Below are 115343 nucleotides of genomic sequence, written 5' to 3'. Positions count from 1 at the left end.
GGCAAACGAGCGCACTTATTTAGCATGGATGCGGACAGCAATATCGCTGATGGGTTTTGGCGTTGTTATCGTCCGCCTTCGCACCTTCCATGCCCCTCTGCTGCCAACTCCCGGCAATGGTTGGAAGTTGGGTTTGCTTTTTTCAGCAGTGGGTTTGCTGACGGTGTTATTCTCAACTAAGCACTACTTCGGCGTCCGCCACGATATCGATTACGATACTTATGAACCTACGGATCGCTGGGTAATTCTTTTCAGTCTGGCGATCGCCATTTTAGGCGCTGGGGTAATTTATTATATGTTCACCGTTCCTTCTAGCTTAGAAGGTTTGATGGCACCTGAATAATGGTGACCGTTTAAGATGAATATTAAAGAGTTCGATCGCGTGCAATTATCGTTCCAACCGATGCAAGTAGATGATGAGAAACCAAAGCAGCCCAATCTGTCGCGGGCGATCGATCGATCGGCAAATGAGCGCACCTTCTTAGCATGGATGCGGGCCGCGATCGCCCTCATGGGTTTTGGCGTCGTCATCATCCGACTTCGCGTCGTGCAAATGCCCGCACATTACCGCCAAGCGATGGGGTGGAAATTGGGTTTAATCTTCTCTCTAATAGGTTGGGCGACAGTCTTAATCTCAACTAAGCACTACTTCACCGTTCGCCACCAAATTGACCACGATACCTACAATCCCCCAGACGCCATGGTTTTATTTTTCAGTTTTGCTGTGGGCTTATTGGGAATTGGAGTAATTTATTCAATTTTGGCAACTGCCCTGAGCCCAAGTAGTTTTGTAATACCCGATTGATTGTCAACAGGAGTTAATCATGAATAGCGATATAGTTGCCACGAGTGCTTCCATTCTCATCTTAGGTGCTGCTATCTGGGCCGCATTCGTAGTGCTGGAGACTGTCGCGAAAATAGTCCCTAAATTGCTAGGCGTGACAGTTGCGATCGGGCTTTTGCTCGTTTACCTGCAATTTTACTGGGGTATCGATATTGCATATCTTTGGCAAACTGTCAAGCATTTGCCTGAAGCTTTCAATTTCTCGATCGCAGCCTAAACCGACACCAGGCAGCATTCTCAACAACCTCTCCCGGATAGATATTTTTCTACCGGAAACAAAGTATCTTCAGCCGATCACCAAAAAAATACGGTAACTCGATTGACTTACTAGACATAGCTCTGTTGAGATGCTAAACTACGGTAAGTCGATAGAGTTATGAGTTATTAACGTGGAAAACGCTAAAAAAGTCAGCAAAGAGTACCAGCTTGCAGAACAACTCACCCAACAGTTGCCACAAGCTAAAAGCTTTAAGGAAGTCTGGTTTAAAAAAATCCGAGGCGGGTTGCTTCTGGCAATTGGATATTTGCTATCACCGCTATGTTGGTGGAACGACATATTTTTCAATCTGCCAATTGCCTACGCCTTTGGGTATATCTTTAGTTGGCTTTCCCCAGATTTACTGTTTCCTTGCACAATTATCGGCTACTGGCTTTCTAATATTGCGGGAATTCTGTTGATGCAGCTAGGAACTTTAGATATTGTTACAGACAAACCCAAGGAAAAAAACCTCAAAAAAGAGTTATTGACGGGTTTAATATCATCAACTGCCTTCACAGTTGTCATTGTGGCATTGATTCATTTTAATGTTCTCGATACTCCCGATTTCTTTTCCAGCCAACAGTCGGTTAACCTCAGCTCTGCTTTACCTGTGACGCTCGTCACTTCCAGGTAGAAAGTCGAATATAAACCCCATAAATAAATCGAGGGTTTTTAATCAGTTACACAGGTAGATATCAGAAAATTAGGGAGCTTTTACACTACAAGTTATGTAGTTTTGTTTATTGGCATTTACTTACTTTTACCAAAAGTTTTGTAGCTGAACGCGCGGTAAGTCTCAAGCGTTGAATAGCAAAATTCCTGGTTAGAAAGATTGGGATGCGAGTAAGATTTTGCCTGTGTAGCTGTGTTGCCGGAGCCGCGCCAGTTATCTATTTGTTGGTTGGTTGGTTGGCAGCGCTTAAATACACAGTTTTTGGGCATAACAGTGAACTACTTATTACTATCCTTTCTCAGCTTTTTTGTGGGCATTCTGGTTGGTTTGACCGGAGTCGGCGGAGCCTCGCTCATCACCCCAATGTTAATTTTCGTCTTCCAGGTTCCGGCATCAATTGCTATTAGTTCGGATGTCGTAGCTGCTACACTGATGAAAATTGTTGGTGGCTTCAAACACTGGCAGCAAAAAACCCTCGACTTGCAAATAGTGAAGTGGCTGGCTTTGGGCAGCGTGCCCGGTTCGCTGACTGGCGTGTGGATTTTACACTGCATCAAATCCAGCGGCAGTCAGAACTTAGACAGCATATTGCTGCGCTGTCTTGGAGTAGGGCTCGCCCTCATTGTCGCTTTATCGCTGACCCAATTAGTGGTCAAAACATTTTTCCCTAATTTTAAATTGCCTTCGCCCCGTGAATGGGACTTAAATACTAATTATGGCCGTATTTGTACTGTGAGTGCTGCAGCAATTTTAGGCTGCATAGTGGGAATCACTAGCGTGTCTTCCGGTGCTATGTTTGCACTGTTGCTGATTGCTTTTTTCCGCCTGGATACTTCTAAATTGGTGGGTACAGATATTTCCCAGGCGGCAATTTTGTTGATGTTTACATCTGTGGGACACCTCAGCCTCGGAACGGTAGACTGGAGTTTAGTTTTGCCGATTTGGTTGGGTTCGGTGCCGGGAGTTTTGGTAGGTGCTAAATTCTGCCAAATTATGCCTCAACGCCCACTAAAGTTTGTAATTTACGGAATGTTGGCGATGGCTAGTTGGAAATTGTATCAAGTCTGAAAAGTAGGGTAATGCCAGGAGTATTGCTGTCAAAAATCCCCTAAAAACCTTTGTATATTTTGTTTATAGCCGAGTCGAGATCCCCCTAAATCCCCCTTAAGAAGGGGAGTAGGGGTTGACTTTGAGAAGAATCTTGTCCTCCCTTAAGAAGGGCGACTTTGAGAAGAATCTTGTCCCCCCCTTATTAAGGGGGGTGAGGGGGGATCTCGACTTCGATACAACAAGAGAGACGGTCGGTTTGACGTTAAGTTGTCACCAAGGCCCTACCTACAATTTAATAATTGCTGACTAATGATTCGAGTTCGCGGATCGTTGGCAATTCTAAATCTTTGAACAAGGCTGTACTGAGGTAGCGTTCGCCATAAGAAGGCTGCACAAAAACTATCAGTTTTCCCGCATTTTCGGGACGCTTGCCGACTTGAATTGCGGCACACAAAGCGGCGCCTGCAGAAATTCCTGACAACAATCCTTCTTCTCTGGCAAGTCGGCGACTGTAGGCGATCGCATCTGCATCGCTAACTGCGATTACCTCATCAATTAACTCTGGTTTCAACACTTCTGGGATGAATCCTGCGCCAATCCCTTGAATTTTGTGAGCACCAGATTTGCCTCCAGAAAGGACGGGGCTGGTGGCTGGTTCAACTGCAATTACCCTAAAACTGGACTTTCGCGGTTTAATTACTTCAGCAACTCCAGTAATCGTACCGCCGGTGCCAACTCCAGCAACTAAAAAATCTACTTTACCCTCTGTATCTTCCCAAATTTCCTCAGCCGTTGTTTCACGGTGAATTTTTGGATTAGCGGGGTTGCGAAACTGTTGCAGCATGAAAGCATTGGGGGTTTCTTCTACAATTTCTTCCGCACGGGCGATCGCGCTTAACATCCCTTCATGTCCCGGAGTTAATTCCAACTGAGCTCCGTAAGCTTTTAACATCGATCGGCGCTCTAAACTCATCGTATCCGGCATCGTTAAAATCAGACTGTAGCCTTTCGCCGCCGCAATCATTGCCAAAGCAATTCCAGTATTTCCTGAAGTCGGTTCTACTAAAATAGTTTTCCCCGGTTGAATTAACCCCGCATCTTCTGCCGCATGAATCATGCTCGCCGCAATCCGATCTTTCACCGAAGCAGCCGGATTCATCCCTTCCAATTTGACCACAATTTGAGCAACTACTCCTTCGGCTTGGGGAATTTTATTGAGCTGAACTAATGGAGTTCTGCCAATTATTCCTGTAACATCCTTAGCTATTCTCATGGCTTAATTTCTCTCCCTTTAAATGTAGTACATGGGATGTGCTTGTTTGCGAACATCGCGCTGTTCGCACAAATCTTGTAATGTGTATTTCCCCAAAACAGTCCAAGATGCCTGTTGAGCTTCCTGCCAGATTTCTAGCACCGCAGTTTTTTCTATTGTTACAGATTCCGAAACTTTTTGGGCCGGGCCACTGCCCGATCCTTCGAGTGTCGAAAACACCTCTAGCAAAGTAATTTCCCAAGGATCTTTCGCCAGCAAATAACCGCCTTTAGCACCCCGCAAACTCTGGACAATACTTGCACGCCGCAGCACAGCAAGAATTTGGTCTAGATAGCGTTCCGGTATCTCTTGAGAAACAGTAATTTCGTTTACTGTTAGGGGCGAATCCTTCGGGTAGTGACTCGCCAGTTCCAAGAGCGCTAACAGGGCATATTGTACTCTAGAAGATAGTTCCACATTCCCCACTGGCGATCGAGTTTAAATTGTACATTATATAATAGTACATAATTCCGGTAGACATACAGGTGTTAGTATATTTTTATTACAAAAACGGTTGGAGAAATCCCGTGAGTAACGTAAATGTAGGGAATTTAAGCTGTCGGCACTGTCGGTATTACGAGCAGCACGGACACAGGGGCGGAAACTGCCTGATGCTCGGCGTGGGGGTACAGGGTGGGTGGAAAGCTTGCTCCTTCTTGGTTCCACCCTTTGCACCGTCTTGGGAACACCCCGAAGCGGCTAGATCCCGAAAGTCTCAAATGTTGGAGGGAGCGAGTATTTTAGAGGCAATACCGCCTTAAAGTAATTGCTAAGTAGGTAGGCGGATATATGCTGTGTCATCGTTAAGTTTATTCAAACTGAGATGTTGTACCATTCTCAATAAGCTTTTTATGAACAGGCTTTCCGGCCTGTTTCACAAAGAGTAAATTTGATTGTGGAACAGGCCGGAAAGCCTGTTCTTGAGAATGGTGCAAGATATGAGTTCAAACTGAGTTACTTGGCGGCAATCAACAGGGGCGAGATATTGCATCTTTTGGCAGCGAGAAGAAAGAAATCAGGAGAAACAAAAAAGCAATGGCGACGATACGCACTTGCTTTTGAACTGTTTGACGAGTCGATGATTAAATTTAATTAACGCACATTTGATACAAATGATCTGTGGTCTAGAAAACTCTGAATTTGCTCGAATATCCCATTGTCAGCTAATAACCTTTTATATTTCGTAGTGCCACACATCTGAAGGTTGCAGAATAATCCGGTGGAGCGGCAGACGATCGATCAAGCCTTGCTCCTCAAAATGACCGAGGGTGCGAGTGACCGTTACGCGACTTGTACCGATGATTTCTGCAATGTCCTGATGCGTTAAAATCATATCGATCAGATGTCCTTGCTCTACCTCAGAACCAAACCTCTTAGCCAGCCAAATTAATAGTTGATAGAGCATAAAATCAACTCTTTTGTAACCTCGCATTACCATAAAGTCTTCAGCCTGCTGAATGTGAGTGAGCAAAATATCTCTATTTAGCCAGCGCTCGACAGATAATAGAACTGCCTCGACTTTAGTGAGGCATTCAATTTGAAAAGGATCGCATTTTGATATCGGTTTGCCGATCGTATCACCAGGCCCCCACAATCCCAAGGTGATAATTGTGCCATCTTCAAGCCACGTTACAGTTCGCACTACTCCACTTTCAATTCGCCACAGAGCATTGCTTCTGTTGGGCAAGTGCGAGCGGCGAGGAAATATATGGCGGCTCGTTTCATCAAAAGTTTTAGTGGAAAAAGAAGCAATAGTCATAGCCAGTTACTGAAGGAATTCAAGTTAGTTCGTACAATGCTGCAGGATAGTGTTGGTCGCATAAATCTATAGAAATTCAAGCTTTCCTAGATTCCTGCACCGTCTAAAAAATCTGTAATGAATAAATTAGAATACATGAATAATTCATGTTTTTCTGCCTCTTTTTGCTCTGATTGAGTTGGTCTCAGCGGAGATAATTGAGATTTCAAAAAATCAACCTGCTCTTCTAAATCCTTAATTCTATCGAACAAAGCTCGAATCGCTTGAGCTTCCAAATCCGGTATGTCTTGAGAGTTTTGAGCATCTTCCACCTGCTTTTTCCGAGAAATTATGCGACCGGGAATTCCTACAACTGTGCAATCGCTAGGGACATCCCGCAGCACCACCGAACCCGCACCAATCCGAACATTATTGCCAATTTGAATATTTCCTAAAACTTTAGCACCGGCCCCTACCACTACATTTTCTCCCAGGGTTGGATGCCGTTTTCCTATTTCTTTACCCGTGCCACCAATGGTCGCTCCTTGATAAATTACAGCATAATCTCCAACGATCGCAGTTTCGCCAATTACCACCCCCATGCCGTGGTCGATAAACACGCCCCTACCAATTTTCGCTCCTGGGTGGATCTCAATACCTGTTAAAAACCGACTCAGTTGGGAAATCAAGCGCGGTACAAACGGCAGCCCAGCGGAATAAAGCCAGTTTGCTATCCGGTGCAAAAAAAGTGCTTGCAGTCCGGGATAGCAAAATAATACTTCCAGCCAGTTGCGGGCCGCTGGGTCACGTTCGTAGATAATTTGCAAGTCAGTGAACATATTTAGTCTCACCGTGTTTTGGTTATACATTATCGGCAGTGCCGACGGTTTAAGCTGCCTAAAGCAGTCTGGATTGTGGCATTATTACACATAATACTGTAATCCGACCTAATTACAGTAGTTAATGGGAAAAAAAATTTCCCCCAGCCTTTTCTAAGCTGCCTCCGATATTTTCCGTGAAACAAACGGTACTGCTTGTCTGACTTCTTGCCGCAGCGGAATCTCGATCGAGAATTCCGTGCCCAATCCCGGTGTCGAATCGCAGCGCAGCGTACCCTTGTGCTTTTCTACGACAATTTTATAGCTGATTGACAGTCCCAATCCTGTCCCTTTTCCGACCGGTTTCGTCGTAAAGAAGGGGTCGAACAGCCGTTTTTTGACATTTTCGGCCATACCGGGGCCGTTGTCAGATATCCGCACAATTATTTTGTCGGGACTTGAATATTCTGTGGTTATGGCGATCGCGATCGGATTGGCTTTCGCTGCTTTGGGCCCGCGATCGAGGTTGTAACTCTCCAGGGCGTCGATCGCATTAGCCAGAATATTCATAAACACCTGATTTAATTGTCCGGCATAGCACTCTACTAAAGGTAAATTGCTGTAGTTTTTAACAATCTCGATCGACGGGCGATCGGCTGTAGCTTTTAGCCGGCTTTGCAGAATTAGCAGAGTGCTGTCAATACCTTCATGGATGTTGACAGGCTTCATCTCGCTTTCGTCTAAACGAGAGAAATTCCGCAAAGATTGGACAATTTGAACAATGCGATCGGCTCCTATTTTCATTGAGGACAGCAGTTGCGGCAAATCTTTGCTGAGAAAGTCAAAGTCAATATTTTCTAAATACTCTGAAATTTCCGAGGGAGGGTATAAATAGTGTTTTTGGTATAGTTTTACCAACTCCAACAAATCCCTACTATATGCGCTGGCGTGATGGATATTGCCGTAAATAAAACTAATAGGATTGTTAACTTCGTGTGCGACACCAGCAACTAATAAACCCAAACCAGACATTTTTTCCTGCTGAATCAGTTGAGTTTGAGTTTGCTGCAACTCTTGCAACGTTTGCTCTAGCTGTTGAGATTTAGCCGTGCGTTCTGCTGCTACTTTTTCAATTCGAGCGGTATAATTCCACAAGCTCATTAGATAAAGTGTCGCCACCAAAGTTAAGATGGTTCCCAAAATTAAAACAGTCAAAGAACGCCAAAATCTGAGAGGATTAATGTACTCTGGCGTTAGCCGCAGTTGCAGCAACCACCTACGATTTTCAATATTGAGAATGCGGGTGCAACTGCTGCCGTCCGGGCAGTAAGCTATTTTCCCGATTTCGAGGTTATTTTTAATGTTTTCGTCGGTGACGATCCTTTTAGTCTTCGCTTCGTAAAAAGCGAGAAACTTTTCTGCTTCAGGAGCCATAGCATCTTGAAGATATACGTTAATAAAGTTGAGTTTAGTTTCCTGTAAAGCCGATTTAACTATAGCATCAACCAGCAAAACTCCGAGAGTAAAACCTTTCAATTTTTCTGGTTCCCCCGCCGAAAAATTGGGCTGCATTGCTGCGGCATCACCCGCAGAAACTTGACCAAAAATTGGCATAAATACGAGGACGCTCGGTTGATTTGGTGAAGACCATTTTTGGCGGTCAGTCGCGATAATTTCTTGTCTTTTTGTGGCTGTTTCTAAGGCTAGCCGATTGGAATTCAAATTTAAACCTAAATCTATTTTATCAGTCAGGAATTGTGGCGAGTCAGAAACACGGGGCAGCCAAGCGATCGCCTTGAGGCTCGGATGGCGGTACAGGGCACCACCAACAAATGTATTAATTTCTCGGTTTTTAACGCCGTCAAAGACGCTGTAAAATGCTCCCGCAGCCCGAATTATTTCTAAATTCCCGCTAACATCTCTCTGAATGTCTGTAGCTATTTTATCCAGTTGCTCTTGCAGTCCTGCTTGCATGAATTTGTATTCCCAATTGTACGCGACTGAAGAGGCGATCGCAGACATTCCAAATCCTGCACAAAGTGTTAATCCTGCCTGGATGTAGTGGCGATAACTAACTAAAGTGCTAGTTGCTAAATTCAACAATTTGTTAACATTCATATTCTTCGCTGACTTTTTTTCAATCGTTCCCAGTCACAGCCTGGGAATTAATTTCAGGAGCAAGCTCCTCCGATTTGGAGCCACGAGACAGCATTACCAAGCACCAGCCTGGTAATGATATGTCGCAGCAGTGTTTTGTAGAAGCTCCCCGATAGTATGTTGAGTAGGATGCAGTCGCTGATTTAAATTGAATAAGCAGGGAAAGTCATCGCGTGTTTGGGCTTGACATAAACCTGTTGCTCTCGCTTTAGCTGTAGATAATCGAAGCGCTCGCGACTTACGTAAGCTGTTACTATCTGATCTGATTCTAATACTAATTCGGTTTGAATTTCCCGTCCTAAATGAATGATGCGGCTGACTTTTGCTAAGGCAAAACCAGACTGTGGATTAGTTTGAATTTCCACATCGTGGGGGCGCAAAAACACTAAATCAGAATGGGCAGCTCCATTATTGTGAGCCGTTGTGCCGTTGCTGGCGAACAAACCCGCAGTATTTGGCAGCACATTTACAGGCCCAATAAAACTCATCACAAAAGCTGTTGCGGGTTTGTCGTAAATTTCAGCAGGAGTGCCAACTTGTTCGACTTTACCTTTGTTCATGACCACAATTTCATCGGCTACTTCCATAGCTTCTTCTTGGTCGTGGGTGACAAAAACTGTGGTGATGTTAACTTCTTTGTGAAGGTTGTGCAGCCACGATCGCAATTCTTTGCGGACTTTAGCATCTAATGCTCCAAAAGGTTCGTCTAACAGCAGCACTTTTGGTTGAACTGCTAAAGCTCTCGCCAAAGCCACGCGCTGCCGCTGGCCGCCGGAAAGTTGCGAAGGATAGCGATCGCCCAAACCTGTCAACTGCACTAAATCCAAAAGTTCATCAACCCGCCTGCTAATTGAGTTTTTAGCAACTTTGCGAATTTCCATCGCAAAAGCAATATTTTTCTTAATAGTCATGTGTTTGAACAAAGCGTAGTGCTGAAACACAAAACCGATATGCCGTTCCTGCACCGACTGCTGGGTAGCATCCTCGCCGATCAGGTGAATAGAACCAGTATCCGGCGGTTCGAGTCCCGCAATCATCCTCAGCAGAGTCGATTTCCCGGAACCAGAAGGCCCCAACAGCGCGACTAAAGAGCCACTTTTAATTTCCAAATTCACGTTGTCAATGGCGTGAAAGGAGCCGAAGTGCTTCGATACGTTCTGAACTTTAATGCTCATGAGTTTATTTACTTATTTTAGGAGTTGACAAGCCCAACCCCACTTACTCGACAGATTTACAGTAGTATATCCTGAAAATAATATTTTGCAAGGTCTGTAACTTTTTGTATTGTATTTCCAGCCCTCCTGATGGGGACGGCGCTTGAAAGTTGAGGCTAAGAGTCGGAAGAGTTAACCCGCGAGGGTTTCGAGAGGTGGGACGATCGCCCGAGAATCAGCAATACTGAAAATACGCAAAAACCGGGATTGATGGACGAAAATACTGGATCAAAACCTTTAAAATCTTTAATCCCGCTCAAAAACCGGGTTTCTTTGCTGTCGATCGATAATTTGACGGCTGCCGACAATTCCCCGACTCCCGGCGATATTGAAAATTTCAGGTAGGAATTGCTCAATCTGAGCTGCGATCGCCCGCAATTGAGATGATAATAGTTAATTCAGAAGCCTACAATGCTTCACCTTTGAGAAACTACCAAGAATAAGTTCTAACCAAAACACCACTATGGGAAAACCAACAGGCTTTATCGAATTCCTCCGCGAATTGCCCTCCGAACTCTCACCAGTCGAGAGAGTCCACAACTGGGACGAATTTCACCTACCGATGGAGGAAGACAAACTCCGCAGCCAAGGCGCGCGCTGCATGGACTGCGGCATTCCATTTTGCCACACGGGTTCCCTGATTAGCGGCATGGCCAGCGGCTGCCCGATCAACAACCTCATCCCCGAATGGAACGACCTAGTATATCGCGGACTCTGGAAAGAAGCCCTTGACAGACTCCACAAAACCAACAACTTCCCCGAATTCACCGGCAGAGTCTGTCCCGCCCCCTGCGAAGGCGCTTGCGTGCTCGGCATCAACAACCCGCCGGTGACGATTAAAAACATCGAAGTCGCAATTATCGATAAAGGCTGGGATGAAGGCTGGATTACCGCTGAAGTGCCCGCCAAACGTACCGGCAAAAAAATCGCCGTCATCGGTTCCGGGCCCGCCGGTTTGTCGGCTGCGGCGCAACTGAACAAAGCAGGTCATTTGGTAACTGTATACGAAAGAGCCGATCGACCGGGAGGTCTGCTAATGTACGGCATCCCCAACATGAAGCTAGACAAAGAACAAGTCGTGATGCGCCGCCTCAAAGTCCTCGAAGACGAAGGCGTGACATTCGTTTGCAACACCGAAGTTGGGAAAGACTTACCAGCCGAACAACTGCTAAAAGAATACGACTCAGTTGTCCTCTGTACCGGCGCGACAAAACCCCGCGACTTAGGAATCGAAGGGCGGGAATTAAAAGGCATCCATTTCGCGATGGACTTTTTGACAGCGAACACCAAAGCAGTTTTAGACAAGAGCACCAACGGCAACTTCATCTCCGCCGAAGGCAAAGATATCGTGATTATCGGCGGTGGCGACACAGGCACCGACTGCGTGGGCACCTCCATCCGCCACGGCTGCAAAAGCTTGGTACAGCTAGAAATCCTGCCCAAACCGCCCTCGGAACGGGCCGCCAACAATCCCTGGCCCGAATGGCCGAAAGTCTACCGCTTGGATTACGGCCAAGAAGAAGCCGCAGCCAAATTCGGGGATGACCCCCGCGGCTATCTCACCACGGCGACAAGGTTTGAGGGCGACGAAAACGGCAACGTCAAAGCCGTGCACACCGTTGAGGTGGAGTGGGCGAAAAACGAGAAAGGACAGTTCATTCCGAAGCAAATCGCGGGCACCGAGAAAGTGTTGCCGGCGCAGCTTGTGTTGCTGGCGATGGGCTTCCTGGGCCCGGAACAGCCCTTGCTGGATGACTTGGGATTGGAACGCGACGCGCGCAGCAATGTGAAGGCGGAGCACGAAAAATATACCACCAGCATTCCGGGAGTTTTCGCGGCTGGTGACTGTCGCCGGGGACAAAGTTTGATTGTTTGGGCGATTAATGAAGGGCGCGGCGTGGCCCGCGAGTGCGACCTTTATTTGATGGGTGAGACGGATTTACCTTAGTGGATCGATCGGGCCGATAGGGGCGGGTTCATCAACATTTTGAGGCAACAAACCCAAAATTCTGTAAACCCGCCCCGATACCACGAAATAACCTAAATCCTGATGTAATATTTGGGTGGGGAAGGGCGGGTTTAGATAGTTTGTGGTTGGGTGTCAGAGATTGTGGTGAACCCACCCCTTGTATCTTAAAAGAAACAGGCGATCGCATCGCTAGCAACGCAAATCTAAAGAAACCAGAAAAGTTTCATAAAAATTCAAACGGGATGCGGGAAACTCAGCGGCTTTAGCCCTGAGAGGAAAGCGACACGGGGGACTTCAGTCAAGAGTGTCTTTCTTAATTAGCAGAATGATGTGGATCTTCGATATATTTCTTAACAACTTCACTGCTAATATTGCCTGCGGTACTAACAAAATAGCTGCTCGTCCATAAAGACGGCAGCTTTTTTAATTCTGGGAATTCAGCCCTCAAGTGATGACTAGAACGTCCTTTGAATGCCTTGATTACTAAAGCCGGGGTGTCCATCGGCTTAACCGCTACAAATAGGTGCACGTGATCTGGGGCCACTTCCAAAGCTAGAATATCCCAATTTTTCTCAATTGCAAGTGTCAAGAATATTTCTCGAAGCCTAGTTGCTACACTACCGACTAAAACTTTCTTTTGGCGTTTGGGGATAAACACAAAATGTTAGTTAAGCAAGAACTTGACGTGGTTGTGGGTTTGATACTCTGGAAGTGGTAACATAAAGTTTTGTTGTTATGGATTGACTTGTCTACTATAGTCTCCCAAACTAAATAAATCAATTAATTTTCAAGAAAAAGAGGTGGCTAAAGTTAGAAAAACAATGGGAGTACAGCAAATATTACTGTCTCCCAATAAAGAAGTTGAAGCCGTGTTGCAGTATCTCTGCCGCCAGTCGGGAAAGCTCTACAATAGCGCCGTCTATTTTGCTCGCCAGACTTTCTTTAAAACAGGGAAACTACTGGCAGGAAAATTTGACTTGTCTTTTGAACCGTCAATTTCTAGGTCGATGGTTGCCAAGTCGCTGCCTTCAACACCCATGCAGCAAACTTTGATGTCGGTGACGGAGGCATTTAAAAGCTTCAAAGAATTGAGAAGCTTATACCTTCAAGGTAATTTTCACTTTAAACCTAAGCCACCGAGCTACTTAACAGGGTCTAAGTTATTCAAAGTAGCTTACCCAAATTCTGGAGGGTTAAAGCCAGCACTTGTCGGCAATCAATTACGATTTTCTTTGGGTTTGACAGTGCGTCGCTGGTTTGGGATTTCTGAATTTCTTCTACCTATGCCGTCAAACATTGATTGTTCAAAGGTTAAAGAGTTCACTATTCTCCCTAAAAATGGTGCTTTCTACTTAGAAATGTCTTACGAAGTAGAATGTCAACAGCATGATTTAGATCGTAGTCAAGCATTATCAATTGATTTGGGGACTGCCGACAATTTAGCGGCTTGTGTTGACACGCTGGGAAATTCATTCTTGATTGACGCTCGCGCTATGAAGGCGATAAATCAACTCGGGAACAAAAAAGTAGCAACCAGAAAGGAGGGAAAACCTACGGATCATTGGGATAGTTGGTTAGACCGCGTAACTCGTAAGCGCAATCACCAGATGCGCGATGGTGTCAACAAAGCTGCGAAGCTGATTGTTGAACATTGTTTGAAATACGGCATTGGCAATCTAGTAGTTGGATGGAATCAAGGGTTTAAATCCAATGTTGATATGGGTAAACTGAACAATCAAAAGTTTGTTCAAATGCCACTAGGAAAGTTAAAAGATCGTTTGAGCCAACTGTGCAACTTGCACGGCATTAAGTTCACCGAAACAGAAGAAGCATATACGTCCAAAAGTAGTTTTCTTGATGGAGACTCCCTACCCAAGTACGGTGAAAAACCGCCTGAGTGGAAAGCATCTGGAAAACGAATTAAACGTGGACTGTATCGCTCTGCTGATGGAACTGTAATTAATGCGGATCTAAACGGCGCTGCCAATATTTTAAGAAAAGTAGCCAGTAAGTTAGGTGTAAAACTTGACCGACTGTGTAGACGGTGTTTGGCTACCGTAGCGAGAATCAGACTTTAGTAATAACTAAAGTTATTCTGTCAGCAGAATCTCAGTGACTTCAGCTCGCTTGAGTGTCAAAGCTTGGTACAAGTTTCGCTAGAAATTATAGTGCGAGCGTCCCCGAAGAGCGATCGACTTCGCTCTTCGGGGATGCTCGCACTATCAATGATTAAAATATATAATTCCGATGCTATCGGAAACGATATTACAAGCCCTATTGCAGCGACTCGATTCCTTACAAAAAATGACGACAGCAGAACAAAACCGTTGAGAAACAGCCACAGCGACTGTGGCTGGACTTACTCAATAACATTTGGAGTACCTCAAACAACAAGCACAGATCGTACCAATTCCGCTTGCACTCCTCATGATGTTAACTGTTAACAGTATCTACGGGATTGGTATATTTGAATTAATCGTGTGGTGGGGCGGGTTTATACGATTCGTCGTTGGGTGTCAAATATTTGGGCGAGGGGAACCGCTACAAGATTGTGATATTATGTATTATTGAGAAATTTATTATCGCAATCTAATTTAATAATAAAAATCATGAAAGTAGCCCATACAAAAAATATATTTATCTTAACATTCCTCTCCTTTACCAGCTTAGTAACTGGGGAAATCGGACTTTTCACCCCATCCCAAACAGCCACGGCCCAAATTACTCCCGCTGCTGACGGCACAAATACTCAAATCACACCGAATGGCAATCAATTCAACATCCAAGGCGGCCAACAATCCGGCGATGGCACTAATTTGTTTCACAGTTTCCAGCAATTTGGTTTAACTCAAGGACAAACTGCCAATTTTATCTCAAATCCCAATATCCGCAATATTTTAGGGCGAGTTGTCGGCGGTGATGCTTCGCTGATTAACGGCATAATTCAAGTTACGGGCGGCAATGTTAATTTATTTTTAATGAATCCGGCGGGGATTGTTTTTGGTGCAAATTCTAGTTTGAATATTCCCGGTTCTTTCACGGCGACTACTGCAACAGGAATCGGTTTTGGCAATAATTGGTTTAGTGCGGTTGGCACGAATAATTATACAGATTTAGTCGAAAATCCGAATACTTTTGCTTTTACAAATCTACAGCCGGGAGGAATTATTAATCTTGGTAATTTGGCGGTGAATCAGGGACAAAATATTAGTTTGTTGGGCGGCACGGTTTTGAGTGCGGGACAACTTGCTGCACCGGGAGGAAATATTATTGTGGCGGCGGTTCCGGGTCAAAGTTTAGTTAGAATTAGTCAGCCGGGAAATTTATTGAGTTTGGAGATTCAACCGCAATCTGTGGCTGGTAGTTTGCCGCAAAGTTGGGTGTTACCAGTTGCATCTTTGCCGCAGTTGTTGACTGGTGGTGGGGGAAGTGCCACGGGGGTGATAGTGAATGCTCAAGGGCAAGTAGAATTAACTGGTGGCGTGCAGGTAGAGAATGGGGATGTTGTTGCTAAAGAAGTAACTGCCCAGAATGCAACTCTGTCAGCTAATGGCAATTTGACGTTAGTTGAAAGTCTGTTGCGTACAACTGGTGATTTGAGTTTGCTGGCTGACGATACGGTGCGGGTGCGCGACAGTGTGGCGAATCCGTTTGTGGCGAATGCTGGCGGCAATCTTTATATTCAAGGTAATAGAAGTATTGATATTTTGGCGCTGAATCATCTTTTGGAAACGCCGTTTATTAGCGGTGGAAATTTGACTTTGGCGAGTGATGGCATCATATCTACAGATTCTCATTTTCGCAGTGGCAGTAATATGTCAATTCTCGATTTGTCGGGTAAACCTGCTAATTTTACCAGTTTGTACGATCCGATTTTTACGCAGTCTGGTGATTATACTTCAGGGGGTTACAGTGGTGCATCCCTCAAGGTAGATACGACTTCGGGGACGGGAAATATTATTTTTACAGGCGATATAAGTATTACGAGTCCAGACACAACTATTACTAGCGGTGCTCCCGGCACGGATGAATTTATTCTGCGTACTTCGCAAGCGGTAATTTTGCGATCTGGCGGCAAGATTCAAACAAGAGGTATTGATACTTATATCTCTCTAACCAAGAACGCAGGGCCTGTAATTATGCAAGCTATAGATGACATTATTATTTCGGGAACTTATATAGGTCCATCTATCAAAATAGATACGACTTCGGGTACGGGGAATATTGTTTTTAATGGAGATATAAGAATTACCAGTACCGCTGCAGCTTATGGTAGCCCTCCTACGGGTTATGAATTGATTTGGGGCGGTTCTAGAGCGGTAATTTTACAATCTGGCGGGAACATTCAAACAGGAAACTTTTGGGCTTATAGTCCTACTTTAAATAATACAGTCCCTATAATTATGCAAGCCACAGGCAACATTCAAACAGGAAGTATTAATACAGGTCAGACAATGGATGATAGTAGTGGTATAATATCTTTAACTGCTGGAGGCAACATCCTTACAGGTACACTTTCTACTGGGCTTAGTCTGGGCAGTCTCAAGAATGGCGGCGATATTACTTTGAATGCAGGTGGCACTATTACGACTGGCGATCTCAATGTAAAGGCGATTCAAAACGGCGGGCAGATCGCACTTACGAGCGGCGGTTCAATTGATATCGGAACGATCGATGCAACGGGCGATAGCGCTGCTGGAAATATTACAATTCAAGCTAACAGTGGCATCACAACACCGACAACAGGAATTATCGCGGGTACTTCTAGTAACGGCAATGGCAGCAACGTTACTTTATCTACTACTAATGGAAATATTAATATTGGTAGCGTAAATACTTTTGGTATATTGCAGGGTGGAAATATTAATATTACCAACACTAAGGGCGATATCATTACAAGTCAGTTGCAAAGTTCCTTGTTCACTTCAACTAACAGAGGTGGCGCAATTAATCTCAGTGCGGGCGGCAATATTACTACTAATAGCATTGGTTCATCTGCCTTGCAAAATAGTGGGGCAATAACGTTGATAGGTGATAAGAGCCTTAGCTTAAAAGGGAGTGTTAATTCCGATTCTCGTAATGGTGTTAGTGGTAATATAACTATGGAGGCTGGTAATGGAATTAATCTTAATGGGAATAGCATCAGCGCTGGTGGCCCTCAAGGCCCAACGGGTGGGAATGTTACCCTCAAGACTACCAATGGTGACATTATAATTTCTCCAGGTCAGATCGATACAATTGGTAATACTCCTGGTAATATTTTTCTTTCAAGTGGAGGTGCGATCTCTATTGGATCGGCAAACTCAGTAGCTGGCTCCATAGATGCCCGATCTGACAGCAAGGGTACTGGCGGTAATGTAACCATTTTGGCTAATGGCGATATTAATCTTCTAAGCATTTCAGGCGTGTACATATCAGGTGATACTGGCGGCGGTAATATTAGCCTCACTAGCATGAATGGTAAAATTAGCACAGGCATTCTCAATACCGAAGCTAATATTAGTGGCAATGCTGGCAATATCAACCTCCAAGCTAAGAATGGCATAGAAACACCAAGTGAAATACCAGGATATAGCTTAGATTTATTATCGACTCGTTCTCCTAATGGGAATGGTGGCAACATTACTCTATCTACGATTAACGGTAATATTCAAATAGGTAATGTCAATTCTGGCGGAAAATTGCAGGGTGGAAGTGTTAATATTACCGCCAGCACTGGCAACATTACTACCAGCGACATCCGGGCGATCGGCAATCAAGACGGCGGCTCAATCACGTTTAAAAGTGGCGGGGCGATCGATACTACTGGCGGAATCATCAATGCGATCGGCGGCAACAACGGCGGCAATATTTCCCTCGAAGCTGGAACCAACATCAGTACAGCAGGAATTGGTAGCGCCCTATTATTGAGTGGCTTCAATGCAAATAGCGGCAATCTTCGCATTCAAAGCGGCGGTAATATTGACACAACTGCTGGCCCGCTGATTACTGCCGCGGCCAATGGCAAAGGCGGAAATGTTGTCATAAATGCTAAAGAAAATGTGGCGACATCTAGTATTAATTCCCGCACTTTTGCTCCCAGCACCACTGTGAATGGCGGTAATATAGATGTCAAGGCAAATAGTATTACTGCGGGCGGAATTATCGAAACTAACCGCAACAATATTACATTTGCTGCTCCGGTAACATTGTCTGAGAACCTCTCTGTTAACATTCTGGAGATGGGCGACATTACTTTTAATTCTACAATTGACGGGCCGTACAATCTCGCGGTCAAGCCAAATGCGGGAGTTGTTCAGTTTGGCGGTGCGATCGGCAGCCTGACTCCTCTCAACAGCGTCAATATTCAAGATGATATTCCCAGCAATACGGTGAAGGTTGATATTACTGCAACTAATAACATTACCGCTCAAAAAATTACTTCGGAAGCCGGGATTTCTTTGTATAGCGAACAGGGAGAAATTAAAACAGGAAATCTTGACTCGACTTCCCAAAATAATGGCAGCAATATTGATTTGAATGCGGGAACTAATATCACAGCAGGCAATATCAACACTTCGGCCGCTGGTAATGGCGGCAATATATTTCTCGATGCCAATGGTAATATTAATGCTGGAGAAGTTGACTCTTCGGCCAAGGGAAATGCTGGCAATGTCAGCGCCATTAACCGCAGCAGTGCGGGCGACATTGTTCTGAGTTTAATTAACGCTGAAAGTATGGAAAGCGGTAGGGGCGGAGATGTTTTGATTTTGACTCAAAGGTTTTTTCGATCGCCCAATTCGTTCTCAGACAGAAACAGCATCAATGCTAGCATCTCTACGGCCGCCAGTCCAGGAGACGATCGCGGCGGCTTCATAATTATCAACCACGGGGGCGCGGGAATCACGCCTTTTATTGTCGGCAATTCCGAGAAAAATGGAACTGCTGGTGCAATTACTAGAGGAAATAGCAATCCCAAACAAACGATTTTGCCCGAGATCGGTTATCCCTACACTCACAGACAAGACCCCAGTCTCGCATCCAATCGCGAGCGCATTCAAATTAACTCGGTTCCCTCACCCATTACGCCCGTACCAACACCCGCGCCGACGGCGACTCCATCTCCAACAGTCGCCGCCACACCCGCCGCCACACCCGCACCGACGGCGACTCCATCTCCAACAGCCGCCGCCACACCCGCACCGACAGCGACTCCATCTCCAACAGCCGCCGCCACACCCGCGCCGAGGGCTGTTCCGTCGCCAATAACCCTAGCTACAAGAACCGCACCGACGGCTGTTGCGTCGCCGTCGCCGGCAACTGAAACGGCCTCACCGACGGCGACTGCATCCCCAATACCCGATCGCCCGATCGACCAAACTCCATCTTCCACTCCTTCACCAACACCCGCACCCGCGCCCGTATTCGAGAATTTTCCCGAACTCGAAGAATTGCTAAACACCAATTTCTTTACACTGCCGCCCCGCAGGCTTCCCACCCAGCCTTCTACACCAACCACACCGGGCGCAGCCGCCCGAATATCCGTCACGCCGACAATTCCCTCGATCGCCCAACTCACCGCCCCCGTCGCTTCTCCAAGTGCGATCGCTCCTCCAAGTGCGATCGCTTCTCCAAGTGCGATCGGGCAAAATCCAGCCTCCGCAACCCTTCAAGCCCCTTACAACCCGCCTGTAGGACAAATTCAACCCGTACCTGCACCTTCTGTTTCACCCGTTCCCGCACCGATTCCCGCACCGATTCTCGCACCCACTCAAAGCCAAACTCCGCAACAGCAATTAGGCTTGTTAATTGGCGATTTATTAGCAGCAAAAACCACCATCACCCCAAATCCTGAAACCGGAGGCAACACTTTTGAATGGGCATTTTCTGACTCAAAGAACAACTTTTCGCTCACACCACCGCCCCTTGAGAAAGCACCCAATCTTACTTTTATACCGCCTTCGGAAAAGCCGCCAGAAAATCCGCCAGAACTTGGTTCTTCTGCTACAGAACAACCGGACGGATGGATAGTCTCAACTCCCGATCCTGCGCCTATTGAGCCGCCAGTTGCTCAAATAGAGCCTGATTGGTTGGCCAACATTCCCCAAATCACTTTTTCGCCAACTCCCGCACCAACTCCAGCACCCGCGCCAACTCCCGCCCCCGCACCAACTCCAGCACCAACTCCCGCACCCGCACCCGTGCCAACTCCCGCGCCCGCACCAACACCCGCCCCAACTCCCGCACCCGCACCAACAACCGCACCCGCAGCCATCCCTAATCTTTTTCCCTTAGAAATTAGCAGGTTGAGCGTCGAACAAACATTAGACCAAGGTAATGGTAATGATGCTGTTGGTCTAATTGATAAACTGTTTGAACAAGATTATGAAAATTATTATGGCGAAGATTTGACCGACCAACAAGTAACTATTGAATATCTGAAAGAAACTCTCAAAACAATCAAAGAGGAAACCGGGAAGCAAGCGGTTATTGTTTACGCGCTAGTCCGTTTTGAAGCATTGTGGCTAGTATTAGTAGTTCCCGACGGCCCTCCGATTATCAAAAAAATTCCTGTCAACAGCGAAACTTTGCTAAAAACAGTGAAAGAGTTTCACCACTTTTTGGCTAAGCCAAATGATGCAGCAGATACAAGATATTTGCCAATTGCTCAGAAACTTTACCAGTGGTTAATTGCGCCGATTAGTTCAGATATAGAAGCGTTAAATGTCGATACGTTAGTGTTTTCTTTCGATGCGGGTTTGCGCCAGTTGCCGCTAGCTGCTTTGCACGACGGCAAGCAATTTTTAGTAGAAAAGTACAGCCTCGGCTCAATTCCCAGTGTTAGCTTGACTAGCACGAGTTATCAAAGTTTGAAAAACGCGAAAGTTTTGGCAATGGGTGCTTCGGTATTTATCGATAAACTTGCTTTGCCGGCAGTGCCGATCGAATTAGCTGCGATCGCCGGTACAATCGGTAAGGGGCAAAATCCTGCGGAATTGCCCTTGTGGCCTGGCCGCTTTTTTCTCAATCAAGATTTTACGGTAGAAAATCTCATAAAACAGCGCCAGCAAGAATCTTTTGATATTATTCACTTGGCTACTCACGCGAGTTTTCCGCAAAATCAATACGGGCGCAGCGAAGCTGAAATTGATTTTTGGAAGCGCTCTTTGCCGCTGGATGAATTTCGGTTGGCTAAGTGGTACGATCGCCGACAAGTACAGTTATTGGTGCTGAGTGCGTGCGAAACTGCGATCGGCGATCCGACAGCGGAAATGGGTTTTGCGGGGCTGGCAGTCGGCAGCGGTGTAAAATCAGTTTTGGCGAGTTTGTGGAAGGTTAAGGATGTTACGACTTTGGCGCTGATGACGGAGTTTTATGCTAATTTGCGATCGGCTCCGATTAAAGCTGAAGCCCTGAGACAAGCTCAACTGGCGATGATTCGCAAACAGGTAGTATTTAAAGATGGTAAGTTGGTGGGAACTCAAAGGGCGATCGATCTTACTAAAGTCGAACAAATAGCAAATTCAGATTTATCTCACCCAAAATTTTGGGCAGGATTTACAATAATTGGCAGTCCTTGGTAATAAACTGGCGCGCATCTAATTTTAACAATAAGATTGGTTAGTAGTGCGGACTTTACTCCGCACGAGCTAACCTTTATGCTAATCAACCGGACATGATATAAGTTATAAACCAATACGGTTCACTTAACATATTTATGCCCCGGAGATCCCCCTCGCATCCCCCTTAAGAAGGGGAGTAGGGGTTGACTTTGAGGGCATTCTTGTCCCCCCCTTCTTAAGGGGGGCTAGGGAGGATCTGTCTTAAGTGAACCGTATTGAGTTATAAACTTTTTTTTCCCAAATACTGTAATGGAGCAAAACCTGTGAGCAATTTTACTCAAATATTCAAGTCCAAAGATAAATCATCAATGCAGTTGCGTGTAGAGGAATCCGTCGCGGCGGTAGCACTTGTCGCAGCGGAGGCAAATTACCCTGATGTGAGTGCCGATATCTTGATAAGCAGAATTTGGGATTCAGAAATATTTGCTGAATACTCGGAGGATGATATGTCAGCAACTCTTCAAAAACTCGCGGGTATTCTTGCCAAAGACGGTTTAGGAGGATTATTTAATACGGCTTGTGAATCACTCCCAAATGAGTTGGTGTTGGATACTTTTACGATTACCGCAGCAATGTTTGTCGCAGATGGCGAAGTGTCTCAGAAGCATCGGGCTTTTCTCAAGGAATTTCAAGAAGTATTAGGTGTAGGCGATAAGGAAGCTAAGGAAATTATTGAGGATGTAATTGCTGGATACTCGGAACTAAAACTCGAAAATTACGATATCGAGACAGATGAGGCGTTGTATTTTTCTGCTCTAGGCAATTTTGTGGTTTCGATTCCTGTTGAGAGGCAACGAGGCGGTAAAATTGAGGATGACAAAAGCTTTGTTGCTTTTTCTGACGATTTTGGTGTTTTGCTGAAAATTGATTATTTCCCGCTTTCTGGTGATGTGAAAAAATTAATCGAATCAGCGGGGGAATGGGCTTATCTTACTTTGTTTCTTAACAAGTTTATTGATGACACGGTTCTGGCTAAATTTGCTAATTCTCAGTTACTCTACAGTGAATATTTAGAAGAGGAAAATGCTTATTTTGTAGTGACAGATTTGCCTGGGAGTGCTAATGTCAGCGTACCACAAAATGACGGTCAACTTACTTTGATGGATGCTTACCGGGGATTTATGGCTTTGATCGTTGACGATTTTTGCTACACGGTGAGTTGTCAGCGAATTTATGAGAAGCAGGAGGAATTGGGTTCTATTGAGTCGGAGGTTGAGGATCTTATGAATAAGATTTTTGATTTTATTCAGACGATCCAATTCTCTGGGGAGCAATAAACACTACTTTTAGCTTCTGCGATCCAATCTTATAGTTGTCAATTGAGGGGACAGGATATTAAAGCAGTTAACAGCCCTATGATACGGTGACGATTATTTTAGCGGGGTGCTAGATATTATATCAAATCCTCTCTTCATCGGAATTGTAAATTCACTGTTGACTGTTGGCTGCTGGCTGTTAACCGTTAACCGTTAACATCATGTATGAGTGCAGCCGAAATTAATATTAGAGGTTGTTGGAATAAAATAGTGCGATCGAGAACAGGCTTTTTAGTCGGTTCTCGATCGCACTTCCAGAGTCAGTCAACCCCAGTCGGAAGACAGCAGCAATTCGCCGCCATTTTCGATTAATTAGTCGTTTGAGCTTCCTGCAATCGCTGCTTGAGTTCTTCCAGAGCGCTCGCCCAGCGTGGATCTGGCTGCACCGAGCCAGAATCAGCGCTCGACACTGTGGTTGTGGACTGATTGCGGCGAGACTTGTTGTTGTCACTCCGACGGCGATTGCTTTTACTAGAACCCCCTCCACCTTGAGTTGGGGGAGCCGAGCGCTGCTGTTGCTGCGGCGCAGGCACCGGCATCGCTGTTGATGCGGATGCCAACTGCGGTGAAGCAGGCGACGATGACTGCTGCTGATCTTCTTCGCCCTTCTCCGATTTACCCTTAGAGCGGGGAAGTGCCTTCTCTATTTTTAGCGGGTTTTCTTTGAACATCAAGCCGTTATATTTCTCAATAACTTGGTCGGCTTGTTCGTCGGTTAGCACCGTCACAAAACCAAATCCTCTACATTTACCTGTTTTGCGGTCTGTAATTACCTTTGTGGTAACAGATTCGCCCTCGGGTGCAAAAACTTCTTGCAATTCTTGGCGATCGAGTTCCTTGGGTAGGTTGCCAACATAAAGACGAATAGACATGAAAAATTCCTCCAGAATAGGATTCTAATTAATTTGCTCGAACCGAATTACCTGCTGTCAACTGAATGTTGACTTCAGGGAAAGACCGCATAACCGCATAATTTGCACATTCCTCCCACCAACCTTGACAGATTCTCCCACCTTTTAGAAAAAAAAGGTGATTTATTCTGATCGGGCCGGAACTTAACCGCCGATGCAGAGAGCCTTGAAATCTCAGGTTGTTGTGTAAACTTTTAGTCATCACTCAAATGTTGAGGCTATTGGCTATTCTGTATTTCTTGCTTGCGGTTTTGATTCAGAATGTTTGTAGCCAGAGCCGTGTAGAAATTTATGTCCAAGGATGTCATTTCAAGCGATCGGAATGCCAGTATTCAGTTTAATACAGTGATGGATAAAATTGCTAACATTTTTTGGCCCAGTAATCTTACCTCGCTCCTCATCTCGCTCTTAATCCTAAAAACTGCTCGCTTACCCGGTCTCCCTTAAATCGGGCTCGGCAGCATCCGACCATTCTTTAAAGGTATCACAACCTGCGTGACAGAGCTAGCTATTTAGGTATATTTCAGGCGAATTTGATGAAAACAACAATCAGAATCATTTTTCTGAATTCATCGCCCACAGCAAAATTGCCAGTCTAAAAAAACAGCCGACAAGCGGCTGGCTAAACTTGCTGTGTTGGGAGGTTGACAATTTTGACGCAATACCTTAGCGGTTTTAGCCCACTGAAGTTATTGCGATTTTTGTTTTATCCAATTTATATAAACAAATGTAACAGGATGTCATTTAAAAAGCAACTTTTCTTTACGAAGGAAGAGGGAAGTTCGGCAACGAGCAATGTACGGGATGTAACGGATGTAACGGATGTAACGGATGTAAGTCCGTCGGAAGACGGAAGAGGGAAGAGCATTATATATCTTGCAAAAGTCAAATTCACCCCCCGCAAGTCCCCCCTCCTGCGGGGGGAAACAAGAATAATCTTGCCCCCTACCCGCGAGTTCGGGGAGGGTTGGGGTGGGGTGAACTGTATTTTTGCAAGAGTTCTATTGGTTTGTAGTGCGGACTGAAGTCCGTACTACGAACCTTTTGTGCAATCTCAAATGCCAAATTCCCTCATCTTCCGCCTTGGATAATAATGTATGCGCCCCAACAAGCAGCAGCAAAAGCCAAAATCGCAGACCAAATCGGATGTCCGCTGTTACTGACTAGGCTGCCTTGACTGCGGAGGGTTTCGAGGTCGATCGCCACATTAGCACCCCGGCGCAGCCAACCAGTCGCCACAACTGGTTTTCCGATCAAATCGCTGGGGCGAGTAGGTTGCGGCAACAAAGAACCACAGGGCCCAAACCTCGAAACATAGTGCAACCTCACCAAACCAGTCGCCGTTTGCAAAATCAAATCCTGTCCCAGCCAATTTTCTATACCAGTCCTACCCAAAAGCTGCCCGGAAAGCTGCACTGGTTGAGCATCTACGGGCAAAACATCGGGATTTGACAAAATTTCGGGTAAACTGGGCGAAGCGGTTTCTCGTGGCGTAATGTCGGGGAAAAAATAATTGATCCGCATCAAAGTACCGATGCTAAATCCGATCGGCAAACAGCCCCAAAAGATCGATCGATCGCCCAAAAGCCAATCCAGACGCCAAATACTCGTCTGCGAAAAAATCCAGCCAATCAGCCAAAGCAGCGCCACCAAGGCCAAACTCATGGGAATTCCAAAAAACGGCGCGCCCTGTAAAAATAGTTTTGAGTCTTTAAATTCGAGTATTGATTTAAACAGAGACAATTTTCGTTTCTTCGGTGATTCCAGCGACAGACTCGCCAAATCTAACTCTGTCTCGATTTTCCAGAATTGCGCGTAAAGTTCCAATAGCTTCAAACGCTCTCCCAGCAAAGGATGCGTGCTGTTGACCGTCAGCCAGACGCGATCGGGATTGGTGACATCCCACAGCAAAATCTGTGACAGCGGCGCGCGCAAGGCTGCAGATCCAATGGTTGCAGCTTGTCCGACTCCCACGGGTAACAACAAATCGAAACTTTCCAGAAAAAAGCTAGTTTGTTTTTGCTGTTCGATATTTGCAGCAATGCCGATCGCCATTTTACCAAGCGCCCGCGTCAAACCGTTAGGATTGCCCGTAATTTCTGCAGCGGTGCGATCGCTAAAATACACCCGGCGGCGCGACAGCCATAACATCGGCCAGCGCAACAACTTATAAATCCCGTAACTAATAGCAGAAATTGCAGCGGCCAAATTTCTCACAGCAAAACGCAAAAACTCGATCGTCATTAAATCGCACAACCTCTCACTCCAGTATGCCGCCTGCCAATAAATCAAGTAAGGAATCTGAATCACCAGCAGCGCCAGCGACATCGGCGCAAAATCCCAGTGAGAAATGTGGCTTAATTCCCGCGCAAAAATAGTCGCAATTTCATCATCCGTCAACTGTTCCAACAGCCCCTTACTCACAGCAATCCGAGCAAAACGGGGCAAACAGCCGTAACTGAAAGCCACAGGAACATTCAGCGGCAAGAGTTTCAGTACAGGGGTTGGCATATTTTGCTTGGTACAAAAACTGCGGAGTACGCGGCTAGCTTCCTTGCTGTGCTTGGATAAAACTGAGCCGCGCAGGGTTTCGATGCCGCAAAATAGTTTTAGCAGCGCGTCTGTCAGCCAGGGAGATGAGGCCAAAAGCAATCCAAAAACTATCTGCACAAAGGGAGTTGGATCGCGGTAAAAAAGTTGGATCGGCGCGAAAATAGGCAGTCTTGTAAATATGTAAAACTGAAGCAATAGAAAATTAGCGTTTGTCAGCAGCAATTGCAGGACAAATCGGGCGAGGAAAAATAGGGCGATCGCGCTTACAGCAGCCCCAATCCAAAAATTCAGCAATTTTAGCGGTTTCAGGGGCTGCGGGTTTTTTGTGCGCCCTGCTTCGCGCCAAGTCAGTTGGTAAGTCTCTGTGCTTGGGAGTTCGATATTTTTTGCGGAACCGGAACTGTTTTCGCTGCTAGTTTCTGCATCGGTTGCGGTTTCTGTGGGGGCGGTAGATGGTGGGCGATCGCCCTCTTTTGAGGTGGGGCGAATCGGTGGTTTGGGGGGTGGAGGTGGCGGTGAAATATGTGTGGAGTTGGTGGTTTTTGGCGCGACAGTCGCTTCTAAGGGTGAAAATCCGGTTTTTTGGTCTGCGGTTGGTCGTAGCGAAGCGGGGCGTAAGCCATCGCCCTCAAGCGTATTTTCTGCCGATTTTGTGCCGTCATCAAAGGCGACAAAGCCTGTTTTGGGGGGAGTTTCTGGTGGTTTTGGAGGGCGGGGCGGGGTTAGTTCTTTTAAAGTGCGATCGGCCCAAGTTTTGACTTGAGAGTTAGGACTTTTGGCGAGAGAAGAGCACAGGGCGATCGCCTTTTTGACATTACCGGTTGCTTTGTACGCCGCGACTAACCCCATCTGCGCGCGGATTCCCGACGGCCCATTAGCTGCGGTTTGGGTAACGGATTCTAAAAGGGCGATCGCGCTTTGGTAATCTTTTTGTTTCAAAGCAGCTAACCCAGCCTCTAGAGACTGTTTCAGAGATGAATCCGCCGAATTTGGATTGTGTGGAGATGCCATGACTGTGCTTGCGATCGCGTCTTGTCTAAGATAACCTCACCCGAAGGCACTTCGGCAACTATAGCCCCATACCCTTGAATTAACATTTGCAATAAACTTCAGCTAACAACAGACCTTTTATACTCATTCATCAGATATCCTAAAATTATCTGCGTTCATCAGTGTTTATCTGCCTTAAATCTGCCGTTGCAATATTAATCCATAAACCACCACACCCGAACAACCATGCCAATTGACGACGAAGACTTTGAAAGCGAATCGATCGCGGGCGATCGCCAACTGCAACTGTTCACAGACAGACACGAATTTACCCGCCGATTTGCCTTTTATTTAAACGAAGACCCGCCCCGCGAACAAATTTTGTATTTTTTCGGGGATGGAGGCAACGGCAAGTCACTGCTGCTAAAACACTTGGAATTTCACTGCTGCAAAATATTTCCGTCGCAGGATTGGCAGCGATTGCGCGAAATCCCAGAATCACAAGCCGCCGAAGTTGCTAATTTTGTCCGCAATGCCGCCCCGAAAACCTACACTCCCATCCCCGCAGTCAGACACGATTTCGGATTAATTCCTATCAAAGAAGATAAACCCCAAGATAGATTTTATGGCTTGCTAATGCTGCGCCGAAATATCGCAGAAGCCACCAAGAAACACAAATTTAAATTTCCCAAGTATGATTTTGCTTGCTTTTGGTATTTGTTGAACAAAGGCGAGTCTGACGCAACTCTCAGCCAACTTTTCCCCGATGATGTAATTCAATTGGTGACACCTGCTATTGAAACTTTTGCAGGATTTCCGGTGGTGGCGCAAGCAGTAGCCGTGATTAAAGGCATAGTTAAATTGAGCGGGATTAAGGGAGTGATGAAATTAATTCAACAGCGCCTGGGTGTCAGCGACGAAACGGCGGATCAAATTCGCCGTAAAGATATTGATACTGAATTAATGGACTGTTTGCCGAAATTATTAGCCGGGGACTTGAATGCGGCAATGGCTGGCAAAAATAAGCCAGAACGCCTCGTGATGCTGTTCGATACTCACGAGAAAATGTGGGAGGAAAAACGTAATTCTCAAGGCGCAACTTTTTGGTATCAAGATGAGTGGTTTCGGCGGTTGTTGAGGGCATTGGATTACAAATTGGGAATTGTGGTTGTGGTGGCGGGGCGAGATTGTCCTGTCACACAACTGCGGTGGCCGAATGCGTCAAAGTTTCCGATTCCTGCAGATTATATAGATGCACAATTGGTGTGGCATTTGTCTCCCGCCGATGCTAGGGATTACTTGCACAAAGTGGAGATTTACAAGGCAGATTTGGCAGATGCTGTCATTAAATATGCCAGCGTCAATCCCGATGAGAGTTGGGATAATTTGCAGGTACATCCGTTTTATTTGGGTTTGTGCGCGGATGCGGTGCTGGCAGAAAGAAGGCGGGGTATTGAGTTGCTGGCGTCGGATTTTGCGCGGATTCCGAAGTTGGAAAATAAGACTGCGGAGTTAACGGATCGGTTGCTGACTTATGTGGATCGCGAAGTGCGATCGGCCGTGCATTCGCTGAGTGCTTGCCGCGCTTTTGATGAGGATTTGTACGTGAAATTAGGAACTGGTTGTCACTTCCAGGCAAGCAGTGCAAATTTTGAGATGTTGACTGGCTTTTCCTTTGTTTGGGAATCCCAAAAGCGGGGGAATAATTGGTATCGGATTCACGATTTGTTGCGCCGCTTGGATGCCGATCGGGATAATCCGAAAACTCGCAGGGCTCATGAGGTTTTAGAGGGGCATTATCGGGAAGTGGGGGATGCGGGTGAGGCAATTTTTCATGCTAATCGCTTGGATTGGCAGCGGGGTGTAGAAGAATGGAAAGAGGTGTTTGATGAAGCTTTGGACAAGAGTCGCTATAAGGAATGCGAGGCGCTGCTGGAAGTTAGAGATGAGTTGTGGATTAAAAGTGATTATTGGCTTGGTAGAGTTTCGCGATCGGAGGGAAATTACTATGCTCGGTTGGCTCGATATGTAGAGGCAAGACAGGAATATTTAGAGGCAGTTGCAGCCTGTAATTCTGCTTTACTTATTGCACCGGATGATATCAATGCTCTCAACAACAAAGGGAATGTGCTGCAAAGTTTGGGTGATTTGCAAGCAAAGCTAAGTGAATTTGAGGCGGCAAAACAGTCTTACTTTGAGGCAATCGCAGCCTATAATTCTGCTTTACTTATTGTACCAGATGATATCGAGGTTTTCAAGAACAAAGGGATTGCGCTGAAATGTCTGGGTAATTTACAGGCAAAGCTAAGTGAATTTGAGGCGGCAAAACAGTCTTACTCAGAGGCAATCGCAGCCTATAATTCTGCTTTACTTATTGCACCGGATTATATCAATGCTCTCAACAACAAAGGGAATGCGCTGCGACGTTTGGGTGATTTGCAAGTAGGGCTAAGTGCATTTGAGGGTGCAAAACATTCTTACTTTGATGCGATCGCTGCCTTGAATTCTGCTTTACTGATTGCACCGGATGCTATCTGTGTTCTCAACAACAAAGGGAATGCGCTGCGAGGTCTGGGTGAATTACAAGCACAGCTAAGTGAATTTGAGGCGGCAAAACATTCTTACTTTGAGGCGATCGCTGCCTGTAATTCTTCTTTACTTATTGCACCGGATGATATCTGTGCTCTCAACAACAAAGGGAAGGCGCTGTTAAGTCTGGGTGATTTGCAAGCACAGCTAAGTGAATTTGAGGCGGCAAAACATTCTTACTTTGAGGCGATCGCTGCCTTGAATTCTGTTTTTCTTATTGCACCGGATGATATCGGTGTTCTCACCAACAAAGGGAATGTGCTGCGATGTCTGGGTGAATTGCAAGCACAGCTAAGTGAATTTGAGGCGGCAAAACAGTCTTACTTTGAGGTAAGCGCTGCCTTGAATTCTGTTTTACTTATTGCACCGGATGATATCGCTGCTCTCACCAACAAAGGGAATGCGCTGCGATGTCTGGGTGATTTGCAAGAAAAATTATCTAAGAGACAGGAAGCACTTAAGAATTGGCAAGAGGCGCTGGAAATGTTTAATCGTTCGTTAGCCATTGCTCCTAACCGCGATTCTGTTCGCAATAGGCGCGATTCGCTACAAGAATTTATCGATAATTTGGGTGAGAATACTGTCAGCATTTAGCTTGATGGGAAGGAGTGAATCCGACAAATAAACCGGGTTTTTTCCCAAATTTACGAAGCACAACCAAGTATTCTCGAAAAAACCCGGTTTCTGGCCCTATGCGTAAGTCCTAAATTTGCTAAAATAGACCCAGAAAATATCAAAATATCAAAAATATGAACGAATCCCAAATACCCCAAATAGCTTGGCTGCCCTTAAGCCGAGAAGCGCACAAACTATCAGTTACCGACAGATTAGCTCTAGTCAATGCGATTTTTGAGTCCATCAGACGGGAACTCAGACCCCCACAATCCCTACCAGATAACTTCCTCGAGCCCATGACGGGGCTACCAAAAACTGATGCACCACTCCCAAAAAATACCGAAGTTAAAATTAGATTGCGGGGCGATCGCAAAGGTGCGGCCAAGCGACTCAGAGGGTTAGCAAAAACTGATATGCCACCTCCAACAGATGCCGAAGTTGCAACCATGTTAGAAGAACGTTTGGTGGAGAAGTACCTAAAATGAAGGTATTAGTAGACACCAACACTATCCTGGATAGTTTGCTAGAACTAGAACCGTTTGTAGAGGATGCTGATGCTTTATTTGAGGCGATCGCTCCTTATTTAAAAAAGCAGTTTCTGAAGCCAACGCACCTAGTACAATACTGCTGGATACTCTACCCATCTTGAAAATTAAAACCGAGTCCTATGCAACCAAAGCCTAACCTTAACCTATACTCATTATTGGGGCATCTCCCCTGGCTGAAAAAAAGCTACACTGCCAAAATTATGGTGGTTGCTTTTTTAGGCACGCACGTTCCTTTGCTAACCTTAATGGTCTGGTTTCTTACCTCAAACGCTTACTCTCTAGAGACATCAATCCGGGTTCTGCTGATTGCTCTGCTGGCGACATTAGCGGGTACGGGAGCAACGCTTTATACGCTACGCCACCTCCTGGTTCCGGTAATCTTAACCTCGGAGGCTCTACAAAACTACCTCGATACAAGAACATTGCCGAACTTACCGACAGAGTTTACTGATGAAGTCGGTACGCTGATGGCAAATTCCTCACAAACGCTTTACAAACTAGATGAATTGATTAATTACATTACCCACTACGATGAACTGACTGGATTGCCAAATCGTGACTTATTCTGCGATCGCCTGAATCAAACCCGATCTCAAAATCACTCACCTTTGGTCGCATTGCTGGTATTGGGTATTGATGATTTCCCAGGGATGCGCCATGCGTTGGAGCCTGAGATATGCGACTTACTAATTAGAGCCGTTTCCCAACGGGTGGTAGAGTGCATCAATGGGTCAGATGTCTTGGCGCGTTTGGGTGACGGTGAGTTTGCGATCGCTCGCAGCGAACTCCCCTCGCTGGAGAGTGTGGTCAAGCTATCCCAACTGCTGCTGAGTACGCTGATCAAACCTTTCTATATCAAGGGCAACCCGATCCACATCACCGCCAGTCTTGGCATTACATTGAACCATCTAGAAAATACGAATTCTGTAGAGAAACTTCTTCAGCAAGCCGACTTCGCACTTCATCAGGCAAAGCAGCAAGGGCGGAGTCACTATCAGTTTTATTCACCCGAAATTAACGTTCAGTTACAGGAGCGACTGGCCCTAGAAAATAGCCTGCGCGGAGCGCTGGAGCGTAACGAACTACTGGTTTACTATCAACCGCTGATCGACCTGCACGGCGGACGGGTGACAGCAACGGAGGCGCTGGTTCGCTGGCAGCATTCTACAGAGGGTTTGGTCTCTCCGGTAAAATTTATTCCGATCGCCGAAGCCAATGGCGATATCGTGCCAATTGGTGAATGGATCTTGCGAACGGCTTGCGCTCAAAACCGCCGCTGGCAACTGGCTGGGCTGCCAGCCCTGCGGATTTCGGTGAATCTGTCGGCTCGACAATTTGAGCAAACGAATCTGGTTGAGATGGTTCGCCAAATTTTGGCCGAGACGGAACTCGAAGCTGCGTATTTAGAACTGGAAGTGACTGAAAGTGCCTTGATGACTGATATTGAGCGATCGGTCACAACCTTAACGCAACTGCGAGAACTTGGCGTGTCCCTCGCCCTAGACGACTTTGGCACAGGTTATTCTTCCCTCAACTACCTGCAACGGTTTCCGGTTAATATGCTCAAGATCGATCGATCCTTTGTCAAAGATGTACTGTCTAACCCGAACAGCGCCACCATTACTGATGCGATCATTGCTCTGGCAAAAAGTCTGCGGTTAACGATCACCGCAGAAGGCATTGAAACCAAGGAGCAGCTTGACTACCTGCAAGCCCGAGGCTGCGATGAAGGTCAAGGGTTTTACTTCAGTCGCCCTGCTAACGCTGATACAATCACCAAACTGCTAAAGGACTCGCTTCAGTCTGATGCAGAATCTATCGCTCTTACCACAGACTTTTAAGCTAAACCACTAAAGCGCTCTTGTTTTTAGATTCCCGACTTCTCCAAGAAGTCGGGAATCTCGATATGCTGTTTTTTACTCGTTAACAAAAACAGAAGATGTAAGCTGACTTTGACTTACACCCTGCACGATGCCCAAATAATTACTACCAGACTTAATCGCCGTAGAAGCGACGCTTGCGCCTCCATCCAACTGCAAACTCACAGCTTCAAAAGTCAAGTTGGCAAATCCGATACCGTCAGTCAAACCAATCTTATCCTCTGCCCCAAAATCGGTAATCACATCCGCACTAATTAAAGCAGCCGCAGCAGACAAACCTCCTGCCAATACAAACGTATCATTACCAGCGCCGCCCGTCAGAACATCTTGCCCGCGATCGCCCGCCAACAAATCGGATCCGTTACCGCCAATCAAAATATCATCTTCTTTCCCACCGCGAATAGTATCATTGCCGTCAGATCCGATCAGTCGATCGTTATCGTTATTACCGCTGATAAAATCATTACCAGCACCGCCATCAATTGAATCCGAATCTTTGCCACCCCATAAACTATCATTGCCGCCAGCGCCGTTAATTGTATCAGCACCTTGCATTCCATTAATGTTATCAACACCCTCTCCACCAGTGAGATTATCTTTACCAGAAAGAGCAAAAATTGGCAATCCCGCAGCATTTGCCGGTATTTGAGTATCGGCACTATCTGATAAGAAATAATTGCCGTCGCTGGCTGTATTCTTTGGCCCTGCTGTCGGGCTGCCCTCCCCTGTAGCATTCGGTATTGGCGAATTAATTACTACTAATGTGTTGGGAGTTGGTGTCGGAGTTGGTGCGGGAGTTGGTGTCGGAGTTGGTGTCGGAGTTGGTGTCGGAGTTGGTGCGGGTGTCGGAGTTGGTGCGGGATTGACGCTACCGTCAAGAGAAGTCGCAAAAACTTGTGTCCAATAGTGATTCCAGTTTTCTGTGCCAGTATCGTTGGCTAAGAAATAGTAGCCGATTCCTATTTCTTTGAGATTGGGGTTGAGAATGTTAGTCCGGTGGCCCGTGCTGTTCATCCACGATGATACAACTTGTTCGGGTGTAGAAGAACCCGCAGCGATGTTTTCTGCCGCCGCCCTGAATTGATAGCCCGTTGCAGTAATCCGACTTCCCATTGAAGAACCATCTTTTCCGGTATGGGAAAAAAAGTCTTGCAGTGCCATGTTTTCGCTCTGAGTTTGCGCCGCACTCAGTAACTGAGTATTTAAAGTTAGGGGGGAAAAACCTAATTTGCTGCGTTCTGCGTTGGTAAGTTCTAAAACTTTATAAATAAAGTCTTGATTAGTTGTGGGTTGGGAAATTTGAGAGACCGATCGCTCTCCTGTTACAATGTCTGCAGACTGAGAACCGAAATTTTGTGGTTCGAGCATGGGTATGATTAAAAATTTTAAGACTTGGTGAGTGTTGGTAGATGGCTTACCGTCTTAATGATAGTTTCCCGATTATTAGTTGGCGGCCTACAATTCAAGCATTGTGTTAATCTCTGCCGCTGCTGTATGTATTTTGATTATAGCTGTTGTGAAAGTGCAAATGTCAAGAGTTTGGCTGTAGTTTTGTTGATAATTAGTCCGATCGCCCTTTGCATCAATACAAATGGTAGGATTTGAGATTAACAGGTAGCGACAGTTGCAGGGGCGGCGAATCGGGGGCAAAAAACCCGGTTTCTGGGAGTTTTGCATTCGGTTACGAAACATTTCAAAAAAAACCGGGTTTCTGAGTTCGGCGTGTGAATCGCGCGCGGGAGAAACCCGGTTTCTGGGAATTTTGCATCCGGTTACGAAACATTTCAAAAAAAACCGGATTTTTGAGGCAACAAGTGCGATCGCCCTTGCTAAGTTTTTACTAGAATCATCACAAAAAATTGTAAATTATACCATTTTTCTCAAGATGTGCCAATGAAGTCTTAGCCCTCCGATGCTTTGGGCGATTGGGGGCGTAATATCTAGCGCTACTTTATGAAATTGGTATTAATATCGTTTCCGGTTGCATCGGAATAATAAAATCTAGTCAACAGTTAACAGTCAACGGTGAACAGTCAACAGTCAACAGTCAACAGTCAACAATCACCTGACGGTGCAACCGGAATTGATATAATTCAAAATCCCCAACTCAAAACTCACAATTTCAAACTATTTTCCTGTCCGATTTTAGCCTCCTGAGCAACTTGCTCAACCTCATCTTTGGCGAGAATTTCCAAAGCTGCGGCAGCTTCGGTACCGCCCAACCGCCCCAAAGCTTGAGCGACTCTGTAACGAATTTGCCAATCTTCATTACCAGCGTAGGGAAGCAGCAGCGGCACCGCGCGTTTATCTCCCAATTCTCCTAATGCACTGATGGCTATAGTTTGGATCAATTCGTTTTCAGAAGCTATGGCATTTTCTAACATGGGAAATGCTTTGGGATCTCCCATTTCTCCCAAAGCTGCGACGATACTCAGTTGCACCAGCCATTCAGACGTACTGCTATAAACTTGCTCCAAATCTTCTAAAGCAGAGGTTAATTTCAAAGCGCCCAAAGCATCGGCTGCTGCTGCTTGCACGTCGGGTTCGGGGTCGTTGTGCAAGCTGTTAAGCAGTACCTCTAAAGCGTTCGGCAGATTCTGCGTGCCGAGGGTTGACATTTGGCTCACACCAGCGTATCTAACGCGGACATTTTTGTCGCCGATCGCAATTTGAATCAACTTATAGGCGATCGCAGGTTCTAATTCTCGCAGTTGGTTGACACCTCGCAGCCTTTCGCCAAAATCCTCGGAATTCAACAATTGTTCGACAGACTCAGGGGTAATACTCATGGAATTTTTAAATTGGGAAAAAGGTAATTGGGAAGAAGGTAATTGGGAAAAAGGTAATTGCCAAAAGCGAAGGAGATTGAAGGAAAGATCGACTTATTTTTTGATACAATCCTTCAACGAAAACAATTAATTAAGATTCGGCAGCCATCGACCGGATAATATCTCCCCTAGTGAGGATGCCGATTACTTTGCCTTCTGTATCAACTACCGGCAATCGGTGAATGCTGCGATCGTGCATTAGTTTTGCAGCTTCTGCGACAGATTCGTCGGGCTTGATGGTAACTGGATCTTTACTCATCGCTTCTCCTACTGTTTGTCCTAAAGCCTTGTGCAGTTCTCGCTCGTAACGCGAGGGATTTTCTAGATAAATCACGCTGTCGAGTACCATGATGTAAGCGGGCGGAGTTACGCCGGTTTCCCGCCACATCAAGTCGGTTTCGGAGATGACTCCTACCAACAAGTCATTCTCATCTACGACGGGAAGACCGCTAATACGTCGATCGGCTAAGATTTTAATCGCTTCGTTCAAAGGCATTTCGGGACGCGCTAAAATCGGCTCGCGGCTCATCACATCGGCTACTGTTTTGGGCATGATTGGCGGTTGATTGACTTTTTGCTCTAAATCCGATCATATAGGGAAACCGTGACACAGGCCCAAGAAAGGCAGCGAAGCCGAAGAGATTTGTTACCAACTAGCAGCACCCAAAAAGTTTGAATGCCAGAATTTGAAAGCTTTTTTTCGATCGCCCTCACGAATTCTGCAGTTTGTCTAGAAGCACGCGGGCGATCGACCCCACAAGATTGTTAAGATATATTAAAGAGCCGATAAATCCTTACCGATGCCAGAATCTCCAGCCCCAGCACCAGAATCCCAACCAGAAGAGCGCTGTGTATTAATTTGTCAGTATCAATCTTGCCTCAAAAATGGTTCAGCAGAAGTGCTCGCTGCCTTTGAAGCCCAACCCGTTGCAGGAGTGATAGTTAAAGCTTGTAGCTGTCAGGGACAGTGCAACACAGGCCCGACTGTGCGAGTCACCCCAGACGAAACTTGGTATTGTCGAGTTAAACCGAGTGATGTACAGTCGATCGTGGAAGAGCACCTCAAAGGCGGAAAACCTGTAGAAGCGCTGTTCAATCCGAGAATTCATATGCGTTATTATTATTAAAATTGAATTGATGGAAGTGCCAATTCCCAGCTCTCGCGCATCTAATTTTAATAGTTATTACAGCAGATTGCAAGTTTATGAAGTACACCGAGCGATCCCCGTAGGGACACGGCATTGCCGTGTCCCTACAAGGGCTAATTTGAATAGTTATTGTTATGGAAATTGCGCTTTGAAAATCAAAGGAATTGCAGTTAGTTTGTTAGTCCTAGTTCTGGGGCGTTCGCCGCAGGCGATCGCGCAAACGTCGGCGGTTGCTGGGGATATTTGTCCTGGGGAATTGGGGGCGCAAGTAGATGCGATCGCCAATCGTCCCGAATTTAGCCGATCGCGCTGGGGGATTTTGATTCAACCCCTATCTTCTACCGCGACTCTCTACAGCCGCGACGCAACCAAATATTTCATTCCGGCATCAAATGTCAAGCTGCTAACTACAGCCGCTGCTTTGCAAAAACTCGGTGCCGATTTTCGGATTAAGACATCGGTTTACAGCGGCGAAAATGGGAGTTTGTACGTTGCCGGTAGGGGAGATCCGAGCATTGCTGAGCCTCAGTTGAAATCCTTGGCGCAGCAGTTGAAGCAGCGGGGAATTAGTCAAGTAAACGAGTTGATTGGCGATGACAGCTATTTTCAAGGCAGTGCAGTCAATCGCAATTGGGAATGGGAAGACGCGCAAGCTGGCTATGGCGCGCCGGTTAACAGTTTAATTTTCAATCAAAACGCGGTCGAGCTTGTTTTGTCCCCGCAGAATCTCGGACAACCTCTAAAAGTTACTTTTGCCGAACCAAAGTTAGCCAATCAGTGGCAAATTCAGAACAATTCAGTCACAGTCGCCCCCAACGAATCTGAGTTTCTTGAAGTTGGCAGGGAGTTCGATCGCCCCGCAATTCGAGTTAGCGGACAGTTGAAAGTTGGTGCAGAATCTGAATCAAGTTATGTTGCAGTTGTCAATCCCGCCAATAATTTTTTACAAAATTTTCAACAAGTCTTGACGGCGGAGGGAATTCCGGTTAAACAAGTTTTAGTTGCCTCTGTTGCTCGCAATTTGAACCAAGAATTAGCAGCAGTTGAATCGCCGCCGCTGGCCGAATTGGTGAAGGAAACTAATCGGGAAAGTAACAATCTTTATGCAGAGGTTTTATTGAGATTGTTGGGAAAATTCACAGTCAAGATGTCTCTGCCACAAGAAGATACTAATGAAACTGGTTTGAAGGAGTTAAAAACAGCTTTAACTCAATTAGGCGTAAATCCCAACAGCTACATATTAGCCGACGGTTCGGGACTTTCCCGACACAATTTGATTAGTCCCGAAGCCTTGGTGCAAACTTTGAGATTGATGGCTAATTCACCTGCTGCGTCTGTCTACCGCGCGTCGTTGCCGATCGCAGGCGAGAATGGTACTTTAAAAAATAGATTTAATTATACATCAAGCCGCGTCAATTTGCAAGCAAAAACTGGAACTTTGAGCGGAGTTTCGGCGCTGTCGGGATATATCGAAGTTCCAAGTTACGAGCCGCTGGTGTTTAGCATCATCGTCAATCAATCTGACTTGCCATCTTCAAAATTGCGATCGGCAACTGACGAAATTGTGCTATTATTGAATCGCCTCCGCCGCTGTTAAAACTACAAATTTCAATCGCTCAATTTGAAATAAGTAGTTACACCTAAAAAACCAGAGACTCCAAAACGCTACAAGTTTTAAGTTTAATTAGATTCCAGCAGCGGGGATCGAAAAGCAGCTAGAATAAAAGCAGAAACATTAAAACCATTCGGTCGTTTCAGCCGACTAAGTAAGTAATGGCAAAAAAACAATAGTACCTTGTAGGGCGGGCGCGAGTTAAGAATCACGAGATACAAGCGAGAAAATCGAGGCAAAACCCGCCCGACACATCTAATGTTTATTTGTACTCACCTGCTAGCAGTCGGCGGGTTCCGTACTTCCCGAAACATAAGTCTAACTTTTAATTTATGCAGTCTTTAGATTCCGAACAGCAACACATCTTTGTCGAAACCAACAACATCCGCTTGCACTGCGTTTCCCAAGGAGAAGGCGAGCTCGTTGTGCTCTTGCACGGGTTTCCAGAGTTTTGGTACTCTTGGCGACATCAAATTCCTGCCTTAGCTCGTCATTTCAAGGTTGTGGTGCCGGATTTGCGGGGCTACAACGATTCCGACAAGCCGGCCAGCGGTTATGATTTGGATACGCTGAGTGCTGATATTCGCGGTTTGATCGATCGCCTCGGCTATAAAAAAGCTCACATTGTGGGTCACGATTGCGGCGGTGCGATCGCGTGGCATTTAGCTCAAAAATTCCCCGAAAAACTCAACCGCTTAGCAATTTTAAACGCTCCGCACCCGCAGCGATTAGTGCAGGAAATGGCAAGCAATTTAGACCAACTCCGGCGCAGTTGGCACATTTTAGCTTTCCAAGTTCCCGGCATCCCCGAATGGTTGATCCGGCAAAATTTGAAAGATTTTGTGCAAAATATTTTTCAGGGTCAAGCTATTCGCAAAGGAGCTTTTAGCGCTGAGGAAACTAAGATTTATCAGACTGCTTTAGAAAAGCCGGGAGTGTTAGCTGCGGCGATGAATTATTACCAGCAAATGTTTCACCCGCAGCGGCTTTGGCATTGGGGACAGAAATTAGAACCGGTGACAGTGCCTACTTTGGTGCTTTGGGGAGAAGAAGATGCGTTTTTAAGCCACACACTGGTAGAAGGTTTAGATCGGTTAATTACAGCTCCGTTTAAGTTGAAATTAATCCCTAATTGCGGTCACTGGGTTCAGCAGGAAGCGCCGCAAACGGTGAATCGAGAATTGCTGAATTTTTTAAGAAATTCTTCTCGTCCTTTGGCTTTGGCCTAGGTGGTTTGAGAGCGATCGCTCGGAATGCGAGTCCTCTAATTTTTATGAGGATTAAAGTGCGTATAGGGTGCGTCATATCAATTCCGGTTGCACTCATACATGATGTTAACTGTTAACAGTCAACAGTCAACAGTCAACAGTCAACAGTGAATTTACTATTCCGATGAAGATAGGATTTGATATGACGCACCCTACTATTTAAGAGTCCCAAAGCAAATTTTCTTGAATCAACAGTGCAATCATTGCTGCTCTGGAACAAACACCGAGTTTCATAAAAATCCGCTTCACGTAAGTAGCAACCGTCCAGTGACTGATATTTAAATTTTTGGCGATACATTTGTTTGGCAGGCCTTGGGCTACTAATTGGGCGATCGCCCTTTCTCGCGGACTCAGGCTAATTTCCGGTTTGTTAATTGTGCTTTGCATAGTTTTGCAGTGCAGTAACGAGTTAAAAATCTAATCAATTAATGGTAGAATTCCCAGTTTTTTTCTGACTTCAGATAAGGGAGTTTCCCAATCCGATTCAGGGTTCCAATCAATTAGCTTCGCGGCTAATTTTCCATGTTTTAAGCCTTTGATAATTTGTCCGATCGCGCATTTGCCGCTGATCAGTCCAATTAACACTAAAATTGCACAGGAAGGGCGAAATACTTGAGCGCGAGTAAACGCTTGCAGTACAAATTCATCTTCTGTTGAAGGCGAAAGATTAGTCAAAACGTGCCAAACATCGTGGTTGCGCTGAATCCAGTCTCCCGAGGCGATCGGCTCAAACCCTTGTTCGTCAAGAAATCGCGCCACTGAGTGGCCTAACGTTCCTGCCGGCAGTTGCCGCAACTTGTCCAAATCTATTTCAAAATGTCGATCGCTCTCAATTTGAGGATTAATTGTTTGAGCCATCTTTAATATAACGTCTAATTGACCGTCAGCCATGATTGATTCTTCCTCCTACAAGGATTTAAGTTTATGGCAAAATAAATTCGTCTCGATCCAGTTCATTTTTGCGATGAAGCAATACGATTTTTTTGGCATTTCAGTTGAGAAATCGTACATTCAGTCACAGCAATTAACTTTCCGTACCTTTTATATTTCTTTACAACTAGCCTGAGATTTGAAATTTGCCAGTTGTCAAAATCTGGCTAGTGTTAGTTACCGCTACTTACGTATATAGCGGTTCTCAAGCTTGGTGAAGTATGCCCTATGCCCGGTTTGGCCTATGCCCGGTTTAGCCTAGGCCAGATCCCGGATGGTACCTCATACCAGAGCACAGAAAAGCTATATGTCTTTATTCTGGTGCTAAGTATTTGCACCTGCAATGAGTCAGAAGTTGAAGGGTACAAACCGATGGATGCGGGTGCTTGGAAGTGAAGAGAGTTGCAGAGAGGTGAAGTAGGGTGAAGTTTAGCCTCAACCCACGAGGCGGTAATACGAGTGCGCTGTCGCTCAAATCAGTGACACTCGATCGAGGGACTGGTGAAGTATGCGCCTGCTAGCTATAAATAAAGTAGAAGTTCATAAAATGAATTGCCATGAAACGAGTTAATCTTTGGTTTTCAGCAGGAGTTTTGGCATTAATGTGGTGCGGTGCTGCTAGCGCTACAACTTATATTAATCCCACCACCAGAAAAACTACTTTAAACTTGTCAGAAAAAGTAAACAATCCTAACGGTTTTTATTTTACAAAAGTAGGTCATCGCGATTTTTTTGGCAATATTCAAATTACCAGTTCCGAAGGAGCAGCAGGATCTTACTATTACAACGGAACTTTTAAAGACAGTTCGACTGGGCCCGGCAGAAAGATTATTTGTTCTGGAGATATAGCCATTGTCCGTCGTCAAGTTGGAAGGAGCCGCCAGTTGGGAGCAGAAGTTACTTGGAAGGTGAAAGGAGGACAAAATTGTACTTCTGTTGGCCAGACATTTAAAGTAAATTTGGTCGAGCTTTTACCGCGTTCAAATGCCAGCGGCGACTATACTGCTAGCAATGCTAATACTTGGTTGAGCGAAACTTCTGGTTCTGTAACTTGGCCAGCTTGGCGAGTCACGTCGCGGGATGGAGAACTCAACTGTCGCCAGACACCAAACGGAGCAATTAAACGAGTTTACCGCGCGAATCGAGATACAATTTCTGCTGAACTCAGGGGAGCAAATGCGATCGCGATTGCCAACGGTGAACCCTGGTTGCTGACAAGACAGGGCTGTTACGTGCGCGCTAATTCTCAATATTTGCAGCCTGTTTCTTTACCTGAGTAAGGGTTGAGAACTGCTATATATAACCCATCGCAGCAATAATACAATAAGTAGGTTGGGTTTCAATACAGAAACCCAACCTACTATTGCTAATGACTAATGACTACTGACTAATGACTACTGACTACTGACTAATGACTACTGACTACTGACTACTGACTACTGACTACAAAATTTAGACTTCTTCTAAATCTTGTACATCCTCATCGTCATCGATATCCTCGTCATCAATATCCGGCTCGACAGGAGCGACAGAATTAGCAGAAACTACAGCCCCAGTATCAAGTCGTTCCCGCACTAGCCGCTGGATCTCATCTTTAAATTCGGTATTTTCTTCCATGCGCCGAATCACGTTGTCGCGTCCTTGAGCAATGTTGTCTCCGTTGTAACTGTACCAAGAACCTTTTTTAGTAATTACTCCCATTTCGTCTGCCAAGTCAGTCAGACAGCCTAAAGTAGAAATTCCTTTGCCAAATACAATGTCAAATTCGGCAATGCGGAAAGGCGGAGCAACTTTATTTTTAGCAACTTTAACTTTCGTGCGATTGCCGTATTCTTCTGTACCTTTTTTCAAGCTTTGAATGCGGCGAATGTCAAGCCGGACGCTGGCGTAGAATTTGAGTGCGTTACCGCCAGTCGTTGTTTCGGGGTTGCCGTAGGTTATGCCGATTTTCTGCCGCAATTGGTTGAGGAAAATGACGGTACAGCCTGATTTGCCGATGTTGCCGGTGATTTTGCGAAGCGCTTGACTCATCAAGCGCGCTTGCAAACCCATGTGGGAGTCGCCCATGTCGCCTTCGATTTCGGCGCGGGGCACGAGGGCGGCTACGGAGTCAATGACTACGATATCGACGGCGACGGATCGCACGAGTTGATCGACAATTTCCAGGGCCATTTCGCCGGTATCTGGCTGAGAAACTAGGAGATTTTCAATATCGACACCTAATGCTGAGGCGTAGGTGGGATCGAGGGCGTGCTCGGCATCGACGAAGGCTGCGATACCACCGGATTTTTGGACTTCGGCGATCGCGTGGAGCGCTAAAGTAGTTTTACCGGAACTTTCCGGGCCGTAAATTTCAATGACTCGGCCTTTGGGTAAACCGCCACCCAAAGCGATGTCCAGTGTCAGGGCTCCGGTGGGGATGGTTTCTACCTTCATGCGAGTGGAGTCTCCCAATCGGACGATCGCTCCTTTGCCAAAGCTGCGCTCGATTTGGGACAATACGGAAGTTAAGGCTTTTTGCTTTTCTGAGTTTTCAGCAGTTTTTGTAGAAGCTTCTTTTTTTGCCATTTGCGGTACGCGGGTAGACCCCTTGCGGAGCTTGTTGATTAACTGTACAACACGTATGTTAGCAGTTATTTTTGGGGTCTGGAGGTTCTGGGAGGATTTGGTTTAAGATTCTTGATGGTGGCTTGCTTGAGGCTGCTCCAGCTTCCACAAGGCTCTTGTGTAGAATGTATTCGGCATCCGGCAGAGGGTAGAATTATTGTCGGTTGGGGTATGTACAGGGTATCGATCGCTCTTTAAGCTGTTGTGTATCCCAATTGTGCATGGTGATTGAGGGGGAGATGGGGAGATGGGGAGATGGGGAGATGGGAGATAGGGAGATGGGGAGATGGGGGAGAAGATTTTTGATTGATCGTCGAAATATACAATTTAAATGCACAGCAGCTTACCAGAACCCAAACGGGGGTGGAGAGAAACCGGGGTTTTGCACAGCAATACAGGGGTTGCAGCAGGCAAACCAGCTAAAAAACCCGGTTTCTGAGCGTAATGGCGCGATCGTCCCCAGAGTCGATATGCGCTGTTTCTAGGACGATCGATCGCCACAATAAGGACAAGCATGGCATCTACAACACCTCAAGACACATCTGTTAATTCTCAAAATTCCCGGTGGCCGATCGGCTTATTGGCGATCGGCATTTTACTAGGAATCGGATTTCGGTTCTTCGAGCTCGATCGCAAACTTTACTGGCACGACGAAGTTTACACATCAATCCGCGCCGCTGGTTTCACCAGGCAAGAAATCGACGACGAACTATTCCAAAACCGAATTATTCCCGCACCAGAATTGCAGAAATATCAGCGGATCAAACCGGGAAGTACAGCAGCAGATACAATTCGTTCTTTAGCACTAGAAGACCCACAACATCCGCCTTTGTACTTTCTCATGGCTCGTTGGTGGATGCAGCAATTTGGCAGTTCTCTAGCAGCATCCCGCAGTTTGCCAGCCATATTGAGTTTACTGTCGCTGCCTTTGATGTACGCTTTAGCTCAGGAACTTTTCGCCTCAAAAAATGTGCAGTTAGTAGCAACAGCACTGTTAGCTTTATCTCCCTTTGACATCTTGTTTGCCCAGACAGCAAGGCAGTACAGTTTACTGACAGCCGTAGTTATTGGCAGCAGTTGGCTGTTGTTGAGAGCAGTGCGGTTGCGGGGCTGGCAAAATTGGGCTTATTACTCGCTCGCGATCGCGATCGGCTTCTACACTCACCCTTTCTTCAGTTTAACACTCATCGGACACGGAGTTTTTATAATTTCTTGCTGGCTGTTTGTTAAAAAAAAGAAATTGCGAAGTCACCTCACTAATTCTCAATTTTTCTTAGCAGTAACAGCAGCTTTAATCTTGTATCTGCCATGGATTTACGTGCTGGCGACCAATCTCCAACGAGCCTCAGCAACGACAGATTGGACGCGAGTATCTCCTGGTTGGCTGTATCTAGCAAAATTGTGGACTCTCAGCTTTACAGCCTTATTTTTTGACTTCGACTTCGGCTTTGACAATATCTGGACTTATCTGCTAAGATTGCCATTTTTGCTATTAATTGCGGCAGCCCTTTACAAAATATGTCGCCAAACTAGCAATTCAACTAAGCTGTTTATTTTAACATCAATTTTTGTACCTTTTTTGATACTAGCTTTACCCGATCTAATTCTCGGTGGCAAACGTTCCGCCGTCAGCCGCTATCTCATTTCTTGCTTTCCGGGAGTGCAGCTAGCAGTGGCTTACTTGCTCGCGAGTCATCTGAAAACTCAGCAGCGGTTTTGGCAAGTCGTTTTAGCCGGGATATTTACAGCAAGTATAGCATCCTGTACGCTCAGTGCGGTTTCTGATACTTCGTGGAGCAAAGACTTGAGCTATTTTAATGCTGAAGTTGCGAAAAATATTAACAAAGAGGCGATAGCTAATAGGTCGATTAAAGATACAATTGTAATTAGCGATCGCGGGAATGATTTTACTAACATGGGAGATTTGCTTTCTCTGAGTTATTTGCTTGACAAAGATGTACGGCTGATGCTGCTGAGCCAGTCGCCAGATATGGAAATGCTGAAAAGATATTCGGCTCCTCTCGTATTCCGCCCTTCGGAAAAATTGATCTCGGCACTCAAGCAAAATCAACAGCGACTAGAACCTATATTGGAATATGCCAGACTTTTTCGAGTGCGGCGAGCTTCTTAGTTATCCCTAGGGTGCGTCAGCAAAAATATGTTTGATTTGCCTCAAATATTGGAACAAACGCACCTGAAGATCGTGTCATATCGAACGACATAATAAAATTGGTTCGTAGCGAGCACTTTAGTCCGCATTCGTCAAAGGACTTGCATTCCTCACTACAAATAATTTTTATTACAGATAATTGACGGAATATAATATAAGTCACTATTGTGGATTTGTGTCCTCAATAATCCATCAGGTGCGTCAAAAAAAACTGTTTGAGTTGTCTCAGGTATTTGGGATGATGCACCCTACACTATTAGCAAACATTATTTGAATCATTAGGATTAAACGCCATGAAAGAGTTAAAAAATTCATCTTCGGAATCCGCACAGCAATTTCGCAATCTTCAAACACAATTACGCGAACATTGGCGAGCGAGCGAAGAATTTGACAGCGATGATTGTGACATCATCATAATTCCGTCTCTCAGCTTAGACCAGCAAGAAATGCAGAAAGTTGAGGGTGCTTACCACTATGAAGAGCGGCATTTATTTTCATTAATTCGCCTGCGAAATCCCCGCACGCGCTTAATTTACATTACCTCGCAACCGCTGCACCCAATGATTGTGGATTATTACCTACAATTGCTCCCTGGTATTCCATTTTCTCACGCGCGCGATCGCCTTTTGCTGTTCTGTGCTTACGATGCTTCTGCTAAATCCCTGACTCAGAAAATTTTAGACCGCCCCCGGTTGATGGAGCGCATCCGTCAAGCAGTGCGGCCGACAAAATCTTATATGGTTTGTTACAACTCGACGGCTTTGGAACGTGAGTTATCTGTTAAATTGGGAATTCCTTTGTGGGGCAGCGATCCGGATCTGCATTACTGGGGAACCAAAAGCGGCAGCAGGCAGATTTTTAAAGAATGTGGCGTGGCTTATCCTGACGGTTCCGAGTTGGTTTGGAATGCGGAAGATTTAGCGGAAGCTGCGGCCGATTTGTGGGAAAGGCAGCCGCATTTGCAGCGGATAGTAATTAAATTAAATGAAGGTTTTTCGGGGGAAGGAAATGCAATTTTAAACCTCAAGCCGATCGCAAGTAAAGCGCCGCCAGAAAGAGTTAAAGCAATTGGCGATAGCTTCCATAATTTGCGCTTTCAATCCACAGGCGAAACCTGGGAAAATTTCAGCAGCCGCATTCCCGAGTTAGGGGCAATTGCCGAAGCATTTATTGAAGGAGAAGAAAAGCGATCGCCCAGCGTTCAAGGTCGAATCGTCCCCAGCGGCGAAGTAGAGATTCTCTCAACCCACGACCAGATTTTAGGAGGCCCGGACAATCAAATTTTCTTGGGTTGCGAATTTCCGGCTGATGAATCCTATCGGCTGGAGTTGCAAGAATTGGGATGGAAAGTGGGGAAAAATTTAGCTGATAAAGGTGCTTTAGAGCGATTTGGAGTCGATGTTGTTGCCGTGCGACAAGATGACGGCACATGGGATATTCAAGCAATAGAAATTAATTTGCGGAAAGGAGGAACAACTCATCCATTTATGGCTTTGAAGTTGTTAACAAACGGTCGTTACGATCGCACTACGGGATTGTTTTACAGCCAGCAGGGCCGTCCTAAATATTATGTCGCTTCGGACAATTTGAAAAAAGAGCGGTATCGGGGATTGTTACCGAACGATTTGATGGATATTATTGCTGACAATCAACTGCATTTTGATAGCGGTACTGAGACGGGGAGCGTGTTTCATTTAATGGGTTGTTTGTCGGAGTTTGGTAAATTGGGATTGACGAGTATCGGCAATTCGCCGCAAGAAGCAGAGGAGATGTATAACAAAGTTGTGAAAGCGATCGATCGCGAAACAGCATATTAAATCTGCTGCAATGATAAGCTGTTCCGGTTAACTGTTTATTTTTGACTGTTGACGGTTTGAACAATACTGATGCAACCGAAATTGATATCACGCATTAACTCACAAACCCGGCGGTTGAAACCGCCGAGGATTTGAATAGTAGCTAATTTTTGGCGGGATAAAGCGGCGTAGGATCGATCGAGCCTGTACGGTTGAGAGGCCAAAAACGGACGATCGCCCTACCGATGATATTTTGCTTCGGTACAAAGCCCCAATAATGGCTGTCACAGCTTGCGTTGCGGTTGTCGCCGAACACCAAGTAAGAATTTTGAGATACAACTACAGGCCCGTAGGGATAATTGGGAATTTCTTCTATATACTTTTCCTGTAGCGGTTGCTTGTTGATAAAAACTTTTCCGTCTTTGACTTCCACAGTGTCCCCCGGAAGCCCGATAACTCGCTTGATGTAGGCATCTTTGATCGGTGGCGGCTGTCCCGTGCACAAACTCGCCGAATCGGGAGGCATAAATACGATAATATCTCCTCGGTGGGGGTCTTGGAATCGATAGCTCACCTTGTCTATAATTAACCGATCGTTAATTTGTAGAGTTGGGAGCATCGAGCCGGTAGGAATGTAGCGAGCTTCTGCAACTAGGGTGCGGATGCCAAAGGCCAAGAATGCTGCTAAGCCGATCGTCTTAATTCCTTCAATCCAAGGATTTTCGTCGGTATTTTGCGGGGGTTTGTCGTCGGCTGACTTGTCTAAACGAGTCATAAGTATTTAAGTCACTGAGCTGGATATAAATTATAGACTTAATTCGGAGTTTTTTTGAGGAAACCCGCCAAATCTGTGTTCGACTGGTAAGTTTTTATACTATGTCGTTGAGTAAGGCACCCAATTTGCACCCGACAAATTAAAAATTTTCCCAAACCTAGTTAGATTTATTACTATTTTTCCAACTGTTTTAAGGATAAACTTGTTGGAGGTTTCCACACACATTACCGTTCTAAATTATAACTTATGCCGACCACATCAAATTTGTTAATCCGCCGCGCTCGCGTTCTGTTACCAGACGGCGAGTTTTTGGTAGGGGACGTACTAATTAGCGATGGCAAAATTGTTCGGGTTGCTCCTGAAATTGCCGAGTCAGCCGATCGCGAAATAGATGCGATCGGCTTAACTCTGTTACCCGGAGTAATTGACCCGCAGGTACACTTCCGCGAACCGGGTTTGGAACACAAGGAAGACTTGTTTACCGCTAGTTGTGCCTGCGCTAAAGGCGGCGTGACATCGTTTTTAGAAATGCCCAATACGCGACCTTTAACTACCACCCAAGCGGCCTTAGATGATAAACTAAGGCGCGCTGCCCAGAAGTGTTTGGTCAATTACGGCTTTTTTATTGGTGCAACGCCGGAGAATTTGCCGGACTTGTTGGATGCAAATCCGACTCCGGGGATTAAGGTATTTATGGGTTCGATGCACGGCCAGTTATTGGTGGATGGAGAAGCAACTTTAGAGCAGATTTTTGCTAAGGGCGATCGGCTAATTGCAGTACACGCCGAAGATCAAGCTAGAATCAATCAGCGCCGTCAGGAATTTGCCGGCATTTCCGATGTCGCCGTACACTCGCAAATTCAAGACAATCAAGCAGCCTTGTTAGCCACTCAACTAGCCGTAAAACTTTCTAAAAAATATCAGCGCCGACTGCACATCCTGCACCTTTCAACAGGCGATGAAGCCGAGTTTTTGCGTCAAGAAAAACCGAGTTGGGTAACAGCAGAAGTTACGCCACAGCATTTGTTGTTAAATACCGGTGCATATCAGAAAATCGGCAGTTTAGCACAGATGAATCCGCCCTTGCGCGAACCCAAAGACAACCAAATACTTTGGCAAGCTTTACTCGACGGCGTAATTGATTTTATCGCCACAGATCACGCGCCGCATACATTAGCAGAAAAAGCTCAAGATTATCCGAATACGCCGTCTGGAATGCCGGGAGTCGAAACTTCTTTGCCTTTGATGCTGACGCAAGCAGTAGAAGGAAGATGTACAGTGGCGCAAGTTTCTCATTGGATGTCGGCGGCAGTTGCTAAGGCTTATAAGATTCCGAATAAAGGGAAAATTGCTCCAGGTTTTGACGCGGATTTGGTATTAGTAGATTTGGATAACTACCGCCCAGTTGTCGGAAAAGAAATGGCTAGCAAGTGCGGCTGGAGTTCCTTTGAAGGTTGGAATTTGACGGGATGGCCCGTGGTGACTGTTGTGGGAGGAAAAGTTGTTTTTGAGAACGGCAAATTAGATACAAATGTCAGGGGAGAAGCCTTGAGATTTGATGGCGAGTAAACCTGCATAGGAGTTTTGTAACAAACCCAGTCAGGGGTAGGCTGCGTCAGAAAAGGGAATTGTCAATTATCACTGAAAATCTGATTCTGATGCACCATTTATTTATTCGTTGGTGCGTCAGAATGAGATTGTGAATTTTTGGCGAAATTATGCCTAACTGACGCACCCTACTTGACTACTTCAGTGAAAATAACAATTGTGCTAAAATAATCAGAATATATTCTCTTATTTTAAAGGCGATATTACCTATGCTCCCAGAATTAGAAACACAACTTCTTGCCTTAAATCCGACGAAAAAAGCTGAAGCAATACGGCTGTTAACCCAAAGTTTGAACCATAGCTGGCCGGGAATTACGAAAACTCCCGATGTGTGCGGTGGCGATGCTTGTATCGCCAAAACTCGCATCCCAGTTTGGCTGCTTGAAAGTTTTCGCCGTGAAGGTTCAAGCGATTCTGAACTTCTACAATTTTATCCCCATCTCAGCGCTGCCGATCTAGTGAATGTTTGGACTTATGCTGATGCACATCTGGAGGAAATCGAAGAAGCAATCTGCAAGAATGAGGAAGCCTGAGTCATGCTGAATTTGTATGCAGACGAACAATTTCCTTTGCCAGTCGTCCAATTGTTGCGCGCTTTTGGTCACAATGTCCTGACTGTTCAGGAAGCAGGAAAAGCAGGACTTGGGATTCCCGATCCAGAGGTGCTAGCATTTGCTATAAGCAAAGATAGAGCTGTTTTGACATTAAATCGGTTTGATTTTATCGGACTGCACAACTGACAGCCAGACCACGCTGGTATTATTGTTTGTACCAAAAATCGGAATGTAGAAATGTTGGCAACACGCATCAATGATGCTATTGCTGGTGAAGAAACTTTGAGAGGCAAATTGATTCGAGTCAACCGCCCGCCGCAGTAAGTCCGTGAAGCGTAGCTATCCCGTAGGGAATCGCCCTTTTTCAATTTTTCCATTGCCAATCCAATAAATCGCCATTCCCCATCACTTCAATTTCCCGCCCGCTATCGCAATAACTCAGATAAATTTGCAAATAATTATCTGGTTTGTACGGCAATCTTTCCGCCCACTCGATCGCCACAATTCCCAAATCCATTTCTAATCCGTCCCAATAACTTTCTAAGTGCAAAGCCTCTGCTTCTTCTGGTTCCAGTCGATACAAGTCTAGATGATACAGCGGAACTCGCCCTGCAAAATACTCGTTAATCAGGGTGAAAGTAGGACTTTCCACAGATTCGGAGATTCCCAAACCTTCAGCGATACCTTGCACTAAGGTGGTTTTGCCGGCTCCTAAATCTCCTTGCAATAAGATTACAGTGCCGGCGGGGAGCGATCGACCTAACGCCACACCAAACTTGCGCGTAGCCTCAAAATCAGGAAGAGAAAGTATCATATTAGTTGTTAGTTGTTAGTTGTTAGTTGTTAGTTGTTAGTTGTTAGTTGTTAGTTGTTAGTTGTTAGTTGGGGCGGTGGATGGTGCGGGGCCGCCCTCAGTTGTTAGTCAACAGTTAACAGTTAACAGCTAACAGTTAACAGCTAACAGTCAACAGTCAACAGCTAACAGCTAACAGTTAACACTCAACAGCTTAAATGTTCTGGGCGCGGCCGTACCAACGCAGCAACATTCCCGCCAACCTTTGAGAATTGTGGCGAATTAAACCCGTATTTTTATCTTCATCCATGACATTTGCGATGACTATTCGCCGGCCCAATTGCGTTACGGCTTCTCTATCGAGCACTACGGGATAGGAATTTTCCTGAGAATAGCGGATCAAGGCTTTTGCAGAAGGGACTTTTCCTTGAACTACTACAGCATCGAACAGGGGCCGGCCGCAAGCGCGATCGATCGCCCGAATGTGATCTGCAACACTGTATCCGTCAGTTTCTCCCGGCTGAGTCATAATATTGCACACATAAATGCGCGGAACTTCGCTGCGGGCGATCGCCTCGGCAATTTCCGGCACCAATAAATTCGGAATCACGCTCGTATAAAGACTCCCCGGCCCAATAATTATAAAATCCGCTTCCCTCAGCGCGATCGCCACCTTGGGCAAAGCGGGAGGATTAGCAGGAATGCAGCCTATTTTGACGATTTTTCCGTTAGCTTCGGTAATGCTGGACTCCCCCTGAATTATCCTGCCGTCAGCCAGTTCTGCCCACAAAGAAACGTCGCTCAGAGTAGCCGGCAGCACCTCTCCCCTAACCGCTAAAACTTTAGAACTCGCGGCGATCGCCTGTTCCAAATCTCCCGCAATATCGCTCATCGCCGTCAAAAACAAATTCCCAAAACTGTGGCCCACCAAACCGTCACCGGCCTGAAAACGATATTGAAATAACTCAGTCAATAACTTTTCCTCATCTGCCAAGGCCGCCAAACAATTGCGAATATCTCCCGGCGGCAGCACCCCAATTTCCCGCCGCAGTCGCCCGGAAGACCCGCCGTCATCCGCCACCGTGACAATAGCAGTGATTTTGGCGCTGTATTCCTTCAATCCCCTGAGCAAATTAGAAAGCCCGGTACCCCCTCCAATTGCCACAATTTTTGGGCCGCGATGCAAGCGGCGGTGGTTGAGGAGTCGATCGACCAATTCCTCATTCCCTTCCGGCATCAGCACTTGAGTAATAGAGTTCAAACTGCGAGTTTGCCCCCACAGAATTAACAAAATCCCGCCAGCAATCACGACCGGCCCCGACACGTAATTGGGAATAACTTCTGCAATCCACGTCAAAAAATTTTTCAACAATTGCAACAAGAAAAAAATTGGAGTCATCCCAGTCCAAATCGCTAAACCCAAGGTGGCAAGCACCACACCGCTAGCACTGATCAGCAGCCACCGTTTCACCAACAGTCCGGGGGCCAACCACTTAAACCACTGGTGAACTCGCCCGTTCCGCAAAGAAGGGGGGTAAGGATTTTTGGAATGGGCAATAACCTGCTTGGCTTTAGCCAAGACGCGAAGGGCTTTAGGAAATGAACTAATTGACATGGTTAATTAGTCTTAAGGGTATTGGAACAGCTCAATCTGACAAATTTACAATACAAGAGAGTTTTGATTCTGGCAGTCTATTTAAGTCATTAAATTATTAGTCATGAGTCCTCAGTCATTAGCTAGACTGATGACTGAGGACTGACAACTTATTGATAACATCTTATGGCTGAGCCGCTAATCGAACTCAAAGGGATAAGTAAGTCCTTCGGCCAGAACCAGATCCTCGATCGAGTCGATCTGAACATTTATCGGGGAGAGGCCCTGGCAATTATTGGCCCTTCCGGGACGGGGAAATCGACGATTTTGCGGATAATTGCGGGTTTGTTGGCCCCCGATGCCGGAGAGGTTTTTGTTCAGGGACAGCGCAGGGTGGGATGGGTAGACGACGTGGCAGATCCGATCGGGATTGGGATGGTGTTTCAGCAAGCGGCTTTGTTTGATTCGCTGACGGTGGAGGAGAATGTCGGTTTTTTACTGTACCAGCATTCTAAGCTGCCGCGCCCCCGGATTCGGCAATTGGTCGAGGAGAAGTTGGATATGGTGGGTTTACCGGGAATTGGCGAACGCTATCCAGCGCAGTTGTCTGGGGGAATGCGGAAGCGGGTAAGTTTTGCCCGCGCCATCATGGCGAATCCCGATAATGACAGGGACAATCCAGAGGTTTTGCTGTACGACGAACCGACGGCGGGCTTAGATCCGATCGCCAGTACGGTAATTGAAGATTTAATCCGCGACTTGCAGAAAGCTCAAGGAGTTTGCAGCACTTATGCGATCGTCACCCACCAAGACAGTACCATCCGCCGCACAGCCGATCGCATCATATTTCTCTATCAAGGCAAAGTGCAGTGGGAGGGAACCGTCAGCGACATTGCAACCACAGATAATTTATTAATTAAACAATTTTTTAGCGGCAGCGTTACCGGCCCTATTCAACTGATTGGATAGTCAACCGCCAACCGCCAACTAACAACTGCCAACTGCCAACTAACAACTGCCAACTAACAACTGCCAACTGCCAAAGGAGCCAATATGCGATCGCGAACGATGAGAGAAGGTTCTGTCGGATTCTTAATTTTAGTAGGAATCGGCTTATTTGGAGGCTTAGTCCTCTGGCTGCGGGGCGTGCAGCTAGGCAACCGCAGCTACAAATTCGCCGTAGAATTTGCCAGCGCCCAGGGAATGCAAATAGGCACGCCCGTCAGGTATCGCGGGGTTGCAGTCGGTAAAATTACCGCCCTCAAAGCCAGCTCCAACGGCGTAGACGTCACACTGGAAATTGCCCCCGGCACTTTAGTCATTCCCCGCGATGTGCTAATCGAAGCGAATAAATCGGGTTTAATTGGCGAATCGTCGATCGACATTACCCCCAACTCAATTTTGCCAGACTCATTACTTACCGCCAATCCCATTAGTGCCGACTGTCCCCCTGCAATAATCTGCAAAAATTCCCGCTTAAAAGGTCAAGCAGGAGTCAGTCTAGACGAGCTAATTCGCTCCACAGTCCGCCTAGCTAATTTATACACCGACCCCGCCCTATTCGACAGTATTAAATCAATTGCACGCGATACAGCCAACACAGCTCAAGGTGCAGCTAAACTAACTCAAGATTTATCGGCTCTCACTCAAACTGCCAAAGCAGAAATAAAAAGCTTGAATCAATCCGTCAGGGGAGACGTTGGCACTTTAAGTAAATCAGTAACCAACGAACTAGGAACTTTAAATCAATCGTTAAAAGGAGAAGCCAATAGTTTAACTAAATCCTTACAAATCGAAATAGGCAGTTTGAATCAATCCTTAAAAGGAGAAGCAAGCAGTTTAAATCAATCGGTCAAGGGAGAAATATCAGGAGTCGCCGCAGATGTTTCTAAAGTAGCAGCTACAGCCGACACTTCCACAAAAGCCGTATCTGCCGCTGCGATCGATTCTGCCAATTCAGTAACTAAAGCAGCCAATCAAATTACATTAACAGCCAACCAACTCAACGCTTTAGTAGTAACCAACCGTGCCAGTTTAGTCTCGACTTTAAACAACATCAATCAAAGTAGTCAAGAATTGCGGGTAGCTGTCAGCAGTTTGAGCCCGACAATTAACCGCATCAACCAAGGACAATTGCTGAACAATTTAGAAATTCTCTCAGCCAATGCCGCCCAAGCTTCTGTTAATTTGCGAAATTTGTCCAGCCAGATCGACAATCCCGCCACTTTGCTATTATTGCAGCAAACTCTAGATTCGGCACGAGCTACATTTCAAAACCTGCAGAAAATTACTTCCGACGTGGATGAATTGACAGGAAACCCGGAACTTCGCAACAACATTCGCCAATTGTTCAAAGGATTGGGAAACTTGTTGGGTTCGACAGAACAACTGCGACAGCAAGTTAAAGTCGCTCAAACATTAGCGCCACTTTCTGAGAAAAAAAATGCGATTACAACTGTGGAAAATCAATCAGTAGAACCGGGATTTCCTAGCTTGCACAAACAGCAAAAATTACCTGTTATACCTCCTAAAACTGCAAGGTCAGCAGAACCAGTTGCTCCAGAAAATACCCCTTAAAACATGGTATCATTGAATAACCGCAATTATTGCAAGATTTGCGAGTTCTTATGTTTCTTAAATCTGCATTCTCTGCGTTAAACAGGGGTAAGGTTCGCAATTCGCACCTTACAGTTAGTAAGGTGCCAAGTCCGCACCCAGGCATTAAAGTTATTGTCCAAATCCTATTAACAAAAAACTCTTTCACTCAAAACAAGGAAAACCAATGACGCAAACATTATCGAAACCGGCTGAAACCAAAACCCAGTATACTGTAACTTGGGAAAAATTGCCAGACGACTTTAAATTACCCGACGATCCTGTGGAAAATATCGACCAACCACTTTTAGCCGCCGCCCTGCGAGAAGCCTTGGATCTCGCAGGATTTATCCTAGCTTCAATGCTAATAGCTTCCAATTTTGGACTCTGTGCCAAAGTTAACGACAAAACAGTAGTAAAAGCACCCGATTGGGTGTACGTTCCCTCGGTATTGCCAGCAGAACCAGGAGAAGTTCGCCGCAGCTATACGCGCAATGCTGAGGGAGAAGTACCCGCAGTAGTGATGGAATTTTTATCGGATACTGACGGCAGTGAATATTCAAATAAACCGACATATCCTTACGGAAAATGGCGGTTTTATGAGCGAATTTTGCAAGTCCCGATTTATGTAATTTTTGAACCGAAATCGGGGGTATTGGAAGTGTACAGACTCTCGACATCGGGAGAATACGAACTGCAAGAACTGGATGCTAATCAGCGATTCTGGATAGAATCAATGGGTTTATTTCTGGGGGTTTGGGAAGGTGAAAAATCTCAGAGAACCGGTTATTGGTTGGGCTGGTGGGATGAGAATGGCAATTTGCTGCTGTGGGGTGTAGAACGGGTGGAACAGGAACGCCAGCGCGCCGAAGATGAACGCCAGAGGGCCGAAGATGAACGCCAGAGGGCCGATCGACTAATGGCATACTTGAGAAGCCAAGGCATCGATCCTGATGGCATTTGAAGGTGTGGGAGGTCGATCGATTTTCGATTTTCGAGTTTCGATTGAATAATTGGGAATCAAGGAGGCAGAGCGATCGATTTTAGAGTTGAGATTTTCGATTTTCGATTGGGAATTAAGGAGCGCCATGACTGCAACAACATTAGAAGAAAAATTAGATCGGCCGTTACTATTTCCAGGCTTAACCTGGGAACAATTCAAAACCTTAGAACCGATGCTGGATATTCCAGGGGTTCGGCTGTCATTTTTAGATGGGATACTGGAGATTCAGAAAATGCCTGGAAGAAAACACGAAACAGCCAAGGGACGTATCGGTGCGTTGGTAGAAACTTACATGATGGCGGCCGGAATCGATTTCACCCCTACGGAGTCTCTGACTTTAGAAAATGAATCGCGACTGGTGAAGTGTGAAGCAGACAAGTCTTACGAATTGGGTGCTGATAGAGAACGTCCAGATTTAGCGCTCGAAGTAGTCGTCACTAGCGGCGGAATTGATAAGCTAGAGGCTTACAAACGGCTGCAAATCCCTGAAGTCTGGTTTTGGGAAAACAGCCGACTGTCTCTGTATGCTCTCAGAGAGCAAGGATACGAAGAGATTGGCAGTTCCGAATTGCTCCCAGAACTGGATATTGGTTTACTCGTCAGGTGTGTTAATATGCCGAGTCATGTTGAGGCAATTAAGGAATTCAAAAGGGCGATCGATGGGGATTTGTAGTCAAAAATAGATCATACCAGAACCCCCAATTTTTGAATAAGTCGGGACTCTAAAGCACGAGATAGTTTTACGTTTAATTAAATTAACCTACTTAGTTGCATCAAAAAAGTTTATAATAAATCTACAACTCAAAGGAAGCACGACCATGACAACAGTCGTTCCCACCCTCAAAACTTCTGAAATCGTATACCCTAGCGCTGATGGAGAACCAGTGGCAGAAACTTACGACCATGTTTATGCAATCTTAACTACTTTAGAAGTCTTAAAACAATACTTTGCAGACCGTCGAGCTACTGTTTTAGCAAACCAATTTTTATACTACGCTCAAGGTTTCCCAAAAATCCGTGTAGCACCAGACGTGATGGTGATTTTTGATGTAGAACCTGGTGGCAGAGATAATTACAAAATCTGGGAAGAAGGGCAAGTGCCGAAAGTAATTTTTGAAATTACATCACCAGGTACAAAGTCGGAAGATCAAAATAATAAAAAAGAATTGTACGAGGGGATAGAAGTTCAGGAATATTGGTTGTTTGACCCTAGAGGTGAATGGATTAGGGAACAATTGCGCGGGTATCGATTGGGGGAAGATGGGTATGAATTAATCAGAGATCATCGCAGCGAAGTATTGCAACTGCGGTTAGAAATAGAAGGCAAACTGATTGGATTTTATCGGGAAGATAATGGGGAGAAATTATTGATTCCCGATGAATTGGCTTCAGCTTTGCAAGCGGAACGGCAACGTGCTGCTGAACTGGAATCTTTGCTGGCGCGTTATCGAGATCAGTTTGGAGAATTGCCGGAGGATAACGGCTAAAGATGCAGGGGTGCGATCGCCCTTCACCGATCGAGATCGTGCGCGTGTTATTGTTTCCTAAATGTCCTTGACAAATCTCAGATTTTGTGTATTGGAATGGAATTGGTCTCAAATTTTAAATGGCGAAGGGCGATCGTTTTGCGATCGAACTTGGGCAATCTAGATATAGGCGCTTTACGAGTGCCGGGAAAACAGCGAGGCCAAGAGTTAGCAATGGAAAGTATACAGAAAAAATCTAGCCCTCGTCCAGTTAATAAGGGCGATCGAACTAAACAGATTTTTGCGTTAGTATCGATGGTAGGTTTTGCTGGTTCTGCGATTTTTGGTATTGTGAGTCTGTTCAGCAGCGGTTTGAGCAGCCAGCACCAACAAAAACCGGTGGCTGCTGCTGTTTCTCAGGAATCTCTGCTGGTGGCGCAGGAACGGGGATATGAGACGGTTTTGCAGCGGGAACCTCAGAATCAGACTGCTCTGGAGGGGTTGGCTAATGTGCGGTTGGAGATGAATAATGGCAAAGGGGCGATCGAGCCTTTGGAAAAGTTGGTGAAGCTAAATCCTGACAGAGCTGATTATAAGGTATTGTTGGGACAGGTAAAAAAGTAGAGGGGAAAGAGAGGGGAGCGATCGCTAAGAATTAGTATAAACTGGTGGTTAGGAGTTGTGATGTTGCTGGATCTCCGCTTAGATACTTAGCTTGACCAAGAAACAACTGTTAAGTTCAAAGCAATTAAACAATATTTTTTATCTACAAAGTATCTTAAATTCTATGGCTGAAACACTTGGATCTCTCTGCGACAAGTTGACAATTATTAAACTGAAACAGTGGCATTCTGAAGACGAAATTAGGCTCAACAGCCTTTCTCTTCAAGAAAAGCAGCTTCAGAATGAGATTAACGAATTTGTGAATGCTGCTATATCCGGAAAAATTCCTATAGAAAAACTCACATTTGCCTCGAATAAAGTGTACAAAGAAGAATCTAATTTTGTACCAGATATAACAGGGAGTATCGGCGAAGTCTTCTCACAGCTTGCAGAAGTCAATTGCAAATTATGGCACGAACAGGAAAAAGTGTATGATTTTGAAAATGTTGCGTTCAAGGAAAAAAATATAGTTGTAAAGCAGCTTGCTGTTCTTAACTTGGAGCGAAATAAGTGTATTGATGAAATTGATAAAAATTTATTAGGGATTGTAAAAAAGATTAATTTTATTTAATTGGAATATCAACTTTTAGAGGAAATACAATGCATCTAATTCATCGTAAGACTTGCCGTGTATGCGGCTCTTCCGCTCTCACAAATGTCATCAATCTGGGCGAACAGCATCTGCAAGGTTCATTCATAAAGCCAGGGAAAGAGGAACCACCAATTAGAAAAATTGCCACCTCTCTTGTGCGTTGCGATCCAACTAGGGATGAAAAAGCTTGCGGTTTGCTACAAATGGAACATACCGTTCCGCCGGAAGTGTTGTATTCTGCGTACTGGTATCGTTCCGGCACGAATCATACCATGCGAAACCACTTGCGGGAAATTGCCGAAGAGGGGGCATCGCTTATTGGTAAAGACAAAGCATATGTATTAGATATTGGTTGCAATGATGGCACTTTGCTGAAGTGCTATCCAAAAGAATTTCTTAAGTTTGGAGTTGATCCGTCTGATGTAGCTCAAGAGATTACTGGAGACATTACTGCAATCCAAGATATTTTTCCTTCAGAAGAACTCATTAATGTGTTGCAAGGCGAAAAATTTGACATTATTACATCAATTGCGATGTTTTATGACCTTGAAGATCCTGTAAGTTTCTGCCAAGAAATTAAGAGAGTGCTAGCCAATGATGGAGTGTGGATTTTTGAAATGTCATATATGCCATCAATGCTGAAAATGAATTCCTATGATACTATTTGCCATGAGCATTTGGAGTATTACAGTTTAGCAGTATTGGAGTATGTTCTTAAAAAAGCTGAACTGAAGATAGTAGATGCTATACTAAATGATATCAACGGTGGCAGTATTCGTTGTTATGCGACGCATATTGATAACTTCGTTTACAAGAATAAAGAGGCTTCGCAACGCATTAAGCGGTTACGTCAAGAAGAGTTTGATATGGAGCTTGATACAGATAAGCCGTACAAAAATTTTCAAGACCGAATTAACGTACATAAAGAGCAATTAACTTCGATGTTAAAGATGCTTAAAAAAGAAGGCAAGAGCATTCATGTTTATGGAGCTTCCACTAAAGGCAATACTATTTTGCAATGGTGTGGAATTGATAATCGCCTTGTGGATGTTGCAGCCGAGAGAAACCCTGATAAATACGGTGCGTATACTCTTGGTACAGATATACCGATCGTTAGTGAAGCGGAGTCAAGGGCCAGGAAGCCTGATTATTACCTGGTGTTGCCTTGGCACTTCAAAGAAGAATTTATTGAGCGCGAACAAGAAGTTTTGAATAGTGGTGTTGGCATGATATTCCCTCTGCCCAATATTGAGATTATCAAATACTAGCTATAAATACCAAAGCGCTAAGGGTATTTATGACACATAACTTTATTAGTCACATTTTTACCAACGGTAATGTAATATGATTTAGAGAGTGATATCAATTTAGATTCAGATGTAAGGTTAATTAAATTCAGAGGCTTAAATATGTCGTTTTTCTTGTCCAGCCTAAAGCAAAGTGGTCATTTAGATAAAATTCACATGACAATATGTATTGTGGGTTCACGCAAAATAGTCAATGAGGATGACTATGCCAGTAAAGGCTGGCATCTGTTTGCACCTAACTTAACTATCTTAGGATTTGATGCTGATAAAGAGGCTTGTAATTTAGCTAACGCAGAGATTGAAGCTAGACAAGTTAATTGGGCTGAGTCTCACATTCCCTTAGCTCTTTGGAATAGTATAGGAAAACAAACACTTTATGTAACTAGATATCCCGGATGTAGTTCTTTGTATCAACCAAATGAGTCATATATGCAGCGGTTTAACGGGTATATAGATTTAATTCAATTAGATCGTACTATCGAAGTTGAAACAACAACTCTAGATACTTTTTGCCAATCAGAAAAAATTAAAGAAATTGACTTTATTCACCTTGATGTTCAGGGTGGAGAACTTTCTGTTTTAGAAGGAGCTTCTGAAATTTTAGACAAAAGCATTCTCGCAGTTTATAGTGAAGTTGAGTTTACTGATATATACGTCAATCAGCCTCTCTTCGGGGATCTAGATATTTATCTCAGAAACCAAGATTTTACATTGTTTGATTTAATTGTTAGTACGGGACGTGCAGTGCGTACAACTTCACCAATTGTTTCCCCAAATCGTCCTGGATCATTAGTATGGGCTGATGCCTTGTATCTCCGCGATTTGATACGCCCCAACTTAAATACACATTTACAGACACCTGAGCGAATTTTGAAGCTGGCTTGTATAGCTGATGTCATGGACTATACTGATTATGCCCTAGAACTTCTAGAGTATCTTACTCTGAATTATGGCAATGACTCAAATTATAACTTTGCTGATAATATTATTGAAAGTTTAGCTCAAGTTCCTGAACTGGTAAAGCAAGGGATAGAAAATCTGCCAATAGTAAATCGTCTTCGAGACTACGCAAGCAGTAATAATATATATTTAAGGGATGCTAAAACTAAAATCAAAGGGAATAAAAATCGGATATCTCGCGCTGCTAATTTAACTAATAAATCAGAGAGGGACGCGCCTACTAAACCATCTGTATGTAAATTTTTGAAATTTCGAGATGAAATTTACAAATGTACTGATTATCTACATAGAAATGGCTATGCTTCCCATAATCTTGTCTGTAAAGACTGGGATATCGCTCACATCATCTTTGATTTATCAGACGGTAATCTTTTAGACATGGGTAGTTCTGACTCTTATATTTTAAAGAATGCGGTTTTGAAAAATGTTCAAGGTGAAAAATATGGGATTGACCTTCAACCTCCTGATGTGCCTCTGGAAGAAGTCAAATACATGATTGGCGATCTCATGGATACCAAACTTCCCGATAGTTACTTCACGAATATAACTTGTCTTTCAGTCATAGAACATGAAGTAGATTTCCAAAAATTCGCCACAGAAGTTTCTCGACTTTTGAGCGAAAATGGCAAATTGTATGTAACTTTTGATTATTGGACACCGAAACTGAAGCCAGACTTCAAGCTTTACGATAAACTCTGGAATCCGTTGGATGAAAACGACACTAAAAATTTGATAGGAGAATGTAAAAATTGTGGTTTAAATTTAGTTGAGCCTGTAGATTGGTCTTTGGGAGATGCAGTAATCAAACCTGGTTACTTTTCTCCGGGAGCAAATATCAGCTATACCTTTGGAATGCTGGTTTTTCAGAAAAATTAGTCTCTATCAAACTACTGTTTTTTAATAAAAATGATGATGAAAAGTGCCACAAGTAATTACGGTAAACGAATCCTACTTGGCCAGCTTGGCTCCAATGGGGATTGTCTCTATACGACTATACTGGCTCGACAAATCAAGCAGGATTATCCCAATTGCCATCTGACTTGGGCGATTTCATCTATTTGTAAGGGGACAGTTGAAGAAAACCCATTTGTTGATGAAATTTGGGAAGTTCCTTTAGCTGGTTGGGCTGACATGGCAGCAGCTTGGTATGATTTTGAAAATCAGGCAAAAGCTCGTGCTGAGCGTGGTGATTTTGATGAAATATTTTTGACCCAAATTTATCCCAATAACTTTCAAAATTACGACGGTACTGTTCGACCATCTATTTTTAGAGCTTATCCAAAACCTATAACCGTTCCCATACAGAATATCTTACGATTGCGAAGCAATGAGGTTGAAAAAGTCCAAAGTTTTGCTGAAAAGCATAATTTGCAGCAATCGAGTCATGTAATTTTGTTTGAATGTGCATCGAAAAGCGGTCAGTCTTTTGTTACACCGAACTATGCTTTATATGTGGCTCAAGGGCTAATTTCTAGGCTGCCAGATTGCCAAGTTATTCTTTCATCTAATTTCCCAATTCCTCAAGGAAATCCCGGAATCATTGATGGTAGCACTCTTACTATGAGGGAAACTGCTGAATTGACTAAGTATTGTCACCTTTTTATCGGCTGTTCAAGTGGCATCACCCAAATAGCTCTTACAGACTGGGCTAAACCATTACCAATGATTCAGTTATTGTCAAAATCAACATCTGCCTATGGTTCCATTGCCCATGATTTTGACTATTGGGGAATGTCATCTGAACAAATTTTAGAGATGACAGATGTACCAGTGGAACACTTAATTGAATGTATTTACACTGCTTTCACAAAAAGTTTTTCGGAATCACGTCGAGATTTTCATCGACCAATTGTGATTGATTTTAATTACTATTTAGGCTATGTAAACACTTTTATTCTACAAAGAACAGAACAGTATTTCAAAGCGGTTCGCTCAATCTTATATACGGTGGAGCGATACGGCTGGCATCCCCAGTTAAAATTATTTGTACAAACTGAATTAATGCCGAAAATATGTCCTGGTCAAAAATTGCCAGTCACTGATGAAGACTATAGCAAATTGTTACAAGAGTGGATTGATAGTTTTAACAAAGACTACGCATGGGCAGATGAGGGAGTGCCTCAGCATCGTATAGTTGATGCTCTTAGTAACGATCTCGGATTAAGAGATATCAACCTAATTATATTTCCCGACTGGAGCCAGTCTGAAGAATTAATCGCCGAAGATTTAGGAAGTGTCATTAAAGCTATTATGGCTCACCCAGATAAAAGCGAGATGACTCTACTGATAGATACGAGCAACATTTCTGATGAAGATGCCAATCTAGTTTTATCTAGCGTGGCGATTAATCTACTGATGGAAGAGGATTTAGATGTTTCTGAGGGACCGGAAATTTCACTGATGGGGCGGTTAAGTGAAATTCAGTGGGAAACTCTGATGACTTGCCTTGATGGTAGAATTATATTAAATAATGAGAATAAAGACGCGATCGCGCAGGTAAAAGCGGAGAAAATAGTCTTAAATTTATTCAGTTTCAATTAAGCTTTTAATAACCCCAATTATTTTCCGTACGTTACCTAAAAAGTATTCATTTTCTTTTAGGGTGGGCGCTGCGATTTTACAATTCGCCAACGCAGAGATATCTAAAAGTCGCAATACCCACCCTAGTGGTAGATTTTACTACAATAAAGTTGAATTTTCGTATTTTTGTTTAAGTTACGATTAAAATTTCCAAATTCATACTCCTCAAACTTATCCCTCAAAAACCAATATGACTTACTGAAAAATATGCCTTTCTGGTACGGAAAAAGCACAACACATTGGAAATCTGTTTTATCTTTAATTTTATCCAAAGTCTGATGATTATAAAAGCTGGCTATTTTTTTAAAGAAATAATTCTGGGGACTCACATAACTATGAAAATACAAATTCTTTCTATTTGATATGTAATTAAGATACTTTTTGATTGACAAACTCCATTCATAGGAAAGGTGAGGGTTTGAAACAATTAAGATTGGATCGTTTACCTGAGTTTTGGCTTCTATTGTTCGCAGTAAAGCATTGGTAGATTTCCCTTCTAGCCCAAAAGTATGTGCCGCATCCCAAGCTAAACTCAAGTTAAAGCTCAACGTAATCATAATTAATAATAAAATTAACTTAGCTGCAAATTTATAAGTTTTATTCAGATAATTGTAGAGAGTTATTATTAAAAAAGCATAACCAAAAATTCCGGGTAATATGTATCGTTGAACAATTCCAGACTTGGCATAAAGCAATATTTGAGGTATTGCAACTAACAAAAGTAAAATAACCGGAAAATACAAAGCATTTAAAATCGGGGGGAGAGATTGAGCATAAGGGGGCTTAATAGTTAATCTAATTGATATCAAACTTATTAATATGAGCCACCAATAACCAGCCTGACTTAAACTTTGAGTAGCGTTGATAATACTGGAAATATTAAGTGCATCAACTCCCGCGTATCCAATATCAGGATTTAGCCCAATATAAAATTTTAAAATCCAAAGTTCTGTTAAAAAAAATATACCCAAAAATGATAGTGATAAAATATTTTTTTTGAGAGATTCAGGCCATGATAAAGTTCTCATCTGATGAGATATCCAAACTTTAATCGAGGCGATAGCTGGAATCATAAGAATAAAACTTTCTTTAGACAAAGACATTATCAATACAAAAAAAATGAATAATCCTTCATAGATTTTTTTGTATTTATTAGCTCTCTCACTCAGCGCTGCAAATACTAAAGCACCCGCTAGTAAAAATGTACCTATTGTTTCATTAGGCCCAAGTTGCCACCAGACTGCTGATTGCGGCCCTAGAGTTATTAAAAAAGAAAATAGTAAAGCTTCTATTATTGAAAAATTGATCAACCTTCCAAACATGAATAGGAAGAATGTAGTAAAAACTCCTAACATTCCGGTATAAAGTGACCACCAAGCGAAGTTAATTCCTAGTAATCTTGTTTGAAGGATTCTATGAATATAATAAAATGGTCGGAACCTTCCAGTTAGTAAATCATTGTGAATCCATTGACTGCTTACTTCAAAAATACCGAGCTTTTCAACTATAAAATTATAGTTAATATGAGCTATTTCATGGTCATCAGTAAAGTGATATCCAGAAAACAGCGAACCACTTGTGATCAATAGGAGAAACCAAAACATCAAGATGAACAAGAAAACAGTTAGATAATCATATTTTTTGAAAAAGCTAATATACTTAGATATTTTCACGCTAAACCATCTCGATAGACTAATTGTTATCACAATATTTATGCCACATCTGCTCGTAAGCATTCTCCATTTCACGAGTAAACTGTTTGGCATTCCAGAGGGGAGATGTTTGCCTTGATTGCCGCAGCCGCCACGCTATCTGTTGTCGCAAAGTCGAATCCTTACCCAAGCGAACTCCCCACTCCACATACTCTTCATCCGTCCAAGCAATTCCTTCAGTTACACCCACATTCATCATCATCGTATAGCTGTTACGAGCAGCAAACTGCTCGCCAACTCGCGTTACCAGAGGAATACCCATCCACAGAGTTTCTAAGGTGGTTGTAGCTCCGTTATACGGGTAGGTATCGAGAACTATGTCAGCGATGCCTAAGTTAGCTCGGTGAAAGGCTTCTGAGGGGTCTTGCGACAAAAATCGCAGGCGATCGCCCTCCACACCCTCTTCTTCCGCTAGCTGAGTAAAAAAGCGTTCAATTGCTTTTCTATCGGCCCCACCCTTGATTAAAAAGTAACTGTTCGGTACTTCTGCCAGAATCTTAATTTGTAATCGCGCTGTGTCAGGATGCCGCTTGTAGCCAACCTGAGAACTAAGATATATAACAGCGTCGCTCGGAATATTCAAATGGTCGCGGCGCAGAGTGGGTACCTCCACCTCAAAACCATCCACAGCTATATAGGTTTGAGGCAAGCGCCAAATTTTTTCGCTGTAATAATCCTCGGCTGACTCTGGCAGAACATAGGGATCGGCAATAAAATAATCAATAGCGGGCAGCCCAGAAGCATCCCAACCCAACCAAGTAACTTGAATAGGTGCCGGTTTGAGCGCCATCACTTCACCAGTCAAATCCAGAGTAATGCTGTCTAGATCTATCAGAATATCAATCTCATCCTGATAAATTTGCTCAGCCATTTCCCCCGGAAAAAAACTACCTTTATGAGCTTGATCGGATTGCTCAACATAAAATTCTTCTAACCAATCGTATATCGGCTTTTTTCTATAAGCCATGAAATAGGTATAAAGTTGAAAGCGATCGCGGTCGTGATACTGAAACAGCCATCGCACCAGCCAGCCCACAGAATGTCTTCCCAGGCAATGGGATAGGTAGCCAATCTTCAAAGGCTTGGCAGTAGCACCAAGATTGCGACGAGCTAAGTTTCCCTGGCGAAATCGCTCTACATCCTCCCTGGCATAGATTTCAATGTTGGTTTGGCACAGTTTAGCCACTTGGTTTTGAAGTTGTCTGTTATTTTTCGCCCGATCTTGAAAGTATGGGAAAAAGAAAGTTGTAGTCAACAAACTTTGAACTCTCGTTTGAATCAGCGATGTCGCCTGTTGATCTATCAGAGACTGCAATTGTGACTGGTGACTTTTCATGACCGAACAGACTTCTTCCCAATATCCAACTGCACCCATCAACCCTCGAAGAATCTTGTAATTTGCATAAACTTGATCTGGTAATTCTTCTGATAAGGAATAGCACAATTTAGCCAGTTCTATACCTTTTTCGTATTGCCTAGCATTTTGGTAACAAGCCGCCAAATGATGTAAAAGAGTCAACCTTTGCCAAATATCTAAATTTTCAAAATCTAAACGGCGGCCTATCTCACCAAAACTAGCTGCTAGTGTCGCCGACGACGACGAAATTTTTATACAGGCTACAATCATAAGTTGGACAAAAGCTTGAGGCTCGCGGACATGGGGGAGACAGGCTTCCGCTAATTCCAGAGCTGACGGGTGAAAAGGATCGCAATCTAAAACACTTTTCAACACTTGCATTAATAGCTCAAACTCTACTTCTATCGGTGGTTCCGATTGGAGGAGTTCTATTACACTCAGAGAATTTAGTTCATCTCCTGTGTAGTTATCAAGGAGGATGGACAGCCCTATCAAATGCAACAGGTTATTAATATCGGTGGGATTAATCTCCCTTATATGTTGGCGGATTGTCCAAGCTAGCAAATAGTCTACCTGATTCCCCCTGCGAACAGCTTCCGCTTGCAGCACCTCAATCAGTTCGGCTGTCCACTGCTCAACTTGTTCCGGCTCTCCCTCTGCCATGCCAAGCAACCAAGTTGTCTGAGCTTCTGCCTCTTGCCCTTGCAACAGCAACATCAACCCTAAATACCAGTAACAAGACTTAGTATCAGCTTCGTCTTCTATCGCCTGCTCGTATAAGTTTGCAGCTTGACTATAATCACCTCTGAGCAGGTATTGATGGGCTTGTTGCTGCCAAAGGGCAGGCTCAGGAGACAGCGAACTAGCAATCATAAATGCAAGATTCTCAAAAATTACTGGTTGACAACTTATGCAACCCCGAATGTTATTGCGAGGGGAACGTAGCTAAAGGAGAGCTATCGCCAAACAAAGCTTAAAATTACTGTATGACAGCTATCGCTTCGCTGGCAATAACAAATTACGCAAGTCCTATTATCCTCTAAGAAGAGTGGGTAGCGTACACAGACACTACCCACTCTCCCAAAAATTTTAGGCTATGCCAGCAAAAAACATTCTCAAGCTAATGCCTTTCCTACTTCGAAACTTCAATGCTGTTACCAGTGCAGACTGGATTATTGCTAACAGCTTCCCCAGCGAGTGCAGTTGTTTGGGTTCCTTTACTCTCGCACAATACTGCCAACGTAGTTGCTTCACTTGTACTAGCAACTATACCCAGAACCACCGATCCTGTATAGGCTTTGAGTGCACCAACCCTGGGTATTCCCTGATTGGCAACATTACTGGTGGCATTCCCTGAGACTGCGTAGTCGTAATTAGTAGTTTGAGTTTTGATACCAATTCCTAGTTTATCAATGGTGTCTGTTACGAAGCCACCAGATTCCGCATATTTTGCTTGCTGAGCTCTGTTCATTGAACCTGTATACTGCTTGGCTTCTGACTGCTTAGCTTTGTTGGCTTGGTTGAGGAAGGAAGGCAAAGCAATAGCAGATAGAATACCGATGATGATGATCACGACCAGCAGTTCAATCAAGGTAAAACCTTTATCTTGTCTCTTTTTGTTGAGGTGTTGCAGGAATCTGGCTTTAAATTCGGTTTTCATGGTTTGTTTCTCCTAGAGGCGTGGGATGCTTGATTTCTAACTCGTAAACTTAACTTACCCAGTTTCCCTAGCTTACATATCACCCCCGGCAATTTTTTTTAATTTTTCAAGCCGATCGCTCCAAAAGCGCATACAGAAAAGCTTCTAGCATACTTAAGAGTTCCTTCACTTCCTCAAACGCTGTCTCTGGGTTTACCTGCTCTAGAGTGGCGGGGTGCAGCGGTCTGAGCTTTAGCCAGAGTTCGACTAGGGACATTATCGGCTGCGATCCCTCCCACAAAGGCAGCAGGCAGGCCGCCAGCATACTTTCGACTGCGATCGGCACTTGGGTGGGCAAAGGGATATAATTGCTAATGATAAAGGGTTTCTGGTTGGCGATGCAGTTGAGCAGGTCTTCTCTCACCTGGGGAGTCTTTAGCTGAGGATGCAGGTGAACCCGTGCTGCCTGCCAGTCAGGCTCAGTCCATTCAGAAACGGGTACAAAGGACTGAGGTTTCTCGGTGGGATGACCGCACCAAAAGTCAATAAGACGATGGACGGGATGTAACAGTTCAAACATATGCAGCCGATCTTCTATAGAAATTTCTGGCAAGCTCATTGCTAAAAAGGCGGGCAAATTTTCTGAATCTTGGAACAGATCAGTCACATCCCAGTGCCGCCAACCCACCATGCTGACAAATTCCAAATCAGCCGCTCTTAACGCGGCAAACACTTCTGGGATAGTATACCCTTTGTCCCCCTGGAGTAAATAGTTCATAAAAATCCATTCATCACTATTATTAGAATTCCAATTTCTTGCTTTTAGAAGAACTTCATTCTTCAAAGCATTCATAGTTTCTCGAACTATTTCAATCTCTAAATCCTGGGGATTTTCATCCATCAAACCCATTAGTTGCCACAACTTTTGAGATCTAAAAAAGCTCGCTCGCTGGAAGTAACTATGTAAATTTGTCCGAATAATTCCCTCTGGCTTTAAAACAGACTTCATTGCTTGCAATCCTACAACCGGATCTGGCAAAAGATAAAGAACTTCATCATTATTAATTAAATCAAATTCTAAACCTAATCTCGGTAAATTCTCTATTGATAGTGCATGAAATTCTACATTCCTAAAGCCGTGATATTCCAAACGCTCGCGGGCTAATTTCACTGATTCTTCTGATAAATCAATTCCCACAATTTTAGCGCCTGGATTTGCTTCTGCCAAAATCAAAGATTTATATCCACTACCGCATCCAGCATCCAAAATAATTTTTCCTTCAGTTTCTATTATTTTTTGATTTATTAAATAATAAGGCGTTACCAAGTTATGAATATAGAGCGACACACAGTCATTTTTGGGAGTTTCTTCTAGGGCTGTTCTCGGATAGCACACTGTGTCGAATTGCTGGCGAATTTTTTCTGAGACATCCAATTGTTGATTGTTCATTGGGGAATTACTTTGAACCTTCGTTGAAGATGGTAGAGATTTTTTTTGGAGTTCGGTAGCGAGTTCGGCAAGCTCCTCTGACAGAGGATACATATGCTGGTACTGAAGGATTTGTTTGCCTATCAATGCCAGACGCTCCTCGAAATTTGGAGTAACGGATGGGTCAAGTAGCGGAGTTTTATAAGGCTCAACATCACACCTTTGAAATTCACAAGCCAAGCTGATGCGCGGATGAGGCGCTCTTTCGCTGCTGCGGCCTCCCCAGTGCAATACTGCATGATTCCAGCACAAAACAGAACCTGCATTTGCGGGCAATGCACGAATATCTTGAAAGTTGATGCTTTCCCTTTTTTGACCTTTTTGGACGTTACCATAATTGGCATCCAAAGGAGCTGGCACGATGTACATACATCCATTGAGTGGGATGGCATCGCTGAGGGGAATCCAGATGGTTACACACTTGGGCATTCCGTCTGGTAAAAGAGTGCTCTCGGTGTTGTCACGGTGCGGCTGCCATCCTTTTTCGGCATTAGTCGTGTCGATGTACCAACTCCAAAAAGCGGGCAATTGTTGATACTCATCACCAAGGATAACTGATAATATCTGAGACAATCGACAAAATGTCTGCCAAAACTCATCATAAATGAACGCGAATGCTACAGGCCAGCCTGACTGTCGCAGTTTTTCAATGCCAGCGGCCATGCGCGAAATCTCTGCCTCCGACAAAAATGAATCGATTTGAAAGTAGCCCTCATTCTTGAGATTGAACAACAGTTTTTCCATATGTTCTTGCTCAAGTGAAAGAACACTTCCAGATAGTGAAGTAAAATCTTCACCTACACTTAGCTGGGGATTTAGGCTTTTCCAATAGTCGGGATTTTGAGCTTGCTTTAAAAATTTTTTGACGCTAATCATCGGTTTTGGCTGTGAGTCCCTGAGTTGACGACTTATAATTTATCAATTTTTCCGGCAGGATGCTGGGCTAGCTTGAATGATCGCCAGCAACAAGGTCTGCTCTTGCGGAGTTAGCTTAATCTAGAAAATCTCACTTATGGGAATCTAGCTTTAAACCGAAGCTTACCCAAAATTATCATAAATCTTATCAGCACTCGTCCACGATCGATCGCCCTTTTCCCCAAACCCCACGCGGCACAAGGGCAGGGACTTGGCATAATAGTGAGGGTCAATATTTCCAGCCCCCACGCAAAAACAGATTATACAACCAAAGACCACCTCCATGAACACCAACATCAGCCCCATCCTCAAAGTATTCTCCCTCTCCGTCGCCCTTTCCCTGGTCATCAAGTACGCAGGGCCTAGCCTATCCATACCCTCTACCGACCTCAACGCCCTAATCGCCGTCTTTACCCCCAGTCTGATCTTAGCTGCTATCCTCGGCTGGCGATCGCGCCAACAGCCAAGATAGGGGATGGAGGGCGATCGCGCCCAAAGACGAGTTAAATTAAACCAGGGGCGATCGAACATTCACACCAAAACCCCTCCATCCCCAGCAATATAGATGAGACAGACAATCACATGGATCTAACCACATTAAATCTCAAACCCTTAAATTTGCTGATTTTTCCTGATTGGAACCAACCAGAAGAATCACTTTATTTAGAGTTAGAACTAATTATTAGGAGCCTGGTAAGTCATCCCGATCGGGATTTCCTAACTCTTTTAATAGATAGCAGCGACACTTCAGAAATATCCGAGTTAGATGCCAGTCTAATTGTATCAGCAATTGTCCTGAATCTTTTTATGGAAGAAGATTTAGATACTAGCTGCGAACCCGAAATTATTTTATTGGAAAACCTCAATCGAAGCCAGTGGCTTGATATTTTACCACATATTCAATATCGCATTAAGTTGAATGCGGAAAATCACCAAGCCATAGCCGACTCTGAAACCGCACAAATCCCAGTATTGGAACAGGAACAACTTAGCGGTATCACCCTTGACTCGCAAGCATTAGCATTGAAAGAATTTGGCAACCAACTCTACCGTCAAGGAAGATCCGAAGCAGCCATTAAGCACTATCAAAGGTTTTTAGAATCCCAGACAGGAGATATAGAACTGTATGGTAACTTAAGCGAGTCTTTGAGAAACCTCAACAGAATTGAGGAAGCGATCGCGATTATTGAAGAAGGCATCCGCCATTACCCAACAGCAGGACAACTGCACTTTCAAATAATCAAAATTTTCCAGCAAAACGGACGGACTCAAGAAGCTATATCAAGTGCAGAAAAAGCAACTAAAATACTGCCCCATGAATATGTCTTTCAACTATTCAAACACTTAACATTGCCGATTGTTTATAACACATCAGATGAAATCCTATTTTACCGGGAAAGATTTGTCCAAGGATTAGAAAATTTAATTCAGCAAACCTCCCTAAAAACTCCCGAAGACAAAATTAATGCTTTGCGGGGTTTTAGTAGTTTCACTAATTTTTACCTAGCATATCAGGCTTACAATGTTGTGGAATCGCAATCAAAGTATGCTAATTTAGTCCATCAAGTTATGGTCGCCAACTATTCGCAGTGGGTGCAACCGCAATCAATGCCTCCACTGCTGGAAAATGGCAAAATTAGAGTCGGTTATATTTCTAGTTATTTGCATTCTTACAGTGGCACTTTATGGTTGACTGGCTGGTTGCGTTATTCCAACCACCAACAATTTGAAACTTACTGTTACTATACGGGCAACGATCCAGATCCAATTACAGAACAATTTCGCCAATACAGCGATAGATTTCACCACATTCCTCACAACCTAGAAGCCGTATGTCAACAAATTATTGATGACAAATTGCATATCCTGGTCTTCCCAGAAATTGGCATGGATGCACCAACTATCCAAATAGCAGCTTTGCGCCTTGCCCCCGTGCAATGTTCGGCGTGGGGACATCCTGTCACCTCTGGTTTACCGACGATTGATTATTTTATTTCTAGCGAATTGATGGAACCCGAAGATGGGCAATTGCACTACTCAGAAACTTTAATTAAGTTGCCTAATATTGGCGTTGCCTACCCAAAACCGATTGTTGGTCAATTAACCCAAACTCGCTCAGATTTTGACCTCCGAGAAGATGCAGTAATTTATTTATGCTGCCAAGCCCCTTTCAAATACTTACCGCAATATGATTTCATATTAGCAGAAATTGCGAGTCGCGTTCCGCAATCTCAGTTTATTTTTCCGCGTGGCGAACTCCTGCGGCAACGGCTAAAATGTGCTTTTGCTGCTGTCAATCTTGACAGTGAAGATTACTGTCTGTTCCGAACTATTTCAACTCGACAAGATTACATAGCAATTAATTTTATCTCTGATGCTTTTTTAGATACTTTTACTTGGTCGGGTGGGAATACGTGCTTGGAGGCGATCGCCTGCAATTTACCCATAGTAACTTGCGCGGGAGAATTTATGCGGGGGCTTCACACTTATAGCTTTCTAAAAATGCTGGGAGTGACAGACACAATCGCTAACAATGAAGCAGAATATATTGAAATTGCTGTCAAGTTGGGTAGAGATTCCAAGTGGCGGCTAGACATTGCACAACGCATGAGTCAGCGACAAGGTAATCTGTTTGACGATCGAGTTTGCGTGACTGGGTTAGAGTCTTTTTATCAAAGAGTTGTTCTAGAAAGACTTGAAGGTTATAGTAATTCTATAGTTTAAGGCAAACAAAACCAAACTAAAGGCACTCACCATGATTCAAAGCATAACAGAATTAGTAACATTCAATGAATTCATTGACTGGTATCCTGAAAATTCAGAACACCGCTACGAATTGCACAATGGAGAAATTATTGAGACGCCAAAAGCAACAGGCAAACATTCTAAAGTTGCCGGTTTTACCGCACTGAAAGTCGGAATAGAGATTGAGCGTCTCAATTTGCCCTACTTCATCCCTAAAGAATGCGTCATCAAACCGATGTCCGAGGAATCGGGGTATGAGCCAGATATCATTGTACTCAACGAACAAACGATTGGAAACGAGCCGCGATGGGAAAAATTATCAATGATCACAATGGGTTAATCAGTTCCCCTAATCGTAGAAGTAACCAGCACTAACTGGGCGGATGATTACTCCCTAAAATTAGAGGCTTACGAGTCAATGGGCATCCAAGAATACTGGATTGTAGACTATTTAGAATTGGGCGGCAGACGGTTCATCGGCAACCCCAAACAACCTACTTTTTCAATTTACCAACTAATTGATAGCGAATATCAAGTCAAACAATTCAGAGAGGCTGAGATTATTGAGTCCCCAACTTTCCCAGAATTGAATCTGACAGCGCAGCAGGTGTTCGCCAAAGGTAATTGAGGAAATTGCTTTCTTTGCTGTCCGAATAGAGTATCTTAGTGAAGGTAGGAGTCAACTTAAGCTGTGAATGTAGTGCCAGACGAGTGTCTGACGATTATGCCTAGATCCCCCAGCCCCCGGATAGTCGGGGGAAACAAGAAATTGCTCAACGTCCCCCTTCTTAAGGGAGATTTAGGGGGGTCGAGATGCGGCTGTAAACGAGAGATAGGAAGAGTTATAGTCTTATAATTCCCAATACTCTACTCCTCAATCTCAAATCTCAAATCTAAAAGCTAAAATCGAATGAAGCTAGGACAATGGATGGGCTTATTAGCCCTCATCGCATCTTGTTACATCCTCTGGCAAATCAGACAAGCCCTGCTGCTGCTTTTTGCCGCTATCGTCTTAGCCACAGCCTTAAACAGACTAGCACGCTACTTGCAAAAATTCCGACTCAAAAGGTCGATCGCCGTACTTTTATCAATTAGCTTTTTAGTCCTGGTTTTGGTAAGCTTGTTCCTGATAATTGTACCGCCCTTTGCCCTACAATTCCAACAACTGACCCAAAAAGCACCTGAAGGAATCGCCAAACTCAATGATTGGGTAGATCAAATCGAAGCTCGCTTCTCGGGACAATTCGATCAAAGGCTGCCGAATCTTGATGTTAACGATATTATGCGACAACTGCAACCCTTGTTCAACCAACTCGTTGGCGGTGCAGGAGCTTTTGTTGGCAACACATTAGGGGTTATCCTCAGCTTTTTGCTAGTCTTAGTTTTGACCTTGATGACCTTAGCAGATCCCCTCTCTTACCGCAAAGCATTTATACAACTATTTCCCTCTTTTTACCGCCGACGAATCGATGGTATTTTAGATGAATGCGAAATAGCTCTCGGTCGATGGGTCATCGGCGCTCTGATTAGCATGAGCGTGATTGCTTTGTTGAGCTTAATTGGTTTGTCAATTTTGCAAGTTCCCCTACCGTTAGCTCACGCTGTAGTAGCAGGATTTCTTAACTTAATTCCAAATATAGGCCCCACAATCAGCGTCATCCCGCCCATGACGATCGCACTTTTAGACTCTCCCTTACAATCTGGTTTAGTTTTAATTCTTTACTTTCTAATTCAACAGTTTGAAAGCAACCTCCTCACTCCCTACGTCATGGCACAGCAAGTATCATTGCTGCCAGCAGTAACATTAATTTCTCAAGTATTTTTTGCCACCTTTTTTGGATTTTTAGGACTATTACTTGCCCTCCCCCTCACCGTTGTAGCTCAAGTTTGGATTAGGGAAGTATTAATTAAAGACATCCTCAACCAATGGAACGCGAATCCTCAAACCTTAGCAGCAATCGATTCGGCTATTCACGAAGAATATGAGTCTCTAGGAGTAAAACATCACAGACAAGAAAGCCTTCCAGAACAAAAAACAGACATCGCAGACCAAGCAGAAAATGACGATACTGTCAATCAATAATTCAGGTTGGTAGTGAGGACTTCAATCATTCTTGATTTTCAGAGTGAGAACTGAATTTCTGACTACAAACTTAGCAACTCGATCGCCATCAATAATTCAGGTTTGATTGTTCGGACTTCAGTTTTTCTTGACTGGGAGCATCTGGGTTTTGCATTTAATAGTGCTGTCCCCGCGAGTTCGCGGTGCAAGACTCGCACAATAAAAAATGCTTTTAAAAAGGCCCGAGATGCTCCCTTCTTGATTCGAGATTGAGGACTTAAGTCATGACTACAAATTTAGGAACTCGATCGCCATCAATAAAACAATACGGTTTACTTAAGTGAACGGTATCGATCAATAAAACTAAAAACTAAAAACTAAAAACTAAAATTATGAGATCGATCGACGAAATCAACGATAAAATCAGCCAAGGCAAAGCGACAGTCTGGACAATCGAAGAACTCAAAAACCGAGTCGAAGAAACCAGCATTAGCCAAGCCGCCAAAGAAGTCGATGTGATTACCGCAGGCACCTTCGAGCCGATGGAATCCTCCGGTGCCATCATCAACCTCGGCCATACCGATCCCCCGATCAAAATCCGCCAGTGCTGGCTCGACGGCGTTTTAGCCTACTCCGGCTTTGGGGCAGTAGACCTGTACTTGGGAGCTACCCAAGTAGCCGAAGACGGCGAAGAATCCCGCGAACGGGGAGGCGGACACGTCATCGAAGACTTAATCGCCGGGAAACCCGTGCAGTTGCGAGCTTTGGGGCAAGTCACAGATTGCTACCCCCGCGCCTCCTTTGAAACCACGATTACCCGCGATACCATCAACCAGTTTTATTTATTCAATCCCCGGAACGCCTATCAAAACTTTATTGTGGGAGTTAACGGGGGCGATCGCCCGCTGTTCACCTACCTCGGCCCCCTGCAACCAAACCTCGGCAACGCCGTCTACTCGAACCTTGGAGCCATGTCTCCCCTGCTCAACGACCCCGACCTCGAAACCATCGGCATCGGCACCCGCATCTTCCTAGGAGGCGCCACCGGCTACATCACCTGGGAAGGAACCCAGCACTTCCCGCTGCAAAAACGCCAGCCCAACCGCACCCCAATCGGCCCGGCCGCCACCCTTGCACTAATCGGCGACGCCAAACAGATGAACTCCAAATGGGTGCGCGGCTGCTACTTCAAAAACTACGGCCCATCTCTGATGCTGGGAGTCGGCATCCCGTTTCCAGTCTTAAACGAAACAGTCGTCGCCCACTGTGCAGTATCCGACAAAAAAATAGTAGCGCCGGTGGTAGATTTCTCTATCCCCCGGCGCGTTCGTCCCACATTCGGTTTAGTCAGCTACGCTCAATTAAAGACTGGCCGCATCCTGATAGAGGGCAAACCTGTGCGGGCGGCCCCCTTGGCGAGTATGTTTCTCTCGCGGCAAGTAGCATTGGAATTGAAGCAGCAAATTGAAGCAGGTCAATTTACCCTCACGGCCCCAGTTGCTCCCCTACCCACCGACAGAGTATTTCTCCCGCAAGATTTGTGGGGAGCCCAAGTCCGGCTGGAATAAAAGATTTTAGATTGGCGATTTGGCGATTTTAGATTAACCAGACGCACTAACCGAAAATCTCAAATCTCAAATCTTGCCCTATTCCTCGGGCTTAGACTTCTTAACCGGCTTAGGAAGAGGTTCCTTGGGAACAGCAGGTGCTGCTGCTGCGGACTTGATGGTAGGACGCCCTACAGGAGCACCGTCACCGCTGGGCCTAGGAGTAAACGGACGCTTGTTTCCCCCTCCTTTGTAGCCACCGGGCGGCTTGCTGCCGGGGGGGAATTTCCGCTTCTTAATCGGCACGGCGCCAATATTGTTAGCCTGCTCGATCGTCAGACTCTCACCTTTCAATTTGACGTGGAAATCCCAAAAAAATCCGATCGCCTTTGTTCCTACATCCCCCTTGAGTTTCAGCTTAAAAAACTTCATCTTGTCGTCATTCTTGCGGGGAGCTTGCTTGATTTTGACGATGACATACTTTTCTTCCTCTTGCGATTGTTGATAAATCACCTCGCCTCGAATCGAAAAATAGCCATCTTCAACATCAGGTTCCGAGGGCGACACAGATGCCGTCGATGCTTCGCTGCTAGCCTCAATCTCGCCTGCTTCCAGATGTTCCTCATCCGAAGACACTTCGGGAGATTTCTTGAGCGTTTCCGGCTCCCAAACTCCCATAATCTGGGCGTGCAAGTTGCCGTCTTCTTGCCTGGTGCGGGGATAGACCACCCACAGGTGTTCTTGTTCCAGATCCAGGTGATTTTTGACTAAACTCATGACTCTACCCAGCAAAACTGCATCGATGGCAGTTCCGTCGGCAGCAATCAGCATACCTCTGGTGAATTGCTCTTCAGATTGGGTGTAGCGGCCCCGCACCAAACCAACAGCTCGGTACTGTCTGGGTTCGCTGGGGGGTGGAATGGGATGTTGGCGCATGACCGAGGGTAGGTCATCGTCGGCCTGACTTTCGTTAGCTGCTGGCTCGCCTGTTGCGGGCACGGAGACTGCGATTGATGGAGTATTGCTGGCAGATTCCGACGGCGCTGCTGGCGCGGAGGGTTCAGGAGCATTGCTCGGCGGGTCTTTTGGCTTTGTTTTGTCCTTGTCGGGGGCAGAACTGTAGCGGGGTCGTTGCAGCGTATCCTTTGACGCTGGTGCGTCTGTTATCGCTGGTGCGTCTGTTGACGCTGGTGCGTCTGTTGTCGCTGGCGATCGATCTGGGTCAACAGGTGCAGCGGGCGATGGCGGAGGAGACACGGGACTTTCGTCTGGTGTCTCGGCCACGGAGGCTGTAGCTGCAGGCTGATTCACGGCGGGCTCGCTTGGCTGAGCCTTGCGAGCAGAAGTAGATTTGGACGATTTGGAAGACGGGTTGGGAGAGGGGTTCATAAAAAACTCCTTGCAGCGGAGACACATCCCTTAAGGGAAATTAGGAATAAACTGAAGAAACTGATTTCACAACTACTAGCACCAAACTTAGGGCTTGCGCCGGAAAGTTTGGTTTTGATTCATCAACGCCAGTTTTAAACTTCGCTACGAGCGATCGATCGCTCCGGGATGGGCGGGCTGCTCTAATCCTTGTGGGCAAAGAGTTTGAGAGTTGCTAACTCCAGGAGCGGGTCGATCGGGCGAAAACTGGCACTGGTGGCTAATAGCATTTAGGATATTCAGATACTTCGAGCCCGGACAATCTAGGATATATCCCGATCGAGCGCGTGCTGAATACCTGAGCATCAAACCAGGCAATATTTCGCAATGCTTTGAGGAAAAGCCTCAAGGCGCCGTTCCAATCTCTTTGGAGCAGCTTGCTTATTTTACTTACTCCAATTACCTAGCGGGTCGATCCGCCATCTTTTCGGTAATTTTTAGCTCGACCAAACTAAATTGGACGAAAGTCGCAGTTTTTGGGGCTGCGGGTCTTTGTGTCCCAAATTGTTTGACGAGCGTGGAGTTGCGGGTCTGTTACCATATTAGCTGCAAGCAAAAGACTGGTTTGTGAATTGGCACTTTGAAGTTAAGAACTTTTATGGTTACACGGATTCGGTTAAATCGCAGACGCCCCTAGGCGATGGGTTAATTCTTAGAAAATAGTAGATTTTAAGTTGGGATAGTTGAATTATGGAAAAAGCAAACAAGCGTCGCGGGTTGATTAGTGTGGTGGTGGTGCTTTCGCTCATCGCTTTTTTGGGATTTTCTCTGGTTCCAATTTTGGACAGTATTCTCAAGAGCAGTCAAACAACCGCTACATCGACTCCAACGCCTACTCAGACTGCGCCTTCTGGCGAGAAGCAAGCGCAGTTGCTGCAAGATCAGGTGAGGGGATACGAATTGGTTTTGCAGCGCGAACCTGACAATGTAACGGCGCTGCGGGGGTTGTTGCAGGTACGGCTGGAGTTGATCGGACAAGGAGTGGGGGATATTAAGGATGCGATCCCACCTTTGGAAAAGTTGGCTAAACTGAATCCCGAGACTACCGAATACGGGATTTTGCTGGCTCAGGCCAAGGAACGCACGGGCGATCGCGAAGGGGCGGCTCAGGCTTACAGGTCAATTTTAGCGTCTAAACCCGGGGAAATTAAGGCTTTGCAGGGGTTGGTTAATTTGCTGCTGGTGCAGCAAAGGCCGGAGGCTGCGATCGGACTGCTGCAAGATACGCTCAAGGCCGCTCCGGCGCAAAATCAGGCAAAACCCGGAAGTATTGATGTAACTTCGGTGCAGTTGATTTTGGGACAGGTTTATGCTGTGCAGAAGCGCTACGATGAGGCGATCGCGATTTATGACGAATCGGCTAAGGCGAATCCGAAAGATTTTCGCCCGACTTTAGCCAAGGCGATCGTGTTTAAGGAACAAGGCAAAACTGACGAGGCAAAAACGCTGTTTGACAAAGCTAGTGAGTTAGCTCCTCCTAACTACAAAGACCAAATTAATCAGTTAGCTAGCGGCACTCCTTCGCCTTCTCCGGCGGCAGATGCGAGTCCCGAAGCGGCATCTCCAGAACCAGCGGCTTCCCCAAGTCCTGAAGGTGCGCTACCTCAGCCTTAAGGAGAGTTTTGCATGAAAGAATTTTGAGTTTTAAGTGAAAAAATCAATACTTAAAACTCAAAATGTATTGTTTTATTCCAGTCTTAAATTAGATGGTATTCGGTCAAACAATGGTTGTAAAGTTTGTAAAAAAAACTAAAGTCCTCAGATTTTTGTAAGGACTTCATTCTTTACTACAAACCTATTTAATTGCCATCGTGACCGCAGACATGATATTATGAATTAAGCAAGACTTCGGAGGGAATTATGACCCAAAGCGTTGACCGCGTTGTTCTACCTCCTGCTTTTCCAGACCACACTCAATTACCAGAGTCGGATGGTACTTTTGTGAAAAATTTTCAGGAGCATCCGCAGAGTTTAATTTTAACTGATTCGATCGGGCAAATTTTGCAGGAGCGGCATCCTGACGGACAATATGCGATCGGTCAAGACTGCGGCATTTACTGGCGAGAAACCGAGCCGCCCGAAAAAGGTGCAGAAGCTCCTGATTGGTTTTATGTTCCGAATGTACCTCCTAATATTGACGGTCAAATTCGTCGTTCCTACGTGCTGTGGCGGGAACACATAGCACCGTTAATTGCGTTGGAATTTGCGAGCGGGAACGGGGATGAAGAGCGCAACCGTACTCCTTTATCGCGTACTGATGAAGGGGTGTTAACGAAACCGGGAAAGTTTTGGGTTTACGAACAGGTGATGCGAATTCCCTATTATGGCATCTACGAAATTAACAGCGGGCAATTAGAAGTTTATCGGTTAATTGACGGGTATTATCAACTGTTAGAACTTAACGATCGCGGTCATTTTCCTATTGCACCTTTAGGTGTAGAATTGGGACTTTGGCAAGGCAATTATCAAAATCAAACTATGCTGTGGCTGCGCTGGTGGGACGAGGAAGGTAATTTGCTGTTGATTGGCGATGAAAGAGCCGAATTGGAGAGATTGCGAGGGGAGCAACAGCGGGAAAGGGCCGAGAGTGCAGAAGAGTCACGACAAGCTGAATTTCACGCAAGAAGGGATGCAATTCCCCGGTTGTTGGGAATGGGTTTGAGTGCCGAAAAAGTGGCGGAGGCGTTAAGTTTATCCGTGGAGGAAGTGACGGAGAATGCTGGAGAGTGAAATAGTGGGAGAGAATTGGGGAAAAGGGCGATCGGTCTTAATAGACTTCATCATGAGAACCCATTTTGAGTAATAAAATCGCTTCCTCTTCATTTTCTGGATCGATCGCAAACTCAAATAAAATCCGATAATCATAATCTATTGAACAAGACCAGATACCCGATAAATCTCCTGTCAGTTTGTGAGTTCGCAAGCTGGCATTAAAGCAGTCTTCAGACAAAAGTTCAAGCGTAGCTTCAATTAAAAGGCGAAGCTGAGGATTTTTACAAACTAACTTTTTGAAAGTACGAATAGATTTGGGAGTCCAAAATTTTCATCCATCATCCAACTCCGCCATAAAATCGGCTACCGACCCAAATTTAACATTGCCCTCAGCATATTCTTGACGAACTTCTGCCTCTTCCTTGAGTAATTCATTTCGTCGCTGTTGTCGCAGACGATTCTGAAGAATATCTAGAAGCGTGGCTTGATCTTCTAATGATAAAACTTCTACAGCTTCAAGAGCTTGCTGGAATTGAGATGTCTGTGTCGTTTTACTCATGTTTTTTTTTGCTACTTATGATCGCGATATTTTGTATTTATTTTAGCAAGACTTATCCTAAGCTAGCATTTTTTAGTTGTGATGTGGAGAATTCCTGAGACGAGTTTAAAATTAATTGTCAATCATTTTAACAACATAGTACCATCAGGCATAACAGTATTGCAAAAGATAGTCATGCGGGTCTGAGCATCAATTAAATTAGCTTGTTCGATGTCAGCGTCAGTTAAATCGGTATAGTCTAAATTTGCGCCTTCTAAATTGGCTTGGAAGAGGATAGCCCCACTTAAATTAGCGCCCCTCAGATTTGTAAAACTCAAATCAGCCTCACTCAAATCAGCTTCACTTATATCGGCATTTGTCAAATCAATCCCCTTCAAATTAGCTCCAGCCCCGATATAAATTCCACCTGTACGAGGAGTAAATGTATCGTCAAAAGTAGTTTTCGAGTCGTAAAGAAATCTATTGAGATTTACGTACTCCAACTGAGTTCCACTCAAGTCAGCCCCCATGAGATTTGTACCTTCTAAGGAAGCATCCAATAATAGAATGTCTCGCAAATCAGCCTCTCTCAAGTTAGCACCGTTGAACCGGGCGGAAGCTGCTTGAGTTCCTCTTAAATTCGCTCCTTTCAAACAGGCATAATACAAACTAGATTCATATAGTTTAACACCTCTCATGTCGGCGTTAGTCAAATTAGCCCTCTCCAAAATGCTTTCACTCAAATTGGCTTCGACTAAGCTAGCATTCTCCAGGTTAATTCCTTCTAGCTCGGCATTATCTAGCCTTGCATTATCCAAAACGGCTCCTTCCAGATTAGCACCCTGCAACCGAGCGGAGTAGAGATTAGCACTATGCAAGTTAATTCCTTCTAAATTGGCATCGTGTAATTTCGCGCTCTCCAAATTGACTCCTTTAAAGTTCCTCTCTCCAGCAGAGTAACGCTGTAACAATTCCTCAGAGTTCATAATTCACGGCAGATTAATTGCTTATCGGTGCGGTATAACTCCAAAAACTTGGGAATTATACCCTATCAAAGCAGTATAACACTGCCAAGTTTACAGTCATATCCCAAAGTTGAATAAATGACCAAGTTAGTAGATTGTGTTTACTTCTCTGACCAGACTATTAGTAAGGTGGGCCTCGCCCACCCGACAACTCAATACTTTCGTTCCTGCGGCTCAAACATCGTAATTGCCACCGGCATATAAGCCAAATCAATCCCCGCAGGTGAATAATAGGCCAGCGTATGCTTCAAAAATTTCTCATCATCCCGCTGAGTAAAATCTTCCCGCGAATGAGCTCCCCGACTTTCCTGCCGGTTCAAAGCAGAAGTTAAAATCATTTTGCCGACAACGATTAAACTCCGCAATTCCAAAGCTTCCACAATTTCCGTATTCCACAACTTGCCTTTATCGTCTAAGTAAACCTCCTCATATTGTCGCTCTAAATCCTCCAATTTTTGCAAACCTTCCTGCATCAATTCGGCGCTGCGAAACACGCCGCAATACTCAGTCATCGTATCTTGATACTGCTGCCGGATTTGATTGATTCGATATTTTCCGGGACGGTCTAAAAGTGCTTGAATTTGTTCTTGAGCTTCGTTAATATAACGCTGTTCGTCTACTGCAGGCAACTTGCGATTTTGGACAAATTGTGCTATGGTTGCGCCAGTAACTTTGCCGTAAACTACGCATTCCAACAGCGAATTGCTGCCCAAACGGTTAGCGCCGTGAACTGAGACGCAAGCTGCTTCGCCCGCTGCAAAGAAACCGTCTACCAAACTGTCAGCACTGCTGCGAACTTGCCCGTCGATATTAGTTGGAATTCCGCCCATTGAATAGTGAGCAGTCGGGCGGACGGGCATCGGTTGGTTGACAGAATCAATTCCTAATAACCGGTGGGCTTCTTCCCAAGCAAAAGGTATTTTGCTCATGATTTTTTCGCGTCCCATGTGCCGCAAATCGAGGTAAATAAAGGGGCCGCCTGCACTTCCATCGAGATTAATTCCTCGGCCGGCGCGAATTTCTAGGGAAATCGATCGCGATGTAATGTCCCTAGGCGCTAATTCCATCCGCGACGGGGCATAATTGGCCATAAATCGATCGCCCTCGGAATTAATCAAATAAGCACCTTCGCCCCGCACGGCCTCGGAAATCAACACTCCCACCGGATACAAACCCGTCGGGTGAAACTGCACAAATTCCATATCTTCCAGCGGCAATCCAGCCATCGCCGCCATCGCCAAACCGTCACCAGTCGAGGCGTAATCGTTCGAGGTGGTGTTGTAAACCCGACCGTAACCCCCCGTAGCAAACATCACCGCCTTAGCGCGCACGACGGCAATTTCGCCGTCTATCAGGTTGAACATAACCACGCCCTTGGCTTGGCCTGCTTCCAAAATCAGGCGCGTGACGTACCATTCCTGATAAATGTGAACTCCGCAGCGGCGCAGATTGTTGACCAATTCGTGGAGGATGGCGTGACCGGTTTTGTCGGCGGCGTAGCAGGTGCGGCGGTGGGAATGTCCGCCGAAAGCGCGCTGGGCAATTCTGCCGTCTTCTAGGCGGGAAAAGAGGACTCCCATGTGTTCTAAATCGATGACTACACCGGGGGCTTCGCGGGTGAGGATTTCTACTGCGTCTTGGTCGGCTAAATAGTCGGAACCTTTTACTGTGTCAAAGGCGTGGGCTTTCCAACTGTCTTCGGGATCGACATTTTGCAGGCTGGAGGCCATGCCGCCTTGGGCTGCGACGGAGTGCGATCGAATTGGGTGAGTTTTGGCAACAACTGCTACCTTGAGACTGGGGTCAGTCCGCGCAATTTCTACAGCGGCGCGGCAACCTGCTAAACCGCCGCCTACAATGATTACGTCGTGTTCCAGCATTGTTTGAGTAATTTTGAGTGTTCTCCTCAACTTATCGTGACGCAAAAAAAAACTTCCTATCAAAAGATCGGGAAGTTTTTTAACTTTTGATTGGAATGGAAGATCAAAAGTTAAAATTTCAAATTAAACTAGCCGATGGTTTCTATAGGCTGCTGATTGGATTGATTTCCCGTTGCAGAAGGTTGATCTTCGGTGGCGGGGTCTACCGAAAGCACTTGAATGTTATTTAGCAGAGTTGTAACGAAAGCAAACAGCAAGAAGGGCAGAGACAGCACTAAAATCAAGCCGACTGTAGCCAAAGCGTAGATTTGACGGGCGCTGCTCCACAGGGCGAGTGCTGACGCTAGACTCAGGAAGATGACTATCAGCCAAACAATGATTTGACCGTAAATGTCGCCAAAGGTGAGGGTACATTTAAGGCGATAGTTTTGGATGTTACTCATTTGATGCCTCGGGAGATTGCTATTACGACTTGTCCAAAAATACTTTGACAGCCTGTCAATACTGACTGTAAATTTATAATTTTAGAGTTCACAAGTAGGTTTTGCGGGAGTTTTAAACATTTTTATAGAAGTTTGCAACAACACTTTATGAATTTTTGTTTCGGATAGGGAATTTTTGCCGCAACAAGACTTAGGCATTTCTCAGAAAGATGAGGTGCTGCTGGCCAAACAGGCCAAACAGGCCAAACAGGCCAAACAGGCCAAACAGGGCAGTGGGTAAACAGGCCAAACAGGCCAAACAGGGCATTGGGTGGGCAACCTCACCACGCTTGAGAACTGCTATCTGTAGATCCGCGCTGCGCCTGAAATGCGGGTAGATTTGCAAAGGTCTTGTCTAGGGGAAGTATGCTTTTTGGCTGACTCCCGATTTTGTAAAGTAATGTTAAGCTGCATGGGGATGCAATCAACCTTTATAGCCTCGCACCTGTGTTTTAGCCCATGTCTTCCGATCGCACATTGCTGATTTCGCGCTGTTTCCTGGCTGGTTTGGGAACGCAGATGTTTTTGCACCACCAGCACCGGATTCCCCGAGATAGTCCGGTACTGGTGGTGAGCAATCACCGCAGTTTCTTAGATCCGGTACTGCTGACGGCGGCTTTGGGTCGATCGATCCGGTTTGCTTGTCATCACTACATGGGTCAAGTTCCGGTGATTCGGGAAGTTGTCACGACTTTCGGCGCTTTCCCCTTGGAAGCACCGGAGCAACGACAGCAACATTTTTTCTCTCAAGCGACGTCGCTGCTGCAAAGTGGGGAGATGGTGGGGGTATTTCCAGAGGGTGCAGAACCGATGGTGAAGTGTACTCAACCGAATACTGTGGGGAAGTTTCAGCGGGGATTTGCTCATTTGGCTTTGCGGGCTCCGCTGCGCGATTTGGCGGTGTTGCCGGTGGCGATTGGTTCGATGGAGGAAAAGTCGGTGCGCTCTGGTGTACCGCTCAAGTTGTTGAGTTTGTTCGATCCTTCCGAACCGCTGTTCGATCGCGCCGGGTGGCATCCTGTGATAGTTTATCAGCGAGTTAATGTTTTAATCGGTCGGCCTTACTGGATTACTGTCGAGAGACAGCAGCAATATCGAGGCAAAAAAGCCAAAGCCGTTGTTGCTGAACTCACAGAGCACTGTCAGGGGGAAATTGCACAATTGCTCCAACGAGGGTGTTTGTAACGAAGGAAGTTCGGCAACGAGCAATGTACGGGATGTAACGGATGTAACGGATGTAAGTCCGATGTCCGTCGGAAGAAGGAAGAGGGAAGAAGGAAGAGGGAAGAAGGAAGAGGGAATAAATTTGTGATTTTTGCTCGCATTTTCCTTGTGTCGCCGTCCTCGGCTGATTCTTAGTCGCTTCTTGGTTTAAGATTCTTGATTCGTCTGATGTCTTAATTGATGATTGTTCTTGCTCTCTGATTATCCCCCTATTTTTGACAGCAATCCCCGACTGATAGAGTTCATACAATTTAATTTCTGATTTTAATCATGCCAAATGCTAGTAACCAGGTTCGTTTTCTAACCCCCAAACCGCCGAAAGCCGATCGCCCTTTATTTATATTTCTGCCCGGTATGGATGGTAGCGGATTGCTGCTGCGGCCGCAAATTTCTAAATTGGCAAATCATTTCGACATTCGCTGCTTAACTTTACCTGCTGACGATATGGCTAGTTGGGAGGTACTTGTCAGCGAAACAATTGCCTTAATCGAAGCAGAAAAACAAACCGGAAAGCAGCAGCGCCCGGTTTATCTGTGCGGGGAGTCATTTGGGGGCTGTTTAGCGATGAAAATTGTTTTAGAAGCTCCTCAATTGTGCGATCGACTAATTTTAGTGAATCCTGCTTCTTCATTCCGACAACAGCCTTGGGTGCAGTGGGGTTCGCATCTAACTCAGTGGTTGCCGGCGAATCTTTATCCGCTGTCGGTAATCGGTTTGTTGCCGATGTTAGCATCATTAGGAAAGATTGGGCGCGACGATCGGCGGGCTTTGCTAGAAGCGATGCAAGCGGTACCGCAACACACGTCTGTGTGGAGATTGGCGTTAGTGCGATCGTTTGATGTGGATCAAAATCAGTTGCGTGGCATCAAACAGCAGACGTTAGTAATTGCTAGCGGTGCCGATAGGCTGCTACCTTCTTTAGCAGAAGGGAAGCTTTTAGTTAAGGTAATTCCTAACGCGGAGATGGTGCTGCTGGGTAACAGCGGTCATGCTTGTTTGTTAGAAACAGATGTTAACCTTTACGGGATTATGCAAGAGCGCAATTTTTTGACTGAATCCATTAGTCAGCAGTCATTAGTCAGTAGTCAATAGTCAGTAGTCAATAGTCAGTAGTCATTAGTCATTAGTTTGGAGTCATTAGTCATTAGTCATTAGTTTGGAGTCATTAGTCAATAGTCCTCAGTCATTAGTTGCTTGTCTCCAGGCACTTTTTAGTGACGGTTTCGTTAATTTGGATACGAACTTTATCGATCGCTCAATCTGTAATTTTGCTTCTAGTGACCAATAAATGACAAGTCATAGCTAATGACTAATGACTGTTAGCTGTTAGTTGTTATTTGTTAGTTGTTATTGGGAATTGAGAATGGGAAATTGGGAATTCGTAGCAAGTAACCAATAACCAATAACTAATAACTAATAACCAATTCCCAACAACTACTGACTACTGACTACTGACTACTGACTACTGACTACTGACTACTGACTACTGACTACTGACTACTAACAACTGACTAATTAAGATTCAGCCATTTTTGAGCGTTAAGCCGCTGGACTACGCCAAACACCATGAGGTCGAGAGTAATCTTGCGCTCGTCTATCAAAAAAGGCTCTAAAGTGCTGGTATGGGTATTATTTTCAGCACAGGAAAACGCCCTTTGACTTTGAATATTTTCTTGAGGAAAATACAGGTTAAATTGGCGCTGACCTTCTTGGAATTTACCAATTACCTGCCAGCAATCTCCAGCGGTACTCATACCGGCAATGGGGAGTTTTTGCTTGGTAAAACGTACCTCTAAGTCCTTAACGCCCTGCTTAGTCAAAGCAGTTTGCAAGGCGGGCAAATAATCTTGTTGAATAAATTCTGCAAAGGGCTTGTCTTCAACAGCAGGTGCTTTTTCTTTTTTAGCTTTAGCTGGGGGCTTGTCGCCGTCAGCGGCTTTAGCTGGGGACTTGTCGCCGTCAGCGGCTTTAGCTGGGGACTTGTCGCCGTCAGCGGCTTTAGCTGGGGGCTTTTTAGCTTTAGCTGCGGGCTTGTCAGTGCTGGGTAAGTCGGTTGTCTCGGGTGCGTCGGAACTTGGGGCGTTCTCGATCGCAGCACTGGGAGTTTCTGATTCGCCAGCGGTAGGGTTTTGCGGTTCTTCTGGCATTAAGGCTTCCTTGTAAAATTGATTGGTAGGAGTTTTGAGTTGAGATCCGGGCGATCGACTCGATCGATCGCACAGATATTTTATCGAAAACCAAGCTTAAAGAATTGTCAGTCAAAAAACTTTGAGATCAAAACACTCGCTTCCGGGTTTTCCTATTGACAAATTGCAACTCCAGTGATGACTCTAAATTTCAGCGACAGCTCGTTCAATCAAACGGCGGGCGAGAGTTTGAACGCCGGTGTGTTCGTAGTAATTGGTAGTCATGTCGAGGAATGCGCCCACATAGTCCACCTTATCGGCAGAAATTTCGACAAAATTCTGCAAGTGGCCGAGTACGTTTTGGGGAGTCAAACCTCGATCGCTGACAAAAGATCCCATCCAACCGGAAACCGAGTTAAAGCTTTCGCCGATAAAGCCGAGCTGGCCTGCGGGAGAGCCGCCTGGAATCATGCCGCCGATCGACTTAAACACTACATTATCTTGCAAATCTTGCGGAGAGAGGCGTTGAATCCAAGACTGAGTGGCCATAATAAAGTCTGGGCCCAGGGGAATCAAACCGTCGAAACAAACCAAAGCAGCCATCCGCATCAGGGATTCGCCGCCGTAGTCGCCCAAAGCCCCGGCAAAATCGCCGATGCTGTCGCCGGGAATCCCGTTAATTTGGCAAAAAGCGAGCAACTCAGTGACTAACTTCAAAGAAAGGTCGATCGTCTGAGCTTTTTCTGGCTTCGGGGTGAGATTGCCGAGGAAGCCCAAAAACGGGACATTTTCGGATACTTTGTTAGCCATAGCAGCCGCGCCTAGGGCACCGGAGGCACTGTCGATGGTTTGGTAGAGCCAAAGAGCGCGCTGGTAGCCTTGGGACTTATCGTTGTAGAGATAGATGGCGCGATCGCCAATTTGCTGAATCAAATCTTCATCAGTTTCGCCAGTAACAGTGCGAATGGTATTTTCAAAGCCCACTAAATTGTTCCACTCGCCGGGAACCACAAAGTCAAGCGCTCGCAGGGCTTTGACAGTCATGTTGTCTTTTGGCAGTTGATCGACTAATTCAAAGACTGTTTTGCTCACAAAAAACTCCTTATAGCTGAACAAGAATCAAAGATATTACTTTTGACAGATGGCAAGAACTTCACAATTTTGTCTGGGCAGACTTAATTCTGATTGCGCCTGACTAAAGTCGGGCGGGGAGTTCTATCGGGGACATCGCTACTTGAGGCGGGCGAGGCCGGGGAGGTTAAATTTTGACAGCCAAGCTTCGCGATCGCTAGCAGTAAAAGATGGATCGCGGGATTGAACTTTCACCTGATAGCGATTTACCACCAAAACAGCAGTGATATTAGCACCCTGATTGACAGCAGGATAGCCGCTAATTTGCTTGGTACTTTGCTGGAATTTTGTACCAGCCGAGGGGTTGCCGGCGATATCGTTAATCGAGAGTACCGCGACATTTTTACCGCCTTTGTTGAGCTTAGCTTCAGCAAAACCGGATTTTTCTTGAGCGAAGACGCGATCGAATCCGGCACCTGAAGAGGGGAAGTATTTATTTAACTTGCCACCTGCGACTGCCTTCTTGGGAAGGTTTTGACTTTGAGCTATGGATTTGTCAGTAGCCTGCTTGGTATTAGCCGCGGGTTTTTGGGTACTTTCCTTCTGGGCTTGATCCCAGCGAGAGGATGAGGCCTGATTCTGACCGCAGGAAGTCACCAGCAGCAGTACCGAGATCAGGAATGGAGCTAAGATTTTGCGCGCGGAGAGAAATTGCATCGCTGTCTCCTGATGAGTAGGTTTCCATAACAATTGTGGCTCAGAATTTGGCAATTTGTCTTTAGCGATCGGGTGATTTGTGCTTGCGGGAAAAAAATATTTGTAAAAAAATCCTCTGCCCGCATGACAGAGGATTTTTTGCAATGGCGAATTCAGATGGAAGAAGACAGAAAGATTGCTCCACACAGTCGAGTCTGGGGGTGGGGGTAAAGAAAGCAAATTTCCTAATTACCAGCAATCTCAAAACAATTTTTTCGGATTTTCCCTAGACTTATGAGAGAGGTTTCAGAGAAGTTGTCTGTCAATCTTCCAACTGAGGTGTTGCTTTGTGGGAAAAGCTCAGGCGTCGCTTTCAATGTAGATAAACAACAAACCCATTACCACAACTGGCATCAGCCAGGTAATTACCGGAATCAAAATCCAAGGTAAGAAAGAGGCAGCGTAGGTACCTGTCATGTCAAATTCTCCAAACTAAAGTTAGCGTGTTCCAACAGGGATATCGAGCAGCGGAGTCTAATTGTTGACTAAACCCCGGAAAATGGCATCAACGCCATTAAAGTTTTCCAGCAAGAAGTAGGCAGCAAAGACGCCGCTCATGCCGCCAATGAAGAAACCAGCGGTCAACTGACTCCATCCTTCACCATTTCTGAGGGAATCGGGAGTCATGGGATTAGCACTGGGGTAGCTGGTGTTGTCTTGCTTGAAAGAGACCAAACCGTAAGCAGACATACCTAGTGTGCCGAGTAGAACTATGACTAGGGCTGTAATTAGTCCGCCAAGATTAGCTGCTTCAGGATAATCCCGCAGGGGTCCGAAGACGATTTCTGGGCCTACGAGGAAATAGCCGTGTGCCAAACCGATTTCTAGACCTCGAACTAGGGGCGAGAGTCCTTTGCGGTAGGCAGGCAAGTTCCCGATGAATGCTTTGGTGAAATCAGAAGCACTGATGGGAGTTGCTAGATGACCCGTGAAGGGGTCGCCGTTAAAGGGTTTAATAAGCTCTGCATCTCTGGGATCGGCCATATTCTCTTTTTCCTCGCTGTGCGTAAATTTTGAGGCGTTCAAGTCATATTTTACGCAGGGACGGGCTTCCTATTTGCATAAATGCTACCGAGCTTTAGAAAAGTTCACTATTCTTTAGTTTTCAGAAGAATTTTTCTTTTGTCCTCTATACCAGAAAGCGAGTCGATCGGGCGACACTCCCAGGAAATAAGCGATAATTACTATTTGATTAATTGCAGTGGTTTTAATGACCCCAAGCTGCTGCCAGCGGCGGTCGGAGGTCAGCACGGGCTGGGGTAATATGGCAATGCGGCCTTGTTTTTTCAACCGGCGCACGAATTCAAAGTCTTCCATCAGGGGTAAGTCGGGAAAACCGCCGATTTTGTCAAAGGTAGCTGAGTACAGAAAAATGGCTTGATCGCCGTAGGGCATTTGGAGAAAGTTCGATCGCCAGTTTACCCCTGTTTCTACCAGCCGCAGACAGAGCCTGCGCCCATCAATTTTGAGTGGAAACGCCCCCCCTAGTGTGGACGGTTTAGCTAATGCCGTGCGCGCTTCAGAGTCGTAGCCTGGGGGTAAAAGAGTGTCGGCGTGGAGGAAAAGCAGGATATCTCCAGTAGCGGAGGCGGCACCTGCATTCATTTGAGTAGCGCGGCCTGGGGAGGTAGAGATAACTCGCACGCCCAAAGATTGGGCTATATCTGCGGTGCCATCGCTGCTGCCGCCGTCGGCGACAATGATTTCAACATTTTTAGCATTTCGGGCGGTGGAGATGACTGGGGCGATCGTAGGTGCTTCGTTTAAGGCTGGAATAATAATAGAAATTTTGAGATTATGATTTTCTGATGGCATACAGAATTAAGCAACCCGTGACATAGAGGGCGGGTTGTACAAAGCTTATCTGTTATTCAACAGCTTGGGACAGTTTTAGGCTTTACAGATGGGGTCGAAAAACCGGGTTTCTATGAGTTTTGGGTTGAGTAGCCATAAATATAGCCTTTCTGTGCTCTCATATGAGGTACTATCCGGGATAGGGCATAGGGCATAGGCCAAACAGGGCGGAGCGAAGCGGAGGGATTGGCCAAACAGGGCATTGGGCTATCCTCACTTTTTTGATAACCGCTATAGTCAGAAACCGGGTTTCTAGGAGTTGGGCGACGCTTTAGGATCAATTCAGTCAGAAACCGGGTTTCTACGATTTGGGGGACGATTATCGCAGAGTATCGCCCTCAAATCATGATTCTATTTTGAACTAAAGTTTGTTGTATTTTGGCTTTTTGTCGCGCTTGCGACTATTGTCGCAAGCGCTGTCTAACCACTGCATTTGGTCAGACAAATACAATTACTATATTGTGACTTTCTGGTTTCAAAATCAAGTGTTTTTTATTAATTAAACATGAGAATTACTAATGAATTAGATCTGCTCAATCGACGAGTTTAATTATTTCAACATATTCATATCTAAATCTAGCAAATCCTCCGGTCGATCGATATCTGCAAGAGTGGGAAGATAAGCAATTTTCAGATCGAGGTTTTGGGCGATCGCCCGCGTAGCAGCAAATACCTCGCTGCTTCCCCAGTTAATGCCGCCAAACAATTCCGGTATCGATCGCCCCAGCCCGATCAGATAATAACCTCCGTCTTTTGCCGCACCCAAAACTAAATCGTGTTGGCTCAGTTCGTCAAAAGCTTTTGCCATGATTTCTGGTTTCAGAGCGGGACAATCAGTGCCGATAATTACAGCTTTGTCAATCCCCGAATTAAAAGAATTTTGAAATGCTGCGGTCATTCTGGCCCCTAAATCGCCGTCTGTTTGATTTTGATAAATAACATCGGTTCCCAACCAGTCTTGCATCTGTTGTGGGCTGCCGCCTGTGTAATGAATTTCTACTGATAATCGGCGGGAGTTTTGGAGAGAGCGCGCGCGGGCGATCGCCTTTTGGGCCATCAAGCGGTGAAGATTGGCAGCACCTGTTTTTCCCAGCACAGGAATCAGTCGAGTTTTGGTTTTTCCGGGTTCGGGATAGCGGCTGAAAACAATCAGTTTTTCTGGAATCATACCATTTGAAATTTGAGATTTTTGAGGGGAGTTTTTGCACAAATCACAGGATAGAGCGGGTAAACTGCAGATTTTAAGCAGATCGACACAGATAAATGCAGATAATTTCAATATTGTCTGCGATTGAGTGCAATGCAAATCTAATAGTGGTGGGTTGGGCGCGGTTTAATATTTGTTTTTTGGTGGCTTAAGTTAATTGTCGCACCCAATTTACCCTACAATAGGTTAACTGAAAATTAGTGATTGATGGTTAGCTCATTTCTAGCATTCGCTGGATTGGTTTCAAGGCGGCTAGTTGCAGTTCTTGGGACATGGTAATTTCGGGAGTTTGATTTTTGAGGGATAGGTACAATTTTTCCAAGGTATTTAATCTCATGTGCGGGCATTCGTTGCAAGCACAAGTATTGTTGTTGCCAGGAGCGGGGATAAATTGTTTGTGTGGTGTTTGCTTTTGCATTTGGTGAATTATTCCCGGTTCAGTCGCGACAATAAATGCTTGGCTGGAACTCGATTGAGTATATTTGAGCAAAGCGGCGGTGGAACCGATATAATTGGCGTGGCGAAGTACGGGAGGTTCGCATTCTGGGTGGGCGATGATTTCGGCTTCGGGATTTTCGATTTTGAGTTGAACTATCTTTTTTTCTGAGAAGTTTTCGTGGACGATGCAGGCTCCTTGCCAAAGTTCCATGTGTCTACCGCTTTGTTCGATGACGTAGCGGCCGAGATTGCGATCGGGCCCAAAGATTATTGGCTGATTTTCAGGAATTTGGTTGACAATTTTGACGGCGTTGGAGCTGGTGCAAATTATGTCGCTCATTGCCTTTATTTGGGCGGTACAGTTAATGTAGGAAATAACTAAGTGTTTTGGTCGATCGGCTTTGAATGCCGCAAAGGCTTCGGGCGGGCAACTGTCGGCGAGGGAACAACCTGCATTTAAGTCGGGCAATAATACTAATTTGTCTGGATTGAGGATTTTGGCGGTTTCTGCCATGAAATGAACTCCGGCAAAAACTATGACATCGGCGCTGGTGTTGGCGGCTTTGCGGGCAAGTTCTAGGGAGTCGCCTATGAAGTCTGCGATGTCTTGGATGTCGGAGTCTTGGTAGTAGTGGGCGAGAATGACGGCGTTTAACTCTTGTTTGAGGGCGTTGATTGCGGCAAACAAGTCGTCGGGCAGTCTGGTTTGGGTAAAGTTGGGAGCAGGTGCGGTGGTAAACACAGTTAGAATCTTGGGTGAATGGTGGCGGCTGGACTCAAATGTATTTTGAATTATAGTTGAATTCACCAAAAACGGTTGCAAGTGGCTGGTTGGGCCAATCTAAAATCTAAAATCTAAAATCTAAAATCTAAAATTGCCTGGGGGAGAGTGCAAAAATTGGTCGCTGTTTCCTATGCTGATAAGAAGGGGCTAGGGATCGATCGCACATAACAAATCAAATGAATAAAGCTAAATCTATCAAAATTGCGGTGGTGGGGGACGTTCACGATCACTGGGAAGCAGAAGACGGCGAGGCGCTGAAGCATTTGGGCGTTGACTTGGTGCTGTTTGTGGGGGATTTTGGGAACGAGTCGGTGGATGTAGTGCGGGCGATCGCCCAATTGGACATTCCGAAAGCTGCGGTGTTTGGAAACCACGACGCTTGGTACACAGCAACCGAGTGGGGCCGGAGTCAGTGCCCCTACGATCGCACTAAAGAAAATTGGGTAAAACAGCAGTTAGATTTAATGGGAGAAGCCCACGTCGGTTACAGCAAGCGAGATTTTCCCAAATTGGGCGTAACTGTGGTGGGAAGCCGCCCGTTTACTTGGGGGGGGTCGGAGTGGAAGTACAACGATTTTTACTCGGAATGGTTTGGGGTAGAAAGTTTTGAGGAGTCGGCCAAACGCATTGCAGGAGCTGCGGCGGATGCGGATTGCGAAAATGTGATTTTTTTGGGTCACACGGGCCCGACGGGTCTGGGAGAGGCTCCTGAAGACCCCTGCGGTCGAGATTGGAAGCCGCTGGGAGGGGATTGGGGAGACCCGGATTTTGCTGAGGCGATCGATCGAACTCGGAGTGCTGGGAAGCACGTACCTCTGGTAACTTTTGGTCATATGCACCACAAACTGCGACACACTAAGCACGAGTTGCGGAAGTCATGTTTCGTGAGTGGGGAGGGTACAGTTTATTTGAATGCCGCCAGCGTACCGCGAATTGTGGAGAGAGAGCGATCGAAACTGCGGAATTTCTCGATCGTGCTGCTGGAAAATGGCACAGTGTCGGAAGCGTCTCTAGTTTGGCTGGGGGAAGATTTCGCAGTGGTTTTAGAACAAATTCTTTACCGGCACACAGAATCGGCAAAGGCTTGTAGTTAGTGGCAACTACTGGTATGATGTAGTTTATCTACCGGGAGAGGTGGCAGAGTGGTCGAATGCGCCTGACTTGAAATCAGGTGAACCGTAAGGTTCCGTGGGTTCAAATCCCACCCTCTCCGTTTTTTCAAGGCTTTGAGCCAATTAATATCAAGCTTTAGCAACACTCTCGGCTCCAGCAAAACCCCCGACAAAGTGAACTGGATAGAGTTTTGGATAGAAAGTCGATAAGTAGTTAAACAAAATTAATTATCGCAGTTCGAGCTCTCATATCAATTCCGGTTGCACTCATACATGATGTTAACTGTTAACTGTTAACTGTTAACAGTCTATTTACTATTCCGATGAAGAGAGGATTTGATATCATAGGAGGTATTGACCGATCGCTCGCTCCCTCAATCCTCCCATCTAAAACTTGTTCGCTCGCGAAGCCGAAAAATCTAACATCTAAACTTTTTGATAAAGGATATTTTTTTAAAGAGGGCATTTTAGTTGGTTGGCTTTGCTAAACTAAACTTGACCGCAAACTAATTTGCTTACTTATACTTTGAGCAAAGCACAATTTAGAGTAAATTGAAAATTTGGCAACAAAAATAGATTAATCTATTATAGCCTTTCAAGCTCTCATATGAGGTACTATCCCGGATAGGGCATTTGCCCGCGCAGGGCATTGGGCTATCCTCACCACGCTTGAGAATCGCTATAGTAGTTCTGACAAAAATGAGGTATCAAACCCTCAATCTCAAATCTCAAATCTCAAATTTCAACCTGTATCTGACTTTTTTGAGCAAGGCTATATGACAGCCCGATCGCAATTATAGCACTTACGCACTGGGACTAAAAAAACCGAGTTTTTAGAATGATCTACGTCTACAAACGAAGTATTATCGTGAAAAACCCGGTTTCAGGACACTCGCGCGTCCAAGAGTGAATCGTGCTTTAACGATTACATTTTGCTGATAATTCTTTGCACGATTTCCACACCTGTTACCGCCTGCCAGCCAAACAGCCCCAATAGCGCCACATTTAGAACGATGTGACTGTATCTGGCCAAATCATTACCTTTTTGCATCAAAGGAGTCAGCGAGGCTGAAATGGCAATTATTGCGGTCATTCCCAAGCCTGCTAGCAAGTGGGATCCCACAAATAGTTTGCCATTGTTGATGTAGGTGACAGCCATTCCGCCGATCGCCCCTGTTACCATCAAGGCTAGCAGCAAAGAACCAATTTGGTGATGCTTGATGTTGAATTTGCCCTTAATTAATTCTTTTTTGGCCTCGCCTTCAGCACTTCTGGTACGGCGGATTTGAAGACCGAGATACAAAGCATAAAATGACAGAGCCAGCAATACCCACATTAAAATTGGGTGGAAGAATTGGCTCCAAACTTTCACTGACTCAGGAATTTCGAGGTTCATAGTGTTCTCAGAATTAGCAAAAAAACTTCATAAAAATTAGTATACCAGTAAGTCCCTCTCATGTGATGGTAAAAACATACAGAACGAGATACTATTATGCCTGCCACTAAACAAGACGCTGTATTGATTCAAGCGGCCAAGACTGGCAATATTATTCACGTCCAAGCTTTACTCGCTAAAGGCGTTGACGCTAATGCCAAAGACTCTGAGGGGACAACGGCTTTGATGTTTGCCGCCCAAAATGGCTATACGGAAATCGTGCGTATCCTACTAAACAATGACGCTAATGTCAACCTCACGAGCAGGCGTTTTGGGCTGACGGCTTTGATGCTGGCCGCCGCTCACAAACAGGCTGATGTTATGCGGCTGTTGTTGGCTGCGGGGGCTGATGTTGATGCAAAAAATGATGATGGAAGTACGGCTTTGATGGCCGCTTCTCTCAAAGGAGATGTTAATGTTGTGCGGCTTTTGCTTGATGCTAAGGCTGATGTGAATGTCCGAGATATAGATGGAGATTCTGCTCTGAAAATAGCGGCTTTGTCCGGGAACGAAGCTGTTGTGAAAGTTTTGGCTGATGCGGGTGCTGTTGCTGACAATTTCATGCTGTTTTTAGCTGTTAGTCAAGGTAGCGCTGAAATTGTCAGAATTTTGCTCGATCGCGGTGCGGATGTTAATCTTAAAAATCTAGAGAGCAAAACTGCTTTGATGCAGGCTGTAACGGCAGGCAATTTGGCGGTTGTCGAGGTGCTGTTGGCGGATGGCGCTAATGCGGAAATTCGCGACAAAGACGGCGAAACTGCTTTGACTTTGGCTGCGGATTTCGGCAATATTGATGCGGTGCGGGCTTTGCTGGGTGCGGGCGCTGATGCGAATGTGAAAAATGGAGATGGGGGCACGGCTTTGATGGCGGCTGCTGCTGGGGGAAATTTGCCGATCGCACGTATGTTACTCGATGCTGGAGCGGATATCAACGCTAAGGACAGAGATGATGAAACTGCGTTGAATTTTGCGGTGGTTGAAGGCTGCGAAGATGTGGTGGAATTGCTATTAAACCGAGGTGCTAGTGTCGGAGCCAGAAATCGGTTGGGCGATACGCCTTTGCTGGTGGCTGCTGTTCACGGTCACAGTGCGATCGTAGCGGCTTTGCTGCAAAAAGTCAACTCAAATCAGGCAGATTTTCTGAATGCTAAAAACTTTGGGGAGACGGCTTTGACGCTGGCTGTTTTTGGCGGACATACTGAGACGGTGAAGGTTTTGCTCGACGGCGGTGCAAATCCGAATGTTCCGGCAGATTTGGGGAAGACAGCTTTAATGAAGGCGTGCGATCGCGGTTATTTGGCGATCGTCCAATTATTAGTCGAAAAAGGCGCGGATGTCAACCTGCTGGATGATTCCGGTGCAACTGCCTTAATGTGGGCCGCCCATCGCGGTTATACTCATGCAGTTAAGATTTTAATCGCCGCCGGTGCAGAACTAAATCACAAAAATCCCGGCAATTATACAGCTTTAATGCTGGCTGAGTTTAAAGGTTATTCGACTATTGTGAAATTGCTAAAAGATGCAGGAGCACAGGAATAAATATCGCATCATGGGAGATGCAGATGCAGACGGCGGTTGAAACCAGGTTTACAAAAACTTTAGTCCGCCTCCGCCGACTGAAAAAAATGCCGTATCAAGAAAAAAACGTAATGTTAACCATCCATTCTTCAACCCCTCTCAGATTGGGTTTTGTTTGTGTAAACCTGGTTTTATATCAAATTCTCTCTTCATCGGAATAGTAATATCGTTTCCGGTTGCATCGGAATGATTTAACCACAGAGAACACAGAGAGATTAGAGAGAAATGAATAATTCTGATGCTAACAGAATTGATATAAATTCACTGTTAACAGTTAACATCATGTATGAGTGCAACCGGAATTGATATTAACCGCCGTTTTATCTTTACTTTGCGCACCCAGATTAACCCGCAAATCTTATCTCAATCCGCTTTCCGCACCCAGCCATTAATAGTAAAGCGACTATCAGCAAAAGCTTTCGAGGGACAGCTAACTGTCAAAACTTCGTGCATATAGCGGCTGAGAAAAAATACGATACTGTTATTCCGAGGTTCTACCGTTCTGAATGTGTCGGCCGCCACATAAAAATTGTTCTCGACTTTGCTATCATAAATCAGCAATTCGCCACCGGAAAAAGCCTTGGGTTCTCGATAGAAATAGTAAACGTAAGTAAAAAATCTACTCGCGGTATCGGGCGAGCCGCTGTCGTTGTGAAGTTTATAAAAGTTGTTGTCGTTGTGTGTGGTTAGCTGAGATTCTATATGACCAAGCGGAAATGATGGGATATTTAATTTCCGCAGCACGTCGGGGAGAATTCCTTTAATCCGATTTACCATCATTGTTGAAAATTCGGGGAATGAATGAAGTACCATAGAACGGCGGTAATCTTCGGCATTTGTTGAGGTGCTGGTACTCACAAATTCGGATTCTTTTGCTAAAACATATTTGATTAATTTGTTCTTTTCTGCTGGTGTCAAAAAGTTATCTATTTGGGCGTAGCGAGATATTAAGTCGTCATTTATAGGCGCGGCGGCGGGAATTTCGGCGGGAATTTCGGCGGGGATTTCGGCGGGAGTTGCTGGCTGCTGCGGTTGCAGTTGCTGCAAGTAAATTGGGGGTTCAGTGACTAATCCGACTAGGTGTTCGCCGGGAAAGGAAAGGCTAGAACGCCCATCGTCTATGGGGATTTGAAATAAGGTGGAAAAACCTACTGTTGCTTGGGTGCGATCGACTAATGTTTTGACTAGGCTGTGCAATAATGGTGTGTCGGATTTGAGCGTAATGGTGCACTGATGTCCGCCGGTGAGCAGGATTTTAACTTTTACGTCTTGGGGTTGAATTTGCTGTTGAGTGTAAGTCATAATTTTTTAAGGATGCAACTGGGAAGTCGTTAGGATATAACAGTTTTGATTGGTGTCACAGTCTTTTCTATCCCCTCTAACCTCCCTTAATAAAGGGGGACAAGAGTGTCATAATCTCCCGTCTTAAGACGGGATAAGAGTATTCTCTTTCGTCCCCCTTCTTAAGAGGGATTTAGGGGGATCTAGACTCTGCTATCAACGAGGGATACAAAAAAATTAGGCGCTTATTGACATCCCCAAACACTATTGTATCCCTACCCTATGATACACAATTGAAAATTGCTAGGTATTATTCCTAATGCAAAAAGTGGCGGATATCGGTGAAAACCATTGTGATTCCGAGTTGGTTGGCTGCTTCGATCGAATCTTTATCGCGCATACTACCTCCCGGTTGGACGATCGCAATTATCCCCGCGCCCGCCGCCGTTTTTACGGAGTCGTCGAAGGGGAAGAAGCCGTCGCTAGCCAAAATCGCTCCTTGACTCTTCTCTCCTGCTTGTTCCAATGCTAGTTTAACCGATCCGACGCGGTTCATTTGTCCCGCACCGACACCGATTGTAGTGCGATCGCGCGTTACAACGATCGCATTAGATTTAACGTGTTTCGCTACCTTCCAAGCAAACAGCAACTCTTCCCACTCTTCAGCAGTCGGCTGTTTCTCAGTAACTGCGCGCCAGTTGCTAGTTTCTTCTACTGCATTGTCTGACTCTTGAACCAGCAAACCACCTGCAATAATTTTAACAGTTTGTGGCGGCCCTTGAGTCAAATCCGGCAAAATCAAGACTCGAACTTTTGCCTTTTTCTTGATAATTTCTTCCGCTTCTGGTTCGCACCCCGGCGCAACAATACATTCTAAAAATGTTTTAGTTAACGCCGTTGCGGTAGCAGCATCAATCGGGCGGTTGAGGGCGACAATTCCACCGAAAGCTGAGACTGAATCGGTGTCGAAAGCTTTTTGATACGCTTCGGAAATAGTTGTTCCCAAGGCTGTACCGCAAGGATTTGTATGCTTGAGAATAGCGGCGGCGGGAGTGTCCGGGAATTCTACAATTAGCCGCCTTGCTGCTTCTAAATCTACTAAATTATTGTAGCTTAATTCTTTGCCTTGCAGGATGGTGCTAGTCGTCCAGCCTGTGGGTGCAGTTCCGCTTTGATACCAGGTGGCCGCTTGGTGGGGATTTTCGCCGTAGCGGAGTGTTTGCAGTTCTGTTCCCGATACGTTGAAATCTTCTGGTAGCTTCGATTCTGGCTCGGATTGGCTGCTGAGATAATTGGCGATCGCGCGATCGTAGTTTGCTGTATGTTTGAAGGTTTCTAACGCGCACTTTTGCCGGAATTTTAAAGAGGATTCCCCGCCGTTTTCCCGCAGTTCTGCTAAATAAGTATTATACTGTTCGGGATTGCACAAAACTGTCAAATGAGCGTGGTTTTTAGCTGAAGCTCTCAGCATTGCCGGCCCGCCGATATCGATCTGTTCAATTGCGTCTGCTAGAGTTACTCCCGGTTTAGCAATTGTTTGTTCAAATGGATACAAATTCACTACAACTAGATCGATCGCCCGAATTTGATTTTCGGCTAAATCTGCGATATCTTGCGCTACATCGCGGCGCGCTAAAATACCTCCGTGGATTCGCGGGTGAAGTGTTTTGACTCGCCCTCCCAAAATTTCGGGGGAACCAGTATATTCTGCAACTTTTGTGACTGGGATTCCTGCTTCTTTGAGGGCGCTTGCTGTCCCGCCGCTGCTAATTATGTCAAATTCAAATTCTTCTACTAGACTGCGCGCTAAGTCGATTAGCCCGGTTTTGTTGGATACGCTCAGAAGTGCTAGACGTGCCATTGGTTTGAAATTGCGATCGCAAAAATAGACAGGTTATATTCTATATCAAATCTGGTGGTAGGGGAATAATTTGGTAGTTTGTGACTGTGATTACATTATCTCAACATGACTTGGCTTGTTATAAGTATATTTTTTCTATACAATAAAACACTTTTCAGTTAATTATATAGCTGTTCTCAAGCGTGGTGAGGTATACCATATGCCCTATGCCGGACAGTACCTCACCTTTCGGAGAAAGGCTATAAATATTTATAACTGGTGCGTCGATCCTGTTATATTGTCCGCTGTCAGAGGGATTGAAGCCATCTTTCCCCTTCACGGCAGCCTCCCGCGCCCGGGTCTATGCTGTTAAAATTACTTATTCAAGTGTAATAGATAATTCGCTGGCGATCGCTCTATAATCTTAAGGATATTTTAGGATTAATTATCAAATTCATGTGCTAGCATCGGTTATAAATTGTTCTATCCCTAAATTAGCCAAAAAATTGGGCAAGAGCGACATCTTAATAAAAAAAATAGTAGGTTCAAATATGTTTTTTCAAGAAGCAGATTCAGAAAATCAGCTCAGTAATATTAGCAGGAACCCGAAACAAACTGCTAGCAACATGACCAATAGAATAAACTCTCAAGAGATATCAAAAAAATCAGCAGAAACTTCGACACAGGCCAACTTTTCACAAGCTTACAGTCTGAGTTTGTGTGAAATGCAGCAGATGCAGCGAGCAATGGAACAGCTCAAGCAGGATTTGAAAGCTAGCGAAGGTCGGTTTCGGAATACGATAGAAAAGAATGCAGACGGCATGGTAATTGTCAACAAACGAGGACTGGTTTGTTTTGTAAATCAGTCAGCAGAAGCGCTGTTTAACTGCACGGTGGAGGAACTTTTAGGTCGAGAGTTTTTTGGTGGTTTGCTAGTAGAAGGTTCTGCTTGCGATCTGGAGATGAACGCAGATATTATTCCCCCAGTTGGAAAAGCAGCTACAGCAGGAATTCGCGTCGTACAAACAGAAGTTAAAGTTATTCGCAAGCAGCAAGAAAATGCTGTGGTAGAAATGCGGTTGGTGGAAACGGAATGGGAAGGAGAAATGGCTTATTTAGCGACGCTGCGGGACATTACCGATCGCAAGCGCGCCGAAGAAATGCTTTGGTTGTACGATCGGGCTATGGCAGCTACCAGCACCGGAATAGTCATCTCTGACGCAACTAACCCAGAACATCCAATTATTTATTGCAATCCCGCATTTGAGAGCATGACAGGTTATCGGCGACAGGAAGTTATCGGGAAAAACTGCCGATTTTTGCAAGGAAGCGATACAGACTCCGATGCGCTAAACACCATCCGCCAAGCATTGAAAACAGAGAGCGAATGCAAGGTAAGATTAAAAAATTACCGCCAAGACGGAACCGCTTTTTGGAATGCTTTGTCAATATCTCCAGTGCGCGATAGAACAGGTAAATTAACTCATTTCATCGGTGTACAGAGAGACATAACCGATCGCAAACAAGCCGAAGAAGCATTGCATAATTCGGAAGCACAAAGCAGAGAACAAGCAGCTCAACTAGCAGCAGCACTAAAAGAAATAAAATCCACTCATTCCCAATTAGTGCAGAGCGAAAAAATGTCTAGTTTGGGATTGCTAATTGCCGGAGTCGCTCACGAAATCAACAACCCCGTCAGCTTCATTTACGGCAATCTTGCTTACCTCAAAAATTATACTAGAGACTTGTTTAATTACCTCGAACTTTACCAAAAGCACTATCCCAATCCAGTTGTAGAAATTCAACAGAAAATAGAAGAGAATGAGCTAGATTTTTTGGTTGAAGATTTCCCCAAAATCGTATCTTCAATGAGCGTCGGTATCGAGCGGATTGACCAGATTGTCAAGTCGCTGCGGAACTTTTCGCGGCACGACGATTCACAGATGAAACCCGTTAACCTCCATGAAGGTATTGACAGCACGCTGTTAATACTAAATCACCGTTTGAAAGGAAATGGTGAAATACCGCCAATTGCAATTATCAAAGAATATAGAAACTTACCACCTGTGGAGTGTTTTGGTGGGCCGATAAATCAAGTTTTCATGAATATTCTCAGTAATGCGATCGATGCTTTAGGTGATGGGAATAGTAAGCAAAGTTTTCAAGAAATGCGAGAGAGTCCCAGCCAGATTAAGATTTGCACAGAAGTTAGGGAGAATTTTGTAGAAATCAAAATTGCTGACAACGGGCCGGGAATTGCTGAAGAAGTTAAGCAGCGCATATTCGATACATTTTTTACTACCAAACCCGTTGGTAAAGGCACGGGAATGGGTTTGTCAATTAGCTATCAAATTGTTGTAGAAAGACACAATGGCGAATTATCTTGTACTTCGGAATTGGGCAAGGGCACGGAATTTATTATCAAAATGCCGATCGCACATTAGCACATTAGATCGCACATTAGATAAGACGGCGGTTGAAACTGCCGTCTTATCTGGGGAATTAAAAAACCTCCGCACCCTCCAACTTCTTCATAGTTTCAACCTTAGCCCTCGCCGCTTCCCCGCAAGTCTTCGGCGTCGGAAACATCTTCCCAGGATTCGCCAAACCTTTCGGATTAAACACCTGACGCACCCACTGCATCGTCTCCAAATCTACCTCCGAAAACATATCCGGCATAAAACACTTCTTATCAGCACCGATGCCGTGTTCCCCCGAAAGACTGCCGCCGACTTTCACGCACAGCCTGAGAATTTCTCCCCCCAATTCTTCCACCTTTTCCAACGCACCTTTTACCGAGTTATCGTACAAAATCAGCGGGTGCAAATTCCCATCTCCCGCGTGAAATACATTCGCAATCCGATAACCGTATTTCTCGCTCAAACCCTCAATTTCCTTCAAAACATAAGCCATTTGCGTGCGCGGAATTACGCCATCTTGCACGTAATAATCCGGGCTGAGATGACCCGCCGCCGCAAAAGCAGCTTTCCGCCCTTTCCAAATTTTCATCCGCGTTTCCGGGTCATGGGCAGTAGTGATATTTCGCGCTCCATTCTGCTTGCAAATATCAGCAATTCGCTGTTTGTTTGTGGCAACTTCCACTTCTAAACCGTCAATTTCTATCAGCAGAATTGCCGCCGCATCGCGGGGATAACAACCAGTTGCTACTACATCTTCTACAGCATTGATGCTGATATTGTCCATGATTTCCATACCGCCTGGAATAATCCCAGCGCTGATAATATCGGAAACCGATTCGCCCGCTGCTTCGATACTGGCAAAATCCGCCAACAAAACGCAAATCGATTCCGGCGCTTTCAGGATTCGCAAAGTAACTTCCGTGGCGATGCCTAAAGTGCCTTCGGAACCGACAAATATACCTGTTAAATCGTAACCGGGCATTTCGGGAATTTCGCCGCCAACATCGACAATGGAACCGTCGGGAATTACCAATTTTAATCCTAAAACGTGATTGGTTGTAACTCCGTATTTGAGGCAGTGAACGCCGCCAGAATTTTCGGCAACATTACCGCCAATCGAACAAACAATTTGACTGGAAGGATCGGGTGCGTAGTAGAAACCGGCACCGCTAACTGCTTGCGTTACCCAGTTATTAATTACTCCCGGTTGTACGACAACTTGCTGATTTTCTAAGTCTACTTTTAGGATTTTTCGCATCAGGGCTGTGACAATCAGCACGCAGTTTTCTACGGGTAAAGCGCCGCCGGAAAGCCCGGTTCCTGCGCCTCTAGCTACCCAGGGAATGGAATTGCGATCGCATATTTTGACCACATTTGCCACTTCCTCGGTAGTGCGCGGCAACACTACCACAGCGGGGCGCTGGCGGTAGCTGGCGAGCCCGTCGCACTCGTAAACAATCAATTCTTCGCGGCGCTGCACTACCCCGTTTTTGCCGACTACAGCCTCAAATTCTTTAATAACGGGTTTCCAGTTGCGTTCGGTTGCTACGGCTATCATTAGTAACTTAATTTTAAGGGTTGCAATACTGACACTGAGCTGGATCGGCAGTCTCTCGACCGTCGGGAAACAGTTCTTCTTTAGTATAACCGCAGTTTTTGCATTGATAAATAGTCGATCGCACTAGCTGAGTCGGAAAATAGCAAAGTCCGCAGGGCAATCCGATTTTTTTGTCAGTAACTTCAAATCCCGGCCAACCGCACTGCGGGCACAATTGCTGACATTTTCTAACTAAATCGAGAGTTGCATTTTCGATGTTTTTCATCCGAGTGGGATTGTACATCGCCCGCATATCTGTTTCGATGTGAACTCTGCCAGTTGAAGATTTTTTCAAGCCTGCTGTCACCGCCTCAAACAACTGCTTTTCGGTAGTTATTCCCTTAACAATGTCTCCCTCCCCTTTAGCAGCATCGCCAACTATAACCACCAGTCCGTGTGCGGGAAATCCAGCTTTTTGAGCAAAATCATCTGCTTCTTCTATAGTGGCAACTAACTGGTGACTGTAATTAGTTTCTACAGACAATGATTCGCCGATAATTTCGAGATTGTTGGCTCGATCTAATAAAATTACGATTTCTCGATTAGCTGGCAGATACGGCATCATTGGGTGAGGGCCGAAAGTACCTTCACTCGCAAATGCCAGAGTTTCGCCCGCAATTTCTAGAGCTTTTTCTGCTTTCCGGCGGGCGGCTTCTATTTGAGTGCCCAAGCGTTTAACTTCTCTAGTAAATGTTCCGAAAGCGTCTGTATTAAGCTCTGGCGACAGTACAATTTTAACGCCTAATTCTCGTTCCACAATGGGAGCCATCACCCGTTCTTTTTGGTGCATTGTAGCAATAACGGCGGTGCGGTCGATCAATAAGTGATGTTGGTTCATCTATTTTAAATACTGCAAATAAAACTGATATCACTGCTTGTTTTTATTGCTTGACAAATCAATTACAAAATTTGCTCCATCATCATAAATCCGTTTTCTCGTTTGACCGAGTTTTTGTAAGGTATCTTGAAATTCAAAAGTGTTCAATGCCTGATTTCGGAGCCAAAAACCTAGTGGCTTGACTTCGAGTCTATATTCTAGAGATTTCCTAGGAAAGTTCGCTTCATTAGCGTAAGAATATGCAACATATCTAATCGATTTTGAAACTAGATAATCTGCTAGCGCTTCTTCTCCTTTAAAGGAAGGCATACCGGGCGGAAGGCTAGCCCCGCCTGGGTAGTCTGCAATCCAGATTGTATGTTTCTTAAAATTCATTAAAAAAGGTTTGTCAAGTCTTGTTAAAACTATTTCTCCTTCAGGAACCGAATCTAGCATTTTTGAATATTTTTCTCGCTCGTCTCGTGTCACTAAAGGTACATTTTTCAAACCAGAGGCAATGTTCTCTACATAGTTATTATATTGTATAAACATTTTGTCGCCATTACAATTTATCGCTAATAACAATGACAAAAATAATACACCAATGAAACGCCTATTTCTTAAGTTTAAGTTTGACATTTTTGGCTCGATATTTTCCATAACAACCAATATTAATATCAGGAACACAACCAATAGTAGTGAATATGAATAGCGGTCGATATCCGAGCCTCCAGTAGAAACTCCTATGATTGCAACGCCCATCACATTACTAAGATTAATAGACAGAGTTGCTTCCCTAACAATTGGCTTTTTATGGAGACCAACCATAAAAAATCTAATTCTCAATACAGTCAATAAATAAACAATTGCTAAAATTGCATATAGCTTGAGTCTAAGTGCTGAAAATCGAAAAAGCTCTCCAAAAATCTCATTGCTAGGAAGCTTGACCGAGCCTCCGTATACAGAACCATGAAAACCTTTCCCAAGTATGGGATATAGTAAAGTCCCTGATGACTGATACAGTGAGATCGACCAGGGTAAAATAAACACAGCCAATAAAATACTAGCCAAACAAAATTCGTAGATTGCTTTATGCTTTATTTGGCTGCCAAGGATATAGAAAAAATAACTAAAGGTGAAGAAAATAATACACGCGGGAATCAAGGTGGTTTTTAAAGCGCAGATGGCGGCTGCAAGCAATCCTACAATCGCAGCATTACTGTGGATGTTTGTTGCTTTTAGCTTGTCCCAATCAAAAACTCTAAATAAGCTGAAGAAAAGACATACCGGAATTAATATACCAGTTGTATTTGTATGATCTCGGCTAATTAATAAAAATGCGAACACAATCAGTAATGTCGAGCTTTTTGAAAATTGTTTTTGCTGACAGTATCCGATCGTGAGTCCTATCATTACGACTAAGGCGCATCCGGGATCGATCAGATATAAACTTCTTTCATCCAACAGGCTGAGAATTAATGTATGCAAGAATGATTGTCCTCCCAGTGCAGATACCAATCTTCTTTCGCTGAAAGGATCGGAACCAAGAGAACCTATTTGAAGCATTTTATGGGGGAATACAAAATAGGCGTGGTAGTCATCGTGAGGATTAAAATTATACCAGGCCACTGAACCACTGTATTGCACAGCAGCCAGAAGCAAAGCGATAAAAGTCCCGATCGCCAAAAAACTATTTTCTTTAAAAGCATTAATTAACCGATTCAGCTCGTCGGCGATCAAAGTTTTATTTGCCCAGGCATCTATTATTCCGTAAAGTGCGCCCAAGCATATATATATTAAAATAGTTGCTTGCGAAATAGTCCATGTCACATTTAATAAACCACCAAATATAATCGTCCAAGCTATCCCCCAAGCGGCTCTTTGTCCCCAGTCAACTCTGTACTGAGGAAAAAGGATGCGGTTGACTACTCCACCCCAACCAATCAGGGATACAAGAATGAAAATTCCCCAGGCAAAAGAAATAAAATAATAATAATTCATAATTGTGACCTCAGTATCGATTTAGAAGGTTACGATCAGACACACCCTTTGAATTAAGTTATCAACTCAGCACTCAATGATCAATGTTAAAAGCGATCGCTAGTTGCCCCCAGCGGTTCCCCCACTTTGACCTTGGAGTACAAAAATTACTCCCGTCATAATTAGCCCCACGCCTACCAACCGCAGCGGTGGCAAAGGCTCGTTAAATACAATTTTCCCGCCCAACACAGTAAACAGGTAACTAATTGACAGTAAAGGCGAGACTATGCTAATGTTGGCGCGAGACAAAACGACGATAAAGCCGATCGAAGAAACTGCATACAAACACAGACCTCCAACTATCAAAGGCTGAGTTGCCATTGCGAGAATTTTTTCCACTAAATTAGCCGCGCCAATGGGCCCTAAGATTTTTGCTCCTGCTTTCAGACTAAATTGACCCACTACACTGCACAAAATAGCAGCGAGCAAAACTAGAAAAACGCTTCTACTCATAAATTAACTAACCTAATATTACAAAAAAACGGCAGTTGGGAAAAAATTGAAAAACTTTAATTAAGTTTTGTTGATTTTTATTCACAACTAATAATTTAAGCAGAGATACTGGAAAAGTAAGTATTGTCGATCGCCAGCAACGCCTGGAATAAACCTATGGCAGAACAGACCAACACCAGCGGGGAATACACTCTCGAACTCTCGATACTCATGCCCTGCCTCAACGAAGCAGAAACTTTAGAAATTTGCATCGAGAAGGCTCAGAGGTCACTGCGCGAACTGGATATTGCCGGCGAGGTCATCATAGCAGACAACGGCAGCACTGACGGTTCCCAAGATATCGCCACCAAAATGGGGGCCCGAGTCGTGCCCGTAGCAGCCAAAGGCTACGGCAGCGCCCTGATGGGAGGCATCGTAGCGGCGCGCGGAGTTTATATTATCATGGGCGACGCTGACGACAGCTACGACTTTTCTAACCTCGGTGCCTTTGTCGAAAAATTGCGGGGAGGCTGCGATTTAGTCATGGGAAACCGCTTTCAAGGAGGCATCAAACCGGGTGCAATGCCGCCGCTGCACAAATATTTAGGAAATCCGGTGCTGACATGGGTTGGGCGGTTATTCTTTGCAAGTCCCGCCGGCGATTTTCACTGCGGATTGCGGGGTTTTAGGAGAGACTCAATTTTGAAACTCGACTTGCAAACAACGGGTATGGAATTTGCTAGCGAAATGGTCGTCAAAGCATCTCTGTACAAGTTGAAAATCGCTGAAGTCCCAACGGTACTATCTCCCGACGGGCGCAGTCGCCCGCCGCACTTGCGAACTTGGCGAGATGGCTGGCGGCATCTCAGATTTTTGTTGCTTTACAGTCCTCGCTGGCTGTTTTTGTATCCTGGTGTGGCGCTGATGATTTTGGGTATAATTGTTACCATCTGGCTGTTGCCCGGTACTCAAAAGATTGGCAGTATTAACTTTGACGTACATACGCTGCTTTATGGGGCGATCGCAATTATCGTCGGTTTTCAAGCAGTAACTTTCGCCTTCTTCACCAAAGTTTTCGCCATCAGCGAAAAACTGCTGCCGGAAGACCCCAAACTCAACAAAATATTTCGCTACGTTACCTTAGAAACAGGATTGATTACCGGAGTCACGCTGATATTAATCGGAATAGTTGGCTCGTTTTTGTCATTAACTATCTGGAGCGATACAGCTTTCGGTTTTCTAGATCCTTCTAAAACTCTCCGTTTAGTTATTCCCTCGCTCACGTGCCTGACCGTCGGTTTACAGATGGTTCTATCCAGCTTTTTTCTCAGCGTGCTGGGCTTGAAGCGCAGGTAAACTAATTATCACTGAAACACTACAACCTCTGCTCTGAGTACATCCAAAACCTCAAATCCTATGACAATAAATCAAAAAAACTCCAGCGAGTACGTAGGCCCCAAGCTTGGTGGTTTCGCCACCAAACTATCTTGGTACGCCCGCCAAAAAATGTTTAATTTACTCATGGCATTAGCCAATCCCAGCGGCGACACAACCGTGTTGGATGTAGGAGTAACTTCCGACCGCCGCGAAGATTGCAATTTTTTTGAGAAACTCTATCCCTACCCCCACAAAATCACCGCTGTGGGCATGGAAGATGCTGCATTTTTAGAACAAGAATATCCCGGTTTAAAGTATGTCCGTTCTAACGGTTTGACTTTACCATTTCCAGACAAAAGTTTTGATTTAGTCGTGAGTTTTGCTGTCATCGAACACGTCGGCAATCGAACTCAGCAAAAAACTTTTATTCGAGAACTTTGCCGCGTCGGCAAAACCTGCTGCATCACTACTCCTAACCGCTGGTTTCCCGTAGAATTCCACACCGCTGTCCCCTTAATTCACTGGCTTCCCCCCTCTTCGTTTCGAGCTCTTTTGAGATTGCTGGGCAAGAACTTTTTCGCCCAAGAAGAAAACCTCAATCTTTTATCCGAAAAAGATGTATTGCAGATGCTGCCAGCAGAGGCTAAAATTGATACCAAACATTTCCGGCTTCTCGGTTTAATATCCAATTTGCTTTTTTATGTAAAAAATCCCCTGTGATCGAAGAAACCTGATTTTTACTTTTACTGTTGGCTGCAACGAAAGATGTTTGGAAAAAACCAAATTTCTGACTATCTCCGCGTCCAAGACTTTCTACAATTTTGTTTCTAAATCCAGCACAAAATTTTCTCCGTCTTCATACAATTGTTTTCGAGTTTTTGCAAGTTCCCACACGTTATCCCGAAAGTCGTGAGAAAGTTTTGCTTGCAGTCGAAACCAAGATGACAATCCAGGCCCTGAAGTATCTACAGCAGGATGATGGAGACTCCAAGACGAATAAGCTATGTATCGAATAGATTTTGTGGCTAAATAGTTTGCCAAGGCTTCAGGGCCTTTGAAGGCAGGCATACCGGGTGGCAAACTAGCTCCCCCGGGCCAGTCAGCGAGAAAAATTTGATTGCGTTTAAAGTCGAGAATAAAAGGTGCGTCTAGTCTGGTCAAAACTGTTTCTCCTTGTGGAATAGACTGCTGTAGGGCTGCATATTGCGACTTTTGCTTGGCTGTAGCTAACGATGGATTTGTTAGTCCAAATTGAATGTTTTTTAGATACGCTGAATAAGTTTGTTTGGTGGTATCCCAATCGTAGCTAATTGCCAAACCAGCACAAAATACAGCAACCAGAAAAAAATTGCCTGCTTTGTTTTTATTTGATGGGTCCGTGTCGGTCATTGCTATTGCGAGCAATATTAAAATTGCTGGGAATAGGTGGGAGAAAGAATAGCGAAAAGGGTTGGCATTTTCGGTAAGTACACGGCAACTATTGCCAATCCCGCTGCAATTGTCATAGATAAAGCTGCTTGGCGGTTGGAAAACGATGGTGGAAAAATTTATTTTTAAGTTAAAATTTGGGGATTAACTATCGCCCGAGGAGAGCACCAAAAGGTCGATCGCCCTAACAGCAATATCCTCTGGCGTTCGATCGCGCGAAAAGCTAGCGGGGATCTGGCATTATACTGATTTTCTTCCGATGCTGAGTGTGGCGGGCCAAAGCGATCCGGCAGGCGATCGATAGTTAATCCGCGCGATCGCACTTCGGGAAGAAAAGGGCGATCGCACTTTCTTTGAGCCAAAATCAGTTTGATTGGGTTTGGCTCAAAGAAAGTTGCTATAATTTATCGATAATCCCACAGACTAGGAGATTAATATGCAAGTCAAAGATATGACAGTTGAGCAACTGCGGGACTTGATTCGGCATACCGTTGAACAATGCTTAGAAGAATATTTGGGCGATCCTGATGCAGGTTTAGAAGTTAAGGAAGAAGTCAAGCTGAAATTGTTAGAGTCAATGAAGCGCAAGCAAGCAGGAGAAAGCAGCATCGAAGCGGGGGAAGTTTATCAAAAACTCGGCATGAAGGCGTAATGAGCTATTTGGTTGAGTTGACAGCAGAAGCTCTGGTTAACCAAGAAAGATTGACTCAGCCTGTGCGGGAGCGTATAGGTAATAAAATCAATTGGTTGGCTGAAAATTTTGAACAAATTACTCCTATGCCGTTGTCGGCTAATCTGGCAGGTTTCTTTAAGTTAAGAGTGGGTGATTATAGCAATCCGATCTGAGTCTCACAACACAACGCCCTCTTGTCTTCCTAGACTTGTTGTATAGCAAGGCTTTCAAATTTTACGGATCTAGAAAATCACTTAGGATTGCTATATCGGGTAATTTATTCTTTTGATGATGATTTAAATGTGATTACTATTCACCAGATTGGACACCGGAGAGAAATTTATGATTAACTGAAGTGCGATCGCACTTCGGGAAGAAAAGGGCGTACTTGGGAAGAAACGGGCGATCGCATTTTCCTAGAGCCTAAATTGCTATAATAACAATCAGCCCAAAAATCTCAACATAAAGCCTATGTCTACTTATAGCGAGGTACTAAGTCAGGCTCAAAGTCTCACTCTTGAAGAGCAACAGCAACTTTTAGAATTTTTGTCAGCATTGATTCGTCAGCGGGAAACAACCGAGACTCAGGATAGCAGTCAAAGATTGCCCAGGAAAAATTTAAAGAGATGGCGCGGTTTTTTACCGAAGCGTGTGGATGCTTTGGAATTCCAGTTGCAGCTAAGAGAAGAATGGGATGAGTAATATCTCAATCACTTCGATCGCAGTGCTACGATAAAATCAGCGAAATAAAGTGTAATCTAAGACAGCCTATGTTGACTGTAGAACAGATAGAAAATGCGATTCTCGAACTTCCGCCGAACGAAATTGGAGAGTTGTTAGAGTGGTTTTTGAATTTGGATTACCAACGATGGGATATTCAGCTAGAGAAAGATATTGCTAAGGGTAAACTGGATGCTTTAGCAGGAGAAGCGATCGCCGATTTTGAGAGTGGTAACTATCGAGAGATTTAATGCACTATACTACTCGAAAATTTTGGGACTGTTATAACGCTTTACCCTCAACGGTACAGGCTACAGCAGATCAGTGTTATGAGTTGCTGAGGGTCGATCCGTCTCATCCTTCTTTACATTTTAAGAAAGTTGGTAAGTATTGGTCTGTAAGGGCTGGACAGGCTTATCGGGCGTTGGGTATTGAAATTAAAACAGGTATTTTGTGGTTTTGGATTGGTACTCACGCAGAGTACGATGGGCTGATAGGTAAATAATCCAATAGTGCGATCGGCGTAGCTATCCCGTGGGCGATCGCACTTTGGGAAGATAAGGGCGATCGCGCTTGGGGAAGAAACGGGCGATCGCTTTCGATTTCACCTTCATCCAGAAATATTAAGGGGTCTTGAGCCTGACCGATGGGATACCATAGTTCACTAGCAGGTAGTCTCTATCCACGGCTTCATAATTCCGTAAAATTACTTATTGACAATTAGGTAACTTCAGTGTTACCTTAGTAATTAAAATTAAACCATTAATATGGGTAACTTTGTAGCAATATTTATTGGGGCTTTTATAACCCTAGCAGCCACTTGGCTAGCTGCTTTTCTTTGGGGAGCAATTACTGGGTTTTCTCTAGGTTTTTGGGGGATATGAGCAAAAAACTATCTTATGTTGGAGTAGCTATTGTATGGATTGCTTTATTGTGGTTGCTTCCGCTTGGTCAAGCCCAAGCTGAGCCTAGCATAGTAAGGAAAACAACTGAATCAATAAGAAGTGAAACTAGGTTCCAAGAAACTTTAGGGCCCCGCCAAAGTGAAAAATTATCTACGGGAGTAGACAAAAAAAGTAATGATAAATATCCCAAACTAGAATATTATGATACTCATCTTGAATCTTACGATTCTAATATAGTGAAAGATGGTTATGTTCGAGGTGGAAGATTCGGTTATAAAATAGGAAAAACCTTGAAAGAACGAACAATAGAAAAAAAGTAGTGTAGTTTTATGATATTGACATTCACCCAAGCTGATATTGTTAACATATTTCTATTCTTTTTAGCTTCAATAGGATCTTCTATTTATGTTATCAAAAATCCCAAGGTTAATTTTCTTGATTTTAACAAAGAGCCAAATCTTTTAGATAATTCAGTGAATCAAGAAGAAAACTCTGACCAAGAAAACAGCAGTTCAGAAATTTTAGAAGTTGCAGAAAAGCAACATATTAATACTACTAACCAGTCAGATCAAGAAATATCAAAGATATCACTAGAGACAATTCTTAAAAAGGCATTACCAGTATTTTTCTCTTTCGTGGTAATATATCTCTTGTATAAATTTTTTTCCGCCTATCCTCTAACTGATTTTTTATTCTCTCTCTAAACTCTCTGATTGCCGAGTTCACTAGCTCAACTCCCTGGTCAGCTTAATAATAGGGTTGAAGTTGAGGGTGAGGGTAGTCATAGCAATATTTTATCCTTACTTCAAC

General features: G+C 44.9%; 103 protein-coding genes, 1 tRNA gene and 4 pseudogenes (2 of these 108 running past the window's edge). 57 read left to right on the top strand and 51 right to left on the bottom strand.

The annotated features are described in order from the left end of the window. The 5 genes from QT998_RS06625 to QT998_RS06605 form a co-directional block, all read left to right on the top strand. A protein-coding gene (locus QT998_RS06625; RefSeq protein WP_333083967.1) for a YidH family protein crosses the window boundary here: on the top strand, positions 1-343 show its 3' portion. 80 nt of this gene lie to the left of the window's left edge; 343 of the gene's 423 nt are visible here — the last part of the coding sequence; the start codon falls outside the window, past its left edge; it ends in the stop codon at positions 341-343. A gap of 15 nt (positions 344-358) precedes the next feature. Next, positions 359-805: a YidH family protein gene (locus QT998_RS06620; protein WP_333114785.1), complete on the top strand. Its 447-nt coding sequence runs from the start codon at positions 359-361 to the stop codon at positions 803-805. A 19-nt stretch (positions 806-824) separates the two neighbouring features. Next, positions 825-1061, top strand: a complete 237-nt coding sequence (locus QT998_RS06615; RefSeq protein ID WP_333114783.1) for a hypothetical protein — start codon at positions 825-827, stop codon at positions 1059-1061. A 172-nt stretch (positions 1062-1233) separates the two neighbouring features. Continuing rightward, positions 1234-1737, top strand: coding sequence for a hypothetical protein (locus QT998_RS06610; RefSeq protein ID WP_333088934.1), 504 nt, complete (start codon positions 1234-1236; stop codon positions 1735-1737). 312 nt (positions 1738-2049) lie between these two features. Beyond that, complete coding sequence (locus tag QT998_RS06605; protein ID WP_333088935.1) at positions 2050-2844, top strand: sulfite exporter TauE/SafE family protein; 795 nt, start codon at positions 2050-2052, stop codon at positions 2842-2844. 274 nt (positions 2845-3118) lie between these two features. On the opposite strand, the gene cysK is transcribed toward QT998_RS06605, so the two are convergent. Further along, positions 3119-4099, bottom strand: coding sequence for a cysteine synthase A (gene cysK / locus QT998_RS06600; protein WP_333088936.1), 981 nt, complete (start codon positions 4097-4099; stop codon positions 3119-3121). Between the two features lie 18 nt (positions 4100-4117). Then, complete coding sequence (locus QT998_RS06595) at positions 4118-4555, bottom strand: RrF2 family transcriptional regulator (protein ID WP_333088938.1); 438 nt, start codon at positions 4553-4555, stop codon at positions 4118-4120. A gap of 110 nt (positions 4556-4665) precedes the next feature. Here QT998_RS06595 and QT998_RS06590 point away from each other — a divergent pair, with 110 nt between their 5' ends. Beyond that, positions 4666-4899 carry a hypothetical protein gene (locus tag QT998_RS06590; protein WP_333088939.1) on the top strand — a complete coding sequence of 78 codons (234 nt, stop codon included), beginning with the start codon at positions 4666-4668 and terminating at the stop codon, positions 4897-4899. Positions 4900-5033: 134 nt separating this feature from the next. Next, the gene (locus QT998_RS06585) at positions 5034-5234 is read left to right on the top strand and encodes a hypothetical protein (protein WP_333088941.1); all 201 of its coding nucleotides are present in this window, start codon (positions 5034-5036) and stop codon (positions 5232-5234) included. A gap of 78 nt (positions 5235-5312) precedes the next feature. Here QT998_RS06585 and QT998_RS06580 read toward each other — a convergent pair whose 3' ends face one another. The 5 genes from QT998_RS06580 to QT998_RS06560 form a co-directional block, all read right to left on the bottom strand. After that, positions 5313-5897 carry a Crp/Fnr family transcriptional regulator gene (locus QT998_RS06580; protein ID WP_333088942.1) on the bottom strand — a complete coding sequence of 195 codons (585 nt, stop codon included), beginning with the start codon at positions 5895-5897 and terminating at the stop codon, positions 5313-5315. 86 nt (positions 5898-5983) lie between these two features. Next, the gene (gene cysE, locus QT998_RS06575; RefSeq protein WP_333088945.1) at positions 5984-6745 is read right to left on the bottom strand and encodes a serine O-acetyltransferase; all 762 of its coding nucleotides are present in this window, start codon (positions 6743-6745) and stop codon (positions 5984-5986) included. Positions 6746-6868: 123 nt separating this feature from the next. Further along, complete coding sequence (locus QT998_RS06570; protein ID WP_333088946.1) at positions 6869-8812, bottom strand: ATP-binding protein; 1944 nt, start codon at positions 8810-8812, stop codon at positions 6869-6871. Positions 8813-8994: 182 nt separating this feature from the next. Next, complete coding sequence (locus tag QT998_RS06565; RefSeq protein WP_333088948.1) at positions 8995-10026, bottom strand: sulfate/molybdate ABC transporter ATP-binding protein; 1032 nt, start codon at positions 10024-10026, stop codon at positions 8995-8997. Between the two features lie 155 nt (positions 10027-10181). Beyond that, a complete protein-coding gene (locus QT998_RS06560) occupies positions 10182-10421 on the bottom strand; it encodes a hypothetical protein (protein WP_333088950.1) in 240 nt (79 codons plus the stop codon). Positions 10422-10528: 107 nt separating this feature from the next. Between QT998_RS06560 and gltD the strand changes: the two genes are divergently transcribed. Beyond that, positions 10529-12013 (top strand): glutamate synthase small subunit, encoded by a 1485-nt coding sequence (gltD, locus tag QT998_RS06555; RefSeq protein WP_333088951.1) that lies wholly within the window; start codon positions 10529-10531, stop codon positions 12011-12013. A 334-nt stretch (positions 12014-12347) separates the two neighbouring features. Here the strand turns inward: gltD and tnpA are convergent, their stop codons facing one another. Beyond that, positions 12348-12692, bottom strand: coding sequence for an IS200/IS605 family transposase (tnpA, locus tag QT998_RS06550; RefSeq protein WP_333088952.1), 345 nt, complete (start codon positions 12690-12692; stop codon positions 12348-12350). Positions 12693-12834: 142 nt separating this feature from the next. On the opposite strand from tnpA, the gene QT998_RS06545 reads away from it, so the two are divergent. The 4 genes from QT998_RS06545 (at position 12835) to QT998_RS06530 (ending at position 23264) form a co-directional block, all read left to right on the top strand. Then, positions 12835-14112, top strand: coding sequence for an RNA-guided endonuclease InsQ/TnpB family protein (locus tag QT998_RS06545; protein WP_333114779.1), 1278 nt, complete (start codon positions 12835-12837; stop codon positions 14110-14112). A gap of 531 nt (positions 14113-14643) precedes the next feature. Next, positions 14644-21597 carry a CHAT domain-containing protein gene (locus QT998_RS06540; protein WP_333114777.1) on the top strand — a complete coding sequence of 2318 codons (6954 nt, stop codon included), beginning with the start codon at positions 14644-14646 and terminating at the stop codon, positions 21595-21597. 302 nt (positions 21598-21899) lie between these two features. Then, positions 21900-22913: a tellurite resistance TerB family protein gene (locus QT998_RS06535; RefSeq protein WP_333114775.1), complete on the top strand. Its 1014-nt coding sequence runs from the start codon at positions 21900-21902 to the stop codon at positions 22911-22913. A gap of 204 nt (positions 22914-23117) precedes the next feature. Then, positions 23118-23264, top strand: coding sequence for a hypothetical protein (locus QT998_RS06530; protein ID WP_333088960.1), 147 nt, complete (start codon positions 23118-23120; stop codon positions 23262-23264). Here QT998_RS06530 and QT998_RS06525 read toward each other — a convergent pair. Both QT998_RS06525 and QT998_RS06520 read right to left on the bottom strand, forming a co-directional pair. Further along, complete coding sequence (locus tag QT998_RS06525; RefSeq protein ID WP_333088961.1) at positions 23261-23824, bottom strand: RNA recognition motif domain-containing protein; 564 nt, start codon at positions 23822-23824, stop codon at positions 23261-23263. The genes QT998_RS06530 and QT998_RS06525 overlap by 4 nt on opposite strands. A 1110-nt stretch (positions 23825-24934) precedes the next feature. After that, the gene (locus tag QT998_RS06520) at positions 24935-27427 is read right to left on the bottom strand and encodes a zinc metalloprotease HtpX (RefSeq protein WP_333114773.1); all 2493 of its coding nucleotides are present in this window, start codon (positions 27425-27427) and stop codon (positions 24935-24937) included. Positions 27428-27652: 225 nt separating this feature from the next. On the opposite strand from QT998_RS06520, the gene QT998_RS06515 reads away from it, so the two are divergent. The 4 genes from QT998_RS06515 to QT998_RS06500 all read left to right on the top strand — a co-directional run bounded on the left by QT998_RS06515 (position 27653) and on the right by QT998_RS06500 (position 32999). Continuing rightward, a complete protein-coding gene (locus QT998_RS06515) occupies positions 27653-30589 on the top strand; it encodes a tetratricopeptide repeat protein (RefSeq protein WP_333114771.1) in 2937 nt (978 codons plus the stop codon). A 155-nt stretch (positions 30590-30744) separates the two neighbouring features. Beyond that, entirely contained in the window at positions 30745-31095 is a 351-nt protein-coding gene (locus tag QT998_RS06510; protein WP_333114769.1) for a hypothetical protein, read from the top strand. Next, the gene (locus QT998_RS06505; protein WP_333088966.1) at positions 31092-31259 is read left to right on the top strand and encodes a hypothetical protein; all 168 of its coding nucleotides are present in this window, start codon (positions 31092-31094) and stop codon (positions 31257-31259) included. The genes QT998_RS06510 and QT998_RS06505 overlap by 4 nt, the downstream gene beginning before the upstream one ends. A gap of 99 nt (positions 31260-31358) precedes the next feature. Continuing rightward, positions 31359-32999: a putative bifunctional diguanylate cyclase/phosphodiesterase gene (locus tag QT998_RS06500; RefSeq protein WP_333114767.1), complete on the top strand. Its 1641-nt coding sequence runs from the start codon at positions 31359-31361 to the stop codon at positions 32997-32999. Between the two features lie 75 nt (positions 33000-33074). Here QT998_RS06500 and QT998_RS06495 read toward each other — a convergent pair whose 3' ends face one another. The 3 genes from QT998_RS06495 to QT998_RS06485 form a co-directional block, all read right to left on the bottom strand. Next, complete coding sequence (locus tag QT998_RS06495) at positions 33075-34406, bottom strand: CAP domain-containing protein (protein ID WP_333114765.1); 1332 nt, start codon at positions 34404-34406, stop codon at positions 33075-33077. 746 nt (positions 34407-35152) lie between these two features. Next, positions 35153-35827: a phycobilisome degradation protein NblB gene (gene nblB / locus QT998_RS06490; protein ID WP_333088969.1), complete on the bottom strand. Its 675-nt coding sequence runs from the start codon at positions 35825-35827 to the stop codon at positions 35153-35155. A 130-nt stretch (positions 35828-35957) separates the two neighbouring features. Then, entirely contained in the window at positions 35958-36419 is a 462-nt protein-coding gene (locus tag QT998_RS06485; RefSeq protein ID WP_194013033.1) for a CBS domain-containing protein, read from the bottom strand. A gap of 247 nt (positions 36420-36666) precedes the next feature. Here QT998_RS06485 and QT998_RS06480 point away from each other — a divergent pair, with 247 nt between their 5' ends. The 3 genes from QT998_RS06480 (at position 36667) to QT998_RS06470 (ending at position 39855) form a co-directional block, all read left to right on the top strand. Beyond that, a complete protein-coding gene (locus QT998_RS06480) occupies positions 36667-36993 on the top strand; it encodes a (2Fe-2S) ferredoxin domain-containing protein (RefSeq protein ID WP_333088971.1) in 327 nt (108 codons plus the stop codon). A gap of 175 nt (positions 36994-37168) precedes the next feature. After that, on the top strand, positions 37169-38611 hold the full coding sequence (gene dacB / locus QT998_RS06475) for a D-alanyl-D-alanine carboxypeptidase/D-alanyl-D-alanine endopeptidase (RefSeq protein WP_442921942.1): 1443 nt from the start codon (positions 37169-37171) through the stop codon (positions 38609-38611). Between the two features lie 347 nt (positions 38612-38958). Continuing rightward, complete coding sequence (locus tag QT998_RS06470) at positions 38959-39855, top strand: alpha/beta fold hydrolase (protein WP_194013030.1); 897 nt, start codon at positions 38959-38961, stop codon at positions 39853-39855. 198 nt (positions 39856-40053) lie between these two features. Here QT998_RS06470 and QT998_RS06465 read toward each other — a convergent pair whose 3' ends face one another. Both QT998_RS06465 and QT998_RS06460 read right to left on the bottom strand, forming a co-directional pair. Then, entirely contained in the window at positions 40054-40281 is a 228-nt protein-coding gene (locus QT998_RS06465; RefSeq protein WP_194011712.1) for a response regulator transcription factor, read from the bottom strand. Positions 40282-40311: 30 nt separating this feature from the next. Further along, positions 40312-40785: a Coq4 family protein gene (locus QT998_RS06460; RefSeq protein WP_333088974.1), complete on the bottom strand. Its 474-nt coding sequence runs from the start codon at positions 40783-40785 to the stop codon at positions 40312-40314. 596 nt (positions 40786-41381) lie between these two features. Between QT998_RS06460 and QT998_RS06455 the strand changes: the two genes are divergently transcribed. Then, positions 41382-42104 (top strand): hypothetical protein, encoded by a 723-nt coding sequence (locus QT998_RS06455; protein WP_333114762.1) that lies wholly within the window; start codon positions 41382-41384, stop codon positions 42102-42104. Positions 42105-42276: 172 nt separating this feature from the next. On the opposite strand, the gene recA is transcribed toward QT998_RS06455, so the two are convergent. After that, positions 42277-43392, bottom strand: coding sequence for a recombinase RecA (gene recA / locus QT998_RS06450; protein ID WP_194011709.1), 1116 nt, complete (start codon positions 43390-43392; stop codon positions 42277-42279). 366 nt (positions 43393-43758) lie between these two features. Beyond that, on the bottom strand, positions 43759-43947 hold the full coding sequence (locus QT998_RS06445) for a hypothetical protein (protein WP_333088979.1): 189 nt from the start codon (positions 43945-43947) through the stop codon (positions 43759-43761). Here QT998_RS06445 and QT998_RS06440 point away from each other — a divergent pair. Together QT998_RS06440 and QT998_RS06435 are read left to right on the top strand one after the other, a co-directional pair. Beyond that, positions 43946-45562, top strand: a complete 1617-nt coding sequence (locus tag QT998_RS06440; RefSeq protein ID WP_333088981.1) for a glycosyltransferase family 39 protein — start codon at positions 43946-43948, stop codon at positions 45560-45562. The genes QT998_RS06445 and QT998_RS06440 overlap by 2 nt on opposite strands. A 332-nt stretch (positions 45563-45894) precedes the next feature. Then, entirely contained in the window at positions 45895-47418 is a 1524-nt protein-coding gene (locus tag QT998_RS06435; RefSeq protein ID WP_333088982.1) for a peptide ligase PGM1-related protein, read from the top strand. 142 nt (positions 47419-47560) lie between these two features. Here the strand turns inward: QT998_RS06435 and lepB are convergent, their stop codons facing one another. Next, positions 47561-48172 (bottom strand): signal peptidase I, encoded by a 612-nt coding sequence (gene lepB / locus QT998_RS06430; protein ID WP_333088983.1) that lies wholly within the window; start codon positions 48170-48172, stop codon positions 47561-47563. Between the two features lie 246 nt (positions 48173-48418). Between lepB and QT998_RS06425 the strand changes: the two genes are divergently transcribed. The 3 genes and pseudogenes from QT998_RS06425 (at position 48419) to QT998_RS06415 (ending at position 50658) form a co-directional block, all read left to right on the top strand. After that, positions 48419-49741 (top strand): dihydroorotase, encoded by a 1323-nt coding sequence (locus QT998_RS06425; RefSeq protein WP_333114759.1) that lies wholly within the window; start codon positions 48419-48421, stop codon positions 49739-49741. Positions 49742-49989: 248 nt separating this feature from the next. Next, positions 49990-50313 carry a DUF433 domain-containing protein gene (locus QT998_RS06420; protein WP_333114757.1) on the top strand — a complete coding sequence of 108 codons (324 nt, stop codon included), beginning with the start codon at positions 49990-49992 and terminating at the stop codon, positions 50311-50313. A 3-nt stretch (positions 50314-50316) separates the two neighbouring features. Continuing rightward, a pseudogene (locus QT998_RS06415) lies at positions 50317-50658 on the top strand (DUF5615 family PIN-like protein). 40 nt (positions 50659-50698) lie between these two features. On the opposite strand, the gene tsaE reads toward QT998_RS06415, so the two are convergent. After that, the gene (gene tsaE, locus QT998_RS06410) at positions 50699-51148 is read right to left on the bottom strand and encodes a tRNA (adenosine(37)-N6)-threonylcarbamoyltransferase complex ATPase subunit type 1 TsaE (protein ID WP_333114755.1); all 450 of its coding nucleotides are present in this window, start codon (positions 51146-51148) and stop codon (positions 50699-50701) included. A 193-nt stretch (positions 51149-51341) separates the two neighbouring features. Further along, positions 51342-52742, bottom strand: a complete 1401-nt coding sequence (locus tag QT998_RS06405; protein ID WP_333088991.1) for a gluconeogenesis factor YvcK family protein — start codon at positions 52740-52742, stop codon at positions 51342-51344. Between the two features lie 165 nt (positions 52743-52907). Here QT998_RS06405 and QT998_RS06400 point away from each other — a divergent pair, with 165 nt between their 5' ends. The 10 genes from QT998_RS06400 to QT998_RS06355 all read left to right on the top strand — a co-directional run bounded on the left by QT998_RS06400 (position 52908) and on the right by QT998_RS06355 (position 63848). Further along, positions 52908-53690: an ABC transporter ATP-binding protein gene (locus QT998_RS06400; RefSeq protein ID WP_333088993.1), complete on the top strand. Its 783-nt coding sequence runs from the start codon at positions 52908-52910 to the stop codon at positions 53688-53690. Positions 53691-53774: 84 nt separating this feature from the next. Further along, entirely contained in the window at positions 53775-55298 is a 1524-nt protein-coding gene (locus QT998_RS06395) for an MlaD family protein (protein WP_333114753.1), read from the top strand. Positions 55299-55503: 205 nt separating this feature from the next. After that, positions 55504-56280, top strand: coding sequence for a Uma2 family endonuclease (locus QT998_RS06390; protein WP_333114751.1), 777 nt, complete (start codon positions 55504-55506; stop codon positions 56278-56280). 124 nt (positions 56281-56404) lie between these two features. Then, positions 56405-56992 carry a Uma2 family endonuclease gene (locus QT998_RS06385; protein ID WP_333114749.1) on the top strand — a complete coding sequence of 196 codons (588 nt, stop codon included), beginning with the start codon at positions 56405-56407 and terminating at the stop codon, positions 56990-56992. A 145-nt stretch (positions 56993-57137) separates the two neighbouring features. After that, entirely contained in the window at positions 57138-57806 is a 669-nt protein-coding gene (locus tag QT998_RS06380) for a Uma2 family endonuclease (RefSeq protein ID WP_333114747.1), read from the top strand. A 96-nt stretch (positions 57807-57902) separates the two neighbouring features. Further along, positions 57903-58409, top strand: a complete 507-nt coding sequence (locus QT998_RS06375; RefSeq protein ID WP_333114745.1) for a tetratricopeptide repeat protein — start codon at positions 57903-57905, stop codon at positions 58407-58409. 163 nt (positions 58410-58572) lie between these two features. Continuing rightward, complete coding sequence (locus QT998_RS06370) at positions 58573-59019, top strand: hypothetical protein (protein ID WP_333114743.1); 447 nt, start codon at positions 58573-58575, stop codon at positions 59017-59019. Positions 59020-59048: 29 nt separating this feature from the next. Then, positions 59049-60308 (top strand): class I SAM-dependent methyltransferase, encoded by a 1260-nt coding sequence (locus QT998_RS06365; protein WP_333114742.1) that lies wholly within the window; start codon positions 59049-59051, stop codon positions 60306-60308. Between the two features lie 210 nt (positions 60309-60518). Next, complete coding sequence (locus QT998_RS06360) at positions 60519-62183, top strand: FkbM family methyltransferase (RefSeq protein ID WP_333217954.1); 1665 nt, start codon at positions 60519-60521, stop codon at positions 62181-62183. A 30-nt stretch (positions 62184-62213) separates the two neighbouring features. Next, positions 62214-63848: a glycosyltransferase family 9 protein gene (locus tag QT998_RS06355; protein ID WP_333114739.1), complete on the top strand. Its 1635-nt coding sequence runs from the start codon at positions 62214-62216 to the stop codon at positions 63846-63848. Between the two features lie 122 nt (positions 63849-63970). Here QT998_RS06355 and QT998_RS06350 read toward each other — a convergent pair whose 3' ends face one another. From QT998_RS06350 to QT998_RS06325, 6 genes and pseudogenes are all read right to left on the bottom strand, one after another. Further along, entirely contained in the window at positions 63971-65560 is a 1590-nt protein-coding gene (locus tag QT998_RS06350; protein ID WP_333114737.1) for a hypothetical protein, read from the bottom strand. A gap of 19 nt (positions 65561-65579) precedes the next feature. After that, positions 65580-67829: an O-linked N-acetylglucosamine transferase, SPINDLY family protein gene (locus QT998_RS06345; RefSeq protein WP_333114734.1), complete on the bottom strand. Its 2250-nt coding sequence runs from the start codon at positions 67827-67829 to the stop codon at positions 65580-65582. 259 nt (positions 67830-68088) lie between these two features. Next, complete coding sequence (locus tag QT998_RS06340) at positions 68089-68616, bottom strand: type IV pilin-like G/H family protein (protein ID WP_333114732.1); 528 nt, start codon at positions 68614-68616, stop codon at positions 68089-68091. 106 nt (positions 68617-68722) lie between these two features. Further along, positions 68723-70045, bottom strand: a complete 1323-nt coding sequence (locus tag QT998_RS06335; protein WP_333114842.1) for a class I SAM-dependent methyltransferase — start codon at positions 70043-70045, stop codon at positions 68723-68725. 264 nt (positions 70046-70309) lie between these two features. After that, positions 70310-70747, bottom strand: a pseudogene (locus QT998_RS06330) (phytanoyl-CoA dioxygenase family protein); the annotation flags it as partial. A gap of 375 nt (positions 70748-71122) precedes the next feature. After that, positions 71123-71530, bottom strand: coding sequence for a hypothetical protein (locus QT998_RS06325; protein ID WP_333114730.1), 408 nt, complete (start codon positions 71528-71530; stop codon positions 71123-71125). Positions 71531-71581: 51 nt separating this feature from the next. Between QT998_RS06325 and QT998_RS06320 the strand changes: the two genes are divergently transcribed. The 4 genes and pseudogenes from QT998_RS06320 (at position 71582) to QT998_RS06305 (ending at position 77374) form a co-directional block, all read left to right on the top strand. Continuing rightward, complete coding sequence (locus QT998_RS06320) at positions 71582-73723, top strand: O-linked N-acetylglucosamine transferase, SPINDLY family protein (protein WP_333114728.1); 2142 nt, start codon at positions 71582-71584, stop codon at positions 73721-73723. A gap of 31 nt (positions 73724-73754) precedes the next feature. Further along, positions 73755-74372 (top strand): annotated as a pseudogene (locus QT998_RS06315) (Uma2 family endonuclease). A 282-nt stretch (positions 74373-74654) separates the two neighbouring features. Further along, the gene (locus tag QT998_RS06310) at positions 74655-75827 is read left to right on the top strand and encodes an AI-2E family transporter (protein ID WP_333089013.1); all 1173 of its coding nucleotides are present in this window, start codon (positions 74655-74657) and stop codon (positions 75825-75827) included. Positions 75828-76198: 371 nt separating this feature from the next. Beyond that, positions 76199-77374, top strand: a complete 1176-nt coding sequence (locus tag QT998_RS06305) for a homocysteine biosynthesis protein (protein WP_333089014.1) — start codon at positions 76199-76201, stop codon at positions 77372-77374. 78 nt (positions 77375-77452) lie between these two features. On the opposite strand, the gene QT998_RS06300 is transcribed toward QT998_RS06305, so the two are convergent. Together QT998_RS06300 and QT998_RS06295 are read right to left on the bottom strand one after the other, a co-directional pair. Beyond that, positions 77453-78742 carry a hypothetical protein gene (locus tag QT998_RS06300; protein ID WP_333114726.1) on the bottom strand — a complete coding sequence of 430 codons (1290 nt, stop codon included), beginning with the start codon at positions 78740-78742 and terminating at the stop codon, positions 77453-77455. A 144-nt stretch (positions 78743-78886) separates the two neighbouring features. Further along, a complete protein-coding gene (locus tag QT998_RS06295) occupies positions 78887-79087 on the bottom strand; it encodes a hypothetical protein (RefSeq protein WP_333089017.1) in 201 nt (66 codons plus the stop codon). 384 nt (positions 79088-79471) lie between these two features. On the opposite strand from QT998_RS06295, the gene QT998_RS06290 reads away from it, so the two are divergent. Next, on the top strand, positions 79472-80395 hold the full coding sequence (locus tag QT998_RS06290; RefSeq protein WP_194068343.1) for a tetratricopeptide repeat protein: 924 nt from the start codon (positions 79472-79474) through the stop codon (positions 80393-80395). A gap of 246 nt (positions 80396-80641) precedes the next feature. Beyond that, entirely contained in the window at positions 80642-81511 is an 870-nt protein-coding gene (locus tag QT998_RS06285) for a Uma2 family endonuclease (protein WP_333114724.1), read from the top strand. A gap of 37 nt (positions 81512-81548) precedes the next feature. On the opposite strand, the pseudogene QT998_RS06280 reads toward QT998_RS06285, so the two are convergent. The 5 genes and pseudogenes from QT998_RS06280 to QT998_RS06260 form a co-directional block, all read right to left on the bottom strand. Further along, a pseudogene (locus QT998_RS06280) lies at positions 81549-81806 on the bottom strand (type II toxin-antitoxin system RelE/ParE family toxin); the annotation flags it as partial. Positions 81807-81824: 18 nt separating this feature from the next. Further along, entirely contained in the window at positions 81825-82052 is a 228-nt protein-coding gene (locus QT998_RS06275) for a hypothetical protein (RefSeq protein ID WP_333114722.1), read from the bottom strand. 122 nt (positions 82053-82174) lie between these two features. Then, entirely contained in the window at positions 82175-83017 is an 843-nt protein-coding gene (locus QT998_RS06270; protein WP_333114721.1) for a pentapeptide repeat-containing protein, read from the bottom strand. A gap of 191 nt (positions 83018-83208) precedes the next feature. Next, the gene (locus QT998_RS06265; protein WP_333114719.1) at positions 83209-84936 is read right to left on the bottom strand and encodes a succinate dehydrogenase/fumarate reductase flavoprotein subunit; all 1728 of its coding nucleotides are present in this window, start codon (positions 84934-84936) and stop codon (positions 83209-83211) included. 128 nt (positions 84937-85064) lie between these two features. Continuing rightward, complete coding sequence (locus QT998_RS06260) at positions 85065-85379, bottom strand: hypothetical protein (RefSeq protein ID WP_194010683.1); 315 nt, start codon at positions 85377-85379, stop codon at positions 85065-85067. A 498-nt stretch (positions 85380-85877) separates the two neighbouring features. Here QT998_RS06260 and QT998_RS06255 point away from each other — a divergent pair, with 498 nt between their 5' ends. The 3 genes from QT998_RS06255 to QT998_RS06245 all read left to right on the top strand — a co-directional run bounded on the left by QT998_RS06255 (position 85878) and on the right by QT998_RS06245 (position 87734). Continuing rightward, positions 85878-86603 carry a lysophospholipid acyltransferase family protein gene (locus tag QT998_RS06255; protein ID WP_333114717.1) on the top strand — a complete coding sequence of 242 codons (726 nt, stop codon included), beginning with the start codon at positions 85878-85880 and terminating at the stop codon, positions 86601-86603. Continuing rightward, a complete protein-coding gene (locus tag QT998_RS06250; RefSeq protein ID WP_333089028.1) occupies positions 86572-86730 on the top strand; it encodes a hypothetical protein in 159 nt (52 codons plus the stop codon). The genes QT998_RS06255 and QT998_RS06250 overlap by 32 nt, the downstream gene beginning before the upstream one ends. A gap of 182 nt (positions 86731-86912) precedes the next feature. Beyond that, on the top strand, positions 86913-87734 hold the full coding sequence (locus QT998_RS06245) for an alpha/beta fold hydrolase (protein ID WP_333089029.1): 822 nt from the start codon (positions 86913-86915) through the stop codon (positions 87732-87734). A gap of 419 nt (positions 87735-88153) precedes the next feature. Here the strand turns inward: QT998_RS06245 and QT998_RS06240 are convergent, their stop codons facing one another. The 8 genes from QT998_RS06240 to nadA form a co-directional block, all read right to left on the bottom strand. Continuing rightward, positions 88154-88789, bottom strand: coding sequence for a DUF2996 domain-containing protein (locus tag QT998_RS06240; protein WP_333089030.1), 636 nt, complete (start codon positions 88787-88789; stop codon positions 88154-88156). Between the two features lie 183 nt (positions 88790-88972). After that, positions 88973-89860 carry a hypothetical protein gene (locus QT998_RS06235; protein WP_194068108.1) on the bottom strand — a complete coding sequence of 296 codons (888 nt, stop codon included), beginning with the start codon at positions 89858-89860 and terminating at the stop codon, positions 88973-88975. Positions 89861-89998: 138 nt separating this feature from the next. Continuing rightward, positions 89999-90556: a hypothetical protein gene (locus tag QT998_RS06230; protein ID WP_333089033.1), complete on the bottom strand. Its 558-nt coding sequence runs from the start codon at positions 90554-90556 to the stop codon at positions 89999-90001. Positions 90557-90895: 339 nt separating this feature from the next. Beyond that, on the bottom strand, positions 90896-91012 hold the full coding sequence (locus QT998_RS06225) for a photosystem I reaction center subunit VIII (RefSeq protein WP_194012095.1): 117 nt from the start codon (positions 91010-91012) through the stop codon (positions 90896-90898). A 57-nt stretch (positions 91013-91069) separates the two neighbouring features. Continuing rightward, positions 91070-91579: a photosystem I reaction center protein subunit XI gene (locus QT998_RS06220; RefSeq protein ID WP_333089034.1), complete on the bottom strand. Its 510-nt coding sequence runs from the start codon at positions 91577-91579 to the stop codon at positions 91070-91072. A 114-nt stretch (positions 91580-91693) separates the two neighbouring features. Continuing rightward, entirely contained in the window at positions 91694-92410 is a 717-nt protein-coding gene (locus tag QT998_RS06215) for a TIGR04283 family arsenosugar biosynthesis glycosyltransferase (protein ID WP_333114714.1), read from the bottom strand. A 589-nt stretch (positions 92411-92999) separates the two neighbouring features. Continuing rightward, the gene (locus QT998_RS06210; protein WP_333089038.1) at positions 93000-93617 is read right to left on the bottom strand and encodes a TIGR04282 family arsenosugar biosynthesis glycosyltransferase; all 618 of its coding nucleotides are present in this window, start codon (positions 93615-93617) and stop codon (positions 93000-93002) included. A gap of 250 nt (positions 93618-93867) precedes the next feature. Then, complete coding sequence (gene nadA / locus QT998_RS06205; protein WP_333114712.1) at positions 93868-94836, bottom strand: quinolinate synthase NadA; 969 nt, start codon at positions 94834-94836, stop codon at positions 93868-93870. A gap of 218 nt (positions 94837-95054) precedes the next feature. On the opposite strand from nadA, the gene QT998_RS06200 reads away from it, so the two are divergent. Beyond that, positions 95055-95972 (top strand): TIGR04168 family protein, encoded by a 918-nt coding sequence (locus tag QT998_RS06200; protein WP_333114710.1) that lies wholly within the window; start codon positions 95055-95057, stop codon positions 95970-95972. A 34-nt stretch (positions 95973-96006) separates the two neighbouring features. Then, positions 96007-96091 (top strand) — tRNA-Ser (locus tag QT998_RS06195). 824 nt (positions 96092-96915) lie between these two features. Here the strand turns inward: QT998_RS06195 and QT998_RS06190 are convergent. Then, positions 96916-97386, bottom strand: coding sequence for a DUF4079 domain-containing protein (locus tag QT998_RS06190; RefSeq protein WP_333114708.1), 471 nt, complete (start codon positions 97384-97386; stop codon positions 96916-96918). A 96-nt stretch (positions 97387-97482) separates the two neighbouring features. Here QT998_RS06190 and QT998_RS06185 point away from each other — a divergent pair, with 96 nt between their 5' ends. Further along, positions 97483-98964: an ankyrin repeat domain-containing protein gene (locus QT998_RS06185; protein ID WP_333114707.1), complete on the top strand. Its 1482-nt coding sequence runs from the start codon at positions 97483-97485 to the stop codon at positions 98962-98964. A gap of 402 nt (positions 98965-99366) precedes the next feature. Here the strand turns inward: QT998_RS06185 and QT998_RS06180 are convergent, their stop codons facing one another. Both QT998_RS06180 and purH read right to left on the bottom strand, forming a co-directional pair. Further along, positions 99367-100305, bottom strand: coding sequence for a 2OG-Fe(II) oxygenase (locus QT998_RS06180; protein ID WP_333114706.1), 939 nt, complete (start codon positions 100303-100305; stop codon positions 99367-99369). 295 nt (positions 100306-100600) lie between these two features. Further along, complete coding sequence (gene purH / locus QT998_RS06175) at positions 100601-102145, bottom strand: bifunctional phosphoribosylaminoimidazolecarboxamide formyltransferase/IMP cyclohydrolase (RefSeq protein WP_333114705.1); 1545 nt, start codon at positions 102143-102145, stop codon at positions 100601-100603. Positions 102146-102675: 530 nt separating this feature from the next. Between purH and QT998_RS06170 the strand changes: the two genes are divergently transcribed. Further along, positions 102676-104568: a PAS domain S-box protein gene (locus QT998_RS06170; protein ID WP_333217952.1), complete on the top strand. Its 1893-nt coding sequence runs from the start codon at positions 102676-102678 to the stop codon at positions 104566-104568. 58 nt (positions 104569-104626) lie between these two features. On the opposite strand, the gene glcD is transcribed toward QT998_RS06170, so the two are convergent. The 4 genes from glcD to QT998_RS06150 all read right to left on the bottom strand — a co-directional run bounded on the left by glcD (position 104627) and on the right by QT998_RS06150 (position 109451). Next, the gene (gene glcD, locus QT998_RS06165) at positions 104627-106102 is read right to left on the bottom strand and encodes a glycolate oxidase subunit GlcD (RefSeq protein WP_333114701.1); all 1476 of its coding nucleotides are present in this window, start codon (positions 106100-106102) and stop codon (positions 104627-104629) included. Positions 106103-106115: 13 nt separating this feature from the next. Then, positions 106116-106979, bottom strand: coding sequence for a DUF6671 family protein (locus tag QT998_RS06160; RefSeq protein WP_333114698.1), 864 nt, complete (start codon positions 106977-106979; stop codon positions 106116-106118). 30 nt (positions 106980-107009) lie between these two features. Then, complete coding sequence (locus QT998_RS06155) at positions 107010-108959, bottom strand: hypothetical protein (RefSeq protein ID WP_333114697.1); 1950 nt, start codon at positions 108957-108959, stop codon at positions 107010-107012. Between the two features lie 99 nt (positions 108960-109058). Next, positions 109059-109451 carry a transporter gene (locus QT998_RS06150; RefSeq protein ID WP_333089056.1) on the bottom strand — a complete coding sequence of 131 codons (393 nt, stop codon included), beginning with the start codon at positions 109449-109451 and terminating at the stop codon, positions 109059-109061. A gap of 156 nt (positions 109452-109607) precedes the next feature. Between QT998_RS06150 and QT998_RS06145 the strand changes: the two genes are divergently transcribed. Together QT998_RS06145 and QT998_RS06140 are read left to right on the top strand one after the other, a co-directional pair. Then, positions 109608-110786, top strand: a complete 1179-nt coding sequence (locus QT998_RS06145) for a glycosyltransferase family 2 protein (RefSeq protein ID WP_333089059.1) — start codon at positions 109608-109610, stop codon at positions 110784-110786. A 60-nt stretch (positions 110787-110846) separates the two neighbouring features. After that, positions 110847-111527, top strand: coding sequence for a class I SAM-dependent methyltransferase (locus QT998_RS06140; RefSeq protein ID WP_333089060.1), 681 nt, complete (start codon positions 110847-110849; stop codon positions 111525-111527). 93 nt (positions 111528-111620) lie between these two features. Here the strand turns inward: QT998_RS06140 and QT998_RS06135 are convergent, their stop codons facing one another. Continuing rightward, positions 111621-112196, bottom strand: a complete 576-nt coding sequence (locus QT998_RS06135; protein WP_333089062.1) for a hypothetical protein — start codon at positions 112194-112196, stop codon at positions 111621-111623. Positions 112197-112360: 164 nt separating this feature from the next. Then, positions 112361-112597 (bottom strand): hypothetical protein, encoded by a 237-nt coding sequence (locus QT998_RS06130; RefSeq protein ID WP_333089064.1) that lies wholly within the window; start codon positions 112595-112597, stop codon positions 112361-112363. Between the two features lie 74 nt (positions 112598-112671). Here QT998_RS06130 and QT998_RS06125 point away from each other — a divergent pair, with 74 nt between their 5' ends. The 7 genes from QT998_RS06125 (at position 112672) to QT998_RS06095 (ending at position 115237) form a co-directional block, all read left to right on the top strand. Continuing rightward, the gene (locus QT998_RS06125) at positions 112672-112887 is read left to right on the top strand and encodes a hypothetical protein (protein ID WP_194068126.1); all 216 of its coding nucleotides are present in this window, start codon (positions 112672-112674) and stop codon (positions 112885-112887) included. Further along, positions 112887-113081, top strand: a complete 195-nt coding sequence (locus tag QT998_RS06120) for a type II toxin-antitoxin system RelE family toxin (RefSeq protein WP_194068127.1) — start codon at positions 112887-112889, stop codon at positions 113079-113081. Before QT998_RS06125 ends, QT998_RS06120 begins: the two co-directional genes overlap by 1 nt. A 298-nt stretch (positions 113082-113379) precedes the next feature. Next, positions 113380-113610: a hypothetical protein gene (locus QT998_RS06115; protein WP_194068128.1), complete on the top strand. Its 231-nt coding sequence runs from the start codon at positions 113380-113382 to the stop codon at positions 113608-113610. 68 nt (positions 113611-113678) lie between these two features. Beyond that, on the top strand, positions 113679-113879 hold the full coding sequence (locus tag QT998_RS06110) for a hypothetical protein (protein ID WP_193972564.1): 201 nt from the start codon (positions 113679-113681) through the stop codon (positions 113877-113879). Then, a complete protein-coding gene (locus tag QT998_RS06105) occupies positions 113879-114133 on the top strand; it encodes a hypothetical protein (protein WP_194068129.1) in 255 nt (84 codons plus the stop codon). The genes QT998_RS06110 and QT998_RS06105 overlap by 1 nt, the downstream gene beginning before the upstream one ends. Before the next feature lie 375 nt (positions 114134-114508). Further along, the gene (locus tag QT998_RS06100) at positions 114509-114853 is read left to right on the top strand and encodes a hypothetical protein (protein ID WP_194068130.1); all 345 of its coding nucleotides are present in this window, start codon (positions 114509-114511) and stop codon (positions 114851-114853) included. A 15-nt stretch (positions 114854-114868) separates the two neighbouring features. Beyond that, positions 114869-115237 (top strand): hypothetical protein, encoded by a 369-nt coding sequence (locus QT998_RS06095; RefSeq protein ID WP_228050072.1) that lies wholly within the window; start codon positions 114869-114871, stop codon positions 115235-115237. Positions 115238-115342: 105 nt separating this feature from the next. On the opposite strand, the gene QT998_RS06090 is transcribed toward QT998_RS06095, so the two are convergent. Continuing rightward, position 115343 carries a 1-nt sliver of a type II toxin-antitoxin system HicB family antitoxin gene (locus QT998_RS06090; protein ID WP_333114694.1) on the bottom strand. The gene runs 149 nt beyond the window's last position, so a 1-nt sliver of its 150-nt coding sequence is all that appears in the window; the start codon falls outside the window, past its right edge; only part of the stop codon is in view: it crosses the right edge, with 1 base visible at position 115343.

It is taken from the genome of Microcoleus sp. S1D4 (assembly GCF_036700765.1).
In the GTDB taxonomy this organism is placed as follows: Bacteria; Cyanobacteriota; Cyanobacteriia; order Cyanobacteriales; family Microcoleaceae; genus Microcoleus.
This window is presented reverse-complemented; position numbering and strand designations above follow the sequence as displayed.

What these genes read in the sequence shown, in the direction of transcription:
- QT998_RS06395 (WP_333114753.1), top strand. Translation starts at nt 53,775, where the DNA reads ATGCGATCGCGAACGATGAGAGAAGGTTCTGTCGGATTCTTAATTTTA.
- QT998_RS06370 (WP_333114743.1), top strand. Translation starts at nt 58,573, where the DNA reads ATGGCTGAAACACTTGGATCTCTCTGCGACAAGTTGACAATTATTAAA.
- QT998_RS06385 (WP_333114749.1), top strand. Translation starts at nt 56,405, where the DNA reads ATGACTGCAACAACATTAGAAGAAAAATTAGATCGGCCGTTACTATTT.
- QT998_RS06240 (WP_333089030.1), bottom strand. Translation starts at nt 88,789, where the DNA reads ATGCCAGAAGAACCGCAAAACCCTACCGCTGGCGAATCAGAAACTCCC.
- QT998_RS06185 (WP_333114707.1), top strand. Translation starts at nt 97,483, where the DNA reads ATGCCTGCCACTAAACAAGACGCTGTATTGATTCAAGCGGCCAAGACT.
- QT998_RS06300 (WP_333114726.1), bottom strand. Translation starts at nt 78,742, where the DNA reads ATGAACCCCTCTCCCAACCCGTCTTCCAAATCGTCCAAATCTACTTCT.
- QT998_RS06470 (WP_194013030.1), top strand. Translation starts at nt 38,959, where the DNA reads ATGCAGTCTTTAGATTCCGAACAGCAACACATCTTTGTCGAAACCAAC.
- QT998_RS06285 (WP_333114724.1), top strand. Translation starts at nt 80,642, where the DNA reads ATGACCCAAAGCGTTGACCGCGTTGTTCTACCTCCTGCTTTTCCAGAC.
- QT998_RS06100 (WP_194068130.1), top strand. Translation starts at nt 114,509, where the DNA reads ATGAGCAAAAAACTATCTTATGTTGGAGTAGCTATTGTATGGATTGCT.
- QT998_RS06215 (WP_333114714.1), bottom strand. Translation starts at nt 92,410, where the DNA reads ATGCCATCAGAAAATCATAATCTCAAAATTTCTATTATTATTCCAGCC.
- QT998_RS06200 (WP_333114710.1), top strand. Translation starts at nt 95,055, where the DNA reads ATGAATAAAGCTAAATCTATCAAAATTGCGGTGGTGGGGGACGTTCAC.
- gltD (WP_333088951.1), top strand. Translation starts at nt 10,529, where the DNA reads ATGGGAAAACCAACAGGCTTTATCGAATTCCTCCGCGAATTGCCCTCC.
- QT998_RS06580 (WP_333088942.1), bottom strand. Translation starts at nt 5,897, where the DNA reads ATGACTATTGCTTCTTTTTCCACTAAAACTTTTGATGAAACGAGCCGC.
- QT998_RS06375 (WP_333114745.1), top strand. Translation starts at nt 57,903, where the DNA reads ATGGAATTGGTCTCAAATTTTAAATGGCGAAGGGCGATCGTTTTGCGA.
- QT998_RS06515 (WP_333114771.1), top strand. Translation starts at nt 27,653, where the DNA reads ATGCCAATTGACGACGAAGACTTTGAAAGCGAATCGATCGCGGGCGAT.
- QT998_RS06230 (WP_333089033.1), bottom strand. Translation starts at nt 90,556, where the DNA reads ATGCAATTTCTCTCCGCGCGCAAAATCTTAGCTCCATTCCTGATCTCG.
- QT998_RS06380 (WP_333114747.1), top strand. Translation starts at nt 57,138, where the DNA reads ATGACAACAGTCGTTCCCACCCTCAAAACTTCTGAAATCGTATACCCT.
- QT998_RS06295 (WP_333089017.1), bottom strand. Translation starts at nt 79,087, where the DNA reads ATGCTCAGGTATTCAGCACGCGCTCGATCGGGATATATCCTAGATTGT.
- QT998_RS06495 (WP_333114765.1), bottom strand. Translation starts at nt 34,406, where the DNA reads ATGCTCGAACCACAAAATTTCGGTTCTCAGTCTGCAGACATTGTAACA.
- QT998_RS06115 (WP_194068128.1), top strand. Translation starts at nt 113,380, where the DNA reads ATGTCTACTTATAGCGAGGTACTAAGTCAGGCTCAAAGTCTCACTCTT.
- QT998_RS06485 (WP_194013033.1), bottom strand. Translation starts at nt 36,419, where the DNA reads ATGCCCAAAACAGTAGCCGATGTGATGAGCCGCGAGCCGATTTTAGCG.
- QT998_RS06135 (WP_333089062.1), bottom strand. Translation starts at nt 112,196, where the DNA reads ATGACCGACACGGACCCATCAAATAAAAACAAAGCAGGCAATTTTTTT.
- QT998_RS06170 (WP_333217952.1), top strand. Translation starts at nt 102,676, where the DNA reads ATGTTTTTTCAAGAAGCAGATTCAGAAAATCAGCTCAGTAATATTAGC.
- QT998_RS06270 (WP_333114721.1), bottom strand. Translation starts at nt 83,017, where the DNA reads ATGAACTCTGAGGAATTGTTACAGCGTTACTCTGCTGGAGAGAGGAAC.
- QT998_RS06335 (WP_333114842.1), bottom strand. Translation starts at nt 70,045, where the DNA reads ATGAACAATCAACAATTGGATGTCTCAGAAAAAATTCGCCAGCAATTC.
- QT998_RS06540 (WP_333114777.1), top strand. Translation starts at nt 14,644, where the DNA reads ATGAAAGTAGCCCATACAAAAAATATATTTATCTTAACATTCCTCTCC.
- QT998_RS06520 (WP_333114773.1), bottom strand. Translation starts at nt 27,427, where the DNA reads ATGGCATCTCCACACAATCCAAATTCGGCGGATTCATCTCTGAAACAG.
- glcD (WP_333114701.1), bottom strand. Translation starts at nt 106,102, where the DNA reads ATGATAGCCGTAGCAACCGAACGCAACTGGAAACCCGTTATTAAAGAA.
- QT998_RS06210 (WP_333089038.1), bottom strand. Translation starts at nt 93,617, where the DNA reads ATGATTCCAGAAAAACTGATTGTTTTCAGCCGCTATCCCGAACCCGGA.
- QT998_RS06620 (WP_333114785.1), top strand. Translation starts at nt 359, where the DNA reads ATGAATATTAAAGAGTTCGATCGCGTGCAATTATCGTTCCAACCGATG.
- QT998_RS06120 (WP_194068127.1), top strand. Translation starts at nt 112,887, where the DNA reads ATGAGCTATTTGGTTGAGTTGACAGCAGAAGCTCTGGTTAACCAAGAA.
- QT998_RS06275 (WP_333114722.1), bottom strand. Translation starts at nt 82,052, where the DNA reads ATGAGTAAAACGACACAGACATCTCAATTCCAGCAAGCTCTTGAAGCT.
- QT998_RS06615 (WP_333114783.1), top strand. Translation starts at nt 825, where the DNA reads ATGAATAGCGATATAGTTGCCACGAGTGCTTCCATTCTCATCTTAGGT.
- QT998_RS06565 (WP_333088948.1), bottom strand. Translation starts at nt 10,026, where the DNA reads ATGAGCATTAAAGTTCAGAACGTATCGAAGCACTTCGGCTCCTTTCAC.
- QT998_RS06400 (WP_333088993.1), top strand. Translation starts at nt 52,908, where the DNA reads ATGGCTGAGCCGCTAATCGAACTCAAAGGGATAAGTAAGTCCTTCGGC.
- QT998_RS06310 (WP_333089013.1), top strand. Translation starts at nt 74,655, where the DNA reads ATGAAGCTAGGACAATGGATGGGCTTATTAGCCCTCATCGCATCTTGT.
- purH (WP_333114705.1), bottom strand. Translation starts at nt 102,145, where the DNA reads ATGGCACGTCTAGCACTTCTGAGCGTATCCAACAAAACCGGGCTAATC.
- QT998_RS06260 (WP_194010683.1), bottom strand. Translation starts at nt 85,379, where the DNA reads ATGAGTAACATCCAAAACTATCGCCTTAAATGTACCCTCACCTTTGGC.
- QT998_RS06190 (WP_333114708.1), bottom strand. Translation starts at nt 97,386, where the DNA reads ATGAACCTCGAAATTCCTGAGTCAGTGAAAGTTTGGAGCCAATTCTTC.
- recA (WP_194011709.1), bottom strand. Translation starts at nt 43,392, where the DNA reads ATGGCAAAAAAAGAAGCTTCTACAAAAACTGCTGAAAACTCAGAAAAG.
- cysE (WP_333088945.1), bottom strand. Translation starts at nt 6,745, where the DNA reads ATGTATAACCAAAACACGGTGAGACTAAATATGTTCACTGACTTGCAA.
- QT998_RS06340 (WP_333114732.1), bottom strand. Translation starts at nt 68,616, where the DNA reads ATGAAAACCGAATTTAAAGCCAGATTCCTGCAACACCTCAACAAAAAG.
- QT998_RS06530 (WP_333088960.1), top strand. Translation starts at nt 23,118, where the DNA reads ATGAGTGCAGCCGAAATTAATATTAGAGGTTGTTGGAATAAAATAGTG.
- QT998_RS06420 (WP_333114757.1), top strand. Translation starts at nt 49,990, where the DNA reads ATGCTCCCAGAATTAGAAACACAACTTCTTGCCTTAAATCCGACGAAA.
- QT998_RS06455 (WP_333114762.1), top strand. Translation starts at nt 41,382, where the DNA reads ATGAAACGAGTTAATCTTTGGTTTTCAGCAGGAGTTTTGGCATTAATG.
- QT998_RS06140 (WP_333089060.1), top strand. Translation starts at nt 110,847, where the DNA reads ATGACAATAAATCAAAAAAACTCCAGCGAGTACGTAGGCCCCAAGCTT.
- QT998_RS06290 (WP_194068343.1), top strand. Translation starts at nt 79,472, where the DNA reads ATGGAAAAAGCAAACAAGCGTCGCGGGTTGATTAGTGTGGTGGTGGTG.
- QT998_RS06440 (WP_333088981.1), top strand. Translation starts at nt 43,946, where the DNA reads ATGGCATCTACAACACCTCAAGACACATCTGTTAATTCTCAAAATTCC.
- nblB (WP_333088969.1), bottom strand. Translation starts at nt 35,827, where the DNA reads ATGAGTATTACCCCTGAGTCTGTCGAACAATTGTTGAATTCCGAGGAT.
- QT998_RS06255 (WP_333114717.1), top strand. Translation starts at nt 85,878, where the DNA reads ATGTCTTCCGATCGCACATTGCTGATTTCGCGCTGTTTCCTGGCTGGT.
- QT998_RS06325 (WP_333114730.1), bottom strand. Translation starts at nt 71,530, where the DNA reads ATGTTCGATCGCCCCTGGTTTAATTTAACTCGTCTTTGGGCGCGATCG.
- cysK (WP_333088936.1), bottom strand. Translation starts at nt 4,099, where the DNA reads ATGAGAATAGCTAAGGATGTTACAGGAATAATTGGCAGAACTCCATTA.
- QT998_RS06445 (WP_333088979.1), bottom strand. Translation starts at nt 43,947, where the DNA reads ATGCTTGTCCTTATTGTGGCGATCGATCGTCCTAGAAACAGCGCATAT.
- QT998_RS06465 (WP_194011712.1), bottom strand. Translation starts at nt 40,281, where the DNA reads ATGCAAAGCACAATTAACAAACCGGAAATTAGCCTGAGTCCGCGAGAA.
- QT998_RS06525 (WP_333088961.1), bottom strand. Translation starts at nt 23,824, where the DNA reads ATGTCTATTCGTCTTTATGTTGGCAACCTACCCAAGGAACTCGATCGC.
- QT998_RS06155 (WP_333114697.1), bottom strand. Translation starts at nt 108,959, where the DNA reads ATGAATTATTATTATTTTATTTCTTTTGCCTGGGGAATTTTCATTCTT.
- QT998_RS06320 (WP_333114728.1), top strand. Translation starts at nt 71,582, where the DNA reads ATGGATCTAACCACATTAAATCTCAAACCCTTAAATTTGCTGATTTTT.
- QT998_RS06110 (WP_193972564.1), top strand. Translation starts at nt 113,679, where the DNA reads ATGTTGACTGTAGAACAGATAGAAAATGCGATTCTCGAACTTCCGCCG.
- QT998_RS06305 (WP_333089014.1), top strand. Translation starts at nt 76,199, where the DNA reads ATGAGATCGATCGACGAAATCAACGATAAAATCAGCCAAGGCAAAGCG.
- QT998_RS06345 (WP_333114734.1), bottom strand. Translation starts at nt 67,829, where the DNA reads ATGATTGCTAGTTCGCTGTCTCCTGAGCCTGCCCTTTGGCAGCAACAA.
- QT998_RS06160 (WP_333114698.1), bottom strand. Translation starts at nt 106,979, where the DNA reads ATGAACCAACATCACTTATTGATCGACCGCACCGCCGTTATTGCTACA.
- QT998_RS06125 (WP_194068126.1), top strand. Translation starts at nt 112,672, where the DNA reads ATGCAAGTCAAAGATATGACAGTTGAGCAACTGCGGGACTTGATTCGG.
- QT998_RS06425 (WP_333114759.1), top strand. Translation starts at nt 48,419, where the DNA reads ATGCCGACCACATCAAATTTGTTAATCCGCCGCGCTCGCGTTCTGTTA.
- QT998_RS06245 (WP_333089029.1), top strand. Translation starts at nt 86,913, where the DNA reads ATGCCAAATGCTAGTAACCAGGTTCGTTTTCTAACCCCCAAACCGCCG.
- QT998_RS06435 (WP_333088982.1), top strand. Translation starts at nt 45,895, where the DNA reads ATGAAAGAGTTAAAAAATTCATCTTCGGAATCCGCACAGCAATTTCGC.
- tsaE (WP_333114755.1), bottom strand. Translation starts at nt 51,148, where the DNA reads ATGATACTTTCTCTTCCTGATTTTGAGGCTACGCGCAAGTTTGGTGTG.
- QT998_RS06460 (WP_333088974.1), bottom strand. Translation starts at nt 40,785, where the DNA reads ATGGCTGACGGTCAATTAGACGTTATATTAAAGATGGCTCAAACAATT.
- QT998_RS06180 (WP_333114706.1), bottom strand. Translation starts at nt 100,305, where the DNA reads ATGACTTACACTCAACAGCAAATTCAACCCCAAGACGTAAAAGTTAAA.
- QT998_RS06390 (WP_333114751.1), top strand. Translation starts at nt 55,504, where the DNA reads ATGACGCAAACATTATCGAAACCGGCTGAAACCAAAACCCAGTATACT.
- QT998_RS06505 (WP_333088966.1), top strand. Translation starts at nt 31,092, where the DNA reads ATGAAGGTATTAGTAGACACCAACACTATCCTGGATAGTTTGCTAGAA.
- QT998_RS06265 (WP_333114719.1), bottom strand. Translation starts at nt 84,936, where the DNA reads ATGCTGGAACACGACGTAATCATTGTAGGCGGCGGTTTAGCAGGTTGC.
- QT998_RS06405 (WP_333088991.1), bottom strand. Translation starts at nt 52,742, where the DNA reads ATGTCAATTAGTTCATTTCCTAAAGCCCTTCGCGTCTTGGCTAAAGCC.
- QT998_RS06150 (WP_333089056.1), bottom strand. Translation starts at nt 109,451, where the DNA reads ATGAGTAGAAGCGTTTTTCTAGTTTTGCTCGCTGCTATTTTGTGCAGT.
- QT998_RS06500 (WP_333114767.1), top strand. Translation starts at nt 31,359, where the DNA reads ATGGTGGTTGCTTTTTTAGGCACGCACGTTCCTTTGCTAACCTTAATG.
- QT998_RS06225 (WP_194012095.1), bottom strand. Translation starts at nt 91,012, where the DNA reads ATGACAGGTACCTACGCTGCCTCTTTCTTACCTTGGATTTTGATTCCG.
- QT998_RS06105 (WP_194068129.1), top strand. Translation starts at nt 113,879, where the DNA reads ATGCACTATACTACTCGAAAATTTTGGGACTGTTATAACGCTTTACCC.
- QT998_RS06220 (WP_333089034.1), bottom strand. Translation starts at nt 91,579, where the DNA reads ATGGCCGATCCCAGAGATGCAGAGCTTATTAAACCCTTTAACGGCGAC.
- QT998_RS06145 (WP_333089059.1), top strand. Translation starts at nt 109,608, where the DNA reads ATGGCAGAACAGACCAACACCAGCGGGGAATACACTCTCGAACTCTCG.
- QT998_RS06355 (WP_333114739.1), top strand. Translation starts at nt 62,214, where the DNA reads ATGATGATGAAAAGTGCCACAAGTAATTACGGTAAACGAATCCTACTT.
- QT998_RS06510 (WP_333114769.1), top strand. Translation starts at nt 30,745, where the DNA reads ATGAACGAATCCCAAATACCCCAAATAGCTTGGCTGCCCTTAAGCCGA.
- QT998_RS06480 (WP_333088971.1), top strand. Translation starts at nt 36,667, where the DNA reads ATGCCAGAATCTCCAGCCCCAGCACCAGAATCCCAACCAGAAGAGCGC.
- QT998_RS06570 (WP_333088946.1), bottom strand. Translation starts at nt 8,812, where the DNA reads ATGAATGTTAACAAATTGTTGAATTTAGCAACTAGCACTTTAGTTAGT.
- lepB (WP_333088983.1), bottom strand. Translation starts at nt 48,172, where the DNA reads ATGACTCGTTTAGACAAGTCAGCCGACGACAAACCCCCGCAAAATACC.
- QT998_RS06365 (WP_333114742.1), top strand. Translation starts at nt 59,049, where the DNA reads ATGCATCTAATTCATCGTAAGACTTGCCGTGTATGCGGCTCTTCCGCT.